This is a genomic window from Rhizorhabdus sp. GW822-FHT03C02 (genome assembly GCF_058801765.1).
In genome coordinates this window covers 394101-507916 of sequence record NZ_JBXANN010000001.1, presented here as the reverse complement: position 1 = coordinate 507916, position 113816 = coordinate 394101, and the positions used below count along the sequence as shown (strand labels likewise).

Genomic DNA, 113816 nt, shown 5'->3' with positions numbered 1-113816 from the left:
AATCGACCGCGCCCTCGGCCGCCAGTCGCGACTGCGGCGCGCCGACCAGCATCAGCTCGTCCTCGATCAGCTTCGCGGCATTGAGCCCCGACGGGGTCGGACCATAAAGGATCGCGGCATCGAGCTCACCGGCCTTCATCCACGCCAGCAAATGCCCCGAACAGGCCTCGACGATCTGCAGCGCCAGGTTCGGGGCATAGGCCTTGACCCGGCGCGACAGCGGTCCACCGAGGATATGGACCACCGTCGGCGGCACGCCGAGCACGACCTTGCCCCCGGTCTCGGTCGGCAGCGAACGGACCTCGTAAAAGGCATGGCCGATCTCGCGCAGCGGCCCCGAGATCCGCACCCGCAACGCCTCGCCCGCCTCGGTGAGCTGCATCCCGCGATGGCCACGGGTGAACAGGATGATGCCGAGTTCCTCCTCGAGCAGCCGCATCTGCCGGCTGAGCGACGGCTGCGCGATCCGCAGCCGCTCGGCGGCGCGGGTCAGCGAGCCGAGTTCGGCCACCTGCACGAAATAGCCCAGCCGCTTGAAGTCCATGATCGCTCCCCTTCAACGGCCTCCTATCGTGAAGCCATAGCCTGAAGCTATAGCCTGGGGACATAGTTTGTCTTGGCCAGCCGGTCCGGCGCTGCGCTAACCGATCGCAACCGGCCCGCGGGCCGCGATCGATGGGAGAGACTGTGATGACGCTCGAGACACGCGACCTCGCGCCGCGCATCGGCACCGAGATCAGCGCCGGCAAGGCCGATCTTCTGGCCGGCACCTTCGCGGCGGACATCCGCCGGCTGCTCGAAGAGCGCGGGGTGCTGCTGTTCCGCGAGATCGGGCTGAGCGACGCGGAGCAGCTGCTGTTCGCGCGCACCCTCGGCGAGGTGCTGCCGCAGGGTTTCAAGGGCATCTACAAGATCACCCTCGATCCCGAACTCAACAGCACCGCCGACTATCTCCATGCCACCTATCACTGGCATATCGACGGCGCGCAGGACGACGTCCCGACCCGCGCCTCGCTGCTGAGCGCCCGGGTGCTGTCGCAGGAAGGTGGCCAGACGCTGTTCGCCAACACCGATGCCGCCTATGACGACCTGCCCGAGGCCGAGAAGCGCCGGGTGGACGGGCTGCGGGTGATCCATTCGCAGGAATATATCCAGCGGGCGATGCATCCGAACCCGACCGAGGCACAGCTTGCGCGCTGGCGCGAGCAGCCCGAAAAATCGCACCCGATGGCGTGGACCCACCGGTCGGGCCGCAAGTCGCTGGTGCTCGGGCTGACCGCGGGCCGGATCGATGGGCTGCCGTTCGACGAAGGCCGCGCGATCATCGATGCGATGCAGGCCTGGGCAACCCAACCGCAATTCGTCTATCGCCACGAATGGACGGTCGGCGATCTGATCATCTGGGACAATACCGGGGTCATGCACCGGGTCGAGAAATATCCGGCCGACAGTGGCCGGCTGCTCAGCCGCACCACCCTGGTCGGCGAAGAGGCGCTGGTCTGAACGATGGCGAGCACATTCACCTGAAAGGAGTCACCCATGCCAGCCTATATGATCTTCACCCGCGAGACGCCGGTGCGCGATGCTGCCGAGATGGCCGAATATAGCCGCAAGAACCGCGAAAACAGCGGCGATTTCAAGATGACGCCACTCGCCGTCTATGGCGCGATCGAGGCGATCGAAGGCCCCGCGCCCGACGGCGTGGTCCTGCTCCAATTCCCGACCGTCGAGGATGCGAAGGCCTGGTACGACAGCCCGGGCTATCAGGACGCACTGCCACACCGCCTGCGCGGCGCCGATTACCGCGCGATCATCGTCCAAGGGCTCTGACCGGCACGGCCGCTGCCAACCTTAGGTGCCCACCAAGTGCCCACCGCCCCTTTCCATCATTCTGGCGAAAGCCAGAATCTCTCTGCCTTTCCTCGGTTCGACACAGAAAAGCGAGATCCCGGATCAAATCCGGGATGACGAGAAAGGGTCCCGCGCCTTGAGTGGCGTCGCCGACATCACGCCGCGATCGCCCGCCCGCAAAAAGCCCAGATATCGTCGGCGAGCGCCTCGCGGTGGGCGCGGTCGATAAGGGTGCCTTCCTGCGCGAGGAACTCGGCATGGACGGTGGTCGACACCAGATTATAGACCAGCGTCGCCAGCCGCGGCGGCGCGGCCTGGCGCACCACCCCGGCCGCCATGCCGTCGGACAGCATCGTCGCGATCAGGTCGAGCAGCGGGCTGAGCGCGGCCTGCAACTCGATCGGCCGCGCCTCGGCGAGCCGCAGATGCTCGCGGCTGAGCGCGGCACCGCGCCGGTTGCTCTGCTCGCTGTCCTCACCGTCGAGCGACCCGCGCCCCCGCGCGATCGAGGTGATGACGATCCGCAGCCGCTCCATCGGATCGGCGAGCGCCGCGACCTGCTCGCGATAATGGGCGGCGGCCATGCTGATCGCATAAGCGAACACCGCCAGCACCAGATCGTCCTTGCCGACGAAACGCTCGTAAAAGGCGCGACGGGCGAGCCCGGTGCGCGCCAGCACCGCCCGGATCGTCAGCCCCTCGAGTCCCTCGTCGTCGAGCAGCGCATAGGCCGCCCAGATGATCTGACGGGTGCGGTCGTCGAGCGGCGGTTCGGCCCCCGACGGCAGGGGCGGAAAGGGAAAGGGGGAGTCCATGCCCCACATTCTCACCGGCGCCGCACAAAGTCCATTTTCCTCTGTCCGCCAAAATGCTATGGAGATTGGGAACACCGTTCTCAGCCGCGACCGTCGGCGGGGACGATCGGAGAGGAATGAAGATGGCGTTGGTGAACTATGTCGAGTTCGATGGCACGAAGCATGCGTTCGACGTGCCCGATGGCGACAGCGTCATGCAGGGCGCGGTCAACAACGGCCTCGACGGCATCGCCGCCGAATGCGGCGGCGGCCTCGCCTGCGCGACCTGCCATTGCTATGTCGACGATGCCTGGATCGACAAGGTCGGCGAACCCTCGGCGCCCGAGAACGACATGCTCGAGGCGGTGGCGAGCGAGCGCCGCCCCGGCAGCCGGCTGAGCTGCCAGATCACCGTCAGCGAGGATCTCGACGGCCTCGTCATCTCGCTGCCCGAAGCCCAATATTGATCGCGACCCCGCGACCCCAGCACGACATTCCAGGAGAGAGATGATGGCAGCCAGCCAGGCCGCAGCCGGTTCCCCCCCGATCCCCGACCATGTTCCGCCCGAGCTGGTCTATGCCGCGCGCATCACCGAGGGTGAGGAATTCCTCGCCGCGCCCCACAAGTTCATGGCCGAGCTCCACGACAAGGCGCCGCCGATCTTCTTCAGCCCCGGCACCCCGCATGCGGCCCCGGCCTGGCAGCTGCTCAAATATGACGACGCCTTCTTCGTGCTGCGCCATCCCGAATTCTTCACCAGCGCGGGCTCGGGCCCGTTTCCGCGCGACCCGGACGATTATTTCAACATCATCCCGCTCGAGATCGAGCCGCCGCACCATCGCAAATATCGCGCGATCGTCGATCCGCTGGTGTCGCCCAAGACGATCGGCACGCTCGAAACCTCGATCCGCGCGCTCGCCAACGACCTGATCGACCAGTTCATCGACAAGGGCGAATGCGAATTCGCCAAGGATTTCGGCCGGCCGCTGCCGGTCGGCGTGTTCCTCGACATCATGGGCCTGCCGCGCGACATGATGGACGAATTCGTCCGCTGGGCGATGGGCCTGCTCCACGCCCAGGACCGCACGATCGCCCAGCAGGTGATGAACGAGGTCACCGTCTATCTGTCGCAGGTGATCAAGGAAAAGGCGATGACCCCCGACGGCGGCGCGGTCAGCGCGATCGTCCATGGCAAGCCCGGCGGCGAGCCGATGTCGCCCAAGGAGATTTTCGGCTTCGTCTTCTTCCTGTTCATCGCCGGGCTCGACACCGTGTTCGCGACGCTGAACAACATCTTCGTCTGGCTCGCCGAAAATCCCGACCGCCGGCAGGAGATCATCGACACCCCCGACAATATCAACAATGTCGTCGAGGAGCTTCTGCGCGTCTTCACCGTCACCTTCTCGGGCCGCACCCTGACCCAGGATCATGAACTGCGCGGCATCCAGATGAAGAAGGGCGACCGGGTGACCAGCATCCTGCCGTCGTGCAACTTCGATCCCGACATCTTCCCGGATCCGCAGAAGATCGACTTCAACCGCCCGCGCAAGCCGACCCTCGCCTTTGCCGGCGGCGTCCATAGCTGCATGGGCGCGCACCTCGCCCGGCTCGAGATCAAGATCTGCATCCAGGAATTCCTGCGGCGGATCCCGAACTTCCAGCTCAAGGAAGGCACCAAGATCGAATATTGGCCCGGCGGCGTCGTCGGCCCGAAGGTGGTGCCGCTCAGCTGGTAGAATGGCGGCGGTCCCGTTGGCATGGCCTATCGGGACCGCCGAACCATTGAATTTGGGCGACATCGATCGAGATATACTCAACGATTACGCCCCCCGGCACTGCTAGAGACCGTTGGGGAGGACAAAGATGCCCGGCGGAATCGATCATTTGCGGTATGCGGGCGGATATCCGGCCGGGGCGACATGGCGATGAGCATCGACCCCGCGCCGCCGCGCCATGCCGACGGCAGCGCCGGCGATGCCGATTATGGCCGGATCGGCGGCGGTTATGCCGCCTATCGTCAACCCGACCCTCATATTGCCGCGCAGATCGTTGCGGCGCTGGGCACGGCGGCAACGGTCCTCAATGTTGGCGCCGGGGCCGGCTCCTACGAGCCGGTCGACCGCGCGGTGACCGCGGTCGAGCCTTCGGCGGCGATGCGCGCGCAGCGGCCGGCGCATCTGCCGGATGCGATCGACGCGACCGCGGAAGCGCTGCCCTTTCCCGACCGGCATTTCGACGCCGCGATGGCGACCTTCACCGTGCACCAATGGTCCGATCTCGGCCGGGGTCTCGGCGAACTGCGTCGTGTGACGCGCGGCCCGGTCGTGATCCTGAGCTGCGATCCGGCGGCGCTCGATCGCTTCTGGCTCAACGATTATGCGCCCGAGGTGATCGCGGTCGAGGCGGCGCGCTATCCGCCGATCGACCGGATCGCCGCGGCGGTGGGCGGCACGGCGCGCGTGCAGACCGTCGCGATCCCGCGCGACTGCCGCGACGGCTTCAACGAGGCCTATTTCGGCCGCCCCGAACGGCTGCTCGACGAACGCGCGCGCCTCGCCTGCTCGGGCTGGAGCTTCGTTGCGACCGATGCGATCGCACGGTTCGTTACGACATTGCAGCGCGACCTCGCCGATGGAAGCTGGGATCGGCGCCATGGCCATCTGCGGACCCAGCCCAGCTATGACGGGCCGCTTCGTCTCATCGTGGCGCATCCATGACCCGACCAGGCGGCTCCGCCGAGATCTATCTGCTGCGCCATGGCGAAACCGAATGGAATGCCGGCGGCCGCTTCCAGGGCAGGCGCGACTCCGCGCTCACGGCGCGCGGCGAGGCCCAGGCCGAAGCGTCGGCGCGGCGGCTGGCGAGCCTGATCGACCATGTCGACGCGGTCCACGCCAGCCCGCTCGGGCGCGTCCGCCGGACCTGCGAGGCGATGAGCGCGATCCCCGTCTTCCCGCCGATCCGGTGGGACGACCGGCTTCTCGAAGTCTCGTTCGGTGCATGGGAAGGGCTGACGATGATCGACATCGAGGCCGGCTGGCCGGGCCGGCTCGACGGCGCGTCGCCCTCCGACTGGTATTTCCGCGCGCCCGATGGCGAATCCCATGACGAAGCCGCCGCCCGGGTACGAAGCTGGCTCGCCGACATCCGCGGCACGGTCGTCGCAGTCCCGCACGGCCTGCTCGGCCGGATCATCCGGGGCGAATATCTCGGCCTGTCCCGCGCCGACGCACTCGCCCTGCCCGCGCCGCACGACATGATCTGGCGCCTGGCCGATGGCCGGGTGGAGGGCTTCCGAAGCTGATCGGCCCGGCGCGGCGTTTACAACCCCAGCCGCGCGCGGACCTGCGGTTCGATCTGCAGGACCTTGAAACCGCCCATATCCGAGAAATAGATCAGCCGCCGCGCCGCGTCATAATGGCCGACCCCGGCATGGACCGGCACGCCATGGTTGAAATAGGCGACCTCGACCGGCTTGGACGGATCGCGGATATCGAAGATCCGCAGGCCCGCATCGCCGAAATTCACCGCCGCGAAATGCGGGTTCATCGGGTCGTCGATCAGATGATAGGCCAGCCACGGGTCACGGCCGGAGGCCTTGCGGACCTCGCAAAATTCGGGGGTGTTGATCGCGATCTGCAGCATCGACACGTTGCGCGCCTGCGCCGGATCGGTGACGTCGCTGACATAGGCTTCGAACGCCCAGCCGAGCGCGGTCGGCCGCGGATAGGGCCGGCAGCTGTCGCCCGCCTCGGTCTGGGTCGCGATCCCCTTGGTGCCGCCCTCGTTCGAATGGAGCACATAGTCGCGCCCGCCGGCGCGGAACCAGTCGAGGCCGTGGCCGGGGCCGTTGACCTCGCCCAAAACCTTGAACGGGCGGCTGGTCAGATCGATGATGCGGACCTTGGGTATCGGCGCCCACAGCGCACTGGTGCCGCCGGCCTGGTCGCCGACATAGAGCCGGCTGTCGTCGGCGTTGACGTCGAGCGAATGCGAGACCTGCGGCCACAGCAGCGACGCCTGGAGCGGACTGCCGCCCATCGCATAGTTGGCGCCGCGTGGCGCGGCCCGGGTCGCATCGTCGCACAGGCTGCGCCCGGCCTTGATCGACTGGCGGTGCACCTCCTGCCAAGGTCCGGGCAGTTGCGCGGCGATCTCGCAGCGATGGTCGACGATCTTCCAGCTCTTGGGATCGGCGAGGTCGGTGATGTCGACCTCCCACAGCCCGAACGAGGAATAGACCCGGGTCCCCGCGCGATTGACCCGGATGTCGTGGGGCAGATTCTTGCGCGACACCCCGGGCACGGTCGTATCGGGCCATTTGATCTCGCCGAGCAGCTTGGGATGCAGACAGTCGCGGATGTCGTAGATCGTGCTGCCCGACACCATCACCGCGCGGTCGCGGGTGACGACGACGCGCAGCGACTCCGATCCCATATGCGCGGGCAGCGGTTCGCCGACCACCACCGGCTTGGCCGGGTTGCGGACGTCGATCACCGAGATCAGGCTGTCGTCGGGGGTGCCCGCCTGGCCGCGCGAACGGACATAGGCGCATTGGCCGGTACCCGCGACGCTGCCGGCGACCGGAAGCTGGCCGACGACCCTGACCCCGCAATGATAGCCCGCGGTCTGGCCGGCCGGGACCTCGCCCTGGATGCCCGGTTCGCGCACATCGCCTGCCCCGCACAGCGCCGGCGAGATGCCCGCGGCCTTGGCCGATGCCGGCGGCGGCGCGGCCTGGGCGATCGCGACCAGACTCGCAACGAGCGCGGTTGCCGCCACGGCGGCCGACAGCCGATATCGGGCGGTCGCGATGATATCCTGCTTGAACTTCATCCTGTCTCTCCCATGCGCCTTGTGTCGACGGCCTGGCGATCTCAGCCTAAGCTGGTCGCCATGTCATTCGATGTTATATAACATAATATAACACAGCAAGGGCCCATGATGTGACCACCGAGCTTTCGCCTGAACCGCCCGCGCCGGCCGAACCGAGCGATCCGCTGGGCGGATCGCTGTGCCACGAATTGCGCAAGACGTCGGTGGCGGTGATGGCGGCGATGACGGGCGAATTCGGGCAATGGGACCTCAAGCCCAGCGAGGCCAATCTGCTCGCTTTTGTCGGCGCCAATCCGGGCTGCACCCAGAGCGACATCGCCCGCGCCCACCGGAGCAACCCCGCGAACCTGGTCCCGCTCGTGGCGCGGCTCGAACGGGACGGGCTGATCGAGCGGATCGCCGGCGACGGCCGCGCGATCGCGCTGTCGGTCTCGGCGAAAGGGCGCGGCGTGCTCGCGTATGTCGACGCCGGCTTCGCCCGGCTCGAGGACCGGCTCGGCGCGGGGCTGAGCGCCGACCAGCGCGAGACGGTGATCGACGCGCTGCGGATCATCTGCAAGGCCGCCTGCCATTATGACAGGGGCTGATACCGGATACCGGTGACGGTGCCTCACCGGTATCCGGTATCAGCCCGTGCGGCGCTTGAGCATATCGATCGAGGATGCGTCAGCATCTTCGAGATCGCGTATAAGCGGCTGCTTGGCTGATGCATCGGACGAGGCGATGCGGTAATCGGGAGCCGGTTTAGACGGGCAGCGGGGCGGCGGACCATGGGCAAATTGACGACGGCACATCTCGCCTCGGCACAGGGCGCTATCGCGACCGGTGCGCGGGCGACCGGCAGTGCCGCGGTCGGCGCGTTCGCCATGGGGGCGCTGGCGGTCGGCGCCGTGGCGATCGGCGCGCTCGCGATCGGGCGGCTCGCGGTCGGCCGCGCCCGGTTCGGCCGGGTCGAGATCGACCGGCTGGCGATCGGACAGCTCGACATCGGCGGACTCGCCTTTGCGCCGTCGACCGCGGTCGCGCAGATCCGCGCGAGGCCGGGCCAGGGCGACGCAATCGAACGGCTGCTGCGCGAACGTGCCCTGATCGTCGCGACCGACACGCCCGACGTCCCGCTTCCCGGCGTTCGGCGCTCGGTCGACAATCCCGACCTGTTCCTGCTGTTCGACGATCGCGCCGACGGCGCCGCGTCGCTGGCGACGCTGCGCCAGCGGCTGGCGGAAGCCGATCTGGGGGACGTGGTCGATGTCGAGGTCTATCGGCCGGTATAGCGTTGCCGATCGCCGACCCCGTCTCCGCATGGGGCGGGATGAACGATCGGCCTCACCATTCCGCCCCCTGCCTCAGCCGGCGCGCACCAGTTCCTCGCTTTTCGCCCAGAGCCGTGCGGCGCTGTCGGCATCGAGCGCATAGGATTGCACCCCGTCGGCGAAGGGGTTGGGCGTGTCGTTGACCGGGGCGACAGCGATATCCTCGAGATAGCGCCCGCCGATCAGGTCGGGATCGGCGACGACGGCCGCCCACACCGACGTCGCCGCGGCCTGCGCGATGTTCTTGAGTTCGGCCGGCGGCAGTCCGGCATCGGCGCGCGCCTTGCCGACGGTTTCGAACAGGCCCTGCAGTGCCTCCGGCGCGAAGTGGCGCGGGAGATCGGTCAGGCTGTTGCCGGGCATCACCGACGCCGCGCGGATGCCGCGATCGCGATGGCGCCGGTCGAACTCGACCGCGAACAGCGCGTTGGCGGTCTTCGAACGGCCATAAGCGACGAACGGATCATAGGCCTGCCGGTCGAAATTCGGGTCGTCGAGATCGACATCGGCGACCCGGTGCGCCTGCGACGACAGCACCACCAGCCGCCCCTGATCGGCGATCAGCGGCGCGATCCGGGTGATCAGGGCGAAATGGCCGAGATGGTTGGTCCCGAACTGGAGCTCGAAACCATCGGCGGTCCTGCCGAACGGGGTCGCCATGATCCCGGCATTGGCGATGATCGCATCGAACCGCCGGCCGTCGGCGAGCAACCGGTCGGCCGCGGCGCGGACGCTTGCCAGCGACGCCAGGTCGAGTTCGACCGGTTCCACCGATGCGGGGGCCGGCCCGGCCCTTGCAAGATCCCTCACTGTCCCGACCACGCTCGCCCCGCGCGCCGCCAGCGCGCGGGCGGTTTCGCGCCCGATGCCCGACGATATGCCGGTGACGAGATAATGTTTTCCGCTGAGATCGATGCCGGCCAGCACCTCGTCCGCGGTCGATTTCGCGTCGAATATCCGAGTCATTTCAAATCCTTGATATCGCTATGGAAATTGAGCTGAAGCGCTGCCGTGCTCAGACCTGCAGGCCGCCGGCGACGTCGAGCACGCTGCCGGTGATGTAGCCGCCGTTCGGCCCGGCCAGGAAAGCGACCAGTGCCGACACCTCGTCGAGCGTCGCGATCCGGCGGATCGGATGCAGGTCGAGCAGCGCGTCGGGGGCGCCCTCGCCCAGCACCTCGACCGACATGTCGGTCGGCATCACCCCCGGCTGGACGACGTTGACGGTGATGCTGCGCCCGCCGAGATCGCGGGCGACGCCGCGCGCATAGCCGGCGATCGCCGCCTTGGTCCCGGCATAGTCGGCGGCGCCGGCGAAGGGCACGCGGCTGCCCAGCAGCGAGCCGATGAAGATGATCCGGCCGCCATCGGCAAGGCGTGGCGCCGCCGCGCGGGTGGTCGCGACCGCCCCCATGACGTTGACCTGCCATTGGCGATCGAGATTGACGATATCGAGATCGGGATCGTCGACCGTCCGGCCCTGCACCGCGATCGCCGCATTGTTGACGAGGATGTCGAGCCGGCCGAACTGGGCGATCACAGCGTCGACCAATGGCCGGGCCGCCGCCATGTCGGCCTGGTCGCTGCGGATGGCGATCGCGCGCACACCCTTCGCCTTCAACCGTTCGACCACCGCGTCGGCCTTGTCGGCCGACGCGACATAGCTGATCGCGACATCGGCGCCCTGATCGGCGAGCGTCTCAGCGATGGTGGCGCCCAGCCCGCGCGATCCCCCCGTCACCAACGCGACTTTCCCCTGCAATATCTTCGACATGACTCGTCCTTTCTCACGATCGGCGCGCCGCCTCAGGCACTGGGCGGCAACGGCACCGAGTTTCATAACGATCGTTATGATAATGGTCGGTATGAAATCTGGACAGGCGCTGTCAAGCGGTTTAATAATGATCGTTATGAAAAAGACCGAGTCGATCTGATGGGCCGTCCACGCGAATATGACGTCGAGAAGGTGCTCGACGCGGCGCTGTGCGTGTTCTGGCGCAAGGGCTATGAGGGCACCTCCTATGCCGACCTCACCGAGGCGGCCGGGGTCGAGCGGCCCGCGCTCTATTCGGCGTTCGGCAACAAGGAAGCGCTCTTCCGCCAGGCGCTGGCGCGCTATGACGAGCGCTATCTGGGCTATATTCCCGAGGCGCTCGCTTTACCCACCGCGCGCGAAGTCGCGGCGCATATCCTGTACAACGCCGCCGATCTCAACACGCGCTACCCCGATCATATGGGGTGTTTGGGCATCAACGGCGCGCTCGCCGGATCGGACGATGCCGAGCCCGTGCGCCAGGCGCTGATCGATTTCCGCGCGGCCGGCCAGGCCCGGCTGCGCGAACGCTTCGATCGGGCGAAGGCCGAGGGCGACCTGCCCGAGACCGCCCATCCGGATGCGCTCGCCGCCTTCGTGATGGCGGTCACCCACGGCATGGCGGTGCAGGCCAAGGCCGGCTTCAGCCGCGACATGCTCGAGTCGGTCGCCGAACAGGCGCTGTCGGCATGGCCGGCGGGTGCGTCCGCTTAGCCCGACGATCGTCTCGACGTTCAGCGATCAACGCGCGCCGCCCCACCGATTATCCGCAGCCTCACCGTCGCCCCGGCCTTGTGCCGGGGTCCATGGCTGGCCCGTCAGGCGGGAAGCTATAGGAAATCACGCAACCGCGCCTGCCACCGACGGTTAGCTCTGGTGGTGAAAGCCATGGACCCCGGCACAAGGCCGGGGCGACGCAAGAAAATGGTTTAGCCTCCCCCTCCGCTCAGCCGCGGATCAGCCCGCGCGGCTGGACGACGCCGAGGTCGAAATGGTTCACGACGCCGGGCGCCGCATCGCAGACCTGCGGGATCGCGGTCGCGCCGAGCAGCGCGGTCCAGATGATGCCCAGGAAATGGCTGTTGCCCTCGGCATCGGGGGTCGCCTTGAGCGTCATTTCCATGTTCGGATTGCCTTCGAACACGATCCGGTGGCGGCTTTCGCCGAGATTCCATTGCGGCTCGATGTCGTTGCCGAGGAAATAATAGAGATGGTAGACCAGCACCGGCCGGCCGTCAGTCCACATCGTCCATTCCCAATGCTGGCCCGCGACGGTGCCCTTGCGGATGACCCCGCCCGGATAATCGATATCGTTGCGGGCGATCGCGATCTCATGGGTCTCGGTGAGGTCCTCGACCTCCTTGCCCAGCCCCGCCAGCACCATCGCCATCGACTCGCCGAAGGTGACTTTCGCCTGCTCCATGACGTTGGGCTTGCTGTACAGTTCCTCGGGCGACAGGCCGAAGCCCATGAACTCGATATAGACCGAGGGCGTGGTCTGCTTGTCGGCGATCTCATAGACCTGCAGCTTGTCGATGCGGTCCATCAGGCGCGCGAGCGTCATTGGCACGATGTCGCCGATATAGCCCGGATGGATGCCGCAGCCATGGAACGAGGTGCCGCCCTCCTGGCACGCCGCCTCGATCTTCGCGACCGCGTCGCGGTTGGGTTCATATTCGAAGAACGGCCCGATCGTCGACACGACATTCTTGCCCGACCGCAGCAGCCGGCAGACCATGTCGAGATCCTGCAGCATCGGCGCGAAATGGACGCAGTCGGCATCGAGCGCGACGATCGCCTCGACATCGTCGGTCGCGAGCACCCCGGTCGCGGGCAGCCCGACCAGATCGCCGGCATCCTTGCCGACCTTGTCGGGATTGGTGACCAGCACCCCGACCAGGTCGAGGCAGGGATTCTCGATCATGTGGCGCAGCGAGACCTTGCCGACCGTGCCGGTGGCCCACTGGATGACGCGATAGATTTTGTCGGACACGGGATAGGCTCCTCGCAAGGCGCCGCGCGATCGGCGGCCGGCATGATATTCGGGTGACGGACGGCAATGCCGGTCAGAGGACCGCGCGGACCTGCCCGCCATCGACCCGATAGTTCGATCCGGTGACGAAGCCCGATCGCGGGCTGGCGAGCAGGCACACTGCCAGCCCGATATCCTCGCCGATGCCGAGGCGTCCCGCCGGCGGCAGGTCGAAGATCCGGTCGGCGACCATCCGCTCGGTCATCTGCTCGATCGTCATCTCGGGATTGGCATAGGTTTCGCGCGCGAACCGGATCAGGCCGTCGGTGACGATGATCCCCGGGGTGACGGTGTTCACGGTGACCCCCGAACTGTGCAGCGATCCGGCGAGGGTGACGGTGAAATTGTTCAGCGCCGCCTTTGCCCCCGAATAATCGGGGCCGAGATAGTTGGGCTGCAGCGCCACCGCGCTCGAGATCTGGATCAGCCGGCCCCATTTGGCGGCGACCATGGCGGGCACCGTCCGCTGGGCGAGCCGCACCGTCGCCAGCGTATTGCCGCGATAATTGGCCTCCCACTCGGCGATCGAGACGTCGAGTGCCGGGCGGGTGGTGCTGTCGGACACGCTGCCGCCGGCATTGTTGACGAGGATCTCGATGCTGCCGCCGAGCGCGTCGACCGCCGCCTTGTGGACCGCATCGACGCCTTCGTCGGTCGACAGGTCGCCGAGCGCGAAGCCCGCGGCGCCCATGCCGGTCGCGGCGGCTTCGGTGCGTACGGCATCGCGGCCATGCACGACCACTGCGCATCCTTCGGCGATCAGCATCCGCGCAATGTCGGTCCCGATCCCGCTGCTGCTCCCGGTCACGAGCGCGCGCCGGCCCTTCAGTTGCAGATCCACTCCCGGTCCTTTCCATGTCCGCGCGTTGGTTGCCGCGCCTGTCGACTGGTGGACATGTCTCGACCCGATCGCGCCAGAAGTCACCTCCCATATGGGAGCATGGCGCTTACGCGTTCAGCGCCGGACGAACAGGCTCACCGACAGGACATGGTTCATCCGGCGGCGGCCGGCGGCTTGGTCGATATATTGGTTGAGATAGCCGAGCTCGACCGTCGACTTGCCGCCGACCGGAATCTCCGCACCGATGAAGCTGCGCAGCTGGTCGAAGCCCGACCGCGCCCCCCAGTCGGTGTCGTTGAGCGCGACGAAACCCTCGACATAGCCGAGCGCGGCGAGACCGCTGCGTGCGACCGGCAGCTCGAGCCGCGCCATCTCGCGCACGCGCAGCCCCATGCCGTCGCCATCGTTGCGCCAGCGCTGTTCGAACCGCGTGCGGGTCGAGAATTCCCCGCCCCAGGGTTTCGCCATCACCCAGCTCAGCTGCTGAAAGCTGCGATTCTCGCGGAGATCGCGCGCACCCGCACGGCTGGTCACGACATGGGCATAGCCCTGATAGAGCGACATCGTCGGCGACAATTTCACCCCGATCGCCGGGCGGAAAAGGGCCTGGTCGAGCCGGCTGACCCCGGCGCCGAACCGCGGCTGGATCTCGGCGAAATAGATGAGGTCGCGACCCAGCGGCCCCATCGCGGTCAGGTTGATCCAGGCCTGCTCGTCATGCGCGGTTTGCGCCGCGGCCGGCGCGGCACAGGCGATCGCGACGGCCATCGGCAGCAAGAAACGTTCCATTCCGCGCGACATCATCGATCAGCCTCATCCTGAAAAAGCCTGCTGGCTAAGCGGGCAGGATGTCGGATCGATTGCGCGATGCTTGCGAACTGTTTCCCGCGGTGCGGGACGTGGCTTTATGTGCGCGCCTTGACCGGCTTCACCCGCACATAGGCGCTGCGGCCCGCGGTCTTCTTGAGCTCGAACGCGCCGGTCTTCTCGACGAGATCGCCGAGCTTGGCGTGACCGAAGGTGCGCGGATCGAAATCGGAGGCGAGCGTCGCCAGCCGCTGGCCGACCCCGCCCAGCGACACCCAGCCATCCTCGTCCTCGAGCTGCGAGATCGCGCGGCGGATCAGCGGCACCGCCAGCGCCGCCGGTCGCACCGCAGATTCGGGGCGCTCGTCGGGCTTTTGCGGCTCGGCCGAGGCCGGCGCCTCGGGCAGGAGATTTTCGGTATAGATGAAGCGCCGGCATGCCTGGCGGAAGCTTTCGGGGGTTTTCTGCTCACCGAACCCATAGACGTCGACGCCCTGCTCGCGGATCCGCGCGGCGAGCCGGGTGAAGTCGCTGTCCGAGGACACCAGGCAGAAACCGTCGAAGCGGCCGCTGTGGAGCAGATCCATCGCGTCGATCACCAGCGCGATGTCCGAGGCGTTCTTGCCTGAGGTATAGGCGAAATTCTGGTGCGGCATGATCGCATAGGTCGACAGCACATCGGCCCAGGATTTGAGCCGGGTGCTCGAAAAATCGCCATAGATGCGGCGGACGCTCGCCTCGCCGATCTTGGCGATCTCCTCGAACAGCCCCCGCGCGATCCGCGCCGAGGCATTGTCCGCATCGATGAGGACGGCGAGTCTGGGAGCGCGGGGTTCGGTGGCCATGCCCCCTTATGGACCAGCCCTACCGCTTAGGCCATCCGCTCGATACGGGCCGACCCGGGAGCCGGCCCGCCGCCGGTCATCCCCCGAAGCTGTAGCGCAGGCGCAGGCCATACATGCGCGGCTGGCCGTAGAAGGACGATACGAAGCCACTCGATGCATACATGTCGTTGACCGAAACCGCATATTTCTTGTTGGTGACGTTGGTCGCGAACAGCGCCAGATCGACCGGCGTGCCGGCGACCTTGCTCCAGTTCAGGTTCAGATTGAGCAGCTTGTACGACGGCAGCGTACCATAGATCGACGACTGGACGAGTTGGCTGCCGGTGTAGCTGTAGGTCGCGCCGACCGACACCGCGCCGACGCTGTCGGGCAGCGGCAGCGTATAGGTGCCGGTGATCGAATATTTGTTCTTCGGGGTGAATGGCGCGGGCAGTCCGGCGGTCAGCGGGATGAAGCCGTCATAGGGGCTGCCCGCCGGGAACACCGGCGCCGCGGTCGAAAGCAGCTCGCTGTCGATATAGGCATAGCTCGCCTCGAGCCGGAGACCATGGAACGGCCCGATCCCGGCCTCGATCTCGAACCCCTTGATCCGCGACTTGCCGATATTGACGATCGCATTGTTCGGCGGCGCCGAACCTGCCGCCGGCGACGAGGTGAAGCCCAAAGCGAGCTGCTGGTTCTGGAGATCGTTATAGAATCCCGACAGGTTGAAATAGCCGGGCAAGGCGCCGCGCCAGCTGGTCTTGGCGCCCAGCTCATAGGCGTCGACCCGCTCGGGCTCATAGCTGTTGAAGCCGCCCGCCGCGACCGGGTTGACGCTGCCCTGGCGATAGCCGCGGGCATATTTCGCATAGACGAGGACATTCTCGATCGGGGTGTAGTCGAGGTCGACCACCCAGGTCGGCGCGTCGCTCTTCTGGACATGGTCGACGAGGCATTGTTCGGGGGTGGTGATCGGCCGGTTGCGCGCCCGCACCAGCGGATTGGCGCACAGCCCGATCGGCGCCCCCGTCGCCGGGAAGGTATATTGGGCATTGAGCGAGCGCGAGCGGCTGACGTCCCAGGTGTAGCGCAGCCCGCCGGTCAGCTTGAGCCGGTCGGTGAAGCTGTAGGTCGCCTGACCATAGGTCCCATAATCATGATAGGAGACGCGGAATTTCTGGATCGTCAGCGAACCGGTGACTCCCGGCAGGAAGTTCGTGCATTGCAGCGCGAAGCGGTTGCTGCAGATCAGCCGGGTCGCGGCATAATTGCCATTGTCGTGGAGCGGATCGCTGAGCTCGACATAGCCGCCTGCCTGCCAGCTCAGCCGGCCGTCGAAGGCGCTGCCCTGGAATTGCAGCTCCTCGGTCAGATTTTCCTGGTTGGCGATCGACGATCCCGGCGGCACGAACGAGCTGTTGAACGCGGTATGCTGGCCGGTCAGCGCGCCGCCCGACACGGTCGCGCCGGTGGTGGGGTTGGTGATCGTCGCCGGCACGATCCAGTCGGTGCCGAAGAAGTCGGCGCGGAAATTGTTGTAGAGCTGCGAATAGCTGCCGATATTCTTGATCGTCAGCGCATCGCTCACCCGCCAGGTCAGCGTGTTGATCACCTGCCAGGTGCGCAGCAGGCTGACCGGATTGGGGATCGACGACTGGACCGCGAAACGCCCGGCGTCGGCCGCCTGACGCCGCGCGATCTGCTGGCAGCTCAATACCCCGCCGGGATAGTTGGCGGGGTTGCAGATCTCGAGCTGCGGCAACTGGCCGTTGGTGTCCGACCGGCTGTACGACACCACCGTGTAATTTTCGAGATCGGGGCTGAGGTCGAGCACCAGGCTGCCGCGCACCGCGATATAATCGGTGTCGCCGAAATCCTTGGGGCCGATCCCCGAGATATTCCTGTAATAGCCGTCGCGGGTCTGGCGATCGACGCCGAGCCGGAGGCGCACCGCCTCGGCGACGGGGATGTTCGCCACCGCCTGGAAGCGGCGCATGTCGTAATTGCCGATCGAACCCTCGGCATAGCCCTCGAGCCGGCTGGTCGGCTTGCGCGGCACCAGCAGCACCGCGCCGCCGGTGGTGTTGCGGCCGAACAGGGTGCCCTGCGGTCCTTTCAGCACCTGGACGTTCTGGAGGTCGAAGAAGCTGCCCGGCCCCGCGCCGTCCCCGGTCGCGATCGAGGCGCCACCACCGCGCGGTGCCACGACATCGGCGAAATAGACCCCGACCGACGCGGTGGTGCGCGCCTCCTGGGTGAAGCCGCGGATCGCGAAACTGGCATTGTCGGTGCCGAAGCGGGTGTTGGCGCTGAGCGACGGAGTATAGGTCGCGAGATCCGATCCGTTGGCGACGTTGCGATTGTCGATCTGCGCCTGATTGAAGACGGTGATCGAGATCGGCACGTCCTGCAGCCGTTCCTCGACACGCCGTGCGGTGACGATGATGTCGGCGGGATTGGCCTCGTCGGCCTGCTGGGGCACGGTGGCCTGCGCGATGGCCGGCGTCCAGCCGGCGATGCCGCCGAGCATGGTGCCCGAACATAAGGCGGTCACGATCATCCTTCGCATAGCATCTCTCCCTCATGGTCTTTTCTGGGCTGGTCGTGCGGCCGGAAGTCCCGGCAGGGGACCTCAAATCCGCAGTTCCTCCGGTTTTCCGGATTCGGCCATTTTTGATACCCACAGAAATTTATAGTTACAATAATGAATTGAAATTCATATATACGAATTATCAGCGAATTTCTGGCGAGGAGGTACGGCGGCGACCGATCCTTGACGCCGGCCGAACGGCGGCATACTGGTTCGTATTACAGACTAACAGTTCGCATATACGAACTACAGGAGAGGCAGCGATGCAGTCAGGCAGCTTGACCGCCGACGATCCCCGCTATCGCGCGATGTTCGATGTCGCGAAGGAAGCATTGGAGACCGTGGGCCAGGTCGAAGGCGATCTCTCGCCGCGGATGAACGCGCTCAGGACGCGCGGATCGGTGCTGCACGGATCGCTCAACCAGCTGCTGAACCTGCCCGAGGCGCACAAGGCGTTCAGCTGCGAGCGCGACCATTATGCGCTGCTGAGCTGGGAACATTGCGAGCGCGCCTTCCGCGAGAATCTGCTCTTCTCGTCCGAGGTCTACAAGGAAAGCCCCGGGGTCCAGAATTTCGGCCGTTCGATCCTCGAGATGACCGGCGACGAGCATCGCCGCTATCGCAGCGTCGTCCAGGCGATGTTCCTGAAGCCCAAGGCGATGAAATGGTGGCGGCCGATGCTGATCGACGGCGCGGTCGAGACGCTGGTGGGCCATTTCGACGACTGGGAGACGGTCGATCTCAACCAGGCGCTGTGCGCCCGCCTGCCGGTCCATGTCGTCACCCGGATGATCGGGCTCGACGGCGAGGACGCCCTCACCTTCCGCCACCATCTCCAGCGCAGCACGATCGCCGCGCGCAACCTGCCCGAGGCCGAGGTCCGCGAAGCCGCGGGCGAGGTGTCGCGCATGCTCAAGGCGCTGATCGCGAAGCGCCGCGCCGAACCCGGCGACGACGTGATCTCGCTGCTCGCGCATAACGAACTGCGGCTGCCCGATGGCGGCGGACGCCAGCTCAGCGACGACGAGGTGTTCGGCTATTGCCGGCTGATCATGTTCGCGGGCGGCGGCACCACCTGGCGCCAGCTCGGCATCACCCTCCACGCGCTGTTGACCAACTATCAATATTGGGAAGCCTGCCGCGACGATCGCAAGCTGATCGAGGGCGCGATCGACGAGGGCGCGCGCTGGCTGCCGACCGATCCGACCTTCCCGCGGCTGATGATGGAGGATGTCGAGCTCGACGGCGTCGTCGTGCCGAAGGGCGCGCGGGTCGACATCTGCGTCGGGTCGGCCAATCGCGATCCCGCCCGCTGGGACGATCCCGACCGCTACGACATCTTCCGTCCGGCCCAATATCATATCGGCTTCGGGCTCGGCCCGCATCAGTGCCTCGGCATGAACGTCGCCAAGCAGGAGATGATCGCCGCGATCAACGCGCTGATGGACCGCTTCCCCGACATGGCGCTCGACCGCGACGCGCCGCCCGCCGAGGTCCAGGGCGGCCTGCACCAGCGCGGCATGACCAGCGTCCCCGTCCGCCTGCGGCCGAGGGCGGCATGAAACAGGTCGTGCTGCGCGCCTATGCTCAGGGCAATCCGCGGGTCGAGGATTTCGCGATCGAGGAGGTGGCGGCGCCGGTCGCCGGCGACGGCGAACTGCTGCTCGAGACGATCTGGCTGTCGCTCGATCCGCTGATCCGCTTCGCGCTCGACGAGACGATCCTCACCGGCCAGGCGCATGTGAAGATCGGCGAGCCGATCTATGGCGGCACCGTGTCGCGGGTGCTCGAAAGCCGCCACCTCGATTTCGCCGCGGGCGACATCGTCGAGGGCCGCACCGGCTGGCGCGAGATCGCCGCGGTCGATCCGGCGAAGGTCAAGCTGCGTCGCATCGATCCCGCCACAGCGCCGATCTCGACCGCGGTCGGCATCCTCGGCATGCCCGGCCAGACCGCCTATGTCTGCGTGGTCGACATCGCCCGGGTCCAGGCCGGCGACACCGTCGTCATCTCGGCCGCGGGCGGCGCGGTCGGCACGATCGCCGGGCAGATCGCCAAGCTTCTCGGCGCGCGGGTGATCGGCATCGCCGGCGGTCCGGACAAATGCGCCGCGGTCGAGGCGATCGGCTTCGACGCCTGCATCGACTATCGCGCCCCCGACTTCGCCGCGCGGCTGGCCGCCGCCTGCCCCGACCGGATCAACGTCTATATCGACAATGTCGGCGGCGAGGTCACCCGCACGGTGATGCCGCTGCTCGCCCACCGGGCGCGGATGCCGGTGTGCGGCTTCATCGCCCATTATGGCACCGGCATGGAGGGCCCCGGTCCCGACCACCTCCCCGGCTTCCTGCGGCTGGTGATGTCGCGGATGCTCGAGGTCCGCGGTTTCGGCGGGGCGTTCATGGCGGGTCCCGAGGCGCTCGAAAATCTGTCGCGCTGGCTCGCCGAGGGCAAGATCCGCAATGTCGAGGCGGTGGTCGACGGCCTGGAGAACGCTGCCGCTGCCTTCTGCGGAATCTTCGGGACCAACGCGCATGTCGGCAAGCTGATCGTACGGTTGGGACGGGAGTAGCCCTCGGAGACCGGCCAAGCCGTTGAAACACAACGTCGCCCCGGCGGAGGCCGGGGCCGCCCAAAGCTCAAGCGATTACTTGTCCGCAAGGGCTACAAAGCACGCGTTTACGGTCGGTTGGAAAGTCTTGGGCGGCTCCGGCCTCCGCCGGAGCGACGACTGCTACACTCCCGCCTTCACCATCTCGAGCAGCGCCAGCGTCCCCGCCCACGACACGCGGTCGGCCTCCTCGTCATAGGCGATCCCCGCGCGCACCATCCGGCCGATATCGGGATCGGTGAAGCCATGCGCCGCCTCGCTGAAGCTGGTGAACTGCAGCCGTACGCCGGCCCCGGCCATTTCGCGCTGGAAGGCGTCGACGGTCTCGGCCGGCACGAACGGATCCTTGGCGCCATGATAGACCGTCACCCGCCCGGCGATCGCGCCGGGCGCCGCCGGCGCCGCGGTCGACAACAGGCCGTGATAGCTCACCACCGCCTTCACATCGGCGCCGCTGCGCGCGAGTTCGAGCACGCACTGCCCGCCGAAGCAGAAGCCGATCGCCGCCACCCGCGCCGGATCGACCCCGGCCACTGCCTTGAGTGCCTCATACCAGGCGGCGACACGCGCGCGCAGCCGGACCGGATTCTGCTGGAGCGCGAGGAACGGCTCGCCCGCTTCGCTGGCATCGTCGAAATGGCGGCCGCCGCCATACATGTCGGTCGCCAGCGCGACGAAACCACGCCCGGCCAGCCGCCGCGCCCGGTCGCGGACGAAATCGCCGAGCCCGTGCGCGGTGTGCATCACCAGCACCGCCGGATGCGGCCCCGCGCCCTCAGGCCGCGCCAGCGCGCCGACCAGCGCCGCGCCGTCATCGTCGAGCGCGACATCCTCGAAACCGGTCATATCGCCCACCCTCAATCGTCGCCCGAAATCTGGATCGCCATGATATTGCCCGATCGACTGCGGTCGAGCGAGGGGTCGAAATCCTGAAGCTCCTTCGCCATCTGCGCCGACACCGCCGCCATGTCGTCGGTCTCGATCTCATAGGCGGTGACATAGGGCCACAGCTCGGCGCCAGGGATCTTGCCGCGCAGGGTCTTGTAACGGCGCGCGCTCTTCACCGCGGCGATCTTCCGGAACGCCGGCATATGGACCTCGTCATACCAGCGGTTGAGCCGTTCCTCGTCACCGTCGCCGTCGGTCGGCCCGTTGAGCGCCAGCAGCAGATATCGCGCCATATCCCTCTCCTCTTCGTCACGATCTTTGCACCGGCATAGCCCGACGATATCCGTATTATCGAGAATTATTTTTCCTGATATCGAATTTTATCAAGGACGCCGGGCTTATCCCGTGCCGCCATTGACCGCCTAATGGTGGCCTCCTATGACCATGAAATTCGAAATAGTGAAAAGTGCGCATGTCCGTTTCCTCTCCCGCCGTCCGCCGCGTCGTCGCCGTCCTGAACTTCTTCGCCGATCATCCCGGCCAGGCGTTCACGCTGACCGATCTGGTGCGCGCGCTGCGGCTGAGCCGGGCGACCTGCCACGGCCTGCTCGCGGGCCTGGTCGAGGCGGGCTATCTCTACCGGACCAGCGACAAGAGCTATCTGCTCGGTCCCGCGCTGGTCGCGATCGGCGAGGTCGCCAAGGCCAATTATTCCCCGCTCCAGGCCGCCCAGCCCGAGATGCGCAGCCTCGCCGACGAGTTCGACGCGATCTGCTCGATCACCTTCCGCGAGCGGCGCGAAGTGGTGGTGCGCGAACGCGCCGCCGCGGTCTCGCATCTCGGCTATTCGGTGCCGCGCGGCACCCGGCTGCCGCTCGGGGTCCAGTTCGCCAGCCTGTTCTTCGTCTGGTCGACCGCCGCCGAGATCAAGACCTGGCTCGACGATATCGATCCCGCGCCGACCGACGAGCAGAGCGAGGATATGCGCAGCGGCATCGCCTATCTGCGCGACCATGGCACGCTGTTCGGCGTCCGCAACCTGCGCAGCGACATCGCCAACCAGGCCCCCACCGAACCCGGTGCGCAGGACTGGCTCCATGGCGAGCGCTACAGCAACGCCCCCGTACGCCCGGTCTTCGCGATCGACCCCGACGAGCAATATCCGCTCGGCTTCGTCCAGGCCCCGGTCCTCGACGCCCGCCGCCGGGTCGCGTTCGTGATCGGACTCCAAGGCTTCAACCGGCTCTACAGCGGCGACGAGGTGCTGCGCATCGGCAAGCGGGTCCGCGAAGCCGCCGACCGCATCGGCACCTTCATCGCGCACGGATCCGCCACGCGCGGCTGAGGGCTGCGTAACCCCTTAATATTCGCCAAAACTCGCGTCATCCCGGCGGAGGCCGGGATCTCAGGAGGCTGACGCGCGCCCTTGACGCCTGAGATCCCGGCCTCCGCCGGGATGACGATGAATTTCACCCGCTCATCACCCCCGATTGACGCCGCCCACAGCCTCGTCTACCCCATATTCAGCGAACAACAGTTCGAAATATGGAATTAGGAGGATGCGCTGCGCTACGCCGGCTTCATCGATGGCGCCTATGTCGAAGGGCAAGGCGAAACGCTCATCGTCGAAAACCCCTCCGACGAGAGCATCGTCGCGAACTTCCAGGGCCTCTCGCCCGTGCAGGTCGAAACCGCGATCCGGTCGGCCCGCCGCGCCTATGAGCAGAGCGGCTGGGCCGCGCTTCCCGCCCGCGAGCGCGCCGTTATCCTGCACCGTTTCGCCGCGGCGATGGCGAAGCGCGCCGACCGGCTGACCGAACTCGCGATCGCCGAGGCCGGCTGCCCGGTCTCGTCGTCGGTGATGATCGCCCAGGTCCGCTCGCCGCTGCGCCATGCCGGCGAGATCATCGACCTGTTCCTGTCGCTGCCCGAGATCGAGGAGAATCCGATCCCGCTGTCCGAACGGGTCAACCCGATCGGCCAGGTGATCCAGAGCCTGCGCCGCTACACCCCGATGGGGGTGGTCGCCGGGATCGCCGCCAACAATGTCCCCTTCTACACCGCCTTGTGGAAGGTGATGCCCGCGCTGATCGCCGGCAATGCGGTGATCATCCGCCCCAACCCGCTGACGCCCTTGTCGGCGATGGTCTTCGCCGAGGCCGCGATCGAGGCCGAACTGCCGCCCGGCATCCTCAATGTGGTGATCGAGGGCGGGCTCGAGGGCGCGCAACTGCTCACCACCGACCGCGACGTCGACATGGTCGCCTTCACCGGGTCGAGCAGCGTCGGCGCGCAGGTGATGGCGCAGGCGGCGGCGACGATGAAGCGCGTCCAGCTCGAACTCGGCGGCAAGTCGGCGCAGATCTTCCTGCCCGACGCGGTCGAGCGCGCGACGATGGGCGCGCGCACGGTGTGCGTCTCGCATGCCGGCCAGGGCTGCGCGCTCGGCACCCGCGTCTTCGTCCCCGAGGAGCGCAAGGCCGAGGCGATCGCGGCGATGGTCGCCGAATTCGCGAAGATCCGGATCGGCCCGGCCAACGATCCCGAGACCCAGACCGGCCCGGTGATCAGCGCCGCCCAGCGCGACCGCTGCGAACATTATGTGAAGATCGCGGTCGCCGCCGGTGCGAAGGTCGCGACCGGCGGCAAGCGCCCCGCGCATCTCGCCAAGGGCTTCTACTTCGAACCGACCGTGCTCGACGTCCCCGACAATGCCAACCCCGCAGCACAGGACGAGATCTTCGGGCCGATCGTCTCGGTGATCGGCTATCGCGACCTCGACCATGCCGTCGCGATGGCCAACGACTCGCGCTACGGCCTGTCGGGCTATGTCCAGGGCGCCGACAAGGCGGCCGCGCTCAAGGTCGCGCTCGGCATCCGCAGCGGCACCGTCAACGTCAACGGCGCGCTCGCCAGCGCCTTCGCCTCGTCGGGCGGACAGCGGATGAGCGGGGTCGCCCGCGAACGCGGCATCGAGGGCCTGCGCATCTATCAGCAGCTCAGCTGCCTCAACATCGGAGGCTGACCCCATGGACGCTCTTCTCGCCGGCAAGGTCGCGATCATCACCGGCGCCGGCTCTGGGGTCGGCCGCGCCGCCACCCTGTTGTTCGCCCGCCACGGCGCCAAACTGCTCGCCGCCGACATCGATGCCGATGCCGCCGCGCAGACCGCGGCGATGGTCCAGGCCGAGGGCGGCCATGCCCGCTCGATCGGCTGCGACGTCGCCGATGCGGCCGCGGTCGATGCGACGGTCGCCGCCGCGGTCGCCGCCTATGGCCGGCTCGACATCATGTTCAACAATGCTGGGGTGACGATCGTCGGCAGCAAGGGCATCAAGAAGCTGGTCGAAACCACGCCTGCGGACATCGAGCGCCTATATTCGATCAATGTCCTCGGCGTGGTCCATGGCTGCCAGGCCGCCGCGCGCCAGTTCGCTGCGCAGAAGGCCGCGGGGCTGGACGGCGGACCGGGGGTGATCGTCAACACCGCCTCGATCGCCGGGCTGATCGGCTTCGGCGGGGTCGGCTATGGCGCGACCAAGGGCGCGGTGGCCAGCCTCACCCGCACCCTCGCGCTCGAACTGGGCGCGTCGGGGATCAGGGTCAACGCGATCTGCCCGGCGGGGATGCTCACCCATTTCGCCGGCATGAACCCCGACGCCGACAATGCCGAAGCGATGCGCCAGGGCATGGGGGCGATGTACCCGCTCGGTCGCGCGATCGATCCGATCGAGGCCGCCAACGCCGCGCTGTTCCTCGCCTCCGACATGTCCTCGGCGATCACCGGGGTGAACCTGCCGGTCGACTGCGGCTTGTCGGCCGGGATCAAGCCGCGCGGATGAGCGACGAGGCGCCGGTCATGCTCGTCGCCGGCGGCACCGGCTCGATCGGCAGCGCGATCGTCATCGCCGCGCTCGACGCCGGCTGGCGGGTCGCGCTCCACGGCCGCAGCGAACGGTCGGTCGACACCGCGGTCAATTGCCTCGCCTGGACCGGAATCGCCGCCGACCGCATTCGTGGCTTCCATGCCGATTTCGCCGAAACCGCGCTGGTCGGCGCGCTGGTCGAGGAGGTCGCCGGTTGGGCCGGCCGGATCGACGCGGTGATCGACTGTGTGTCGACCGGCCCCGCCGCCCGGGTCACCGGGCCGTTCGCCGACACCGATCCGGCGGGCTATGCCGGGCTGATGGATCTGTCGGCGGTCAATCTCCAGCGGCTCGCGCATGCCGCCCTGCCCTGGCTCGCGCGGCAGGGCGGTGCGCTGGTCGCCTTCGCGTCCGACGCCGGCCGCTTTGCCGCCCCGCGCCAGGCGATGATCGGCGCCTCGCGCGCGGCGATCATCGGCTTCGTCCGCAATCTCGCGACCGAGGTCGCCCGCGACGGCGTCCGCGTCCATTGCGTCTCGCCGAGCTTCGTCGACGACAGCGCCAGCGCCGCCCGGCTCGCCGCGCACAGCCCCGACCGGATCGAACGCGCCCGCGCCCGCGCCGGGCTCGGCCTGCCCACCCCCACCGACATCGCCTCGCTCGTCCTGTTCCTGTGCGGTGACGGCGCACGCCGCATCACCGGCCAGGTGATCAGCGTCAATGGCGGGCTCAACGCATGACAGGGAGAGCGACATGACCACCACCACCGCGCCGCGGCCGATCGGCGTCACCGCGCAAGGCGACATCCCCCGCACGCTCGACGCCGCGCTCGACCCACGCTGGCTCGAACGGGTGCTCGCACACGCCTTCGACGGCCGGCGGGTGACCGCGGTCGAACAGGTCGAACTGATCCGCACCGTCGCCACCAAGGTCCGCTTCGCCGTCACCTTCGAAGGGCTCGCCGAGCCGGTCGCGCTCTGCCTCAAGGGCCTGCTCGACGTCGACGCGGCGACCGCGCGCGGTGGCCCGGTGACGGTGCTCGAAGGCGATTTCTACGAGAAGCTCGCCCCTTCGATCGACGTGCGCGTCCCCGACTGCATCGCCGCGGTGGTCGATCGCGACGCGCAGCAGGGCATCATCGTCATGCGCGACCTGATCGCCGACGGCGCCCGCTTCTGCTCGGCGCTCGAGGCCTTCTCGGTCGACCAGGCCGCCGCCAGCATCGAACAGATCGCCCGGCTCCACGCGAAGGGCGACCTGCTCGGCGGCCGTCCGTGGATCGAACGGCGGATCGCCAAGCTCGCCGAGGCGCAATATGTCACCCAGCCGATGCTGCAGGAAATGCTCGACGGCCCGCGCGGGACGATCCTGCGCCCCGACATCCGCGACGCCGGCCGGCTGATCGCCGGCATGCGCGCTCTGTCGGCACGCGACGCCGAACGGCCGCAGACGCTGGTCCATGGCGATGCCCATGCCGGCAATATCTACCGCACCGCCGATGGCCGCCCCGGTCTGATCGACTGGCAGCTGCTCCAGAGCGGCGGCTGGGCGCTCGACATCGCCTATCATGTCGCCGCGGTGCTCGACATCGACGTCGCCGAGCGCGAGGAGCGCCGCCTGCTCGACCATTATCTGGAGGTGATGCGCGGCCTCGGCGCGACCGTGCCCGACCGCGAGACCGCCTGGAGCCAATATCGCGAGTCCCCGGTCTATGGCTATTATCTCTGGGGGATCACCCGCCGGGTCGACCCGGCGATCATCGCGATCTTCGTTCCCCGGCTCGGGTCGGCGGTGACCCGGCACGACAGCTTCGGATTGCTGGGGGTTTAGGCGCGGCATCGACGGACTGGCCCTCGCCGACGAGAAAGTTTCGTGCACTAGTGACCCTTTGCACGATTGCCGCGTTGAGCTGTCGACTGGAGACTGTCCATGATACGCGTCATCCACACCGAGCCGCCGACCGTGATCAGTAAGGCCAGCGAAGTCGTCGTCGTCGGCCCCGACAATCTCGATCTGTCGCTCACCCCCGGCGCCGCCGTCCGCACCGCCGAGGAACTGGTGAAGAAGGCCGGCGAGGCGATCGGCAAACAGGCCGCCTCGAACGCCTATGCGAGAACAAGGGCGCCCAAGCGCGACTGATCGTTTTTCCGCACCCGGCGCTGGCGCGCTTCGGCCGACTATGCTGTACACATGATCAGCAACCTGCGCGCGACGCAGGAGCAGCATATGAGGGGATGGCGATGACCGAACAAGGCGGCGGCAAGCGGTACCGCGTGGTTCAATGGGCGACCGGCAATGTCGGCGCCCGCGCCTTGCGGCGGGCGATCGAGCATCCCGAGATGGAGCTCGTCGGCGTCCATGTCCACAGCCCGGACAAGGTCGGTCGCGATGCGGGCGAACTCGCCGGAATCGCGCCGATCGGGATCGCCGCCACCGGCACGCTGGCCGAGGTGATCGCGCTCGGGCCCGACTGCGTCCTCTATATGCCGCATGTCTGCGACTATGACGAGGTCTGCGCGATCCTCGAATCGGGCGCGAACATCGTCACCACCCGGATGGAGTTCCAGAACCCCGCCGCGCTCGACAAGGCGATGGCAGAGCGGGTCGAGGCGGCGTGCCAGGCGGGCAACAGCTCGATCCATGCCTCGGGCAGCAGCCCGGGCTTCATCAGCGAGGCGATCCCGATCGTGCTCGCCTCGATCCAGCGCCGGCTCGACCATCTGCGGATCGACGAGTTCGCCGACTGCTCGTCGCGGATCTCGCCCGAGATGCTGTTCGACATGATGGGCTTCGGCCGCGCGCCCGGCCCCGCCGACCAGGCGCATCTCGACCATGCCCGGCTCTGCTTCGCCCCCTCGCTCCAGCTCGTCGCCACCGCGCTCGGGCTGCCGATCGACGAATTCGAGGTGAAGGGTGCGGTCGGCGTCGCCCGCAACGACATCCATCTCGAGGTCGGGATCGTGCCCAGGGGAACCGTCGCCGCCTCGCGCACCACCCTCACCGGCCTGCGCGACGGCACGCCGCTGATGACCTTCACCACCACCTGGTTCGTCTCGACCGACGTCGACACCAGCGACGGCGAGACCTGGGAATTCCGCACGCCCTCGGGCTGGCATGTCGTGCTGCAGGGCGACTGCCCGCTCGACGTCGCGATCTCCTTCCCGATCGCCGCCGAACATTATGCCGACATGACCCCGGGGCTGACCGCGCACCGCCCGATCAACGCGGTGCGCTATGTCTGCGAGGCGCCGGCCGGCATCCGCACCACGGTCGACCTGCCGCAGATCATCGCGCGTCTCGGATAATAGCGGATCCCGATGAGTCTCATCGGGATCCGGTATCGGCCCATGCGGCGCCTGAGCATATCGATCGAGGATGCGTCAGCATCTTCGAGATCGCGTATAGGCCTCACGCCACCTTCAGCCGCTTCGCCAGCCACGCCTCGTCGGGCAGCGTCATCCCGTTCGATCCGGCGGTGCGGATCGAGCAGCACGACATCTTGAGCCGCACGAAATCCTCATACCAGGCGATGTCGTCGGTCGGGATGCCGGTGACCTCCTGCCACAGCGCGATCGTCTCCTCGCGGGTACCCATCCCCTCGAGCCAGCCGCGCTCGGCATTGGCGGCGTGGTGAAGCTCGGACAGGGTGATCCACCAGGCGAGGTCGTGGAGCGCCCCGCCGAGCGAGGGCTGTTCCCAGTCCATCACCGCGACCACCTGAAAATCGGCGTCGAACATCATGTTGCCGAGTCGCGCATCGCCCCAGACGAGCCCGGCGGGCTGGTTCTTCGGCCACATCGCCGCGAGCCGGTCCATCCCCGCCCGCAGCACCGGCCAGGGCCGATCTTCCTCGACCCAGGCGATGAAGCGGCGATATTTGTCCCACTCGTGCGCGAGCCCCTCCTCGGGGCCCAACGCGTCCTTGAGGAAGCCCAGCCCCTCGCGCGGCACCGACTGGATCGCGGCGAGCTGGCGCACCCCGCTCTCCCACAGCCGGCGGCGCTGGTCGGGGGTCGCGTCATACACCCAGCCGGTCTTGCCATAGGACGGCATGCTGACCGGCACCCGCCCGGTCTTCTTCTCCATGATGAAGAAGGGCGCGCCGAGCAGCGACGGATCTTCCTCCAGCCACATCGGCCGCGCCACCCGCACCGCGCCATGCTCATGGACCGCGCGCATGAGCTTATATTGTTCGACGAACAGATCGTCGGGAAACACCAGATGCGCGGTCGGCTTGATCCGCACGACATAGCCCTGGGTCCGGCGCGCACCGCCTTCGCTCCACGCGGCGTCGAACAATATCGTCTCGTGCGACATCCCCGCGCCACGCGGATAATCGAGATGGGTGACCGCGATATCGGTCGCGCCGGGCAGGCGATCGGCGAGCCACGCCTCGAGCGACCGCGCGAGCGGATCGAGATCGCGGACATGGGGCGCAACGATCGCGGCGGTCGACATGGGCTCTCCTGATTTGTTCGATATATCGAAATATTATTCTGATAAAATCGTAGAAGTCGCCCGCATCCAAGTCAAGGGTACGCGCCCTGCGTCCCGCCGCGACGCTTGACATCGGAGTCGGGCAAGGTCAGTATCTTTTCCATATATCGAAACATTGTTCGGGTTTTAACCGATCGGGAGAGAGACGATGGCAGGTGATGCGATGCTGGCCGAGCGGACGCCGGAGACGAAGTCGAAGCTGGGCTGGCAGCTTATCGATGCCGATGCGCATATCGATCCGCCCTATGAGATGTGGCGCGACTATCTGCCGGCGGCTCTCCGCGACCTCGCCCCCTATGTCGAGGAAGGCGACGAATGCGACTATGTGGTGTTCGAGGGCAGCCGCAAGCCGATCCGGATGATCAACAACCAGGCCGGCCGCAAGGGCGCCGACTTCAAGATGGTCGGCAAGCGCTCCGAACAGCGCGCGTCCTGGCTGCCCGACCTGCGGCTCGCCGACATGGACGCCGACGGCATCGATGCCGCGGTGCTGTTCGGCGGCGGCCCGCTCGGCACCTTCAACTCCGAACTCTATGTCGCCAGCTTCGAGGCTTATAATCGCTGGGTGTGGGATTTCTGCGCCGCCGACCGCCGCCGGCTGGTGCCGATCGCCTATCTGCCGATGCGCGACATCGACGAGACGCTGACGCTGATGAAGCAGGCCGCCAGGCTCGGCTTCCGTTCGGCCAACATCCCCGCCTTCCCCCAGTCGAAGGCCGGCTACAGCACCGGCGCCGGGGTCAAGGCGCTCAAGGAAGGCCAGGTCGCGGCGCTGACCGGCGATCCCAAGGGCGAATGGCAGTATAGCCACCCCGACTTCGACCGGCTGTGGGCCGCGTTCGAGGAATATGACATGACCACCACCATCCATCTCGGCGCCCGGGTGCCGCGCTTCGGCGAGAAGCAGTTCTTCCTCGCCGACATGCCGATGAGCAAGATGGCGATGGCCGAGCCGATCGCGATCTGCATCTTCAACGGCATCTTCCAGCGCTTCCCCAAGCTGCGCTTCGCCAGCGTCGAAAGCGGGGTCGGCTGGTTCGCCTGGTTCACCGAATATATGGACCGCACCTGGGAGAAGCAGCGCTTCTGGACCGAGAGCACGCTGACCGAGAAGCCGAGCTTCTTCATGGACCGCAACGTGTTCGGATCGTTCATCCAGGACCGGATCGGCATCCTCTGCCGCGATCTGCCCGGCGGGCGCAACATCATGTGGTCGTCGGACTATCCGCACAGCGAGACCACCTTCCCGATCTCGCACGAGATCATCGCCCGCGATTTCGAGGGTATTCCCGAGGCCGACATCAAGGCGATCACCTGCGACCGGGCGCGCAAGCTCTATAGCGTCGATTGAGCTGCGAGCGCGCGCTCGCCCACGCGTCGACATCGGCAGCCGCGCGCACTTAAGCCCTCTCCCGTTTTTCACGGGAGAGGGTTTGGGTGAGGGTCTTCTTCTTTCTTCTCACTTGGATCGATGGGACGCATGCCCCAGGAAGGAAGAAGAAGACCCTCATCCAACCTTCTCCCGCACGCGGGAGAAGGCTAAAAAGGAGAGGAACAACGCAAATGCCAAGGCCGCTCGAAGGCATCAAAATCGTCGAGGTCGCGATGTGGGCGTTCGTGCCCGCCGCGGGGGGGATCCTCGCCGATCTCGGCGCCAGCGTGATCAAGGTCGAACCGCCGACCGGCGATCCGATCCGCGGGCTGCAGATCGGCGGCCTGGCCAGCGATGCGCCGGCGTTCGACTTCTCCTGGGAGAGCTATAATCGCGGCAAGCGCAGCATCACCCTCGACCTGCGCCAGCCACAGGGGGTCGATATCCTCTACCGGCTGCTCGAGGAGGCCGACGTCTTCCTCACCAATCTGCTGCCGCCGGCGCGGCGGCGGATGGGGATCGACGTCGACACCGTCCGCGCGCGTTTCCCGAACCTGATCTATGCGACCGGCAGCGGGGTCGGCCAGCAGGGCCCCGAGGCCGATCGCGGCGGCTTCGATTCGATCAGCTTCTGGGCGCGCGGCGGCATTTCCTCGTCGTTGAGCGAAGAGGATGCCGAGCTTCCGGTCGGCCCGCCCGGCCCCGCCTTCGGCGACACGCTGAGCGCGGCGATGCTCGCCGGCGGCATCTCGGCGGCGATCGCCCAGCGCGCGATGACCGGCCATGCCTCGGTCGTCGACGTCTCGCTGCTCGCCGCGGCGATGTGGGCGATGCAGCGCCCGATCACCCAGTCGACCCACGACGGCGTCACCCGCTTTCCGCGGCCGAAGGCCGGGCTCCCCAACAATCCGCTGGTCAATGTCTATCGCACCAGCGACGATCGCTTCGTGTCGCTCTGCATGCTCCAGGCCCAACGCTATTGGGGAAAATTCTGCGAGGTCGCGGGGCGTCCCGACCTCGCCGCCGACCCGCGCTTCGCCGAGACCGCCGGTCGCAAGGCGCACATGGCCGAATGCGTCGCCGAACTGAAGGCGCTGTTCCGCGGCAAACCGCTCGCCGAATGGCGCGCCATCCTCGCCCGCCAGGACGGCCAGTGGGACGTCGTCCAGCATGTCGGCGAACTGAAGGACGACGCCCAGGTCCAGGCCAATCGCTATATCCAGACGGTGAACGACGATTCGGGGCGCGAACTGCGGACGGTGAGCGTCCCCTTCCAGTTCGACGGCGCCCCTTTGCCCTCGCGGCTCGCCCCCGCGCTCGGCGCCGACAGCGAGACGATCCTCGAAGGGCTCGGCTATGACGAAGCGGCGATCCTCGACCTCAAGATCGCCGGCGTGGTGTTTTGAGCCCCCCGTCTGCAACGCGCCAGCTGCCGGTGATCGACCGGGAAACCGGCTTTTACTGGACCGGCGGCGCCGACGGCCGGCTGCGGATCGCGCGCTGTGGCGGCTGCGGCCATTATCAGCATCCGCCGCTGCCGCGCTGCCCCGCCTGCGGCAGCGACGCGATCGCGCCGGCGCCGGTCTCGGGCCATGGCCGGATCGCGACCTTCACCGTCAACCATGAGGCGTGGAAGCCGGGGCTGTCGGTGCCGTTCGTCTTCGCCGCGGTCGAACTGGCCGAGCAGCCCGAACTCTATGTCTTCACCAACATCCTCGGCCCGGTCGAGGCGGTGCGCAGCGGGTTGCCGGTGACCGTCGTCTTCGAACGGCATGAGGATGTCTTCCTGCCGATGTTCCGGATCGACGACGATGTTTGAGACCCTCCCCGAAAAGCAGGTCGCCATCACCGGCGCCGGCCAGTCCGAGGTCGGCCGGCCGTCGAACCGCAGCGCGCTCCAGCTCACCGTCGACGCCTGCCTCGCGGCGATCGCCGATGCCGGCCTCACCCCCGCCGACATCGACGGCATCACCACCTATCCGGGTCGGTCGGGCGACAGCGGCGGCTTCTCGCCGGTCGGATCGACCGAGGCGATGCTCGCGCTCGGCATGGACCCGGTCTGGGTCGGCGCCTCGACCGAAGGCCATGCCCATATGGGCGCGATCATCAGTGCAATTCAGGCGATCGCCTCGGGACTGTGCCGCCATGTCCTCGTCTTCCGCACCGTCGCCCAGGCGACCGCGCGCGCGCGGGCGCGCACCTCGACCCTGCTCGGCGCCGGTGCAGGCGGCGCCGTGCGGGTCGACGGCGCCAATGCCTGGACGGTGCCCTATGACGCGCTGTCGCCGATCAACATCTATGCGCTCTACGCCCAGGCCTATTTCGACAAATATGGCGCGACCGCCGAACAGCTCGGCGCGATCGCGGTCAACGGCCGGGCGATGGCCGCGCACAACCCCAATGCGATCTACCGCAAGCCGCTCAGCCTCGACGATTATCTCGCCTCGCGGCTCATCTCGTCGCCGCTCCGGCTCTACGACTGCGACAGCCATATCGACGGATCGACCGCGATCCTGCTCTCGCGCCGCGACGTCGCGCGCGACCTCGCCCAGCCGCCGATCCTGATCGAGGCGATGGGCATGTCGATCGGCGGGCTCGGCTACGGCCTCCACCGCGGCGACTTCACCGCGCTCCCCGCCGACCGCGCCGGTGCGATGCTCTGGTCGCGCACCGACCTGAAACCCGCCGACGTCGATGTCGCCCAGATCTATGACGGTTTCTCGATCCTGACCCTGCTCTGGCTCGAAGCGCTCCAGCTCTGCGGCCGCGGCGAGGCGGCGGCGTTCGTCGAAGGCGGCCGCCGCATCGGCCTTGGCGGCGAACTCCCGCTCAACACCAGCGGCGGCCAGCTCTCGGCCGGTCGCTTCCACGGCTATGGCCATAGTTACGAGGCCTGCCTCCAGCTCTGGGGCAAGGCCGGCGCGCGCCAGGTCGCGGACGCGCGAGTCTGCGCGGTCGCCAATGGCGGCTATGGCTATGGCGCGCTGCTACTGCGGCTGGAGTGACTCTGCCGTCGTTCCGGCGGAGGCCGGAACCGCCCAAGGCTAGAGCGCGCGTTCGAGCCTTGGGCGGCCCCGGCCTCCGCCGGGGCGACGTCCCGATCACGGCACGCTCACGCTCGCGATGATCGCCGGATCGTCCCGCAACCGCAGATACAGCGTCCTGCCCGCCCCCGCCGGTACCGTCAGCGCGGTCCCGGTGAACCCGTCGGGCACCGCGACCGCATCGGTGAACGCCTCGTCGCGCGCGGCATCGCCGATCAGGAAGAGGTCGCGGCCCGCCATCTGGCAGGTCCGCTTCGCGCCGTCGCAGGCGAAGCGGGTCAGCACCGGCAGCCGCACCAGCGACGCCAGTGCGATCCAGTCGCTCGGGACTCCGTCCTGGATCAGGCGAAAGCGCAACGGTCCATAAGCGGCGGTACCTAGCAGCTTGCCGGGCTCGACCGTCGCGACCAGCACCTCGACGCTCTGCGGGATCAGCCCGTCCTTGGCGCCGATCACCGCCGAGGCGCGGCCGTCGGCGGTGGCGATCTCGATCGTCTCCGTACCGTTGAAACGCGCGCCGGGCGCCGCCCCGATCGAAAAGGTCAGCCGCGCATCCTGGGTCAGCGCCTCGTCGCCGCGCAGCGCGATCGGCAGCGCGCCGCCGGCGGGCGCGCGCGCCACCGTCCGCGCGATCAGCCGCGCCTTGGGCCGCGCCGCCGCGACGGTGACGCCGATCGACAATTTGCGGCCGTCGGCCAGCGTCACCCGCGCGCTGCCCTCCTGCCCCGCGGTCAGCGCCGATGCCGCCTCGGCATCGGCCGCCGCCATCGTCAGCAGATCGGTCTTGCCGCTGCGCTCGAGCCCGTCGGGGCGAAAATTCAGCCCGTCGAAGCTCAGCGACGACACCATGTCGAGCCGGTTGCCGCTGAGCACCCCGCGGCCGTCGCCGGCATAGAGTTTGAACGCCTCGAGCCGTGCCGCCTCGGGCACCACCGAGACCGGAATCTCGCGCGGCGCGGCGGCGCCAAATTCGCGGACCAGCAGGGTCATCTTGCCGCGCTTGGCCGCCGCCCGCGGGACCTGCAGCGACAGCCTGTTCGCGCCATCGGCCTTCCAGCCGAGCGCCTGGGTCGCGCCGGCGGCGTCGCGCAGCATCACCCCCTCGACGCACGCCGATGCGCCGCCTTGCAGATCGATGCCATTGTCGCGGCCGGTGACGATCGACACCGTCTCGCCGTCGTCGGCGGGCCGCCAGCTCTGCCCTTGCGGGTTCTGCAGGCGGAAGCGCGGGCCGTCGAACGGCGCGAAGCCCCAGGTCCCGTGCAGCGTGCCGTCGATCCACGGCCCGAAATCGGCGAGCTGCCAGCCGGCGTCGCCGATCACATAGCCGCCGCGTTCGGCATCGGCGCGCACCGGCAGATCGACCAGCCCGCCATCGGATTTCTTCACCCTGAGCGCCATGTCATGGGCATAGCCGGTCGCATAGACCAGCGGCGCGCCCTCGGCCGCCAGCACCGCCCCCGGCCGGGCCGCGCACAGCGCCGGCGCGGTGGCGACCGCGCGCAGCGGCGGCGCCTCGCCCGGCTCGATCGCCGGCATCGCGATCACCAGCGCCGATTTGGGCTTGTCGAACGACGGCGCGGCGTTGAGCACCAGCCCGATCCGCTCGCCCTGGAAGCGCGAGAGCGCGGGAATATATTGGAAATGGGTCGACTGGAACGCGCCGAACACCCGGGCGATGTCGCGGACCACGCCGATATAGGAACTATAATAGCCATAGCCGCCCTCGGGGGTCGAGGCGAACTGCAACGCCAGGTCGGTGGTGGTCGAGGCCAGCGTCTCGGTCAGCGAACTCGTATGGCCGTCGGCGAGCACCAGCGACTCGCGGCTCTGCGTCAGGCACGCCGCCTGGACATCGGCGGCCTGGTCGAGGCATTCCTTGTTGAGCTTGATCGCCAGGCTATGGGTCAGGATCGGCGAGACCGCCTCGATATTTTCGGGGCGGGTGCGGTCCTGGCGGCGGATCGCCTCGACGAAGGCGTCGAGCCGCGTGCGGTCGAGCGACGCCTGGTTGAGATCCTGGGTCGCGCGGACGAACGCGCCGGGCTGGCCGCGCACCGCGTCGATCAGCGCGCCGAAATCGCCGCCGGTGCTCGGCGCCAGGAACAGCACGAGCTGATGCGCGCCCTCGGGGACGACGATATCGAGCCCGCTTTTCTTCTTCTGCCAGGTCTCGGCGCGGAAGAACCAGCTCTTGGGCGGCGGGTTGGTCGCCCCGCGCAGGAAGGCCGCGACCATCAGATAGCGCGCGCCCTGGTCGGCGGGCAGCAGCGCGTCGATCCTGATCCGGTCGCCCGCCGCCAGATTGGGCACCTGGGTGATCGGCAGCGTCTTGCCCGCGCGATCGACCATGATCTGCAGGCCGGGGCCGGTGAGATCGAACGGCGCATTCTGCGCCGATGCCGCCGGCGGCGGCGTCATGAACAGCGACAGCGCCCCCAGGACGAGAGCGATCCTCTTTCGGTTCGGCTTCAAGAGAAACGCCGTCCTTTCAACTTTGCGCGCCATGGCGATCCACATGATGGGCCATGCCTATCGCCCGATGAAACGAGTGTGAACCCGGTCGGGTCCAGGCCCGACGACATCGATATGCGCCAGCTGCTCATACGGACAGCAGCACATAGCTCGTGCTGCGACCGCCGGCCGGTTCCTTGCCGAGCACGCCCCGCTTCACCAGATCGTCGATGTCGCGCAGCGCCGTGTCCTGCGAGCATCGGGCGATCTTCGCCCATTTCGATGTGGTCAGCTTGCCTTCGAACCCATCGAACAGAAGCTCGAGGAGCTTGCGCTGCCGCTCGTTGAAACCTGCGGCGGCATGTGCCTCCCAGAAGCGTGCCTTACGGAAGACCGAAGCAAGGATGGCTTCGGCGCGATCGAACGCGCGGTCCAGGCAGTCGAGAAACCATGCCAGCCAGGGCGTGATGTCCAGGTCGCGTTTCTGGGTCTTTTCCAGCAGATCATAATAAGCGTTGCGCTCGGCGCGGATCTGCGCGGACATGCTGTAGAAGCGTTGGGGACTCCGTTCGGATCGGGCCAGCGACAGGTCGGCGATCGCCCGGGCAATCCGGCCATTGCCGTCGTCGAACGGGTGGATCGTCACGAACCAGAGATGCGCGATTGCAGCCTTGAGAACCGGGTCCAGGGGTTGATCGCCCGCGAACCAGTCGAGAAAGGCCTTCATTTCCTGCGGTAGCCGGCCAGCAGATGGTGCTTGATAATGCACGCGCTCCCGCCCGATCGGTCCCGATACCACTTGCATCGGCCCTTGAGCGTCATCGCGCCAAGCGCCCACGACGATACGGCTCATCGCATTGCGACCGGTGGGGAACAGTGCTGCGTGCCAGCCGAACAGGCGTTCGTCGGTAAGCGGTTCGGCATAAGCCTGGGTCGCGTCGAGCATCATTTCGACGACGCCCTCGATATGGCGGTCGGCCGGCACGAGACCCGCCACGTCCATGCCCAGCCGCCGGGCGATCGACGATCGCACCTGGGCCTTGTCGAGCCGCTCGCCCTCGATCTCGCTGGATTTCAGCACGTCCTCGGTCAGGGTGAGCAACATCGCCTGCTCGCGCATCGCAAAGCCCAGTGCTTCCATCCGGCCGATCAGCCTGCCCTGGCGGTGGCGTACGGCAGCAAGCTTCGCCGACAATTGCGCATCGCGCCAGTGGAAGCCAGGCCAGTCGTCACGCTCGTGGATATAGGGCATATTCACCGCACCTCTGGCGAAGAACATGCCCTTATCGACCAAGTCGGGCAAGCGTATTCACCGCAAAAGATGCGGTGATTAAGCACGTCATTCACCGCATCGCCGTCACGGCTTCCGGTTCAGCATCTTGTCGACCGACGCCACCGTCACCGGATGATATTGTGGCCGCGCCTTCGCATAGGCCCGCTCCGCGATCGGCCTGCCCCAATCGCCCTGCTCGATCAGCGCCCGATAGACCGGGCGGATCAGCAGCAGCCGGCCGACCCGCGGCAGATATTCCTCGGCCGAGGCGACCGCGGGCTCGTAGCGGTTGCCGATCGCCAGCACGAGCCACGCCGACCGGAGATAGGCGTTCGGCGACACCGACAGCTTCATCGTCCCGTCGAGTTCGGCGAGCCGCGCGGCCGTCAGCTTGCGCGGCAGGCCGTTGAGGAAGCGCAGCCATTCCTGGGTGCCCCAGCCGGCATATCGGATCGACCCGATCGCCGCTCCGGCCTTCGCCGCGGCGATCGCGCGATCGACCTCGGCCAGCGTCGCCGAACGGACATGGACCGCATTGTCGGGCAGCCCCGGCTCATAGGCCCAGCGGTCGAGCTGCAACTTCGCCTCGAGCGCGGCATCGCCCTTGATCAGGTTCCTGCGCAGGTCGACGAGGAAGGCGGCGGTAGTCTGCGGCTGGAAGGCATGGCGATCGAAATAGCTGCGCAGATAAGCGTCCCAGCGCGCCCGGCCGACGGTCTGTTCGATCGTCCGCAGGAAGGTCGCGCCCTTGTTGTAGGCGAGCTCGCCATAGAGATCCTCGGGGTCGCCGTGCAGCCGGGTCGCGCTCGGCTTGCCTTCCTTCAGGTCGCGCTGGAGATCGTCCCACGACAGGTCGGCGAGGATCGCGGCGCGCTCCTTGCCATAGACGATCTCGTCGATGCGGTTCTCGAAATAGGTGGTGAAACCCTCGTTGAGCCAGCTGTCCGACCAGGTCGCGTTGGTGACGAGATTGCCCGACCAGCTGTGCGCGAGTTCGTGCGCGACGACGTCGGTGTTCGCCTTGTCGCCGGTGAACATCGTCGGGGTCAGGAAGGTCAGCGTCGGATTCTCCATCCCGCCGAACGGGAAGGACGGCGGCAGCACGAGCAGGTCGTAGCGGCCCCAGCGATAGGGACCGTACAGCCCCTCGGCGGCCTTCACCATGCGCTCGGTATCGTCGAGCTCGGGGGCCACTTTCGCGAGGGTCGCCGGCTCGGCCCAGACCCCGGTGCGGGTCCCCAGCGGCTTGAAGGCGAGGTCGCCGACCGCGAGCGAGATCAGATAGGGCGGCACCGCATGGTCCATGCGGAAGCTGAAGCGCCTGAGCCCGCCGTCGACCGCCTCGCCCTTCGGGGTCAGCCGCTCGCCGCTCATCACCGCCACCAGATCGGCGGGCACCGCGATCCGCGCGCTCCAGCTCTGGCGGATGCCGGGGCTGTCCTGGGTCGGGATCCAGCTGCGATTCTCGATCGACTGGCCCTGGCTGAACAGGAACGGCTTGACCTTGCCCGCGGTCAGCGCCGGCGGCAGCCACCCGAGCGCGCTGGCATCGGGCTTCGATCGGTAGGTGATCACGATCCTGCGCGCCGCGCCGATCGTCACCGTCAGCGGCGCGCCCTTGTAATCGTCGCTCGCCCCGACCGACCAGACGAGCGGCTTGCCCTGCGCGTCGGCGATCACCTCGATCACCAGCCCCTTGTCGTCGAGTATGATCTCCTTCGCACCCGCCGCGGCGAGGATGTCGAGCGTCGCGGTGCCGCGCATCTCCTTCGTCTTGAAGTCGGCGACGAGATCGAGATCGACATGGGTCACCCGCGCGATCTCGGGCCGCGCATAGGACAGCACGTCGCGCGCATCGGCGCTGGTCAGGATCGGCGACGGCGCGTCGGGCTTCGCCGCGAGCGGCGTGGCGGCGGTGGCGAGAAGGGCGGAGATCAGCAGGGCCGAGGGGATTGTTCGCATGGGCGCATCTTTGGCGTCCGCGGTGCGATGCCGCAAGCGGGGAGGACGGCGATCAGGTCCTCTTCGTCGTGCCAGCGAAGGCTGGCATCCATGTCTGGTGCGACAATCGACGGCATGTCGGGTGGAGAGAGACATGGGTCCCAGCCTCCGCCGGGACGACGGAAAAAGAAGCCATTATCCCCCCATTAACCATATTCCGTCATGGCTCTGCGCAAAGGAGACAAGTCCATGACCATCCCGGCCATCGTCGCGGGCGTCTCGCTCGGCCTCGACCTCGTGCGCAAAGTCACCGGTTCCGACAGCAGCAGCGGCAAATCGTCGTTCGAGCAGGTCCTCGCCGAGTTCAAGAAGGTCGCGGCACAGACCCCGGTCGAGCGCGCCTCCGAGGCGGTGCTGAAGAAGCATGGGCTCACCAAGGACGATCTGAACAAGCTGCCCAAGGCCGAGCGCGACGGCATATTGCGCGAGATCCAGGACGCGGTGAAGCGCGTCGTCGGCGTCGATCCCAAGACGACCACGACCCAGGGCTTCGCGTGATATCGGCGCCAATCCCCACCCTATTTCCGTTCGTGTCGAGCGTAATCGAGACACGCTCCACCAGCGCTACGTGTCTCGACTTCGCTCGACACGAACGGATTAAATATTTCGACCGCCAGGATAGATCACCCGCTTCGATCGCATCAGCAGTCCCAATATAGGCTTGAGAAGCCCTCGTTATCGCGCCTGACCGGGCGCCGCTAAGCCGTGCCGATCCAAAGGAGATCGAGATGGCACTACAGGCGCAGCGGCAACTCAAGCTCGGCGCGATCCTCGAAGGGGTCGGGGTCGATCAGGGATCGTGGCGCGACCCGGCGCTGCCCGGCGACGCCAGCGTCGACATCGACTGGTATATCGCGAACGCCCGCGCTGCCGAGGCGGCGAAGTTCGACCTCGTCTTCATCGTCGATTCGCCGTTCATCACCCCCGACACCGCGCCGCACTTCCTCAACCGGCTCGAACCGCTGACCCTGTTGTCGGCGGTCGCGGTGTCGACTTCGCGGATCGGCCTGGTGGGCACCCTCACCACCTCTTATTGGGAACCCTATAATGTCGCGCGCCAGTTCGGCTCGCTCGACCATATCAGCAAGGGTCGCGCCGGCTGGAACGTCGTCACCACCGGGCTCGAGGGGGCGGCGCGCAACTATGGCCGCGACGCCCATTTCGAACATGGCGTGCGCTATGCCCGCGCCCGCGAATTCGTCGAGGTCGTCCAGGGGCTGTGGGACAGCTATGAGGACGACGCCTTTCCGCGCGACAAGGCCGCGGGGGTCTTCCTCGACAAGGGCAAGCAGCATCCGCTCAACCACAAGGGCCAGCATTTCTCGGTCGCCGGGCCGATCGCGCTCAGCCGTTCGCGCCAGGGCCAGCCGGTCATCTTCCAGGCCGGCGACAGCGACGAGGGCCGCAATCTCGGCGCGCATATCGCCGAAGGCACCTTCGCCAGCGCCGAGGATTATGAAGGCGGCCAGGCTTATTATCGCGACCTCAAGGCGCGCGCCGCCGCGCTCGGCCGCGACCCCGACAAGATCGTGGTGATGCCCGGGCTGGTGCCGGTGATCGCCGAGACCGATGCGGAGGCGCAGGCGATCGCCGCCGCCCAGACCGCGGCACTCGACATCGACAAGCTGCTCGTCCAGCTCGGCCGCGCGTTCAACTATCACGACTTCCGCCAATATCCGCTCGACGAACCCTTCCCCGACGTCAGCCATGTCACCCTCAACAGCTATAAGGGCCATGCCGAGCGCATCATCAGGGGCGCGCGCGAACGCGGGCTGACCCTGCGCGAGGCGGCCTATCGCTACGGCATCTTCCGGTCGGACTTCGTCGGATCGCCCGAGACGATCGCCAACGAGATCGAGCGCTGGTTCGTCGGCCGCGCCGCCGACGGCTTCAACCTGCGCGTCACCCGTCCGGCCGATTTCGCGCTGTTCCGCGAACGGGTCGTGCCGATCCTGCAGGCGCGCGGGCTGTTCCGCACCGATTACGAGCACGCCACGCTGCGCGGTCATCTCGGGCTCGACGTGCCCGAGAACCGCCACACGCTGGCCCGTTCGGCGGCGCACGCGATCGCGGCCGAATAACCACCGATGAGCACGATCCCGCTGAAAGACCCGATCCATCTCGAGACCGACGTGCTGATCGTCGGCGGCGGCATGGCCGCCGGCTGGGCGGCGATCGCCGCCGCGCGGGCCGGCGCCGATGTCGTCCTCGTCGACAAGGGCTTCGTCGGCACCAGCGGGGTCACCGCGACCGGCGGCCCTAACCATTGGTGGGTAGCGCCCGATCCGCAGAAGCGCGAGGCGGCGATCGAGGAGCGTCATGGCCGCAGCCATGACCTCGCCGACCGCGCCTGGATGGCGCGGGTGATCGACACCACCTGGCGCAAGCTGCCCGAACTCGCCGGCTATTATCCCTTCGCCGGCGACGGCCATGGCGGGACCTATTATTCGGGCCTGCGCGGCCCCGAATATATGCGCGCGTTGCGCCGCTACGCGATCGATGCCGGGGTGCGCATCCTCGACCATCACCCCGCGCTCGAACTGCTGCTCCATCCCGACGGATCGGTCGCCGGCGCCAGCGGCCATGCCCGGCTCGACCGGCGCGACTGGACGATCCGCGCCGGCGCGGTGGTGCTCGCGACCGGCGGCTGCGCCTATCGGTCGGGGCTGATCGGTAGCCATGGCAATAGCGGCGACGGCTATCTGATCGCCGCCGAAGCCGGCGCCGAGCTTTCGGGGATGGAATTCTCCAACGCCTATTCGCTGTCGCCGATCTGGAACTCGACCCGCACTTTGCCTTATCCGTCAGCGCGCTTCTTCGATGCCGATGGCCGCGAACTCGACATCCCGCCGCCGCTCAAGGGCCCGGCGCATCAGGATGCGCTGGCGGCGGCGATGCTCGCCGGCCCGGTCTTCGCCGATCTGAGCGACGCGCCCGATATCCTCAAGCAGATCCTGCCGCGCATCCAGCCGGCCTCGCCGACCCCGTTCGAGCGCAAGGGCGTGCGCATCTTCGAGGACCGGTTCGAGGTGAAGATGTTCGGCGAGGGCACGATCCGCGGCACCGGCGGGCTGCGCATCGTCGACGAGGATTGCCAGACGACGGTGAACGGCCTGTTCGCCGTCGGCGATGCCGCGACCCGCGAGCCGGTCGCCGGCGCCACCAGTGGCGGCGGCGCGCAGAATTCGGCCTGGGCGCTGACCTCGGGCGATGTCGCCGGTGGCGCCGCGGCGGCGCTGGCACGCAGCAACGGCCGGCGTGCCGGCGATGCCGCGCGCGCGACCGGCACCGCCGGGCTGCGTCCGACCGCGGCGGCCCGCCGGCTCGACGAAAAGGCCGCGATCCTCGCGGTCCAGGACGAGACATTGCCCTATGACAAGGCGCTGTGGCGCACCGCCGCCACCCTCGGGACCTCGCTGCAGCGGCTCGACGGGCTGTGGCACGACTTCGCCGCGCACCACCATGCCGAGGGGCTCGACCGGGTCCATGCGCGCGAGACGGTCGCGATGATCGCGACCGCGCGCTGGTGCACCGCCGCCGCGCTCGCCCGCGACGAAAGCCGCGGCATGCATGTCCGCCGCGACGCGCCGCAAGCGAAGCCCGGCCTCGACCGACGACTCCTCACCGGCGGTCTCGACGCGCTGTGGACCCGGCTCGACGATCGGATTCCGGCCCGGCAGGAGATCGCCGCATGATCGCGCATATCTTCGCGGATCGCTGCACCGGCGAGAATGACTGCGTCACCGCCTGCCCGACCCATGTCCTCGATGCCGGCGCCAACGGCGTGCCGATCATCGCCCGGCTCGACCAGTGCCAGAGCTGCTTCATGTGCGAGCTCTACTGCCCCAACGACGCCATCTATGTCGCCGCCGACCAGCGCACCGCCGAGGCGGTCGATCCGGCGGCGATCCTCGCCTCGGGCCAGCTCGGCAAGCTGCGCCGCGATTATGGCTGGGCCAACGAGTCCGAAACCGCCCCGCCCAACCCGCTCGCCGAGTTCTGGCAGCTCGGCCCGCTGCTCCGCGAAGGCGCCGCGATCGCCGCGCGCCGCTACGCCGCCCGCCATTCCACCGAAGGAAACTGATCCATGGCCCTCCACGACCCCGTCGCCGCCGACGAACCGCAGAGCGCGATCGCGGCCCGCTATGGCCCGTCCGCCGGCCCCGCCGACATCCTCTGGAACGACACGATCGCCGACCTGCTCGCGCATCGCTCGGTCCGTGCCTTCCTGCCCGACGCGCTGCCCGATCATATCCTCGAAACGCTGGTCGCCGCCGGCCAGTCGGCGCCGAGTTCGTCCAACCTCCAGCTGTGGAGCGTGGTCGCGGTCGCCGACCCCGAGCGCAAGGCGAAGCTTGCCGACTATGCCGGCGGGCAGAAGCATATCGTCGACGCCCCCCTGATCCTGGTGTGGATCGCCGACCTCGCCCGCGGCCAGGCGATCGCCGCCGATGCCGAGGCGCCGGTCGAGGGGTTCGGCTTCCTCGAAAGCTTCGTGGTCGGCGCGGTCGATGCCGCGCTCGCCGCGCAGAACGCCGTGGTCGCGGCGGAATCGCTCGGGCTCGGCACCGTCTATATCGGTGCGCTGCGCAACCGCCCCGAGGATGTCGCCGCGCTGCTCGACCTGCCGCCGGGCGCCGCCGCGGTGTTCGGTCTCGTCGTCGGCCATCCCGATCCGGCGGCACCCGCGGCAATCAAGCCGCGCCTCGCCCAGCCGGCGGTGCTCCACCGCGAAACCTATTCGATCGACCGCCAGCGCCCGGCGATCGCCGCCTATGACGACACCGCACGCGCCTTCCAGGCGTCGCAGGGCCAGGCGCCGACCGGCTGGATCGCCCAGATCCTCGCCCGCAGCCGCAGCGCCGCCTCGCTCAACGGCCGCGACCGGCTGCGCCAGGCACTCAACGCGCTGGGATTCCCGCTGCGCTGATCCTGCGCCGACTTGCTGTACATCTTGACAGCATCCGTCCGGAAATTGTCATGCTCGATCATTGCCCATGCCGTTCGCGGCGGGGCAGTGGATCGGGCATGCGGCGCGCATATCGCGGACCGCCGGGATGGAGAGAGATATGAGCAGCAAGGTCGCACTCGTCACGGGCGCCGCCGCCGGCATCGGCGCGGCGATCGCGCACCGCCTCGCCAAAGACGGCATCGCGATCGGCGTGCTCGACATCCTGATCGACGACGCGACCCGGACCGCCGACGAAATCGTCGCCGCCGGCGGCCGGGCGGTCGCGCTCCAGGCGAACATCGCCGATCGCGCCGAAGTCGGCGCCGCGCTCGCGACATTGCGCGAGAAGCTTGGGCCGGTGACGATCCTCGTCAACAATGCCGGGATCACCGGCTTCGTCCCGTTCCTCGAAATGACCGACGCGCAATGGGACAAGATGCTCGAGATCAACCTCAAGGGCACCTTCATCGTCACCCAGCTCGCGCTGCCCGACATGATCGACGCCGGCTGGGGCCGGATCGTCAACATCTCCTCGTCGAGCGCCCAGTCGGGTGCGGTACGGATGGCGCATTATTCGGCGTCGAAGGGCGGGATGATCGCGCTCACCAAGACGCTCGCCCAGGAATTCGGCCCCGCCGGCATCACCTGCAACACGATCCCGCCGCGCTTCGTGATGAACACGGTGATGTCCGAAAAGGCGTTCGAACAACCCTTCATGCAGGTCCAGCGCGAGAACATGGCCAAATCGGGCCCGATCCCGCGCCAGGGCGAACCCGCCGACATCGCCGGCGCCTGCGCCTATCTGGTCTCCGACGAAGCCGGTTACGTCACCGGCCAGATCATCGGCGTCAACGGCGGGCGGTATATTTGATGGCGTGCGTACGGTGAATTGCTGTGCGCAGGGTGCACACGGCGCACTGTTCCGCGCGCCAGGTCATTTCAGCTTCCCGGCCGCATCGCCAGCGCCGCCAATCCGGTCGCCTCATCGGTCATGAACAGATAAGCGTCGGTTTCCTTTTTGCGGTCCTTGTTGATCGAACTGGCGGGCACCGCACCTGTCGTCTTGTCCTGATTGACCGCCAGCCAGGTCCGCGCAGCGGCGACCCTAGGGCTGATCGGTACGCCGGCTTCCCGCAGCACCAACGCGACGAGCGCCGTCGCATAGCCATCGCTTGTTTCGGGCAGCGGCGTATTGTCGACGCGCTTCCAGGACGACAGGCTCGTCAAGCTCCAGCCGCCATCGGCTCCCTGCGCCGCAAGCAGCTCATCGACGATCTGCTTGCGCTGGGCAGACTCCAGCACACCGTGCAGCCGGCTGTCCGCCCACAGGATCAGGCTGCGTGTGTAGAGTGACTGACCGGTCGATCCGGTCTTAAGATAGCCGCGCAGCGCTTCGACATTGGGCGCGATCGCGGGGTCCGCGGCATAGCCGTCGGGCGCCCGGGCAACGGCGAGTGCCGCGAGTGTCGCGCCCCAATAGGTTGCGGTCGGGGACTCGAAGGGCTCGAGATGGAAATTCAGCCAGGTGAAGCCGCCTTTCATGTCGCGCGAGTTCATCTGCAGCGCCCACATATTGGCGAAGGCCTGGCGGGTATCGGGCCCTAAATGGCCCCGCTCCTGATCCCTGGTCGCGAGGATCAGTGCGTTGAGCACGGATTCCACCCCGCGGGACTCGCTCGATTTGGGTACGCCGCTTTTCTGGTCGGGATAGAAGGGTTCAACCTGATCCCACAGATAGACCCGCTTCACGACATCGTCGAACATCGCCATTTCCGACACGCCCGGCTGAGCTTGCCCGAGCTGGCCGCGGAGCGTTCCGCGCGCGAGGGTGTGCGGCAACGACGTATGGCAAGAGACGCACCGGGTGCCGTGATCGCGTTCGGCCTTCGGCCATTGGCGCCACCAGGTCAGCCGGTCGTCGAGATAATGCGCGGCCGCCGCCGCGTCCCACGCCGGCGCCTTTCGGGACACCGCCTCTCCCCGCGAAATAACGGCGGCAGTCAGCAGGGCAGCAGCAGACAGGAGGGGCCAGCGCATTTCAAATCTCATCGGTAAGAGTTGGCAACACTATGGCGTCACGAAGTCGTGACGGGAGCGACGACAGGCATTCATGTCCGGCCAGGGCCGGGGATTCCGGTGAGCGCAGTGGCTATGACCGCCGAAGCACCCAAGGAGAATGCGCACAATATAGGACATATGTCAAAGATTCGAACCGGCGCCCCGACCCGTGGCCGGCCTCAGTCATTTTCGCCCTTCTCAACCCCCATTTCACCTCATCTGTCCGCGGCTTGGGGACAGACGCGACGGCGACAGATTCATGGCGGACCGTGGATCGGCGCGTGTCATTCGACGACCCGCAGCGCTTGTTCGAGGTCAGCGATCAGATCGTCGGGATGCTCAAGTCCGATCGACACGCGCAGCAACGATTCTGGTGCAACCGTCGCTGGTCCCTCGACCGACGCGCGATGCTCGATCAGACTATGGTTGCCCCCAAGGCTGGTAGCGCGGGTGAAGATCGCGAGCGCCGCAGCAAACGCCATCGCGCGCTCCCGCCCGCCCTCGATCTCGAATGACAGCATGCCGCCATAGGCCCGCATCTGCCGGGAAGCGACTTCATGACCATCGTGCGAAGGAAGTCCCGGATAATGGACCTTGGTAACCAGCGGCTGGCCTTCGAGGTAGCGCGCCACCGCAAGCGCGCCGGCGCAATGGACCGCCATCCGCGCCGACAGCGACGCTGCGCCGCGAAGCGCAAGCCAGCAGTCGAAGGGCGCGGCTACCGATCCCTTGTGGCGTTGAATCGCGCGCAGCTCGCGCAGGCAACCGCCGTCTTCACGCACGATCGCCGCGCCCAGCATCACGTCGCTATGACCGCCGATATATTTTGTGAGCGAATGCACGACGACATCGGCTCCGAGGGCGAGCGGCTGCTGGAGCAGCGGGGTCGCCCATGTGTTGTCGACGACGACCGCGGCGCCGAACTCGCGACCGATTGCCGAGACCGCGGCGATATCGACGATGCTCACCAGCGGATTGGACGGCGTCTCGATCCAGATCACCGCCGGCCTCACCTCGCTGCAGGCTTCGAGGAGAGCTGGAAGGTCAGCCATGTCGATAGCGACGACATCAAGCCCACGGCCGAAGCCGGTGTCGGACAGAAGCGACCGCACGCCGAAATACATATCCTTCGGCAATATGATCCGCCCCGGGCGTTGCGCGACGATCGTTTCGAGCACCGCGGCGATCGCCGCCATTCCCGACGGAAAGGCGACCGCTGCGTCGCCGCCCTCCAGCGCGGCGAGGCATGTTTCGAGCGAGCGACGGTTGGGATTGTCGTCGCGGCTATATTCATAGCCCCGGGAAAAACCGCCATCCGCATCGCGTTCGAAGGTGGTCGACAAATGGAGCGGCGCAGCGACCGCGCCGGTCGCGCGATCGATGCTGCGCCCAGCGTGAACGGCGAGGGTCTCGGGACGCATCGTCATCTTGGTCCGCTCGGCGAGACGCTCGGGCTCTGGCGACCGACCATAGCGGCACCGGCGGCCAGTTGAATCAGGCAGACCGTCACAGCGCCGCTTCCATGCCGCGCTTTTCGATGATGGCCGCCATCGGCGAGCCCGGGTCTGACGCCCGCAGGCCGGCGACCACGCCTGCGCGATTGGGCGCCGACTGGTTCTGACTGGCCTTCCATTTCCCCTCGATCCGATCGACCGGGATCTCGACCCCGCGAATGCCCCTGAGCTGACCGGCAATGAAGTCAGCCGGCGCATCACCAACCGCCCATGGCTTGTCGCGGGCACCCTCTTGTAACGCGGTTAGAGCTTCGATCTGCGCAAGCAGCCACTGTGCATCGTCGATGACGACGGGGCGCCCCCACGCCTGAACGATCACGTAATTCCAGGTCGGCACGACCTTCCCGTGTATCTGTTTGCCGGGATACCAGGACGGCGAGACATAGGCTTGCGGTCCCTGAAAGATGACCAGCGCCTCGCAGCCCTGCTCAAGGTCGCGCAGCTGGGAACTGACCCGGGCGAGATGTGCTCGCAGCACCGGCTGCCCGGCGCCCCGCTCGACCAGCGTGAAGGGAACGAGATTGGCAACCAGCCCCTCCTCCCCATGTGTCACCAGCGTCGCCAGCGGGTTACCGCGTATCGCATCGTGCAAGACTTCGGGGCGGTCTTCGCGAAAGGCTGGAGGGCGATACATGGGTCGATCCGATCCGAATTGTGTATGGCGCGGCTTAGAGGAATACGCGCAACAGAAGCGAAGCAGCCAGCGCCAGCATCGTCATACCGACGACAGCATCGAGCACGCGCCACGCCGCCGGCCGCGCGAACAGCGGAACGAGCATCCGGGCGCCGTAGCCGAGCGCGGCAAACCAGACGAAGCTCGCGGAGGCGGCGCCGATGACGAAGACCGGTCGCAGCGCGGCAGGCTGTGACACCCCCGCGGTGCCCATCAAAAGCACCGTGTCGAGATAGACATGCGGGTTCAAGAACGTGAATCCGGCGGTCGCGGCGATCGCGCTGCCGAGGGTCACGGCTTCGCCGGACGCCACGGCCATCGCGGCCGGCGCCGCCATCCGCTGCAGCGCCTTGATCCCATGCCAGCCGAGAAAGCCCGCACCGCCGATCGTGAGACCGAAGGTCAACTGCGGTGCCACCGACAGGAAGGTGCCGACGCCGCCGACGCCCGCGGCAATCAGCAACGCATCCGCACTTCCGCAAAACAGCACGACAGCGCCGACATGCTCACGTCGCAGGCCCTGCCGCAACACGAAAAGGTTTTGCGCACCGATCGCCATGATCAGCGCGGCCGACAGCGCAAAACCGCTGAGAAAGGGAGAGAATATCGGGGCCATGCGGCCATCTGGCGCGCCAATAGGGATAAGGCCAGCTTGTTTTTCTAATGATCATGAAGCACCACTAATGCATGATAGACTACACCGCCCTCGCCGCCGTCGCGGCGGTCGTCCGGGAAGGCAGCTTCGAGCGGGCAGCCCACATGCTCGGAGTGACGCCCTCGGCGATTTCGCAGCGAGTTCGCGGCTTCGAAGATCGGCTAGGCGCGATCCTGATCGTCCGCGGGCAACCCTGCACCGCGACCGAGCGCGGACGCGAGCTAGTCGCCCATTTCGATCGGGTGCATCTGCTCGAAGCCGACCTCAGCCCGCTGCCCGGTGGCGAGACCGGTCATGATCGCACACCCGCTACGCTAAGAGTCGCGGTCAATGCGGACAGCCTCGCGACATGGTTTCCCGAGGCGGTCGCGGCGTTTGCGCGCGACACCGGCATGCTGATCGAATTGACCATCGACGATGAAACCAACACCGCCGAGCGGCTGAAATCGGGCGAGGTGCTGGCGGCCGTGACCTCCGACCCTGAGCCGGTACCGGGATGCAAGACCACTCTGCTGGGCGCGCTGCGCTACGCGGCATGCGCAAGCCCCGATTATATGGCTGAACACTTCACCGGCCGCCTGCCAGTCAAAGCCCTAGAAACGGCGCCCTATATGCGGTTCAATCGCCATGACAAGCTGCAGGCGCGGTGGGCGCGCGACGCGCACGACGTTGCGCTCAGCGCCCCCACCCACTGGATACCGTCCGCGCAAGGCTTTCTCGATCTCGCCCGCTCTGGACTTGCCTGGGGCCTGCAGCCGGTATCGCTTGCCCAAGCTGATCTGGATGCCGGCCGCCTCGTAGAGTTACCTCCGATGACCCGGCTCGATGTGAAGCTCTACTGGACGGTCACCAGACTTCACGCAAAGTCGCTGGTCGGCTTGACCGACGCGGTCAGGCGCGTTGCGCGCGACAGCCTGATAGCGGTGACGGATTAATCTGCGGCTTGATCGACGACGGCTGGCGAGCGTCCCTAACGGTACCCGCGATCTGAAAAGGCGCTGCAATTCGCCACTTTCCGCTTTAATCCACATGTTGAAATGCGGTAAAAATCGCGTCTGGACAATAGCTCGAATTTTAGCAATATCCTTCATATACAGCCACTTATGGGCATCTCTGGCGCGTACGGTGCATTCCCCGCGCCTACCCTTCACCGCCCCACCATCGCCGCCATCTGCGGCGGATAGCGCTCGCCCTGAACCTCGACGCCATCGAGCGCGGCCTGGATCTCGCCCAGATCGGCGGCGGTCAAATCGACGTCGGCCGCGCCGATATTCTCCTCGAGCCGGTGCAGCTTGGTGGTCCCCGGGATCGGCACGATCCACGGCTTCTGCGCGAGCAGCCAGGCGAGCGCGATCCGCGCCGAACTCGTCCCCTTGCGCGCGGCGATCGCGCCGATCAGGTCGACCAGCGCCTGGTTGGCCTGGCGCGCCTCGGCCGAGAAGCGCGGCAGGCCGTTGCGCATGTCGCCCTTGTCGAAGCTGGTGTCGGCGCTGATCGCCCCGGTCAGGAAGCCGCGGCCGAGCGGGCTGAACGGCACGAAGCCGATCCCCAGTTCCTCGAGCGTCGGCAGGATCTCGGCCTCGACATCGCGCAGCCATAGCGAATATTCGCTCTGCAGCGCCGCGACCGGTTGCACCGCATGCGCGCGCCGGATCGTCCCCGCCCCGGCCTCGGACAGGCCGAAATGGCCGACCTTGCCCTCGGCGATCAGGTCCTTGACCGCGCCCGCGACCTCCTCGATCGGCACGTCGGGATCGACCCGGTGCTGGTAGAACAGGTCGATATGGTCGACCCCGAGCCGCTGGAGCGACGCCTCGGCGACCGCGCGGATATGGTCGGGCCGGCTGTTCAGCCCCTCGCGCTGCTGCCCCTCGGCATCGACGTTGAAGCCGAATTTGGTGGCGATCACCACCTGGTCGCGCAGCGGCGCCAGCGCCGCGCCAACCAGCCGCTCGTTGGCGAACGGGCCATAGACCTCGGCGGTGTCGAAGAAGGTGACCCCGCGCTCGACCGCGGCGCGGATCAATGCGATCGCCGCCTCGCTGTCGGCAGCGGGACCATAGCCATAGCTCAGCCCCATGCAGCCCAGGCCGATCGCCGACACTTCGAGCTGCCCAAGTTTCCGCATCTTCATCGTCGCGTCTCCCGTCGTCGATCAGGTTCCACAGAAGGTCCGCAACACCCGCTCGTCGGGCAAGGGCGGATCGGCAAAGGCCTCGCGGCCGGGCTGGTCGCGATAGGGATTGGCGAACACCGCGACCAGCGCCTCGAACGGCGCCAGATCGCCCTGCTCGGCGGCGGCGAGCGCGGCCTCGACCCGGTGGTTGCGCGGGATATAGGCGGGATTGACCGCGTCCATCGCCGCGCGGCGCGCCTCGGCCGACTGCGGATCGCGGGCGAGGCGCGCATGCCAGGTCGCGAGCCAGGCGTCGCACGCGGTCGGATCGACGAATAGGCCGCGCAGCGCCTCGACCGGCTCGGGCCCTTGCGCCCCGCTCAGCCGGCGGAAGAACAAGGTGAAGTCGACCTGGTTCTCGCGCATCGCGCCGAGCAGTTCGGCGGACAGCTCGGCATCGCCCGGCTCGGCGGTCGCCAGACCGATCTTGGCGCGCAGCCCGGCCTCATAGGCGTCTTCGAACAAGGTCGCGAAGGCACCGAGCGAATCCTGCGCCGCGGCGATCGCAGCGGTCTCGTCTTCGTCGATCAGCGGCAGCAGCGTCTCGGCGAGCCGGGTCAGGTTCCACAGCCCGATATTCGGCTGATTGCCATAGGCATAGCGCCCGGCCCGGTCGATCGAGCTGAACACCTTGGCGGGATCATAATCGTCGATGAAGGCGCAGGGGCCATAATCGATCGTCTCGCCGGCGACCGACATATTGTCGGTGTTCATCACCCCATGGATGAAGCCGATATGGAGCCAGCGCGCGATCAGCGCCGCTTGTCGCCCGACCACCCGGTCGAGCAACGCGCGATAGGGATTCGGGGCATCGGCCGCGTCGGGATAATGGCGCGCGATGACATGGTCGGCGAGCAGGCGGACGCCCTCGGTGTCGCCGCGCGACGCGAAATATTGGAAGGTGCCGATCCGGATATGGCTCGCGGCGATCCGCGTCAGCACCGCCCCCTCGGTCGGCCGCTCGCGATAGATCTCGTCGCCGGTCGCGATCGCCGCGAGCGAGCGGGTGGTCGGGACGCCGAGCGCCGCCATCGCCTCGCTGACGATATATTCGCGCAGCACCGGGCCGATCCCCGCGCGACCGTCGCCGCCACGCGAAAAGGGCGTCCGCCCCGATCCCTTGAGCTGGATGTCGCGGCGCCGGCCGTTGCGATCGACGACCTCGCCGAGCAGGATCGCCCGCCCGTCGCCGAGCTGGGGCACGAAATTGCCGAACTGGTGCCCGGCATAGGCCTGCGCGATCGGCTCCGATCCTTCGGGAATCGACCGCCCCGACAACCATTCGAGCCCGTCGGGCCCCGCCAGCCATGCGGTGTCGATCCCCAGCTCCTCCGCCAGCTCCAGGTTCATCCGCATCAGCCGCGGCTCGGGTGCGCGCATCGGCTCGACCCGCGCGAAGAAGCGGTCGGGCAGCCGGGCATAGCTGTTGTCGAAGGGGGGATGATAGGCCATGCCGCCCATATGGCACTCGGCCGTGACGGCTTCCAGTGGCGCAGCCCGCTCAAGCTGCAACGGCGGTGCGAGCGCGACAGCGCAACAAGTCCAAAACTCAAAAACCACCGTCGCCCCAGCGTAGGCTGGGGCCCATGTCTCTTGCCCCAAAAGCTGCCGTCTGAGGTAAGAGCCATAGGCTCCAGCCTACGCTGGAGCGACGGTTGTTGGGAAAGGAAAGACCGTCAAACCAACGACAGCAGCGGATACCCCATCAAGCGAAACGTCGCGAAGGCGGCGCGGGCATCGGCCAGCGCCGGGTCCTCGCCGAGCCGCCGATCGAGCGCACGGAGCAGCGCGCCAACGCTCGTCGCCTCGCCCCCGGCGATCAGCGCTCCGAACAGGTCGACCAGCCGCGCCCCGGCGTCGGTGCGGACCGCCTCGGTCGATCCGAGATAGGCCGCCGCCCGCCCCTCACGCACCCAGCGGCAGCCGAACGGCGCGGTGCTGCGGGCATATTTGAGCGTGTCGCAGGTGAAGCCGACGATCAGACCGGCGGGCGCCGAGGATGGTGTCGCCTCGACATGCCGCCAGCGCAGCGCCTGATAGCCGCTCCACCCGCTTTCGCGGCCATGGCCGAGATAGGCCGCCAGCCGCGGGCCGCTCCCGAGGCGCTCGCACAGCTCGGCGCGGCCCAGCCGGTCGGCACGCCAGTCCTCGGTCCGCAGCGCCGATCCGGCGAGCCCCGCGCGCATCCGATCGAGCAACGACGCGGCAAGATCGAGGTAGAAGTCCTGCCCCATCGCCATCGCCGCCCAGCCCCGCAGCCCCTCGCCTTGTCGGGCAAGCGCGGCGAGCCAGCGATCGAGTTCGTCGTCGCGGTCGGCCTGGACCAGACCGACCGGCACTCCGCCGATCACCGGTGCCGGCGTCAGCCGGGCCGGGCTGCGGCGGCGCGGCGCCACCAGCAGCAACCCGTCGGCCGGGCCGCCCCGTTCGATGATCCGCGCGAGGCCATAAGGATCGCGCGGGTTCGCGCCGGGCTCGCCCCGCTTGACCGGCGACGGCGCGATCGCGTCGGGGAGCGCCGCGGCAATCTTGTCGCCGAGGCGCCCCGGCGCGACGAGGATCAACCTCGCCGGCCGGGTCACCGTCCCGCTCACGCCGCCTGCAGCTCGTCGACATAAGGCTGCCAGTCGGCATAGTCGTTCGCCGGCATGTTCAGCAGATAGCGCCGCACATAATAATGCATCGCGATCTGCGCCCGCATCTCGACGTTGAAGGATTCGAGCTTGCCGCCGCCGGCCTGGAGCGCGGTCTCGGCGCCCTTGCCATAGGCCTTGCCCACCTTCACCTTCTCGGTGCCGCCGACATAGTCGCTCGGCAGGTCGATCGTCGTGTCCTCGTTCGAATAGCCGTAATTATATTTGTCGTCGGTGTTCTGGGCATGGATCGCCTCGGCCATGTAAAAGGGGCCGGTCACCAGCGCCTGCCAGACATGGGTGAGCTCGTGGATCAGCGTATAGCGCTTGATCCCGTCGTCGACGTCGAAGTTGATCAGCGTGTCGGTGGTGAAGGGGCGCGAATCCTCCTGGCCCCGGAACCAGTCCTGCAACCCGAAGATCACCTTGTTGGTCAGGCTCTCGGCCGAAACATAGATTTTGTCGAAATCGAGCGAGTTGCCGAAGATCCGCTTGCCATCGGCCTTTTCCAGCGCGGTCAGCGGCCGGTAGCTGGCCAGCGTGTTGAGCAGGACGGAAACCACCGTGCCGACCAACCCGGCGCCGACCTCGGCCGCCGCTTCGAGCATGTCGACCACTGGCTCCTCGAGATTGTGGAGGGTCAGGGTCACGTCCTCGATCAGCGCCTTCGCGGCATCGATCGTCATCGCCTTGAAGATGTCCTTGGTGGTCTGGCCGAGCGTCTTGACCGCGCGCAGCAGATTTTCGAGCCCCTGCCCCGGATGCTGGATCGTCTCGACCAGCAGCGCACCGAGGGTGACGCCGGCCGCAAGCAGCGATTTGGTCACCTCGAGCGCGATCGCGAACGGCCGCTTGGCAAGCGTCACCATGAAGTCGGCGAGCACCGCGCCCGCCGCCAGCGCACCCTTCACGAATTTGGCGATGCCGGGGATGAAGTCCTTCTCGAGATAGAGGAGAACGAACGACACCGAATTCTTCAGCGTGGTGGTGATACGGCCGATCGTCTCCCAGATCGCCAGGCCCTGCTTGCGCGCCCAGTCATAGGCCTTGGTCAGCGCCTCGCCGATCGACTCCCAGGCGGCGATCGTGGCTTCGAGCACCGCCCCGCCCTTGGCGAGCGCCCAGTCGAGCGCGTCGGAAAGCTTGCCGCCGGCATAGCGGATCGCCTCGAGCGCCGGCCGCAGCACCGCCGCGACCGCGCCCTCGGCCTGCGACAATGCCCAGTCGAGCACCTCGCCGATCGGACCCAGCGCCTTGAGGATGCCGTGCACCATCTTGCGCAGCGTCCAATAGGTCTTGCCGGCGACATCGGCGAGCAGCTCGGCGACCTTGATTCCGGCGGCGAGCGCACCGCGGATCAGCTTGGCCGACAGCTTGTAGGTGCATTCGAGCGCCTTCGCGATCACCGACGCGAGCGTCTGGCCGAGTTCGAACCCGGCCTTGATGAACTTGCCGAGCGCGTCGACCGCCATGTCGGCGAAGTCGATCATCAGCCCGACGAAGCTGTTGCCGAGTTCGAGCAGCGCCTCGACGACCCGGCGCATCACCGCGAACGCACGCCCGGCGGTCGCGGCGACGAAATCGACCAGATCCTCACCCGCCTTGCGGATGCCCTGGATGACCGCGCCCATCACCTCGACAGTCTTGTTCACCGCCCATTCGGCGAGATCGACCGCGGCATTGCCGAGCGTCTTGAGCGCCTGGACCATCGAGGTCAGCGTGCTGAGCGTCGCCTGCGCGGCCTGGTCGAGCAGGCTGACGACGCTGTGCCCGAGTTCGAGCAACGCCTTGGTCGCGACGGTGAAGATGTTCCACGGCTGGGTCACCAGCGTCTTGACGATCGTGAACAGCGTCTCGCCGGCTTGCAGCATGACCGCAAGGGTCGCCTTGAGGACCGCAAGCCCCGCGCTGAACGCCGCGCCGACGATCTGGAACAGCGACTGGCCGACCGCCTTGAGCGCGCGGAAGATCGCGCCGGCCGCGTCGATCGCCTGGTTCGCGGCCCAGGCGAGGATCTCGACGAAGCTCTTGCCGGCGTCGCGCAGGGCGCGGACGACATCGATCGTGGCTTCGATCGCCTGCCCCACTGCCCAGGCGAGCACCTCGCCGAGCGCGAGGCCGGCCTTGATCACGCCCTTGACGAATTTCTTGAGCGCATCGACGCCCTTGGCCGCCGCTGCCGCGAGGATTTCGGCGACGCTCTTGGTCGCCTGGACCAGCGCGGTGACCAGATCGGCGATCTGCTCGACCGTCCAGCTGATCGTTTCGACCACGACATCGACGAGCGACTTGGCGGCGCTGGCCACCGCATTCGCAAGCGAGCTGATCCCCTCGACGGTGGCGTCGACGACATCCTCGACCCGGTCGACGACCCAGCCGGCGGCGTCCTTGACGGCGTCGACGACGAAGCCGTCGGTGCCGGCCTCCTTGACATTATGTTTGCGCAGGGTGGCGCCGGCGATCTGCAGCCATTGCGCGATCGGCCGCATCTCGCCGCCGGCGGCGAAATAATCGGCGACGAACGCGTCCGCATCTACGCGCGGCAGGGTGCTGATCTCGTGGACCAGCATCAGGCTCGTCCCATCGAGCCGCGCCGCGGTGGAGAGCAGCCGGCGGGTGTCGGACGAGCCCTTCGCCGCCCAGCCGACGATCGCCGGCAGTTCGTCGCCCGCCTGCTCCGCCGTCATGGTCGCGAAGATGCCGCGCGCGAGCCGCAGCCCCGAGGTGGTCGATTTCTGCAGCGCGATGCCGATCGCCGGGCCGAGATCGGCCCTGGCGATGCCGACGGCGCGAACCTGCTCGCCGGCGGCGGCGATGCTGGTGAACTTGATACCCTGAATCGTGGTGGCGAGATCGGACATGATAGACACCCTTTCCTCTAAGCAACTGACACAGTCGGCCGCTGTTCGGCGGCCGGGGTGCGTTTTACTTGAGTCGGGATGCGTTAACCGTGATCTCGGCCACGCTCTCACTCTCGCCCCTCCCTGTTCAGGGAGGGGTTAGGGGTGGGTGGCGAAGCCAAGGGCTCGATGCCCTTGGCGTAGCTTCTCGCGGAGCGGTCGGAAAGCTCGCTTCGCTCGCCACCCACCCCACCCCCTCCCTTTCAAGGGAGGGGCGAGAAAGAAGAAAGCTAGTCCAACGCCACCGGCGCCCCTGTCCCCATATAGTCCGCGAGCACCCGGTGGAAATTGGTCACCCCGCGCTCCTGCACCGGGTTCGGGCGCGGCCCCTTGAAGCCGCGCGATTTCAGGCCCTGCTGGACCGCCTCCATATTCGCGAAGTCCTGGCCGAGCACCTTGCGCCACGCCGCCTCGTCCTCGATCGGCACATGGACATTCTCGACCCGCGGCTCCGCGCCTTCGGGGAAGCGTTCGAGGACATAGACCTCGAAGATGCAGCGATCGGGGTCATAGCCGTCGGGCCGCGCGCGGTAGCACAAAGCGAAGGTCGGCCCCTGGATCACCACCGTGTTCGGGAAGATGTGCCAGACGGTGCCCGCCTTGGCGAAATGCGCCGGATCGATCTTCGGCCAGAGCACCCCGCGCGCGGCATCGTCCTTGGCCGCCTGCATCATCAGATGGCCCTGGACCTGCATCGCCGGGGTGCCCGCGGGCAGTTCGTCGACCAGCCGGCTGGCGGCGTTTACGATCGTCGCGGTGGTGGTCGCGTTGACCTCGTCATAGAGTTGCTGGACGACCTCGTGCAGCGCGATCCGCATATCGATATTCTCGGCGCTGATCCCGCCCGAGGCGCCGCCGAAGCCCTTCTGCGCGGCCGGACCGAACACGCTGTGGCGGCCATGCGCCATGCTCCAGGTCGACTTGGCGCCATATTTGGTGAGCTGCGGATGGGTGCCGACGACATGATAGCCCTCGACGAACGCCTCGAGCGCGATCTTCCAGTTGCACGGGAAGCGCAGCCATTGCCGCCAGCGATAGCGCATCCGGTCGAGTTCGAACGGGTCGAGCATGTCGGCGGCGGTGCCGAGATAGTCGCGCAGCGGCTCGGTCTCGGGGTCCATGCAGACGAACACCCAGCCGCCCCAGCTGTCGACCCGCGCCTCGGCGAGGCGGATATTCTCGTCGGTGAGCGCGCCTTCCCAATCCTCGCGGGCGAGCGCGTCGACATTCTCGCCCTGGAGATTCCATTTCCAGCCATGGAAGCGGCAGACGAATTTGCGGGTGTGGCCGCAGCCGCTGGTCAGCCGCCGTCCGCGATGCTGGCAGACATTGTAATAGGCGGCGATCCGGTCCTCGGCGACGCGGGTGACGATGATCGATTCCTCGAGGATGTCGTAGGTGACGAAGTCGCCGACCCGGGGTATCTCCTCGAGCCGGCACGCGACCTGCCAGACCTTGCCCCACAGCCGTTCATTCTCGGCGCGGGCATAGGCTTCGGACACATAGGGCTCGATCCCGATCACATTGGGCCGATCGGTGATCGGGCGGCTGGTCTCGCTCATCAGGTTCATCGCGGGCCTCTCCCCTGCTTGATCTTGTCGGCGAACGCTAAGCCCCGGCTCCGTCCCCGGGGAAGCGACGCGCACCGGAAATGACAGCATCGCCCGGCGGCGACAGGCTAAAGAGGCGGGCGGCGGCCGTCGCCGCGGGAGGTCAGCCGACAACCGCAAGCCGGCTTGTCCCCACATGAACTGCGGCGTTCGGGCCATGGCGCCGGGCGGCGGCGCGACTATCACCAGTCCGAACGATGAACCGCATGCCGGAGAGTGACATGGCCGATCAAGCCGCCGTCGAGGACAAGCCCGCCCCTACCGTCAGCCTCGACACCAGCGACGTCGACCAGTGGGTCGGCAAGCCGGTGATCTTCGCCGAGATGTGGGAGCCCTGCAACGGCACCGACATCCGCCGCTGGGTCCAGGCGATGGACTATCCCAACCCGATCCACTGGGACGAGGAGTTCGCCAAGGCGTCGAAGTTCGGCGGCCTGGTCGCGCCGCAATCCTTCACCGTCGCGATGGACTATGGCCATGGCTGCCACCCCGCCTGTGTCGGCAATGTCCCGGGCACCCATCTGATCTTCGCGGGCGAGGAATGGTGGTTCTACGGCACCCCGGTCCGCCCCGGCGACAAGCTGACCCAGGCGCGCCGTTTCGACGGCTATAGCGTCACCGACACCGCCTTCGCCGGCCCGACGATGTTCGCGCGCGGCGACACCGTCCACCGCAACCAGCATGGCGCGCTGGTCGCCAAAGAGCGCGCGACCGCGATCCGTTACCTGACCGAGGAGGCCAACAAGCGCGGGGTCTACGGCAAGGACAAGCGCGCGCCCAAGCGCTGGACCCAGGCCGATGTCGAGGAGATCGCCCGGCTGCGCCACGAATGGATCCTCTCCAACCGCGAGGGCCGCTCGCCGCGCTTCGCCGACGTCCAGGTCGGCGACAAGCTGCCGCGCCGGGTGATAGGCCCGCATTCGGTGGTGAGCTTCGCCAATGAATGCCGCGCGCACCGCCAGAATATCTGGGGGACCTGGCGCTGGAACGTCCCCGAGGGCGTCCACGACCCGGCCAAGGAAGACGCCGGCTTCGGCAAGACGATGTCCTACGACCATGATGCCCGCAAGATCGACCCGCGGATGGGCGACGGCCTCTATCACGGCCCGTCGAGCGGCCATATCAACCCCGACAAGGCCGAGAAGGTCGGGATGGGCGGCGCCTATGGCTATGGCGCGTCGATGAACGCCTGGTTCCTCGACACCATCGCTTACTGGGCCGGCCATGACGGCTATGTCTGGCATTCGAAGACCCAGTTCCGCAGCCCGGCGTTCGAGGGCGACGTCACCTATGTCGACGGCGAGGTGATCGAGAAGACCGAGCTGTCGCCTTATGGCGTGCCGGTCGTCCAGGTGAAGCTGACGATGACGACCCAGGATGGCGACATCATCCTGACCGGCAAGGCCGACGTCGAACTGCCCTATTGATGGCCGACGCGAACGCCTTCGCCGCGCCGTCCGCGCTCTCGCTGGTGCGCGGGCTGCCGCTCGTCGAGGAGCCCGGCATCGGCGCGCTCACCGTCGCCGGCTATGCCCGCGAGGTGACCGCGCGCTTCGCCGAGCGCGAGGCGCTGGTGATGCGGCTGGCCGGCGAGCGGATCGCCTGGAGCTATGCCGAGCTGTGGGAGCGCTCGGTCGAGGTCGCCCGCGCGCTGATCGCCGCCGGGGTCGGCAAGGATGCCCGGGTCGGCATCCTGATGACCAACCGGCCCGAGTTCATCGCCTCGGCCTTCGGGATCGCGCTCGCGGGCGGGGTGATCGTCGCGCTCAGCACCTTCTCGACGCCCTATGAGATGGACCATCTGCTCAAGGCCTCGAACGTGTCGCTGCTGCTGTTCGACCGGCAGGTGCTCGGCAAGGACTTCGGCGCGCTGCTGGCCGAACTCGAACCGCGGATCGCCACCGCCGCGCCGGGCACGCTCGCGTCGGCGCGCTATCCCTTCCTGCAGCGGCTGGTCGCGCTCGACAGCGTCACCACCGCGCCGGGCGACGTCCCCGCCCCCGCCGCCGCGATCGAGTTCTGGACCGACTTCCTCGCCGCGGGGCAGTCGGTCGATCCCGCGCGGGTCGAGGCGCGCGCCGCCAGCGTCCATCCGAGCGACACCGGCGCACTGTTCTTCTCGTCGGGCACCACCAGCCTGCCCAAGGGCATCCTCCACGCCCAGCGCGCGCTGGCGCTCCAGTGGTGGCGCTGGCCGCGGATCATGGACGTCGACCCGTCGCGCTGGGAGGTGCGGAGCTGGACCGGCAACGGCTTCTTCTGGTCGGGCAATATCTCGATGGTGGTCGGCGCCGCGCTGTCGACCGGCGGCGCGGTCGTCCTCCAGCCGATCTTCGAGGCCGAGGCCGCGCTCGACCTGATGGAGCGCGAGCGGGTGACGATGCCGATCGGCCGGCCGCACCAATGGGCGCGGCTGCAGGCGACCAATCGCTGGGCCGACGCCGATCTCAGCAGCCTCCATTATGTCCGCCAGGACACCGCGCTGTCCGAGCATCCCAGCGTCGCCAGCGACTGGCGGCTGGGGATGGCGTTCGGCACCACCGAGACGCTGACGATCAACACCGCCGCCGAGAGCAACAATGCGGTCGAGGTCGCGCTCGGCAGCTTCGGCCGGCCGCTGCCCGGCAACATCCTCAAGATCGTCGATCCCGAGACCGGCGCGATCGTCCCGCGCGGGACGCGTGGCGAGCTGTGCCTCAAGGGGCCGACGCTGATGATCGGCTATGTCGGCAAGACGATCGAGGCGACGTTCGACGACGAGGGCTATTTCTGCACCGGCGACGGCGGCTATGTCGACGAGACCGGGCGGCTGTTCTGGGAAGGCCGGCTGACCGAGATCATCAAGACCGGCGGCGCCAATGTCTCGCCGCTCGAGATCGATGCGGTGATCGCCCATTATCCCGGGATCAAGAACAGCCAGACGGTCGGCATCCCCGACGACATGCTCGGCGAGAAGGTGGTGAGCTGCATCGTGCCGCAGGACGACGCCGCGCTCGACGCCGAGACGATCCGCGCCTTCGTCCGCGAGCGGCTGGCGAGCTTCAAGGTGCCGCGCGAGATCCTGTTCTTCGACGAGGCCGATTTCGCGGTGACCGGCAGCGGCAAGGTCAAGGTGACGATGCTGCGCGAGCTGGTGGCGGCGCGGCTGGCGGGCTAGCCCGTCGCACCGGCAAGGAAAGCCGCCATGGCGACCAAGGTCAAAAGCTTCTGCCGCAATTGCGGGGCGCTCTGCTCGATGGAGCTGACCGTCGAGGACGAGCGCATCACCGGGGTCACAGGCGACGGCAGCGCCTCGCCTTATGGTGCCTATCTCTGCCCCAAGGGCCTCGCCGCGGCCGACTTCCACAATGGCGCGGAGGACCGGCTGCTGACCAGCCGCAAGCGCAGCCCGGCGGGCGAGTGGTCCGAGATCGCCGCCGACCGCGCGCTCGACGAGATCGCCGCGCGATTGTCGGTGCTGGTCGATCGCCACGGCCCGCGCGCAGTCGCCTTCTATCATGGCACCGGCGCCTATCGCAGCACGCTGGGCGGGCTGATGGAGCGCGCCTTCCAAGCGGCGATCGGCACCCCCAATTTCTTCTCGACGATGACGATCGACCAATCGGCCAAATGGGTGACCGCGGGACGGATGGGGGTGATGGCGAGCGGCAAGCCGCGGCTCGACGATGTCGATCTCGCGGTGATCGTCGGCAACAACCCGGTGGTCAGCCACCAGACCTTCCCGTTCGCGCCGGGCGAAAGCGGCGCGCCGGGCAAGGCCTATGCCGCGGCGCGCGAGCGCGGCATGCGGATGATCGTTATCGACCCGCGCCGCACCGAGACCGCGCGCTATGCCGACCTGCTGATCCAGCCGTTGCCCGGCCAGGACGCGGCGCTGTTCGCGGCGATCGCGCATATCCTGCTACGCGACGGGACGTACGACCGCGGCTTCTGCGACCGCTTCGTCGGCCAGCTCGACGAGCTGCGCGCGGCGGTCGCCCCGTTCACGCCGGCGATGGCGTCGGCGCGCGCCGACGTGCCGGTCGAACAGATCGAGCAGGCCGCGCGATGGATCGGCGAGGCGCGGCGGCCGTTCGTCGGCAGCGGCAGCGGGCCGTCGATGTCGGCGCACTCGAACCTCAACGACCATATGATCGAGGCGGTCAACGCGCTGGTCGGCGGCTATCGCCGCGCGGGCGACCTGATCCGCAATCCGGGCAGCCTCAAGCCCGGCGCGCCGCGCGCGACCGTGGTGCCGCCGACGCGGAGCTGGGAGCGCGGGGTGAAATGCCGGACCGCCGACATCGGCGCGATCTACGGCGAATTCCCGACCGCGCTGCTGCCGCAGGAGATCCTCGCCCCCGGCCCCGACCGGATCCGCGCGCTGATCGTGCTCGGCGGCGATCCGCTGATGGGGCTGGGCGATCCGGCGCGGGCGCTGCCGGCGTTCGAGGCGCTCGACCTGCTGGTGTCGATCGACGCGCGGATGAACGAGACCGGGCGCCGCTCGCATTATGTGATCGCGACCAGCCAGCCGTTCGAGCGCCACGACATCTCGATCCCCGGCGACGCGCTCTACCCCCGCCCCTTCGCCCAATATGCCCGGCCGGTGGTGCCGCGCCCGGCCGGGACGATCGACGACTGGGAGGTCTATTGGGGCATCGCCGCGCGGATGAAGCTGCCGCTGACCTTCAAATATTGGAGCTATGGCCAGCAGTTCGACGCGATCCCGCGCGGCCTGCCACTGGGCATCGACGCCCCTCCGGCGGCCGAGGATCTGGCGCGCTTCCTGTGCGGCGAAGGGGTGGTCGACTTCGACGATCTGCTCGCCCATCCAGGCGGAGTGCGGCCCGACCTGCCGCCGCGCCATGTCGAGGCGGTCGCCGACGACGGCGCCCGGCTCGCGCTGTGCCCGCCCGACGTCGCCGCCGAACTCGACGCGGTGCTGCACGAAGCCAACGATGACCGCTTCGCGTTCAGGCTGACCTGCCGGCGGATCCTCGAGGCGATGAACGGCGCCTATGTCGGGTCGCGCGGGGCGCGGCGCAAATATCCGGTCAACTTCGCCTATCTCAATCCCGACGACATGCACACGCTCGGCCTCGCCGACGGGGATGCGATCGAGATCGTCTCGGAGCATGGCCGGATCGCCGGGATCGCCAAGGGCGAGGACCGGCTGCGGCGCGGGGTGGTGTCGATGACCCATTTCTTCGGGACGCTCGAAGGCGACGAGCCGCCCGCGCGGCGCGGCAGCTACACCGGGCGGCTGACCTCGCTCGATCGCTATCTCGAACCGATCAACTTCATGCCGCGCTTCTCGGGGATTCCGGTCGAGGTGCGGAATTCGGCATATTTCGGAAAGTTGGAAGAGAGCGGGTCGGCGTGAAACGCCATTGGGCATGTGCCTGAACCCTGCCCGCCAGCGTTGACTCGCTTCGCACGGCAATGTTAGGCACTCGCTTAAATCAGAGCGATTTCGAGGTCGCCTGCGCCGATCGGACGTGCGGAAAGCGAGGGGAGCGATGGAGACCGAACCGGCCGTGCGGATCGCGCCGCTGCCACGCGAGCAGTGGACCGACGCGGCACGCGAGGTGTTCGCCTTCTGGGGCGAGCCCGATGCCTGGGAGCAGGGGTCGAAGACCAATATGCAGATGGTGATGGCGAACCACCCGCCGCTCGCCATGGCGTTCAACAACTTCGGCAGGCATGTGCTGATCGCCAACAGCGCCCCGGCCTGGGCGCGCGAGCTGGTGACGCTGCGGATCGCCTGGCATCTGCGCTCGCATTATGAATGGCATTATCATGTCGGCTATGCGCTCAAGCTCGGCATGACGATCGAGCAGATCGCCGCGATCGGGGTCGGCCCCGACGCCGGATCGTGGAGCGAGGCCGATGCCGCGCTGCTGCGCTGCGTCGACGAACTCCGCGCGCATTCGCGGGTGACCGACACGACCTGGGCGACGCTCGCGCGCCATTACGACACCCCGCAGCTGATGGATCTGATCTTCACCCTCGGCCAATATGTGATGCTCGGCTGGGGGATCGCCGCGTTCGGGATCCAGCTTGAGGACGGGGTCGACCCGATCGGGTTCGACCTCAAGACGCGCTCGGGCGCGTCCCCCGTCGCACGGCTCAAGCCCGGCGAGGCCGACGACCGATAAGAGATGAGGAGACGGGCATGAACAGGTTGGTCGGGAAAGTCGCGATCGTCACCGGTGGCAGCCAGGGGATCGGGCTGGCGCTGGCCCGCGCCTACGCCCGCGAGGGCGCCGCGGTGGTGATCTCGAGCCGGCGCGCCGACGCGATCGAGGCGGCAACACATGAACTCGAACGGCAGGGCGCGCGGGTGATCGGGGTCCAGGCCGACGTCGCCAGCCGCGACGACGCCAACCGGACGATCGCCACCGCGGTCGAGCATTTCGGCCGGATCGACATCCTCGCCAACAACGCCCAGGCGACCCGGCAGGCGAAGATCGAGGACATCACCGACGAGTCGATCGCGCTGACCTTCGGATCGGGGCTGTTCGGCACGCTCTACCATATGCAGGCCGCCTTCCCTCATCTGCGCGAGCGCGGCGGATCGGTGCTCAACTTCGGCACCCGCCAGGGCATCTACGGCGAACCCGGCGACGGCATCTACGGCGCCAACAAGGAGGGCATCCGCGGACTGTCGCGGTCGGCGGCGCGTGAATGGGGCCAGTTCGGCATCAGGGTGAACGTGATCAACCCGGCCGCGCTCAGCCCCTCGGCCGAAAAGGCGCTCAACGCCGATCCGGTGCGCGCGCAGAAATATTATGACGAGATTTCGCTGCGGCGCTTCGGCCGCCCCGACGAGGATATCGCGCCGATCGCGGTGTTCCTCGCCAGCGACGAGGGCCATTATGTCACCGGCCAGACGATCAATGCCGATGGCGGACAGATCATGCTGTAAGCGGCGCCCACGCCCCGGCCGCGATATAAGAAAAAACGAATGGTCGACAACGAGACGATGACCTGTCTCGTGCGCAGGCGCTGCGGATAAGGTCGCACCGCGGTCCCGATTGCAACCCGCGGCGTCATCGCGGGTTTCGCTCATCGGCGGCACGGTCCGTCGAGGGAGCCTATGCGAATCTGGCGGCGGGCGGGCGATATCATCCGGGAGGCCAAGGGCGCGTCGCACGCGCCGATGCCCGAGGCCGCGGTCGAGGCGGGGTGGTTCGAGGCGTCGCTGTGCCGCAACTGCGACGCGCCGCTGACGACGCCCTATTGCAGCCAGTGCGGGCAGAAGGCCGCGAAGCGGTTGGTCTGGAAGGATATCGGGCTCGAGACCTGGGACCGGGTCCGGCTGTTCGAGATCGCGCAGGCGCGGACGGTCGTCAGGCTGGTGCTGTCGCCCGGGCGGGTGGCGCGCGAGTTCGTGCTGGGGCGGCGCAGCGCGCATATGCACCCGCTCAAGCTGATGATCGCGCTGGTCGCGGCGCTGGTGCTGATGCTCGCCGCCAACCGCTATTTCGGCCATTACGAATTCGCCGGCCAGAATGCCGATGTCGACCGCATGGCGCAGCGGGTGATGGCCTATGCCAACTGGAGCTTTTCGCTCGGCATCGTCGCGATCTTCCTGGGATCGTGGACGGTGTTCGGACGCAGGCTCGGCTATAATGCGATCGAGCATGGCGTACTGTCGATCTTCTGCCAGAACATCATCCTGGCGGCGATCATCATCAACCTGCTGCCGACGTTGATCTGGCGCAGTCCCGACTTCATCCTGTGGCACAAAGCCGCGTCGCAATATTATCTCTATGCGATCAAGCTGCTGGTGGTCGGCATCGCCTATCGCCAGTTCTTCCTGCTCGACCTCAAGCGCGACTGGCCCAGGCTGCTGCTCGCCTGCCTGATCTATGTCGGCGCGAGCTGGGTCCTTCTGCGCGTCTATGCGTTGGCGATCCTGTGGCTGGTGAGCCGATAGGGCCGAGACCCTGGGTATAGGAGGGATCATGCGACGGACGGTGATGGCATCGACGGGGCTGACGGCATCGCTGGCGGCGCTGCTGCTCGCAGGATGCGGGTCGAAGGACAAGGAGCAGGCCACCGGCGCGCTGTCGGGATCGCAGAAGGTCGAGGCGATCGCATCGACGCTGCAGGCCTGTTCCTATGACGGATCGCCGGTCACCGCCGACGCGCAGACCCTGACCGGCACCGCGCCCAACGACTGTTCGCTCGCGGTGCGGCGGATCATGGGCTTCACCGGCCTGCCCGCCAATTTCGTCGTCGTGTCGGGCCCGGTCGACAATGCCGCAGCGGTGATCCTGCTCGACCGCAACCGGATTCCGCAGCGGGTGATCGCCTTCAATCCGCGCTTCATGGCGACGGCCGAGGCGCGGGTCGGCGGCAATCCGTGGGGGCCGATCAGCGTGATGGCGCACGAGATCGCGCATCATCTGTCGGGGCATACGATCGTGCCCGGCGGGAGCCGCCCCGAAATCGAGCTGGAGGCCGACAAGTTCAGCGGCTTCGTGCTGCAGAAGATGGGCGCGCCGCTGAACGACGCGACCCAGATGATCCTGACCGTCGGCAGCGACCATGCGAGCCCGAGCCACCCGGCCAAGCAGCAGCGTGCCGAGGCGATCCGCCAGGGCTGGGTCCAGGCCTGCCAACAGGCGGGCGGCAGCGGGTGCGCGGGCGGCAGCGCCTCCCCGCCCCCCGACCCCGCCACCGCTCCCCAGCGCCCGGCATCGCCGGTGCAGATCGCGTCGGCCGCGGCGGCGCTGCCCGCGCCGGGATCGATCCCCTTCAAATATGGCCGTTTCATCATCGACGAGACCGGCAAGCTCGATCCCGTCCGGGCGAAGGCGATCGACGCCAAGCTCTACGCGCTGGCGAAGAATGTCGGGGTCGAGTTCACGATCCTGGTGGTGAAGGACCTGCATGGCCTGTCGGCCGACGACTATGCCTGGGCAATGATGCGGCAGTTGCGGGTCGGCAAGCTCGACGTCGGCAATGGCGCGGTGGTGGTGGTGGCGCCGCGGCAGCGGCAGGCGGCGGTGGCGTTCGGCCCTGGCCTCGCCAAGGAAGCCGAATTCTCGAACCCCAAGGCGCAGCTGCTCAACTGGATCGACGCGGCCTGGGGCTATTGCGACGATGGCGACGGGTGCCAGGGCTGGACCGACAATCTGTTCAACATCTTCAATCTGACGCTGTCCAACGCCGAACATACCCAGTGGACGATCCGCTATCAGACGCTCGGCGCGCTGCTCGACCACTATAAGCAAGTCAATGACGAGCGGCTGAAGACCAGGCGCCCGTTCAATGCCGAGACCGACCAGCCGCTCGGCAGCCTGCTCCGGGTCAGCGGCAAGATCACCAGCCTGAACCCGCCGGCCGGCATCGGTCAGGTCAACGCGCGGATATTGGGCGGCGAGCTGGGTTACACTGCGGTGAGCATGACCACCGACGATGGCTATCCGGTGATCCTCTACGTCTCGCCGCGCACGGCGGCGCTGATGCCGTCGGGGCCGTTGAAGAACGGCGCGCGCTACACGGTGGTCGGGCGGTTGCAGCGCAGCGGCGACAAGGGCGCCCAAGCGTCGGCGATGTGGACGTTCAGCTATGACGGGATTTGAGCATGGTCGACGCCGTGCTTTCCCGAGTTCGCCATTTCGGACCTGATCCGGGATATCCCTGCGTCTCGATCGGCAGGCGCCCAGCAGCCCGGTGAGCGGCAAGAAGGCCCAGACCCGATAGGCCGTCTCGTCAGATCAGCTCCATCGCCTCGGCCTCATCCTCGGCCAGCGAAGACATCCGCGCGTTGCGGCGGATCACCTGGGGCGGCTGGCCGAAGGCGCGCACGAAGGCGCGGCGCATGCGCTCGCGGTCGGCGAAGCCGGTTTCGGCGGCGACCGTCTCGACCGGGTGGCGGCTCTGCTCCATCATCACCCGCGCCGCTTCGAGCCGCAGAGTCTCGACCGCCTTGGCCGGCGACTGGCCGGTTTCGGCGCGGAAGGCGCGGCTGAACTGGCGCGGGCTCAGATGCGCGGCGTCGGCAAGCTGCTCGACGGTCAGCGGCAGCCTGAGATTATTCTTGGCGAAGATCAGCGCGCTCTGGATGCGGTCGGACTTGGCGTCGATCTCGAGCAGCGCGCTGTGCTGCGACTGGCCGCCGCCGCGGCGGTGATGGAGCACCAGCTTCTGCGCGACCGATCGTGCCAGTTCATGCCCGAAATCCTTCTCGATCATCCCCAGCGCCATGTCGATCCCGGCGCTCATCCCCGCCGAGGTCCACACCGGGCCGTCGACGATGAAGATCCGATCCTCCTCCATCTTCACCCTGGGAAAGCTCTTCTGCAGCTCGCGCGCAGCGATCCAGTGGGTGGTCGCCCGCCGCCCGTCGAGAATCCCGGCATCGGCGAGCAGGAAGGCGCCCATGCAGATCGATGCGACCCGCCGCGCCGCACCCATGCCCGCCTGCGCGAAGGCGATCATCGCCGGGCTCGCCGCACGCCGGTCGACGCCGCTGCCGAAGATCAACGTGTCGAAATGCGGGTCGTCGAACCGATCGGTGTCGATCCGCATCCGCACCGAACTGGCGAGCGGGCCGCCTTCCTCCGACAGGAGATGGATGTCGTAAAGCGATTCGCCCGCCGCGACATTAGCAAACTCGAACACCGACATCGCGGCCAGGCTCATCAGCTGGAAATCGGGGGTCAGCACGAATCCGATACGCAGCATCGACGAGTCTCCATCGGACAAAAGGGCGATGTCCTAAAAGGTGGCATATACGACATAACGGCCGAACGCCAGCGCGCCTAGATCGGTCGGCGACGCCAGCCAGTCCGGCCGGCCACGGAGACATGATATGGCATATGAGCATAAGGGCACCGCGCTGATCACCGGCGCATCCTCGGGGATCGGCGCGGTCTATGCCGACCGGCTGGCGCGGCGCGGCTACGACCTGATCCTGGTCGCGCGCAACGCCGAGCGGCTGGCGGCGCTGGCAAGCGCGATCACCGATCGCACCGGCCGCGCGGTCGAGACCGTCCGCGCCGACCTGACCGATCGCGCCGACCGCGCGCGGGTCGAGACGATCCTGCGGACCGACGCCAGCATCACTTTGCTGGTCAACAATGCCGGGGTCGGCGGGACCGCGCCGCTGCTCGACGCCGATATCGACGCGATGGAGGCGATGATCGAACTCAACGTCACCGCGCCGATGCGGCTGGCCTATGCCGTCGCCCCCGCCTTCGCCGCACGCGGCGCCGGCACGATCGTCAACATCGCCTCGATCGTCGCGGTCGCGCCCGAACTGCTCAACGGCGTCTATGGCGGCAGCAAGGCGTTCGTGCTCGCGCTCACCCAGTCCCTCCAGCATGAACTGGCCGGCAAGGGATTGCGCGTCCAGGCGGTGCTGCCGGGGGCGACCGCGACCGAGTTCTGGGACATCGCCGGAACCCCGGTAGACCATCTTCCGCAGGCGATCGTGATGTCGGCCGAGGACATGGTCGACGCCGCGCTCGCCGGACTCGACCAGGGCGAGGTCGTCACCATCCCGTCGCTGCCCGACCCCGCCGACTGGGCCGCGTTCGAAGCCGCCCGCCAGGCGCTCGGCCCCAATCTCTCGCACGCCAGCCCCGCCGCCCGCTTCGCGGCCGCGCGCTGAACCACATCCCAGGAGACTTCGCATGAAACTCACCGGCAACACCATCTTCATCACCGGCGGCGGATCGGGCATCGGCCGCGGCCTCGCCGAGGCGCTGCACCGGCTCGGCAACCAGGTGATCATCTCGGGGCGCCGCAAGGACCGGCTGCAGGCGGTGATCGACGCCAACCCCGGCATGGCCGCGGTCGAACTCGACATCGCCGATCCCGCCAGCATCGCGACGGTCGCGGCGAAGCTGATCGCCGACTATCCCGCGCTCAACATACTGATCAACAATGCCGGGATCATGATCCCCGACCAGGCGCAGGGCCCGGTCGACGAGACGATCCTGACCTCGACGATCGACACCAACCTGGTCGGGCCGATCCGGATGACCTCGGCGCTGATCGAGCATCTCAAGGCCCGCGACGATGCCGCGATCGCCTATGTCTCGTCGGTGCTCGGCTTCGTGCCGCTGGCGCTGACCGCGGTCTATTCGGCGACCAAGGCGGCGCTCCACAGTTTCGCGCTGTCGCAGCGCTTCCTGCTCGCCGATGCCGGGGTCAAGGTGATCGAGATCGCCCCACCCTGGGTCCGCACCGAGTTGCTGGGCAGCGAGGAGGAGGAACGGGCGATCCCGCTGGCGACCTTCATCGACGGCGCGATCGAACAGCTCGGCGCCGGCGCGATCGAGATCCTCGTCGACCCCGCTCCGCAGATGCGCGCCAATCCCGGCCCCAACGAACATGGCTGGGTCGACCAGTTCAACGCGATGATGATGAGCGGGCCGGCGATCGGCTGACCCGGCTTGCGAAAGCCGCTCTTTCTCGCTCCGGTGGAAGCCGGAGCGAGGGATGGCCGGCGGGTATGCGGAAAGTTGGACCGTTAATTCGTACCTTCGAGACCGCTGGCGACTTCGCGCAACGAGGCGATCGCCGCGTGCAGCGCCGGGTCGGCCTGCCGCACTTTCCGCAGTTAGGATCGGCCGACCTTTTTCCAGAGGATATTCGAGCATTCGGGTATCAGCAGGTCCGGCGCGGCCAGCCCGGGAACTTCCAGCAGCGACACCGCCTCGGACGTCGCCTCTTCGGTGACGACCCATTTGACGGCCACGCTCGCATCGACGACCAGCCGGCTCACCTTTCGTCACGCATCTCGCGCAACAACTCTTCCGAAGGCGTCTGAGCCTGCCTGGCGGTCAGCGCCCGCATTTCCGCCGCGAGTTCGACAAAATTCGGCTCGACCTCGCTGGAGACCGCCTGCCGCAATATTTCCCGATGTTCCGCTTCCACCGAACGGCCGTGCCGCGCCGCCCGGCGGCGCAGCCGCAGGATGACGTCGTCCTCGAGATTGCGAACATGAAGATTTCCGGACATCGACGATCTCACCCACATGATCTCAATGAGATCATGTGGGTGAGATCGTCGACTTGTCGATAGCCGCCTTCGCGATCGGGGGACGCGAGACCGCCCCGGCGCTCGATCAGTCCGCGGCGCGCATCCGCTCGATGTTCGGCAGGAAGGCGCACAGCAGCCCGATCAGCGGCAGGAAGGCGCAGACCCGATAGACGGTCTCGATGCTCGTATAGTCGGCAAGCCAGCCGAGTGCTGCGGCGCCGATGCCGCCCATGCCGAACGAGAAGCCGAAGAACAGCCCGGCGATCATCCCGACCTTGCCGGGCACCAGTTCCTGCGCGAACACGACGATCGCGGGGAAGGCCGAGGCGAGGATCAGCCCGATCGCGACGGTGATCGGCCCGGTCCAGAACAGGCTGGCGTGCGGCAGCAGCAGGGTGAAGGGCAGCGCGCCGAGGATCGAGAACCAGATCACATATTTGCGCCCGAACCGGTCGCCGAGCGGCCCGCCGGCGACCGTCCCGACCGCGACCGCGCCGAGGAAGACGAACAGATGGAGTTGGGCCACCTGCACCGACACCCCGAAACGGTGGATCAGGTAAAAGGTGAAGTAGCTCGTCAGGCTGGCGAGATAGACATATTTCGAGAAGATCAGCGCCAGCAGCACCAGGATACCGCGCCGCGCGACGCCGCCGGGCAGCGCCAGCGCCGGCCGCGCCTTCGCGCCGGCGCGCAGCCGGGCGAGGCCGTGATGCTTGTACCACATCCCGACATTCCACAGCACCGCGCCCGACAGCAAGGCGAGCAGCGCGAAGAAATGGAGGCTCGACTGGCCCCAGCGCACCACCACGATCGCGGCGGCAAGCGGCCCCAGCGCCTGGCCGGCATTGCCGCCGACCTGGAACAGCGACTGGGCGAGGCCGTGGCGCCGCCCGCCCGCCATCCGCGCGACCCGCGAGGATTCGGGGTGGAACACCGACGATCCCATGCCGAGCAAAGACGCTCCCACCAGCACCACCGCATAGCCATGCGCGACCGACAGCACCATCAGCCCGGCGAGCGAGAACAGCGTCCCGAACGGCAGCGCCATCGGCACCGGCCGCTTGTCGGCATAGAGACCGATCAGCGGCTGGAGGATCGAGGCGGTGATCTGATAGACCAGCGTCACCAGTCCGATCTGCCCGAAGCTCAGGCCGAGATCGGTCTTGAGCGCCGGATAGATCGCCGGCAGCAGCGACTGCATCATGTCGTTGATCAGGTGACAGAAGCTGATCGCGATCAGCACCGCGAACACCGTCGCATTCGCATCGGCCGTCCCCGGCCGGCCCGGCTCGCCGCTGTTCATACCTGTCGTCGCCATCATCGTCTTCCTTCGATCAAGCGGCTCGCCTAGCAGGTTCGAATCTGTCCCGCTTCATGCTATGGGCCATCCACTTTCGAGAACAGGCCAAAGCGCGGAGAAATCGTGCAGCGCAATCCCGACGCCCATGATCATGTCGACCGCGCGGTGTTCGGGGTCGGCAACGACTATCCGCCATCGTTCGAACTGGCGATGCACAGCCACCGGCGCGGCCAGCTGCTCCATGCCGCGACGGGCGTGATCGCGGTCAGCACCCCGCAGGGCGCCTGGGTGGCGCCGCCCGAACGCGCGGTGTGGATCCCGCAAGGGACACCGCATGCGGTGCGGATGATCGGCACCGTCAGCACCCGCAGCGTGATGATCGCGCCCTCGGCGAGCGCCGCGCTGGGTCCGGCCTGTCGGGTGATCGGAGTATCGCCGCTGCTCGGCGCGCTGCTGTCCGAGGCGGCCGGCATGCCGGTCGACTATGACGAAGACGGGCGCGACGGGCTGGCAATGCGGCTGCTGGTCGCCGAGATCGAGCGCGCGCCGCTGATCCCGCTCGCGGTCCCCTTCCCCGCGCATCCGCGGCTCGCGGCGCACTGCCATGATTTCCTCGAACGGCCCGACGCGCACAGCGCGATCGATCAATGGGCCGACGCGCTGGCGATGAATCGCCGCAGCTTCACCCGGCTGTTCCGGCGCGAGACCGGCATGAGCTTCGCCGAATGGCGCCAGCAGGCCTGCCTCGCGGCAGCGCTGCCCCGGCTGGCCGCCGGCGAGCCGGTGACGACGATCGCGCTCGACCTGGGATATGACAGCCCCGCAAGCTTCTCGACGATGTTCCGCCGCGCGCTCGGGGTCGCGCCGAGCCGCTACCGGTAGGCGGAGCCGAAACTGCTTCATTTCGGGTACATCCGCACTGTATTAACCGAATAAGCCTCTTCCATCGGGCGCGGCAGCCTCTATCGCTGTCATCGGGTTGTCACGAAGTCAGGATCCTTGATGAAACGCCGCGGACCGGTTGCAGCACCCCGTATCGGATCGTCGGAGCGCATATTGCGCGCGCTCGCCGCCGAATTTCCCCGCCTCCACGACCGCCAGTCTTTCCTCGCCAGCCCGTCGCTGCTCAAATATTTCGAGAAGGAAAGCGGCGAAGGGCTGACCGAGCTCGAGCGGCAGGCGGTCGCCAAGGCGCTGACGCGGCTGGTCGGCGACGATGCGATCTCGGAGATCCTATGGCCGCAGGGCCATTCGGCGAAGGTGCATCTGCCCGAACAGGGGATGATCGCGGTGTCGGTCGACCTGAGTTCGCTGCGCGAGGAAAAGCTGCGCTGGGAGGCCCATCCGGAGGGCGCCGAGCCGACCCAGGAACGGATCGTCGCCGAGATCATCGAGCGATCACGCAAATGGATCGAGCAGAATTCGGATGAGGGCAGCCTGCCGCTGCTGCTGAGCAATGTCAGCATCATCCATGGATCGAACGCCTTCGACATCCTGGTGAGCGCCTCCTACCGCAATCCCTATGAGCTGCTGCGCTACACCCGCGAGGTGATCCAGATCGTCAATCATGTCGCGGGCACCCACACGATGCTGGTCGCGCAAAGCTATGGATTTCCGAATTTCGGCAAACCGGCGTGATTTTTCGCGCGATGCGCCCGGATAGGCGTGATGACGGCGAGTTTCTAAAAACTCGTCATGCTGAACGTGTTTCAGCGCCTACTCTTATACTCGGGAACGTTCCCCCGTCGCACGGTGGATCCTGAAACAAGTTCAGGATGACGAAGAAGACGTAGCAGAGAAATGCGGGTTCGGTCCGGCCAGATCGTCGTTGCGATCGAACGATCTTCGGTCCAGGCGAGGCGCAGTCCAACATGACGACGAAGGAGACGAGGACGATGCGCGACCGGATCAGGGCGCTGGCCAGCGACCGCAAGGTCATCATCGGCTTCCTCGTCATCGCCGCGCTGGTCTTCGCGTTCGGCAAGCTCGCCTCCGAAATCCTCGAAGGCGAGTCCTTCGCGATCGACCGGATGATCATGCTCGGCCTGCGCGATGCCGCCGATCCGGCGCAGCCGATCGGCCCGGCCTGGCTGCTCGGCGCGATGCGCGACATCACCGCGTTCGGCGGGGTCACCCATCTGACGATCTTCACCGTGCTGGTCGCGGTCTATTTCCTGGTGATCCGCAACCCGCGCACCGCGCTGTTCGTCGTGGCCGCGATCTCGCTCGGGGCGATCCTCGCCAGCCTGGCAAAATCGGTGTTCGCGCGGCCCCGGCCCGACATCGTCCCGCATCTGGTCGAGGTCAGCCACAGCAGCTTTCCGAGCGGCCATGCGATGAATTCGGCGATCGTCTACCTGACGCTGGCGACCCTGGTCGCCCGTGCCCAGCCGGCGCGGCCGGTGCGGCTTTATGTCCAGGCGGCGGCGATCACGCTGACCCTGCTGATCGGCTGCTCGCGGGTCTATCTGGGGGTGCACTGGCCGAGCGACGTCGTCGCCGGCTGGTGCGCGGGCGCCTTGTGGGCGACGCTCTGCTCGTTCGTCTTCCACAGCCTGCTGCCGCAACCGCGCCGTCCCGGATAAATTTCTCGCCATCGCCGATTTGTTAACCATTGTGACCGGCGCCACAGTGGCTATTCGAGAATCTCGATAAGCCAGACCAAGATTTTCACACTGAACAACGGGGGCGGCAGTCCCCATTAAGGTTTTGCCCGATAGGGGGCAGGGAGTTTCGGATCATGTCGTCACGGTTCAAATCCATCGCGATGGTCGCAGCGTTGCTGCTCGCCGCGCCGGGCTTAGCAGCCGAGCTGCCCGTGGCCGACGAGACGATCGTCGTCACCGGCGAGCGCGCCGCCCCCGCCCCGGTCGAGCTGCCGCATGCGATCGCCGATGGCCGGCTCGAGGCGCGTCGCTATGTCAGCCCCGCCGAGGCGCGCCATGCGGTGCGCAGTGCGCTGGCGACCAAGGGCAGCAAGCTGATCGAGGACGACAGCTTCGCTTCGGGCCATGAGATCGGGCGCCCCTATCAGCTGATCCGCCGGATCCGCGTCCAGGGCCCGCAGGGCGCATCGACACTGCTCGTCAGCCAGGACGCGCCGCGCGCGCCGTTCGGCGACGAGCGCGCCAGCGTCGCGGTGCCCGACATCGCCAAGGCGCTGCGCGCGGTCGAGGCCGATGGCGGCACGATCCTCGCCGGCCCGTTCACCGCGGGCAGCCGCGAGGTCGCGCTGATCCGCGCGGCCGAGGGCGGCCTGTTCGAACTGCACGGCCCGCGCCGTCCGGTCACGCGCGGCAGCTTCGGCGCCAGCCATGCCTATCGGGCGATCGACACCGATCGCAAGCCGCTGCCGCTCCATTCGACGGTCGGCCAGATGGCGTCGCTGGGGCGCTGATCGTTTCGCCACCAGTAATGGTAACACGAAGTTTCATTTATTGCGTCGCGCCGCACGCCTGCCTATCATGACCTCAAGCCGATAGCGGCCATGATCGGGGAGAGGCATATGGGCGAGGACAGGCAGCGGGTCGCGGTGGTGACCGGCGCGAGCGCGGGGATCGGCAAGGCGACCGCGCGGATGCTGCTCGAACAGGGCTGGCATGTGATCGGCACCGGCCGCGATCCGGCCCGCACCGCGGCGGCCGAGGCCGACCTGACCCAGGCAGCCGCGCCCGGCGCCCGGCTCGACATGCTGCGCGGCGACTTCAACGAGATGAAGGACGTGCAGCGGGTGGCGGGCGAGATCGCCGGCCTCACCGGACGGATCGATACATTGATCAACAATGCCGGCGGGGTGCGCGACCGGCTCTACCTGACCGGCGAGGGGCTCGAGGCGACTTTCGCGGCCAATCATCTTGCCCCATTCCTGCTCACCCGCGAACTGCTGCCGTTGCTCGAGGCAACCGCCGCCGGCTCACCCGCGGGCACGGTCCGGGTGATCGCGGTCTCCTCGTCGGGGCATCAGGCCTGCCCGGCGATGCGCTGGGACGATCTCAACATGATCGGCGATTTCTCGGCGGGCGGCGCCTATTGCCAGGCCAAGCTCGCCAACATCCTGTTCACCCGCGAACTGGCGCGCCGGATCGGCAACGCCGGCATCGTCGCGCAGGCGATGCACCCCGGCCGGATCGCGAGCAATTTCGCCAGCCATGGCGACAAGGCGATGCAGAGCTATATGGCCCATGCCGACACCGATGCGCCCGACCAGCCGGCGAAGACGCTGGTATGGATGGCGACCGCGCCCGAGGCGGGCGTGGATGGCGGTCGCTATTTCCACGACATGACCGAGGTGGCGCCGGCGCCGCAGGCACTCGACGACGATGCCGCGCGGCGGCTGTGGGAAGCGAGCGAGGCGATGCTGGCGAAGATCGGGATTTGACCTCTTCGTCACCTTGCCGCTGAGCTTAAGACGAATCGCTACTTTCTTCGCCGCCCCGCACTTGTTGCGGGGTCCATGGCTATCGCCGCGCGGGTCACCGCCGAGCGTCGAACGCAGCTTTCACTCCCCGCTTTCCTCCAGCCGTGGCGCCCGATGCACCAGCCATGGACCCCGCAACAAGTGCGGGGCGACGGGTTAAACGAGCGCCAAGCGCGCACCGGGTGACATGCACGAGCAGTCAGCTCAGCCGCAGCCATCCTCATGCGCCATCCAGTGGACGAAGCGGTGGAGCGGGTACATCGCGTCGTGCGGGTTGCCGATCGTGGTCGGGCCCGCCTCGCCGAGATGGACGATGCGCTGGGCGCCGCCGCTCGCCAGCCGGTCGCGATAGTCGGGCATGCGGTCGAACGGGAAGAAGCCGACCGTCTGGGTGGCGACGTTGATATATTTGACCGCGTCGTCGAGGCTGTCGACCCGCACCAGATTGGCGGTCTTGTTGATCGGGTGGAAATCGACCGGCTCGTCCGAGCGGATGACGACGCCCTTGCCGTCGGTGCGGCCCCACACCCGATAATCGTCGTCGAGCATCATCAGCGTCTCGATCTGCTCGCGCAGATCCATGTCGAGCGGACGGACGTCGCCCGAGGCCGCCGCCCGCGCGGCGATGCAGGCATGGAGCTTTGCGCCGAAGCGGTCGGCATCGTCCTGGTCGGCCTCGACATAGACGAAGCGGCTGGCGACGCATGCCTCCTGGTTGAGGGTCATGACGTCGGCGGCGGCGAGGTCCGCGACCTTGTCGAGCACCTCCTCCGACGCGAACGCTTCCCGGCCGACCATCGAGATCGAGGTCTTGGGATCGAATGACACCAGCTGGAAGCCCGGGCCGATATATTTGACGACATTGTTGATCGCGTCGCCGCCGCCCCAGGCGACGATCTTGTCGAAATATTGCGGGCGGTAGAGGACCTGCTCGGTGGCATCGTCGCCGCCGCGCCAATAGACCGCCGACATCGACTTCACGATCGGATGGTCGGGATCGATCGCCGCCATCGTCCGCAGGATCGCAACCATCGTGAACGGGTCGCTCGACGACATCTTGAACAGGTTGACCGCCTTGACCATCGCGCCCTGCGCGATCGACTTGACCGCGACCCCGGGCGAATTGCCGGGCAGCACATGGATCAGCCGCGGCGCGAAGGCGCGCACGAAGCTCTTGCGGCCGGTGAAATCCTGTTTCGGCACCCAGCCGTCGAGCGCCTTGGGGTCAGGGAAATTCTGCTCGACCTCGGCCATCAGCCGGCGCTTGTCGAGATAGGCGGCGGCGTACATCGCCTGGTTCTCGACGACACCGCGCGGCAGGATATGGGTCGAGCACATCCGGTCGATGCATTCCTGCATCACATCGTTCTTCGGATCGCGGATCCGCGCGCCGGTCTCGACGAGGAAGTCGATGATCTCGGCCAGCGGCACGTTGAGCAAGGGCGGCACCTCGGTGCGCGGATGGACCGCGCGGTCGAGGTCGATCTTCGGGGTCGCGAAGCTCACCCCGAGGTCGCGCGAGCGGTGGGTGACGTCGCTGCCCTCGACCAGTTCGCCGCGCAGGAAGAAGGGCGCGGAGACCACCGCCGCATTGTCAATGATCGCGTTCATGCCACACCTCGCACATAGGCATCGACGGTGCCCGCACAGCCGATCTTGTCGTCGCCGCCGCCGAGATCGGCATAGCGGACGATGTCGTCGCGGATCGTCGGGCCCTTGTTCCCGCAGGCGCAGGGGCTGAAATCGATCGAAACCTTGTCGCCCGAGATCACCCCGCCCCAGCGACCGTCGATCGACAGGTCGAAAAAGGCGGCGCGGCCTTCATATTCGCCCTTCTGGCGCGGCAGCAGCGCATCGCCCTCCTTGTCGAGGATCAGCGGCACCACCCAGGGCGGGACATGATAGCGCCCGCCCTCTCGGCAGCGCGGCATCCCCGAATGCAGCTCCTGCATGCTGTAATTCTGGTAATTGCGCTCGGGCTGGATGTTGAACGTCTCGTAGACATACTCGCGATAATCGTCGGGCAGCTTGGCGCGCTTCAGCCCGCCGCCGACATAGATCGAGTTCTCCGGGTGAAAATCCTTGGCGCTATAGCCCATGTCGCGCACCGCCTTGGCGACGGTGTAGAGGCCGAGCCACAGCCCGGTGACGTGAAGCTTGTCGGCGCGCGCCGCGACGACGGCTTGCGCCGTGATGCCGACCGCATCGTCGACCGCCTTCTGGCGGATCGCCGAGGTCTCCTCATATTTCTGGAGGTCGCCGGGCTTCGCGGTGCCGTCGGCGATCTTCTTGCGCAGCACCACCATCTGGGTCAGCCCGCCGACGGTGATCGGCGGCACCGGATATTGGAAACGTTCGGAGTTCGGATCCTGGAGCGCCGCGACATAGGCCTCGCCGGTGGCGAAGTTGCGCGGCACGAAGGCGACCGGCGCCATGCCGAACATCCGCCGGTCCTGGAGCGGCTGCACCCCCGAGCCCCAGCTATAGGCGGCGACCGCCTCCTTCTTGCACCAGTCCATGTCCTTCGCCGAAGCGACGAGCATCGCCGACTTGCCGGTCGTCCCACTCGAACAGGAGACATAATGGCCGCTCTGCTGGAGCTTTTCGACCCAGTCGTCGACGTCGGCGATCGCGTCGCGATCCTGCGGCGGCACCCGGTGGCTCGACACGGTGTCGAGCCATTTGCCGAGCCGGTCCCAGCGCTCGTCCATCAGGAAGCTTTCGGGATAGCTCTTATAGGCGGTGTGCGGGAACAGCAGCCGGACGACATCCTCATGGCTGCGGACCTCGTCCATGTTCGCCTCGCGGGCGCGGTGGCCGAGCAGCTTGATCGCGTCCCTGCGCTCCTGGAACCGCTCGTTCATCGCCGCGACCTGCACGGCCTCCAGTTCCTCGAACGGGATGTCGTAGCGGTTGTCCGCCTCGACCAACCCGGTCAGCTTCTCGACAGCCTCGCCCATGCTCTTCTCCTCTTTGCCGTCGTCCGGCGGCTTTGCGTTCGTTCGTCGTTCGGCGCTATCCTGTGCCGAGTCGTAATGGTACCTGATCGTTTCATTATGCGCGCATTTCGCCGGAGGACAAGAATATTCGACAGCAAGCCGAAATCGCGGCCGCACGCCCGGGCGTCGGGCGGCCGACCCGCGCGCAGCAGGCCGAGCGCCATGAGGAATTGCTGGGCGCCGCGCTCGACATCTTCCTGGAGAAAGGCTTCGAGCAGACGACGATCGAGGAGATCGCAACCCGGGTCGGCATGTCGAAGCGGACCGTCTATGCGCGCTACGAAGACAAGGCGGCGCTGTTCAAGGCCGCGGTCCATCGTGCGATCGCTCTCTACACGATCCCGCGCGCGGCGATCGACGCCGTGGCGGAGGCGGCGGGAACCGACGATCTGGAGCAGATCCTGCTCGCGGTCGCGCGCCAGCGGATCGCCAATCTCGCCACCCCGGTCGCGACCAAGCTGCAGCGGATATTGAGCGCGCAATCCTATCGCTTCCCCGAACTGTTCCACGCCGCGTTCGAGGAAGGCGCCGGGCCGGTGATCGATTTCCTGTGCGACCTGTTCGAACGCCACAACGCGCTGGGCGAGATCGCCCTCACCGACCCGCGCTCGGCTGCCTCGGCCTTTCTGAGTCTCGCGGTCAGCGGCCCGGGCCGGGTGATCGTGTCGGGCAATGTCCTCGACGAGGCGCAGATCGACGCCCGGGTCAGGTTCGCGGTGAGCCTGTTCCTGAACGGGGCGCGGCGGCGGGACTGAGTTATTTTCCGTCGCCCCAGCGTAGGCTGGGGTCCATGTCTCTCGCCTGCTCAATGACGGTAATTGGGGCCACAGACATGGACCCCAGCCTACGCTGGGGCGACGAATTCAGAAGCCGAACCGCTTGAGATCCTCGGGCAGGAAATCCTGGCCGCTGCGATTCTTCACGCTCGGCAGGTCCGCCACCCGCGCACGCCATGCGCGCAGCGCCGTCAGGTCCTCCGGCACGTTCACTCCCGCCGCCTCGCCGAAATTCAGCGCCGCGAAGATGGTGATATCGGCCATCGAGAAACGCTCGCCGGCGACGAACGGGCGATCCTTCAGCACCGCGTCGAACCAGCCCATGCCCCGCACCGCGCGATCGCGCTGGCGTTCGCCCCATTCGCGCCGGCCGGCCCAGTCGGGGCTGACATAAGGCTGCATCGCCTCGCCCAACCCGGGCGTCGCATAATGGAAATAGCCGTCGATTCCGTCCATCAGTTCGGTCTCGGCGCGCTTCTGCATCATGTGGATCATCGCCTTCTCGCGCGGGGTCGTGCCGGTCAGGGTCGGTTGGCCATCGAGATTGTCGAGATATTCGGTGATCGCGGTGCTTTCCGAAATCTGGGTGCCGTCGTCGAGTTCGAGCACCGGGATCTTGCCCGACGGATTGATCGCGAGGAACGGCGCCTGCTTGTGCTCGGCGCCGATCAGATCGACGCTGACGAACTCGATCTGATCCTCGATGCCCTTTTCGGCGAGGACGATGCGGATGCGCGATGGGTTGGGGAAGCCGGAGCGGTCGTAGATCTTCATGGCACGTCCTTTCAGTGCGAATTCTATCTATCAGTAGATAGACATAATTGCGCTAGAGGCCTTTCCAAAGCCCCCGTCAAGCTTTATCTATCAGTAGATAGGGAGATGACATGAGCGACACACGACAGACGATCCTCGATGCGGCGAAACCGATGGTGCAGGCGCGCGGCTATAATGCGCTGAGCTTTCGCGACGTCGCCGCCGCAGTCGGGATCAAGAGCGCGAGCATCCATTATCATTTCCCGACCAAGGGCGATCTCGGCGCGGCGCTGGCGCGGCGCTATACCGACGACGGCATGGCCTATCTCGCCGGCCTGCGCGCCGGCGCGTCGGACGTGGCCGCGCTGGTCCAGGGCTTCGCGGCGATCTTCCGCGCGGCGCTGACCAACGACAACCGCATGTGCCTGTGCGGGATCATGACCGCCGAGCATCAGGACCTGCCCGACGCGGTGCGCGCCGAGGTCGACCGCTTCACCGACAGCTGCGCCGCCTGGCTCGCCGAGGTGCTGGCGCAGGACGACGGCGCGGCCGCCGCGCGCGACCGGGCGCTGGCGATCTTCGCCGCGATCCAGGGTGCGCAGCTGGTCGCGCGCGGGCGCGGCGATGTCGGCCTGTTCGACGCGATCATCGCCCGCTACCGCGCGGCGAAGCTGCTGCCCTGAGCGCGCTCACAGATGGGGGTTGGCAGAGCCGGCGCGATCCGCAATCCTCGGCTTTCGCATTTTTCGGGGGAATATCATGAAAGCCGCCTTGCTCCTCGCGCCGTTCGCGCTGCTGTCGATCGCGCCCGCTCTCGCCGCGCCCGCGGCGCCGGCCACCGACTATGCCGCGCGGGTCGCCAAGGTGATGAAGGCGACCCCGCTGATCGACGGGCACAATGACTGGCCCGAGGCGCTACGCGACCGCGAGGGCGAAGGCCGCTGGACCAAGGATCTGCGCGCCGGGCTCGACAAGGGCAAGACGCCCTATGAGACCGACATCGCCCGGCTGCGCGCCGGAATGGTCGGCGGGCAATTCTGGTCGGTCTATGTCTCGGCCGGGCTGCCGGGGCTCGAACAGGTCAAGGAGACGCTCGAGCAGATCGACCTCGTCAAATATATCGTCGCGCGCTACCCGAACGACTTCGCGCTGGCCCAGACCGCCGCCCAGGTTCGCGCCGCGCACAAGGCGGGCAGGATCGCGTCGATGATGGGGGTCGAGGGTGGCGGCCAGATCGACGGCAGCCTCTCGGTGCTGCGCGCCTATCATGATCTGGGCGCGGGCTATCTGACCCTCACCCATTCACGCACGATCGCATGGGCGGATTCGGCGACTGATACGCCGAAACATAATGGCCTCACCCCGTTCGGCGAGAAGGTGGTGCACGAGCTCAACCGGCTCGGCATGCTGGTCGACCTCAGCCATGTCAGCGAGAAGACGATGCTCGACGCGCTCAAGGTCACCAAGGCGCCGGTGATCTTCTCGCATTCCGACGCGCGCGGGCTCAACGACCATCCGCGTGACGTCTCCGATGCGGTGCTCAAACAGGTGGCGATCAATGGCGGGGTGGTGATGATCGCCTTTGCGCGCCCCTATCTGACCGAGGCCTATCGCCACTGGGATGCCGACCGTTCGGCCGAGCGCGCCCGGCTCAACGCCCCGCCGTTCGGCGGCCTCTATATCGGCCAACCCGACAAGGCCGCCGCCGCGCTCGCCGCCTGGGAGAAGGCGCATCCCGAGCCGCGGGTCACCGTCGGCGACGTCGCCGACCATATCGAGCATGTCGTCAAGATCGCGGGCTACGACAATGTCGGGATCGGATCGGACTTCGACGGGCTCGGCAGCGCGCTGCCCGAGGGGATCGAGCATGTCGGCAAATATCCCGCCTTGCTCGCCGAACTGATGCGCCGCGGCTGGACCGACGAGCAGGTCGCCAAGGTCGCCGGCGAGAATGTGCTGCGGGTGATGGCGGCGGCCGAGAAGGTCGCGGCGTCGATGAAGGCCGAACTGCCGGGAACGGCGGTGCTGCCCGAGGAGTCGGCGAAGGGGGAGTGAGCAAGGGTCCCCTTTCCCGTCGCCCCGGCCTTGTGCCGGGGTCCATGGCTGATGCGTCTGGCGAAACCTTCGCGCGCCACCCACCCCTTGGCTAGTCTATGTTCATCCCTCGACGGTGATTCATGATGTGAGAGCCATGGCCCCCGGCACAAGGCCGGGGCGACGGCGGAGATGTGGCGCCAAGACCGCCCGGTCCCCTTCCATTCAGCCGCCCTTCGCCAGGTCCGACGCCAGCGCCAGCAACCGCGCCGCCGGCAGGGCGCCGACGATGCCATAGGCATCCTCGCCCTCTTCCCAATAAGCGACATCGTCGCCGTCGCGGTCCGACAGCAAGGGGGTGGCCTCCGCCGGGGTATTGACCCGCATCGCCACCAGCGAGATCGCCTCGCCGCGGTCGGTGATCGCGGCGATCTGGACCAGCGGCCCGACCGTCGAGGGATAGACCTGAACGTCGGTCAACCGCCAGGCCTTGGGCAGTTGCGGCACCCGGATGCCGGTGGCGCTGCGGATCTCCCGGCGATCGAGCGCCGGCACCTCGGGCTGCGACTTCATCGCCGCGCGGATCCGGCTGGTTTCGTGCGAGCGTAGCGCACGGTCGACGAAGGCGGTCTCGGCCTGGGCCGGGCTGGTCAGCGGCCCGATCGCGTCGTTCATGATCCAGCCGGTGCCGATCGCGAGCGCCAGGATGGCCGCACGCTGAATGCGCCTGGCTATCGATGGCGCCAGCCCGACCGATGACCGCGGCACGGCATGCACCGCGAGATAATCGGCGATCGCGGTGGCCGCCCGCACCGATGGCGTCGCCTCGCCGGTCGCGAAGGTTTCGCCAAATCCGGCGACCTGCGCATCGGCATAGGCGCCATGGCCGGCAAAGGCGGCGTCGACCTGGTCGAGCAGCCGCTCGGCCGAGCCGGCGACCGGGCCGAAGCGCCAATGCGCATAATCCTCGTTGCCCTGCCAGTCGACGCCATGCGCGTCGAGGAACAGGCATGGCTTGGGCGTGCGGAGAAACTCGTAGACCTGGCTGCTGACGTCGCCGATGTAGAGATCGGCCCGCGCAGTGTAGCTCATGTCGATCGACCGGTCGCTGCCGGTGTCGATCAGGATGTGGTCGTGCCGGCCGAACTCGGCGATCAGCGCATCCCAGCGCGCGCGCTTCTTGCGGCCGTCGAGCATCCGGACATGCGGCGCGACGATCAGATTATAGCGATCCTGCGCGGCGAAGGCGCGCAGCAGCGGCACCCCGAACGCGTCCCAGGAACCGAGCCGCGAGAAATGTGGGTTGTACAGCACGGTCGGCCGATCATTGGCGAAGGGCGACCAGGCCGGATCGCGGATCGCATCGGCGGCGTCGAATTTGGGATAGCCGACCACCGCATGGCGCCCTTTGCGGATCAGCCCTTCGCGCCCTAACCGCTCACGATGCTTCTCGCCCGCCATCAGCACCATGTCGAAATGGCGGATCCGCGGATCGAAGCCGGCGGCGCGATCGCCGGCGCCATGATCGAGATGGATATAATGCGGCGAACGCGCGCCCAGCAGCTTGAGCTGGACGGTGGTGCGCTCGGGGATCGCGATCGCATCGAAGCGGTCGAGATGGCGCGCGAGCAGGCCGAGGCTGAGCAGTTTCGGCGGCACCGACCGGCCACTGCGCCCGTACAGCACGCGCAGCAGCAGCGGGTTGGTCACCGCATAGCGGATCGGCGCCCCGCCCAGCCGTTCGGCGAGCCCGCGCGCATAGGCGATATGGTCCTCGCTCGGCGAAGCGACATGGACCTCGAACCCCGGCCGCCGCGCCAGTTCGACCGCGGTCGAAATGCCATGGAGCAGCTGGTGGCGCTGGGCATTGAAGAAGAAGCAGATCCGGATCGGCGGCGCGGCGGCATCGGCGGCACGATCAGTGGCAGGGATCGGATAGGGCGACACGGCCATCGGGCGTCCTTCGAGGGTGAGATATCGGAAGCGGCCCGTCGGGCGACGCGTTCCATGGCGGTCCACCTAGCAGGCCTCTATGGCCAAAAGGCGGCCGCAACATTTCCCGGAGCTTTCCCGATCCCGCCGCATCGCCGGGGCGCTGATATGGTCGGCGTCGTTTTGCGCCTTTTGTCTACCCGAACGATCATCAATATCGATGGCGAGAAAATGGGAGAGATCGCATGGCGAGCGCAAAGAATATCCTACGCGGCGGGCTGCTGGTGCTGGCGGGCGTCGTGGCGTCGCAGGTGGCGAAGGCGGGACAGGCCCAGCCGCCGGCGCCCCCCGCGTCGCCCGCCGCCGACGGCGTGGCCGGTTGGAACGAGCTGATCGACAGCCTGCGCGACCTGCCCGCGCATATGCTGGCCAAGCTGCCCGAGGCGCAGCGCCGCGATCCGCAGATCCAGCAGGAGGTCGGCCGGCTGGCGCTCGCCGCCTTCGCCGCCTCGGCGATCGACACGCTGGGCAGCGACGGCGACCATCCGGCGTTCATCGCCCAGATCAACGCGGTGCTCAATGTCGGCCAGCCCAATGCCGACACCAGCTACCGCGTCGCCAAGATCACCCCCGGCGGCACCTACCGCATCCGCGGCACCCGCGGCACGCTGCGGATGGTGCGGATCGCGCAAGGCGCGCCGCCCAAGCCGCCGGTCGCCGGCCAGCCCAATCTCGGCCCGCAGCGGATCGACCATGACGTCAACGCGCTTCCGGTCGACGCGCATGACCAGTTCGACGTGATCCTCAGCCCGACCCGGCCCGAAGGGTACAAAGGCGAATGGTGGCCGCTCCAGCCGACCACCGACAAGCTGCTGCTGCGCATGGTCGGGGTCGACTGGGGCAAGGAGCGCGAGCCGAGCTTCGCGATCGAGCGGCTCGACAAACCGGTCGAGCGCCCGCGCCCGTCGGCGGCCGATCTCGAAAAGCGGCTGCGCGCCCTCCCCCGCACCACCGGCTTCATCGCGTCGCTGTTCGTCGATCATGTCGCGAAGCTGCGCGACGAGGGTTATGTCAACAAGCTGAAGATATTCGACGTCTCGCAGCTCGGCGGGCTGGCGGGGCAATTCTATTATGAGGGCGCCTATGATCTCAAGGACGACGAGGCGCTGATCGTCGAGGCGACAGTGCCGAAGAAATGCCTCTACCGGTCGATCATCCTGACCAACGATCTCTACGAGACCACCGACTGGTACAACAACCATAGCAGCCTCAACGACACCCAGGCGCATCCCGACAAGGACGGGGTGCTGCGCATCGTCGTGTCGGCGCGCGACCCCGGCGTCGCCAACTGGGTCGACACCGCCGGCTATCCCACCGGTGTGATCCAGGGTCGCTGGGCCGAATGCGACACCCAGCCGGTGCCGAGCATCCGCAAGGTGGCGTTCGCCGACATCCGCAAGCAATTGCCGGCGGAGACGGTGGCGGTGACACCCGAACAGCGCGACCGGATTCTGCGCGACCGGCGGGCGGCGTTGCAGCAAAGGCCGTTGTGGTGAGGGCCGCCCCCGCCGTCGGCTTGCATAAGGGCATGTGAACCGGGTTACGGACAGGCTGCACGCGTCAAGACGCCGTCGCCATCGCCCGGAACAGGTCCGGTCCATGCTGGGTCTGGTTGAGCAGCCGATTCATGAGCTGCGCGCCGAGCACACGATAGCTTTCCCACTGCGCCTCGTCGAAGAACTGGTCGCCGGTGGTCTGCTGCGGGAAGGTCGGATTGGCGAGCGCATAGCCGATCAGGTCCTCGGACATCTGCGGAAACAGGCTTGGTTTGATCCAGACGATGTAACGCGACGTCGGCTTCTCGTCCGATCGATCGCGGAACCGTTTCGAGTCGTGCAGCGCGAAGCTGCCGACCTCGAGCAACAGCGCCAGCCCGCTGCTCTCGCGCACTTTGGCGTTGCCCCGCCATGTGCCGCCGGGAGCGTTGAGGAACAGTTTCACCCCAGCGGGCCCCACCAGCGTCTCGACCACCTCGTCGGCGGCGACCCGCACGTCGAGCCCCAGATCGATCCGCGCCTTGCGGATCAGATTCTGCAGATCTTCGAATTGATAGTCGGGGTCGGCGCCATTGTCGCAGACCAGGATCACCCGCGTCCTGCGCCGCAGCAGTTCATAGGCGCCACTATTCTCGAAATGCCCGCCATCGGTAAGGTAGACACGGCGATTGGCGCGAACATAGCGCCCGAACATCTCCGACAGCAGATAGCCATAAGTGCCGGCCTTGATCCGGGCGAGCGACAATAGCGCGCCGGCCCGTTGCACGATCCCGGCGGCAGCCGCCGGCGCCGGCCCGAGGATGTTGTTGACCCGCCACCGATAGCCGAGCCGGATATTGGCGAAGGTCAGGGTCATCGCGGTACCCAGCGTGGTGCGCGCGCCCATTCCCGACGAGGCGGCAGCACCCGAAATCGCGCAGAGCTGCCCGACGCTCAGCCGTTCGACATGCTTTTCCTTGAGCGCCCGCCAATCGAGAAAACGCGGCGGCTTGTCCACGCGGGCAGCATCGACGAACACACCCTCGGGTCCGAACACGATCGGCACCCCCTTGCGGTCCTGGTCGGTCAGATTGGATCGGTCGGCGCTCTTGCTCTCGTTGAGGGTGACGTTGATCAGGTGTAGCGGCGCCCCGCTCGCGCGCTGCTGGTAGCGGACGATGTCGATCACGTCCTTTCCGTCGGTCTCGGTGATCGGACGACCCTGGCTACCGCCCGCCGGAATCGCCAGCCGATCCAGATTGCTCGCCCCCAGATAGGCCCTCGTCAACCGCGACGCGTAAAGATGGTGCAGCGACGACAGGTTGATGAAACCGGTCGACCAGCCGGTGACGAGAAAGAGCGGCACCAGCACCAGCAGCGCCGCGAAGATGCCATTCATATTGAAGGAAGCGGCCTCGCCGACCCTCACCGCGCCGGCCGCGTCGGGCTGCCAGACGATGAACTGCACGACGGTATCGGCCATCACCGCGAATATGGCGTAGAGCAACACCCCGACCAGCATCGCGACCAGGCTGAGATGCTTGAAGACGAAGTCGAGCTTGCCGCCTTGCCGATCCGAAAAGGCGCTTGCCGCGCTGTTGATCGCCCAGGCGCCCGCCGATGCAATGAGCGGCGGCAGCGTGGTGAGGACAGGCGCTCCGCTCCACCACGACGACAGGTTGATCCTGACCCAGAGCGCCGTCATGTCGACGAACCCGCAGGCGGCGATGCCGATCGTTGCGAGCATCATCCACGCGCCCAGCCGCGAAAGGCGCCGCCGCGTCTCGATGATGAAGCCATCCGGAATCCCCCAGGGGGCCGACACCGCCAGCACCGTCGCCCCTCCGAGCGCCAGCACCGCGCCGGCGCCAAGCAGGATCGATGGGAAGGAGCCGATCGGCGCCAGGAACCTGATCGCGTCGTTGGCCAGCAGCAATCCCACGCCGGCCATCAGCGCGGTCGCCGTTCCGAAAAGCGCCACGATCACCTTCGATGACGGATGAAACAGCGTAGCCGCGTCACGGGCGCGCCGCCCGACACGGCCGCTCGACGTCAGCCAGAACGCAGTACCGGCCGCCGCCGCCAAAAACAGCGGCAACCCTGCCAGCGGCAACAGCGGGCTGATGAAGAAGCGCGTGGCATGGACCTCCGCCTTGCAGCCGCAGGCCGGCGTCAGCAGCCCACCGCCACGCCCGAGGTGCGGCAGCGCCTCACCCCATACCAGCGCGGGCCACAACAGCACTGCGGTCAGCAGGCTCGCGATCAGCACCGGCAGTGCGAAAACATACAGCATCGCCAGCCAGTTTCGGATCATATAATAGCTCGCCGCGACATAGTCGGTGGCACCATTGGGGGCGAGATAGCGCGCATGTTCGCGCAACCACCAGACCGGATGCTTCAGCCGCTGCTCTCCCGGGCCCGGCCCTGCGATCTCCCGCTCGTTCGATCCGCCGCGCAACACCTGCTGCGCGAAAGCATGTTTCCGCCGGATCTCCTCTACCTGTTTCTTCCGGACCTCATCGGCGTGCCGGTCCGCGGGCCCGGCTTGGGTTGCGCTCCGGCCGATCAAGCGTCGGCCGAAACCGATGATCCGGTTCCACATGCCGGGTTTGGCATCGCACGAGCCGCGTCGATCCTCGGGGGTGAACAGGCTGGTCAGGAAGCTGCCGATATAGCCTCCGCCCGACACGGTGGAGAGATAGTCGAAATCGAGCAGCCGATCATGCCGTGCCAGCACCTGCGCCACGCCGAGCGAGATCGTCGCGCTGCGGATGCCGCCCCCCGACAATGCGAGACCCAGCGCATTGTCGTCGAGCATTTCCACCCCCGTGGTATCGCCGGCCACCCGCAACGCCTCGCGGCGCTTCAAACGCGCGCTCCTCATAGCCGCTTCGGTCGGATCCTCGTACTCCTGCATAATGCCTATCCCCCACCAAGCCTGCCGTCCTATTTGAACGGCTTCAGCAGATCATCGGTCTGCTTGACGACCTCCACCGAACCGAGGCTGCACCCATTTTCGGGCTCCTTCGCCAGCCGGGCGAGATGATTGCACGCCGCATCGAGCCGGCCGTCCCATTCGCCCCAGAGCCGGCGCGTCCGCTTGAGATCGACGGTGAGCATCTGCGTGCTCGGGTCATGCTTCAGTCCTGCCCGGTGCGTCGCCAGCGTGCTGCGCGCGTCGCGCAGCAGCGCGTCGCCGAACAGTCCGATCTTCTGGATCGAGGCGAAACCGGACACCGCATCCTTCAGGATCGATTTGAACACGCCCGGATTCGGCGATGAAAAGGCCGCCACCAGATTCGACACCCGGTCGAACGATTGCTCGGCATCGATCGTCTGGAGATCCACGCCCGCCTGAAAGACCCGGAGGACGCGCACCGCATAAGCATAATGCTCGAACGGGATATGCTGCGACGCCTCGAGATCGGTCGAACTCGTGAACGTGGTGGCGGCCTTTTCGGCGGCCAGCGCGGCCGCCGCGTCAGGCTGGGTTCCCGCAACCAGCGCATGGAAGGCATAGGCATTGGCGTTCATCGACGGGCTCGCCTTGCGCAGTTCGGCGTCGGCGATGCGGATATGCTTGAGCAGCCGCGACGCCTGGTCGGCCTCGCGCGACGAATGGTGCGAGCTGATCAGTTCGAGCCCATAGTCGGCGAACAGCGCAAGGATGACATGCGCGCGCAACAGCCGGCCTTCGACATCCTGGTCGCCATAATAGGTTACCACGCCCGCCCCCAGCGGTGCCGGCTTTCCCGTGTCCTTCTGATCGCTGCCGACGGGGGCGACATAGCAATCGAGATAGCGGTTGACCGGCATGTCGAGCCGCTCGCCATTCCAATAGGTTTTTTTCGCCTCGAGCCCATATCCCTCCTTGGGATAGGCATCACGGCCGCTGGTCTCGGCATAGGGCCGGTTGTCGGCCGCACCATGGACCGGCGCATCGCCATTCTGCTGGCCGCCGCCATATTGGAGATACGACATCAGTCCCTGATAGAGCCGCGCCGTCGTATTCTTGACGAAGGTCGGCGAATCCATTGCCGCGATCGCGCTCGCGGGCGGATATTTGCTGGGCTTGTCCCTGTTGCGATCGGCGAAGTTCGCATAGGATGTGCCGGACAGCATCGCCGGCCCGAAAAAGCCGTTGTCGAGCAAGCATTCGCGAAAGCTCTGTGGATGGATACCGGCCGGGTGATCGGCCAGGCCCGTAGACAGCAAGGTGCAGCCCGACAGCGGCAATATTGCCGCAACCGCCGGCAACAGGCGCAGAAACATCTTCAATATGGCCTCCCCATGGCTGGGTCGCGGCGAGGCCAATTGCCACCCCGACGCCTCCCCGAACGTGCGGCGGCGCCATGCCGCCCCAACGATGTGCAACGCCTACTGACCGGGGCAAGACCGAATGTTCGCATCGCGTCTGGACCGCGCAATGCATTGGCAATTTTCTATGCCATCATCGCCCATCGTGCCAAGCATTACTTGCGCGACCATCGCGAAATAGCGATGATTTCGAGTTCCTGGAATAAATCCGGATTTTGGTGCTCGCCACTTCAGTCGGCGACCGTTCCCCCGCGGGATCTCGCGACAAATCAAGCGCCACGCCCCGAAGGGACGCGCTAGCCGGGGCCGTGTCGTCGTCCCAGGACCGCAGCGACATAATTGATCGGCGCATGATCGGCCAGATCGCGCACCGGGACGTTGCCGATGCCCAGACTGTGGCGGAGATAGTCGATACGCGCATGCAGTCGATCGACGGTCGCTGCATCGTCGTCCGGAAGCTCGCTGATCGCACCGGTCCGGTCGATATAGCGACATCCCCCGATATGCTGGCACAACAAGGGGGGAACCCTGGTGACGATGTCGGCGCAATTGACGTAGCGCCGCATGGTCCGGCCGGTAAAGCAGGACACGAAGGCGGCATTGCCGACACGCGGCGAGCCGAAGGTTATCAATTCGGCATCGGGCCGGACGCCTGCGAACAGCGTCGCCATCGCGGCGCCCAGGCTATGCCCGGTGACGATGACGCGCGACGGCGCGAACGATGCCAGCCATGCCTCGACGTCTTCGCGGATCGTCCGCAGCGAGTCCCAGAACCCCTGGTGCACCTTGCCCGCATGATCCCACGCGACGGGCGCGAATTCGAGATCGGTGATCAGGTCCGCGAGACTGTCCGCCTGCGTGCCGCGAAACGCGATGATGGCGTCACCCGTTCCGGTATGCGCGGCAAAGCCCTGTGCATCGTACCGCCCGCGCTCCGCATGAGGGCGGGGATCGTGGAAATAGCGCACCGAATGATAGCCAAGCGCGCCGATCGCTTCTTCGATCCGATATTTGGGATCATTCCCGTCCTCGAAGCGAAAATAGGCAAGCCGCGCGAACTCCGCCGCAACCGCGTCGATCGACCATGTCGCATCCATGGCGAGCGGAGGCCTGGCCTCCGGATGGAACAGCGCCGTCGTGGTCATATCATAGGCTATCGCCGCCATGGCCAAATCTCCTACCCCGCCCTTTTCACGACCGGCGGCTCGTCATTCGCAACAGAATTTACGCGACATCCCGTAATTCGCCAATCGCTTGTCCATCGGTAGCATAGGCACTGCGATGAGATCGAACCGATGATTTTTTTACTTTCCCTCATTTCATCGATCGCTCAGCCGAGCCAGGAGGATTTCCGCTCCGCGGCCACCCGGTGCGGCCTCGATCTACGGACCTATCGGGAGGGTGGCCGCGAGCCGGCGGCCTATTTTCACGCCCCCTCGGGAACGGTGACGATCAGGGCGAACAAGCCCGAGGCTGCCCGCAAGTGCCTCGAACAATGGGCCGCCGATCGCCATCTCCAGGTCGTTACCGGCCATTTCGACTATTAGAGCATTTCAAGTCAGGTGGAATCACCTGACGGCTCGGTAAATGCAAAAAACAAAGGCTATGAGAGCATGTTACGATCCGATCTGATCGGGACACACTCCGGAGCGATACGACATCGGGGCAATCATCAACGCATCGCGGCGATCCGGCTGCCGGTCGCCTTTCACTCGCGCTTGTCGCTGGTCGTCACGATCGCGATCCGTCGCATCCGTTTCGGATGAGTTCGCTTCGCGAACCGCCGCACCCCGTTCCCCTCACCCCCGCACCATCTCCACGATCGTCAGGCATATCTCGAACGCGATCAGCGCGATCACCGCCAGTTCCAGCCGCACCGACCTCTTGTCCTGGACCAGGTCGAGCAGCACGTCGGCGGTCTCGCCGATCACCTCGAGCTTGCGTTCGATCGTGCGGGCGCGGTCGCCGAGTTCATATTCGGCCTCGAGCCGGGCGTAGAGGCGGTCGAGTTCGGGATGGTCCCACAGCACGTCGGGCTTCTCGCTGATCTGGGCGCGACCGACGACGCGGTGCTGGGTGGCGAGGACGTCGCCGATATGCTGCATCACCCGGCGGATCGGCAGGCCGGCGCGGCCATGCGCCTGGAGGCCGTTGACCAGCGGCTCGATGCTGTCGAACACCTCGGCGATGCGGATCTCGTCGCGTTCGAGGACGACGCTGCGCGCGAGCACGGTCGCGGTCAGCAGCAGCCGCTCGACCGTCGCCTCGCTCAGGATCAGCGTGCCGCCGGCGTCGATCTGCTCGTCGGCGCCGGGCTGGATCGCGATCGTCGCGGTTTCGAGATGCGGTGACGCCTGCGGCTGGATGACGTGCGGCATCAATTGCGCGAGCAGGTCGCGTTCCTGCTGCGGCGACGCGCCGAAGAACACCACCACCCCATAGCGGAACACGAAGACCGCCCCCGCCCCGCCGGGCACGATCCGGTCGGGCTCGACCAGGTCGAGCAGGTTGCGGGTGTCGATCCGGGTCCCGATCAGCAGCGCCCGCGCCTCGGCGCCGTGCGGCGAGCCGGCGAGCGATGCGCCGACGACCTCGCGCATGCCGATATCGGGGGTACGGGCCGATGCCGGGGAGGATGGGTCGGTCATGGAGGCGGCCTTGCTTGTCGCTGACCGGTCCAGCCTGGCGAAGATTTGTGACGAACGATCGGGTCCGGCCCGGCTGCCTTTAACAGTTTCGGGCGGCGCGCGCGACCGGCCGTCGTCGCGTTCGCCGGAAACGAAAAGGGCCGCGCACCGAAGTGCGCGGCCCCCTCCGCCGGATAGGATCAGCTGAGAGAGTTCGGCTTAGAAGTCGAAGCGGACCGAGGTAGAGATCGTCCGGCCGGTGATCCCCTGCACCATGATGATGCCGCTGGCGGGGATCGACGGCACCGACGCCGCCGAGATGCCCTTGGTGTCGAACGCGTTGTTGACGTTCAGCGACACCGTCAGCCGGTCGATCGGACGATATTGGACGAACGGGTTGACCGTCACATAGCCGGGCAGCTTGAGCAGGTTGGCGTCCTGGGCGAAGCGTTCGCTGAGCCCATAGATGTTGACGCCGGCGCTGAAATGCTCGGTTTCGATCGACGGGGTCACGAAGCCGAACAGCTTGGGCTGGCCGCCCGGGACATTGCCGTTGACCGTCGCGTCGATGAAGTCCTTGACGATCTCGCCCTTGGTGTAGGTCGCGCCCGCGTTGATCGCGAAGATGCCGGTGCGATAGCCGCCCTCGAACTCGGCGCCATAAGTGCGATAGCGGCGGTTGATGATCGGGCCGAAATAGACCTGATGCTCGAGCGTCTTGGCGAAGAAACCGGTGAGGTTCAGCGACAGCCCGTCCTGGCGATACTTCACCCCGACCTCGGCCTGGGTGACATAGTCGATCAGCGCCTTCTTGTCGGCGAGATGGCCGTCGACGGTGCTGATCGCCGGGCTGAACAGCAGGCGGTCGGCGTTGGTGCGCGCGCCGCGGCTGTAGCGGCCGAACACCGCGAGCTGTTCGGCGACACGGTAGTTCACGCCCGTCGAATAGGACAGGTAATGATAGTCATAGTCGACCGGGGCCGAACTGGTCAGCGGGATGATCGCCACCTTGCGCTCGGGTGCCGAGATCACGCCGTCGCCGTTGAGATCGCGCGCGACCGAACCGGCGGCGCCATTGATCTGCGAGCTGTAGATCGTGCCCTTGGCGCTGCCGAAATCATAGCGCAGGCTGCCGCCGATCGACAGCTTGCCGGCATGATAGTTGAGCGAGCCGAACGCCGCATTGGTATCATATTCGACATTCAGCCGCTTCTTCGGGATGCCGCCGAAGAAGGTCGCATCATAGGTGTAGGCGCCATGTTCGCTCAGGGGCACGCCGGTCGCGGTGGTGACGTTGATCAGCGCCGCATTGCCGCCGCCGACGACGTCGCTGAGCTGCGAGGTGTTGGTCGATACCGTGTCGATCGTCTGGTTCGACTTGTAGAAACCGCCGGTGGTGGTCAGGTCGCCGCCGCCGATTTCCCAGACATGGCTGGCGCGCAGGTCGTTGGTGACATTGTCGAAGCTGCGCAGGTCGTTGTCGCTGGTGATGATCGCCGCGAGCAGGCCGTTGCCGTTGAGCGTCGACGGGCTGGTGATCTTCTGGCCGGCATTGGGGCCGGTGGCATAGCTGAGCGACGCGCCCGGGCCGCCGAACGCCGCGGCGAGCGCCGCCGCCTGGCCGACCACCGCCGGGTAGATGCCGCCATAGGTGCCCGAGATGTTCGAATAACGGAACTTCTCGGTGATCGTCCAGCCGGCCAGCTCGAACTGCGATTCGACCCCGAACGACTTGACCAGCGAATGCTGCCCCTCGCGCACGTCATGGACGCTCGGGTTATTGTTGGCGTCGGTCAGCAGATTGTCGAGATGGTAGCGCGACAGCAGCGTGTCCTTGTTGACGTTGAAATTGGTGACATGGGTGAATTTCGGATCGTCGTTGGTGCCGCTCACCAGCATCGGCGCCGGCAGATAGACCGGGGTGCGGTCGTCGAGATATTTGGCGTTGAAGCGGATATAGCCGCCGGTGAAGGTCTTGGTGATGTTCAGCTTGAGCTGGCCGCCCTTGTTGCCGTCGAAGCCGACCTTGCGCGGGCCTTCGCCCTGACGATAGAAACCGCCGACGTGGAAGCGCAGCGTGTCGCTGATCTTGGCGCCATAATCGAAATCGGTGCGATATTCGTCATAGTTGACGCCGGCGCTCGCCATCACCGAACCGCCTTCGACATCGCCGGTCTTCGAGATCAGGTTGATCACGCCGCCGGGCGAGTTGGAAGCGAAGGTCGAGGCCGAACCGCCGCGGATCGCCTCGATCTGCGACAGGTTGAGGTCGGCGCGCAGGAACTGGTCGGCGCCGCCGGTGATCATGTCGCCAAACTCGACGACGGGCAGCCCGTCTTCCTGGATCTGCAGGAACTTGGCGCCGCTCGACGCCAGCGGCAGGCCGCGGACGGTGACGTTGGCGCTGGTCTCGCCGGCGGTCAGCTCGGCGCGGACGCCGGGGATGTTGTGGAAGATCTCGCCGAGGCCGCGCGCCGACAGCTTGACGATCTGGCTTTCCTTGATCGAGCTGGTCGAGATCGCGGCGTCGAGGATGTCGCGGCCGCGGGCGACGCCGGTGCTGAACACTTCCTTCTGTTCGGCCTTCTTGGCGGGGAGTTTCGCCTCGGCCGCGGTACCGGCGGGCGCATCCTGCGCGGCACCGACCTCGGCCAGCGCCGGCGACATGCAGACGAGCGACGACACGCCCAGGAGAAGCTGATAGTTTTTCATTGATTAACCCCCATACATCCTCTGATAATCGGATGACCGGGGATATCGTCGCCGCTGGTTAACAAGCGGTTATCTCTAATACTATGGTTCTATTGAAGAACTACGAGTGTTGCCCCAAAGCAACAGACTCTCATTTACCATTGTCAAAGCTTGAGACCGGCGTTCCCGCAGATTTTCCACTGACAATATTGTCGATATTGCAGTTACAGACAATTTCGACTTTCAAAAAATGGCAGAAAACTGCGGATTTTCGAAAATAACGCTTCGCACCATGAGGCTCTGTCTGCCCCGCCCTATTCCGACGATGCATCGTCCGGCGACGGCGCCGCGCCTTTCGGTCCGGGCGACAGAAAATGCCAGGCGATCAAGACCGGTCCGAGCAGCGCCATGCCGATGAAGATGCTGATCAACCGATCGAGCGCCGGCCGAATCGCCGCGTCCGCGTAGCTGTCGGGCACCAGAACGATCAGGATCGCCAGGGTGAACTGCAGCCCCAGATAGGTGGTGCGGGCGCCGCCATTCTCGATATGCCGACCGATGAGTATGCCGAGGCAGGTGCCCGCGATCAGCACCGGCGGCGATCCTTGCGCGACGACCAGGATCGCCGCCGCCAGCGCGCTGCCCGCCAGGCATCCCATCAGCCGCAGATAGAGCCGCCGCCCGACCGGCGCGAGCCCGCTGCCGGCAAGACCGGCGGCGGGCACGATCATCACCGCCATCACCGTCACCCCCGCCTGTTCGAGCTCGGGGATCGCGAACAGCGCGTGGAGCAAGGGCAGCAGCGCCAGCACCAGCCCGGCGAGCGCGGCGTGGCGGGCGACGTCGGGATGCCAGCCGAGCCGGGTCGCGGGCGGCGCCGGCTGGCCCGGCCATTTGCGCCGCGCGGTCAACGCGGTGAGCAGGCTGACAGTCAGGCAGGCGGCGGTGCCGGCGTTGACCTCGAGCAGCCGGGTCCGCGCGAAATCGATCGTGTCGAGCGCGGGGTGCCCGATCTTGTCGAGCAGGATCATTTCGAAGGTCAGCCCGAACAGGAACCAGGCATAAGCCCGCTTGCCGGTGAGCATGCCGTAGAGGCCGATGAAACCGACGATCGCCGCGGCCAGCATCGACAGCGGCAGCGATCCCACGACATATGGCACGATCGCCAGCGCCAGCACCGCCCCGAACGAGGTTCCGGCGATCCGCATGAACCCGCGCAGCAGCGTCTCCGAAAAGCTGCCGCGCATCAGCACGAACGCGGTGAAGGCGGCCCAGGCGATGCTGTGCGCACCGATCAGATGCGCCAGGACGATCGCCAGCATCACCGACGCGACGCATTCGAACTCGTCGACCATCCGCGGCCCGGGGGTGACCAAGCCCTTCAATATACCGCGCAGGTTCCGAATGATGGCGGGACTCATCACGCCGCTATGCGACCAACCGCGCATGATATGAAGAGCGTCATCGTCCGGACCCGACGGACCGGTCACAGCATCTCGAGCGGACGCCGGCCCCGCGGCGCCGGGAAGATGCGATCGAGCGCGGCAAGCGTCGCCGCATCGAGATCGACTTGCGACGCCGCGAAATTCTCGCGGACATGCGCGACCATGCCCGCCTTGGGAATCGCGATCATCCCCGGGCGGCGCAACACCCAGGCGAGCGCCAGCTGCGCCGGGCTCAGGCCGAGCGCCTCGGCGAGCGGACGCAGCCGCGGATGGTCGGTCAGCCGGCCTTGCTCGACCGGACTATAGGCCATCGCCGGAATAGCCCGTTCGGCGAGCCAGGGCAGCAGATCATGTTCGGGCCCGCGCCGGACGAGATTGTAGAGGATCTGGTCGGTCGCGCAGCCGCTGCCGCCCGCCGCCGCCAGTTCCTCCATATCGTCGAGATCGAGATTGCTGACGCCCCAGTGGCGGATCAGCCCACGCGCCTGCAGCGCCGTCATCGCCTCGACCGTCTCGCCAAGCGGCACGCGCCCGCGCCAGTGGAGCAGATAGAGGTCGATGCGATCGGTGCCGAGCCGCCGCAGGCTCGCCTCGCACGCCAGCGGCAACCGCGTGCGCGAGGCGTTGTGCGGATAGGCCTTGCTGACCAGGAACACATCGTCGCGCACCGGCGCGATCGCCTCGCCGACCAGCGCCTCGGTCGCGCCCTCGCCATACATCTCGGCGGTGTCGATCAGGGTCATGCCGAGTTCGACGCCGTGCCGCAGCGCGGCGATCTCGGCCGACCGCTGCCCGGCCCGTTCGCCCATCATCCAACTGCCCTGGCCGAGCGCCGCGACGGCTTCGCCATCGGGTAAATCCATGATCCGCATGATCGCCTTTCCGGTTCGCGGGACATCAACCCGGCGCCCGCGCGTTGGTGCCATGCGGCATTTTTCGCGCGAAGAGGGAACGCCTCGCGCTCCACGGCTTTTAACAGCGCGGGCGCCGGATGGGAAAGGTTGCCGAACGGGGATGCCGGAGGGAATGCCAGGGATATGGCCGTGCTGACGATCATGATGCTGTCCGCCGCGATCAGCGCACAACCGGTCGCAGCCCGGGGATCGCGCAACCGCGCGGTCAGCCGCGACCTCACCACCATTGTCGAGCAATTGTCGCCGCGCGCGGACATGGCCGCGCCGGCGCGCGACGAACGCCATCGCTTCCATGCGCTGCCCGCCGCCGACACGCCCGACGAGGATGATGAAGGCGCCCGGCTGCGGCTGCGCGGCCGCAAGCTGAAGTTCAGCATGCCGATCTGAGGTCCGGTCATCGCACGGACATCTGTGGTTCAGACCACCCGCGTCATGGCGGCGTCATGAATCCACGACAGGAACAGCATCAGATGACGATCGCCCGAATTTTCCCGATGACGATGCTGCTCGCCGCCGCGGCGCTGGCGGGCTGCACGACGGGTGGTGCCGCACCGGCCACCGCAGGCGGCGCGGCACCGGCAACGGCCGAACGGATCGCCTATTCGGTCGGTCCCTGTTTCGGCTTCTGCCCGGTCTATTCGGCCGGGATCGGCGCCGACGGCATGGTGAGCTTCGAGGGCGAGCGCCACACCGCGGTGCTCGGCAACCGCACCGCGCAGCGCGATGCCGCCAGCTATGCCCACTTCGCCGCCGCACTGGCGCCGTTCCGCCCCGCCACCGGCAGCCATGTCCGCACCACCTGCGACGCGCAGGCGACCGACCAGTCCGACTATCATATCAGCTGGACCGCCCCCGACGGCACCCAGACCATCCTCGACCATAATCGCGGCTGCCGGTCGGCGCGCAACGACGCGCTGAACGCGGTGCTGCAGGCGGCGCCCGAGACGCTCGGCATCGCCGAATGGACCGCGCAGACCACCCGGCCCGGCACCTCGCGGGGCTGAACGGCGCCGGCACCGATTTGCCGAAGAATATCGCTTGATCCGTCCCCTGGGACCGCCTCGATAAGGGTGCGGTCACGATGGAGGTGAGGTCATGCACGCTACCGGCAAATCGCTCAGCCCGACCGAGGCCGCCCGGCGGCTGAAGATCTCGGTCAAGGCGCTGCGGCTCTACGAGCAGCGCGGGCTGATCGCTCCCGGCCGCACCGCCGCGGGCTGGCGCAGCTACGCGCCGACCGACATGGCGCGCGCCCGCGAGATCGCCGACTTTCGCGCGATCGGGCTCAGCCTCGCCCAGATCGGCCGTGTGCTGGGCGGCGACGCGACCGATCTCGAACCGGCGCTCGCCAGCCATCAGGCGGTGCTCGAACACGAAGCGACGGCGCTCGCCGCCAGGGTCGACCGGGTGCGCCGGCTGCGCGCCGAGATCGGCCGGGGCGAGACACCCGGCGCCAAGGATCTCGGAGCCCTGCTCCACCCTGCCCCGGCCATCGGCTTCGCGCTCCCCTGGCCATGGGGCGGCGAAGCCTTCGAACTGCGCGACATCGCGGCGTTGACCTACATCGTCGGCCCGCTCGGCAGCGGGAAGACCCGGCTGGCGACGCGGCTGGCCGAAAGCCTGGCCGGCGCCGTCTTCGTCCCGCTCGACCGTGGCGACGACGAAGGTGCGGCGGTCCGCGCGACGATCGCCGCCGATCCCGAACGCGCGCAGCGGGTCGATCGCGCGCTGGCACGCCTGGTCGAGGATGGTGCAACGGTCTGCGTCGCCCTGGTCGTCCTGCTCGTCGCGCTCGAAGCCCCCGGCCCCGCCGCCTTCGTCATCGACATGATCGAACAGGGGCTCGACCATGCCAGCCAGGAGGCGCTGATCGCGCATCTGCGCTATCGGCGCGGCGACCGGCGGCCGCTGTTCATGCTCACCCGCTCCTCGGCGATCCTCGACCCGGCCGCGATCGGCCCGGACGAGGCGATCATCCTGTGTCCGGCCAACCACAGCCCGCCCAGCCTCGTCACGCCGATGCCCGGCGCCGCGGGTTATGAGGCGGTAGCGACCTGCCTGGCCTCACCCGCGACAAGGGCCCGCACCGCCGGCACCATCGCCTGGCGCCCGCAGGCGGCGTGACGCTACGCCCTTGACGATGGCCGCCGCGTCGGCTTTCAGCCGGCACCCGGATGACGAAGGTGATATGTGACGAGCGACTGGCGTGAACGTGGATCGATCCTGCCCGGCGGCGGCCTGCCGCTCCGCGAGCCGAGCGACCGCGAACGGGCGCGCGCCGCGGAACGCGAGCGCCGCGCCGCCGAACGTGCCGAGGCGTCGCAGGCCCGCTCCAATCGCCGTGCCGCCGAGCGCGAAGAGTCGTCGCGTGCACGCGAACAGGCGCGCGAAAAGGATCAGGCGCTCGACGAGTCCCGCCGCGCGATGCTCACCGCCGAACGCGAGGTGCGCCCCAAGCGCCGCGCCTCGGGATCGCTGTCGAAGACCGGCGAGAAGCGGATCGAACGCGACGTCAGCCATTACAAGACCGCGGTCGATACCGATCGGATCAGGCTGCTGGCATCGCGCGGGGCATCGATCGACGCGCTGACCAAGGTGTTCGGCCTTTCGAGCGAGGAGGTCGAAGCCGTCCTCGCCGGCGCCTGACATTCCCGCAAAACCGCCAAATCCCGGGATTGCAGACGCTCCGATCCGGTGCGACATCCGCATCATGCCATCCCGATCGCCACGCAGAGCCGTTCCGGTCGCAGCCCTCGCGCTGGCGATCCTGGTTTCGACCGCGATCGGTGCAACCGCCGGCGCGACGCCAGACATGAACGCCTTCACCCTCGCCAATGCCGCCGCACCGCCGCTCCTGACCGATCCGAACTGCGGCCCCGACCGCACCGACACGATCGTCGTCTGCCGCCGCCCCCGATCCGACCGCTACCGCATCCCGGAGCCGCTGCGCGCGACGAGCGGGCCGTCGGTCCCCGACGAACGCAATGCCCTGATCGATCCGCGGCAGCATTGCACCAGCGGCGGCGCGCATGGCTGCGGTCATGCGACGGTGCCGGTGCTGACCATCCAGGGCGGCAAGGCGAAAATCGGCCAGTGAGCCGCGCATCGTAACGACCGGGCATCGTGACGGCGGCGATATTCTCGCGCGATTCCGCCGATGGTTAGGCGCATCTTAACCTATGTGGGCGAAAGCTTCGACCAAGGTCTAAGGGAAGACGATGGTTCGGCTGGGGCGCATCACCAAGAGTATCGTCGGCCGCGCGCTGCTGATCACGGCGGCGGTCGGCACGCTGATCTTCCTGATCGCGGCCGGCATCTTCTATCGCCAGAGCAGCCTCGACACCGACCGGTCGGTGTCCGAGACGATCCACCGCGTCGCCACCTCGCGTGCGCAAAGCGTCGGCCTGTGGTTCGAGGGCCGGCGGCTGCTGGTCGAGATGGCGAACGACGACGCCGCGCTGCGCTGGTCCGACGGGAACATCGCCGCCGCGCTGAAGCGCCGCGCGCTCCAGGACAATTTCCTGATGACCTATGTCGGGTCGCATGCCGACGGCGCCTTCCACCAATATCCGCTCGCGCCACCGCCGGCCGGCTATGATCCGCGCCGGCGCCCCTGGTACAAATTGGCGCAGGCCCGGCGCTCGACCGTGCTGGTCGAGCCCTATCTCGAGCCCGGGCGGCAGGAGGAGATCGTCACGATCGCCACCCCGCTGATGGTCGACGGCCATTTCCGCGGGGTGACCGCCGCCGATTTCTCGCTGCGCGTGCTGGTCGACATGCTCCAGCGCAGCAACATCCGCGGCGGCTATGTCTTCATCGCCAACAGCCAGGGCCGGGTGCTGCTCCACCCCGACCGGCGGCTGACCGGCAAGAGCCTCGCGCAGATCTTCGACGGCAAGGCGCCGGCGCTCGACGGCAGCATCAGCGATGTCACCCAAGGCGGCGCCGGCCATATCGTCACGCTCGCGCGCATTCCGAACCTGCCGTCGGCGCATTGGTATGTCGGCGTCGCGCTGAACAAGGCCACAGCCTATGAGGGGCTGCGCGGCGCATGGTTCCGATCGGCGCTGCACACCGCGCTGGTGATGCTCGCCTCGCTGCTGATGCTGTGGCTGGTGATGTCGCGCCTGGTGCTCGATCCGCTGCGGCGGATCGGCATCAGCATCCGCGCGATCGGCAAGGGCCATTTCGACGTCCCCGTCGTCGCGACCGGCCGCGAGGACGAAATCGGCGCGATCGCCCGCGCGGTCGAAGGGTTTCGCGACAATGGCAAGCGGGTGGCCGAACTCACTCTGGCCGATCGCGAGCGGCGCACCCGCGACCGCGAAGCGCGCGCCCAGATGATGTTCGAACTCCAGCGTTCGTTCGGGCTGGTGGTCGATGCCGCGGTCGCCGGCGATTTCTCGCGCCGGGTCGACGACCGGTTCGAGGATGGCGAGCTCAACATGCTCGCACGTTCGATCAACCTGCTCGTCCAGACCACCGACCGCGGCCTCAAGGAAACCGGCGCGGTGCTCGCGGCGCTCGCGCGGACCGATCTCACCAAGCGGGTCGAAGGTGCCTATGAGGGGGCGTTCGCCAAGCTCAAGGGCGATACTAACGCGGTCGCCGACCGGCTCGAACAGGTCGTCGGCCAGCTCGACGACACGTCGCAGCGGCTAAAGAGCGCGACCGACGAGCTGACCAGCGAGACGAGCAGCCTGTCGAAACGCACCGGCGGCCAGGGGCTGACGGTGCGCGACACCGCGTCGGCGATCCAGCGGCTGATCGCGACCGCCGGGGCAAGCGCGAACAGCGTCGAAGCCGCCAGCCGGCGCGCGCAGGAAGCCGCGGTCTCGGCCGAGGCGGGCGGCGAGGTGATGGCGCGCGCGCTCGAGGCGATGGAGCGGCTGACGATGTCATCGGCGACGATTTCCGGTATCATCAGCATGATCGACCGCATCGCCTCGCAGACCTCGCTGCTCGCGCTCAACGCGACGATCGAGGCCGCGCGCGCCGGCGAGGCCGGCCGCGGTTTCGCGGTCGTCGCCTCCGAGGTCAAGATGCTCGCCAACAGCGCGCGGCTGGCGTCGAGCGAGGCCAGCCGACTGGTCCAGCAGACGCTGGTCGAGGTCGAGGCGGGATCGCTGATGATCAGCCAGGCCAGCGACAGCCTGTCGGCGATGCTCGATTCGGTGAAACAGAATTCGGCGCATCTGGCGACGATCTCGAACGCCAGCCGCGAACAGGCGGCGTCGATCGGCGACATCAGCGACGCGATCGACCAGCTCGACCGGATCGCCTGCGACAATATGGCGCTGGTCGAGGAACTCTACGCCACCACCGCCCAGACCAAGGCCCGCGCATCCGAGATCGACGACATCGTCGACATCTTCCGCACCCGGCAGAGCGAGGCCGCCCGGCCGGCACCGATGCTGCGGGTCGCGTCCTGACAGCCGCCCTTATTTAGCTCTGCAGCGCCCGCTCGCGCTTCCTGAGCCGCTTGGTCCGGTAGAGCGCGTCGTCGGCGCGTTCGACCAGCGCGCGCCAGTCGTCGCCGGGCCGGGCGAAGGCGACGCCACAGCTGATCGAGGCATGTTCGACCACATTGTCGCGCAGCCGGACCGGCGAGGATCCGATCAGCCGTTCGCTGTCCTCGGCGATCGCTTCGGCCTGTTCCTCGCGCACGCCCTCGACCAGGATCGCGAATTCGTCGCCGCCCAGCCGCCCGATCAGATCGCATTTGCGCAGGCGGTGACCGAGCCGGCGGGCGATCTCGATCAGCAGCGCATCGCCTGCCGGATGGCCATGGCTGTCGTTGATCCGCTTGAACAGGTCGACGTCGATCAGCACGAGCGCGAGCGAGACGCCGCGCGGTTCGACCAGCCGCGCCTCGAGCCGGGCAATGAACGAGGCGCGGCTGAGCACCCCGGTCAGGCTGTCGGTCGACGCTGCCTGCTCGAAATGTTCGGCGCTCGCGCGCCGCGCATGGAGCTCGGCGGCGGCCGGCAGCATCGTCAGCAGCAGCGCCGCCAGATAGAATTGGAAAAATTGCGCCTGCGCATGAAGGCTCGGCGTCATCGCCACGATCGGGCCATGGCCGTAGATCGTCGAGACCCCGCCGATCACCGCGACGATGACCACGCAGGTCTTGGTGCCGAAGCGGCCGAGGCTGATCGTCGTCGCCATCACCGGCGCCATGACCAGGAACAGCATCGCCATGTTGGACCCGAGAAAGGCGATCGCGGCGGTCGCGGCGGTGACCGCGAACCACAGCACCGCCTGCGCCCGCCGGCGCGCGTCCATGTTCGCCAGCCAGATCCGCACCTCGCCGGTGCGCAGCGCGAGGAACAGCGGGGTGAAGATCAGCAGCCCCAGCGCATCGCTGGTCACCCACAGCCGGTAGGATCGCCAGAACGGCTCGCCATAGGTCAGCATCGCGGTCAGCGCCCCGATGATCCCGCTGATCGCCGGCGCGACGATGCCGCACAGGGTGAACCACATGATCGCGTTGAGGTTGGCGAGCATGTTCGCCCCCGGCGCGCGGAGCCGGATCAGCGTCGCCGCCACCACCAGTTCGACCATGTTGGCGATGCCATAGCCGATCGGCGCGGTCAGCGCGCCGCGCGCGACCATGTTGCCGCCGACATGCGCGACGATCCCCGCCACCAGATAGATCGGCCAGCGCCGTGCCGGCAGCATCACGATCAGCGCCAGCAGCACGGCATTGCCCGGCCAGGTCGTCGCTATGCCGCGACCGGCGTTGGTCATCACCATCGTCGAGACGACCGCCACGAAATAGACGGCCCCTCCAACGATTGCGTAGCGCAGGTCTTCGGCCCCCCAGCCGAAGATGCTCTTCTTGCCCATTTTCGATAGTCCCCCGCCACAGGACTAGGCGCACCTTACAAGAGCGTCAATTGGCGCGGGAGATCGGGCAAGACGCCGCCGCTTTCACATCGGGCGAGGCGTCGTCCCGCGTCGCCGCGCGAGGAAGGCCAGCAGCGCGCCGAACAGCAGGAATGCAGCCTGCGCCATGATCACCGCCGCATAGGAACCGGTACGCGCATAGACCAGCGCGCTCGCGGGGACGCACAGCACCCCGAACGGCAGGTTGACGATGTTGAACAGGCCGAAGGCGCGGCTGTAGCTCTCGCGTCCGAACAGCTCGGTGATCGCCAGGCCGAGCACCGGCATCGCGCCGGCGCCATGCAGCCCGAGCAGGCCGGCGATCACCGCCGCGGATACGAAGCCCGGACCGATCAGCAGCAGCGCCCACAGGATCGCCGCGTCGAACAACAGGATCGCCAGCGTCGCCACCCCGCCGAGCCGGTCGGCGACCCAGCCGAAGAACACGGTGCCGGCGATGCCGACCAGCGACTGCACCGTCAGCAGCGTCGCCGCCAGCGTCGCCGACAGACCCCAGCCGCTCGCGATCGGCACCATGTTGGCGGTGATCAGCACCGATCCGGTGACCGAGGCGATCGTCGCCAGCATCACCAGCCAGAAACGCGGCGAGCGCAACAATTGCGGCATCGTCATCGCGCCGTCGGCGGCGGGCGTATCGGTGGTCGGAGCCGCGGCTTCCACGCCGGGGATCTGGTCGATCACGAACAGATTGGAGACGAGACAGACCGCCGACAGCGCACCGAGCATCGCATAGGTGGCGGCGACGCCATAGGACTGGAGCGCCCAGCTCGACAGCAGCGGCACCAGCGCGATGATCACCGGCATCGAGGTGATACCGAGCGCGCGGCCGCGATGGACGACATACCAGCGCGACACCAGCGTGCCCGGGGTGATCACCCCGATCGCCATCCCCGGCCCGAGCAGCAGCCCGAACGCGACCAGGTAGAGCGGATAGCTGCTGGTCGTCGCGAGCAGCGCGAAGCCGGCGGTGCTGAGCAGCGCCCCGACCAGCATCAGCATCCGCAGCGAAACGCGGGTCGCGAGCGTCCCGACCACCGGTGCGCACAGCGCGGTGGCGAGGTTGACCACCGGCACGCTCAGCGTGCTCAGTTCGCGGCTCACCCCCAGCCGGGTCTCGACCGAGGCGAGCAGCACGCTGAACGATCCCCAGATGCACCCGATGACGATATTCTGGTTGAGGAAGGCGATCGCCGCCATGCGGAAGGCCAGCGGATGATTGGCGCCGACGGCGTCGGGCTGCGCTTGGGGCATCATCGCCATCTCTCTCCCTCCTGGATGGATCGACGCTCGCATCGGCACCGTATCCGCAACGCTTATCAACCCGGCCCGCGCGCAGGTCCATCGCTTATCCCGCCGCCCCGGCGATGCTGTGTCTGCAGACCATCGTCAGCCATGCGCGCCACCCGCCAAACATGCCGCTTATGTAACCCTATGTAACGGTCGGTATGATTGTCCCCCGCCGGCGATCCGCTAGGGTCTAAACCCATAAATTACGAGGTCGTGATGGTGTCAAAGCGGGAGGAGATGCGAGGAAAGCGGATGAAAGCATGGCAGCTTTATGGTGAAGCCGCTTGACGATACAGATCACCCGCTTTGACACCACCCGCAGGGCAAGGGGTAATTTCGCCCGCGGCTGCGTTGCTCGCTTGCCGGATAGCGCCGCTATCCGCCTGCGCTCCCGCCTTGCCACGAACAAAATTACCCCTTGTCACGGCCTCCCAATTTATGGGTTTAGACCCTAGGATACGGCATGAACATCAGGCCCACGCGGCACGTCTCCGACGAACCCGACATCGCCGAAGCCGCACGGCCGAAGCCCGTCCCCCGCGACGCGCGGATGGTCCGAACCGACATGGCACTGCGTCAGGCGATGCTCGTCCTGCTCGAACGCAAGCCGTTCGACCAGATCACGATCCGCGACATCGTCGCCGAGGCCGGGGTCCATTATGCGACCTTCTTCCGCCACCATGCGACCAAGGAAGCGCTGCTCGACCATGTCGCCGCCGACCAGATCGACGAACTGGTCGAGCTGACCCAGGTCGTCGGCGTGACCGTCGACCACCATGCCGGCTTCGTCACCCTGTGCCGCTATGTCGACGATCACCGGGTGCTGTGGACCGCGCTGCTCACCGGCGGCGCGGCCGGCGCGATGCGCGACGAGCTGCTTTGCAATTCGCGCGCCTTCGCGGTCCAGCGCGGCGACAAGGACGGCTGGATCCCGGTTGAACTGGCGACGAGCTGCTCGGTCGGCCTGATCGTCGAGACGATCTCCTGGTGGCTGGCGAAGCCGGCCGACGCCTATACGATCGAACAGGTCGCGGCGATCATGCACCGGCTGGTGAACGGCGCGATGCTCGAGCCCGAGGCGCTGTGATTCACGCATCGGGTTGAGCCCTGCGGATCCTCCCTAAAACGCAGCTTTGGGGAGGGGCGCAGTGCGCGCCATGCCGGGGGCATGGCAAAGCGCGAAGCCGGCTGCAGAGCAGCCGCGGGCGTAGCGGTGGAGGGGTCTGCGCAACATCGATAGCGCAGAAAACCCCTCCACCATCCTACGGATGGTCCCCCTCCCCATCTGCGATGGGGAGGATCTGGCAGATCCATGTTCCTCCCCAAAAACAAGGGCCGCAGCAAGCTGCGGGGCCCCAAAAACAAGGGCCGCAGCAAGCTGCGGCCCAGGGAGGGAACCGAATCTGTCCGTCGAGGGAAGGTCGGCGGTATCAGCCCCCGAAGCGGTAGCGCAGCCGCGCGCCATACATGCGCGGCTCGCCGAGCACGGCGAATTCGTTGCCCGACGACGCGAGGCCGGGGACGTAGTTGTAATATTTCTTCTTGGTCACGTTGGTCGCGAACAGGCCGAGGTCGAGCGGCAGGCCGGCGATCCCGTTCCAGCTCGCATTGAGGTTGAGCAGGTCGCGCTTGCCGACGGTGCCGAGATCGCCGCCGAACGCCGCCAGCATCGCCGGATCAAGATAGGCATAGCTGGTGAGCTGCTTGTCGGTGTGGGTGAAGGTCGCGCCGACGCTGATCCGGCCGATGCTCTCGTCGAGCGGCAGCGTATAGGTGCCGGTCACCGTGAACTTGTTCTTCGGCGACAGCACCAGCGGCGACCCCTTGGTGATCAGCGAGGTCTGCGGCTGATAATTGGGATCGGCAGTGGTGACCGCGGCGATGTTGCGGATCGTCGCGTTGAGATAGGTGTAGCTGCCGTCGATCGACAGGCCCTGGAACGGCTTGATCGACGCCTCGACCTCGACGCCGTAGATCCGCGACTTGCCGGCATTGATGATCGCGGTGGTCGGCGACACCGGGGCGCTGGCGCCGGTCACCGGATCGATCTTGGCATCGAACCCGAACTGGATCTGCTGGTCGCTGAAATTATTGTAGAAAGCCGAGACGTTGAAGGTCCCGCGCAAGGCCCCGGCGAAGCTGGTCTTGAAGCCGGCCTCATAGCTGTCGACCTTTTCGGGGTCGAAGGTGCGGTGATCGATCGGGGCGTTGGTGAAGACGCCGCCGGCGCGATAGCCCCGCGAATATTTGCCGTAGAGCAGGATATCGTCGGTCGGCTTGTAATCGAGGTCGATCAGCCAGGTCGGCTTGTCCGAGCTTTTCTGGAGCGTCTGGGTGCAGGTCGGGGCGGTGCTCGGATCGGTGCAGCGGGTGACCGACGGTGCCGTGAACGGCGGGATCACCGAGAAGCTGGTCGAGGTCCGGGTCGCGCTGTTGCTCTGCCGGTCCCAGGTATAACGCAGGCCGCCGGTCAGCTTGAGCTTTTCGGTCAGGCTGTAATTGACCTGGCCATAGAGGCCGACGTCGCGGAACGAGGTGCGGCCGGCGGTGAAGTTGACCGCGCCGACATTGATCGGGCCGAACGCCCCGCCGGTCGCCGCGGTGAACGCCGCGCCGATCGGATCGGTGCAGGCGAAGGTGGCGAGATTGGTGCACGACACCAGCTGCTGCGACTGGTTGCCGACGGTTCCGAGCGGCTTGCTCGATTCGAAATAGGCGCCGCCCTGGTAGGTCAGCCGGCTGTCGAGCGCCGAGCCCTGGAGCTGGAGTTCCTCGGTGAAGGTATATTGGTCGGCGGTGTTGCGCCCCGGGATCGGGAAGATGCCGGTGAAGATCCGCGGCACCCCGGCGAAGAAGATGAACGGATAGGGGATCGGGGTGTTGGCCGCGCTCCAGTTGGTCCCGAACAAGGGCGAACGCTGGAGATTCTTGAACTCGCCATAGCTGATGATGTTCTTGATCGTCAGCGTGTCGCTGGCGCGCCAGGTGGTGGTGTTGATCCCCTGGAACTGGGTCAGCCGCGATACCGGATTGGCGACCGCCGCCTCGAGATCGTAGAAGCCCGCCCCTTGCGCCTTTTCGGCGGCGAGCTGGCCGCATGACAGCACGCCGATGAAGTTGCGCAGGCCCGCGGTCGGATCGACCGGATTGGTGCCCGACGGGTTGCAGGCGATCAGCTTCTGCACGCTGCCATTGGTGTTCGATCGGCTGTACGAGGCGATCGTGTAGGTTTCGAGGTCGGGGGTGAGGTCGACGACGATGCTCGCGCGGATCGCGGTATAGTTGACGTCGTTATAGTCGCTCGGCCCGATTCCCGAGATATTGTGCAAATAGCCGTCGCGCTTCTGGTGATCGAAGGCGATGCGGAAGCGTGCCCGGTCGCCGAGCGGGGTGTTGAACGCCCCTTGCGCGCGGTACATGTCGTAATTGCCGTAGCTGCCCTCGAGATAGCCCTCGAGGTTCGAGGTCGGCTTCTGCGGCACGAACATCACCGCGCCGCCGGTGGTGTTGCGGCCCTGCAGCGTGCCCTGCGGCCCTTTGAGCACCTGGACATTCTGGAGGTCGAAGAAGCTGCCCGGGCCGGCGCCGTCGCCCGACTGGGTGCCCTGGGTCGGCCCGCGCAGCGCGACGACATCGGCGAAATAAACGCCGACCGATGGCGGGGTGCCGACATCCTGGACGAAACCGCGGATCGCGAAGCTGCTGTTTTCGGCGCCGAAGTTCGAATTGGCCGACAGCGACGGGGTATAGTTGGCGAGATCGGCCGAATTGGTGACGTTGCGGTTGGTCAACTGCTGCTGGTTGAACACGCTGATCGAGATCGGCACGTCCTGCAGCCGTTCCTCGACGCGGCGGGCGGTGACGATGATGTCGGCGGCGCCTTCGGCGTCGAGCGACGACGCAGACTGGGGCGCGGTGCTCTGGGCGGCGGCCGGTGCGGCGAGGGTCAGCGTCAGCCCGGTGCTGCAGGCAAGCGCGATCGAAATTCTCTTCATGGGGTGTCTATCCTCTTCCTGGTGAAAGGCGGCCGTTGTCCGGTCGCTCGTTCGGCATTTTTGGCAATCTGTGTGGGTGGGTCGAAGGCTCCTTATGCGGGTGGTCGGTCGCCATGGCCGGCGACCTCGAAAGCTTTCACGGTCGGGCGGGCGCGCCGACGCGCATGACCGGGCGGGTCGCCGGGGTCTTGTCGTGGCACAGGCAATCCGGGCAGGAATACAGCGTCATTGGCAGCCTCTGAGGCGAACTCGGGATCGGCGGGTCGACGGACGAACGGGACGGTCACACACGACATTTTTATGCGCTATAGTGTCGCTTAGACATGATATAACAGGCTCGTCAAGCCCGACTGCATCCGCCGTTCGCGCGTGCCCGCCGGCAAAAACGAGAATGGCGCGGTTTTGTGCGATTTGGCGCGGTTCGGGCGGCACGGCGCATGACGCCGGCGGCAATGCGATTGTCCTCCGGCTGCAGAAATGCGCCGATCGCGGCGATCGACGAGCCCCCTCCCCGTCCCCGTCGATGCCGTGCTACCACCCCGTCGGCGCACCAGAAAAGACGAGGACCGGATGACCGACACCGCCTATAAGATCCTGCTGTTCATGAAGCGCCGGCCCGACATCAGCGTCGAGGCGTTCCGCGATTATTACGAGACCAGCCACGCCCCGCTCGCCGAGAAATATAGCCGCGGGGTAAGCCGCTATATCCGCCGCTACATCGATCCGCAGCCGCATCCCGAGACCGGGCCGGCGGGCGAATTGCCGTTCGACGTGATCACCGAACTCTGGTTCGACGACGAGAAGATCTTCCAGGGCACACTCGCCTACATCACCACCGCGCTGATGCCCGAGGCGATCGTCGAGGACGAGAAACAGCTGTTCGACCGGAGTTCGTTCCGGATCGCCACCGTCGTCGAGCGCGAGTCGGCGCTCGCCGCCGCCGGCTGAAACCGGCGCGCCGCGTCAGTCCGGCGCGCCCGCCATCGCGAAGGTCGTCGGGTCGGGGCCGATCCGGCCGTCGGCGCGATCGAGCGCCGCCAGCGCGGCGAGGTCGTCGGCATCGAGGACGAGTTCGCACGCCGCCATATTGTCGGCGAGATGGCGCGGGCTCGTCGCCTTGGGGATCGCCGAGACCCCTTGCGACAGGTGCCAGGCGAGGATGATCTGCGACCCCGACCGGCCATGTTTGCCGGCAAGCGCGGCGATCGCCGGTTCGTCGAGCAGCCGGGCGCCGCTGCCGCCGAGCGGGCTCCACGCCTGGGTGACGATGCCGTGGCGGGCATGGAAATCGCGCAGCGCCCGCTGCTGGAAATGCGGGTGCATCTCGACCTGGTTGACCGCGGGCGCCTCGCCGGTCTCGTCGATGAGGCGCGCGAGATGCGCCTCGGTGAAGTTCGACACCCCGATCGAACGCACCCGCCCCTCCGCGCGCAGCCGGATCAGCGCGCGCCAGGTCTCGACATAGCGATCGAACATCGGCAGCGGCCAGTGGATCAGATAGAGGTCGAGCTGGTCGAGCCCGAGCCGCGCCATGCTCGCGTCGAACGCCTGCAGCGCCTTGTCGTGACCTTGCGCGTCGTTCCACAGCTTGGTGGTCAGGAACAGGTCGCCGCGCATGTCCGCCAGATCGGCAAAAGCCTCGCCGACCTGCGGTTCGGTGCCATAGACCGAGGCGGTGTCGAACAGCCGGTAGCCGGCGACGACCGCGTCATGGATCACCCGCCCGGTCTCCGCCTCGCCGCCGAAACGCATCACCCCGAGCCCGAGCTGCGGCATCGACCGACCGTCGTTGAGCGCGAGGACGGGACTCGATCCGGGTGCGGTGGTCATGGGGCTCTCCTTGTCGGGCCGTGCGGGGCGACGGCCTGATCGCGCCATCCTAGCCCACCGCGATGCGATGGCGGAAGGTCTTTGGGCCGTCTATGCCCATACACGGGCACAGGATCTCAGGCCGCCCGATCGGAAAGGACGAAGCGTGGCACGAATAGCGGTGATCGGCGCCGGTGCGGTGGGGTCG

At 67.2% G+C, this 113816-nt stretch carries 101 protein-coding genes (2 of these 101 cut by a window edge); 57 read left to right on the top strand and 44 right to left on the bottom strand.

What is annotated here, in order from left to right:
- Positions 1–544, bottom strand: partial view of a LysR family transcriptional regulator gene (locus tag AC1RM6_RS02335; protein ID WP_493097979.1) — the 5' portion only. It extends 395 nt beyond the left edge of the window; only the first 544 of its 939 coding nucleotides appear in the window; its start codon is at positions 542–544; the stop codon falls past the left edge of the window.
- A 146-nt stretch (positions 545–690) separates the two neighbouring features.
- On the opposite strand from AC1RM6_RS02335, the gene AC1RM6_RS02330 reads away from it, so the two are divergent.
- Both AC1RM6_RS02330 and AC1RM6_RS02325 read left to right on the top strand, forming a co-directional pair.
- Positions 691–1503, top strand: a complete 813-nt coding sequence (locus AC1RM6_RS02330) for a TauD/TfdA dioxygenase family protein (protein ID WP_493097978.1) — start codon at positions 691–693, stop codon at positions 1501–1503.
- 36 nt (positions 1504–1539) lie between these two features.
- Positions 1540–1830, top strand: a complete 291-nt coding sequence (locus AC1RM6_RS02325; RefSeq protein ID WP_493097977.1) for a DUF1330 domain-containing protein — start codon at positions 1540–1542, stop codon at positions 1828–1830.
- A 176-nt stretch (positions 1831–2006) separates the two neighbouring features.
- Here the strand turns inward: AC1RM6_RS02325 and AC1RM6_RS02320 are convergent, their stop codons facing one another.
- Complete coding sequence (locus tag AC1RM6_RS02320; protein WP_493097976.1) at positions 2007–2666, bottom strand: TetR/AcrR family transcriptional regulator; 660 nt, start codon at positions 2664–2666, stop codon at positions 2007–2009.
- Positions 2667–2788: 122 nt separating this feature from the next.
- On the opposite strand from AC1RM6_RS02320, the gene AC1RM6_RS02315 reads away from it, so the two are divergent.
- The 4 genes from AC1RM6_RS02315 to AC1RM6_RS02300 all read left to right on the top strand — a co-directional run bounded on the left by AC1RM6_RS02315 (position 2789) and on the right by AC1RM6_RS02300 (position 5950).
- Positions 2789–3112 (top strand): 2Fe-2S iron-sulfur cluster-binding protein, encoded by a 324-nt coding sequence (locus AC1RM6_RS02315; protein WP_493097975.1) that lies wholly within the window; start codon positions 2789–2791, stop codon positions 3110–3112.
- A gap of 43 nt (positions 3113–3155) precedes the next feature.
- Positions 3156–4382, top strand: coding sequence for a cytochrome P450 (locus AC1RM6_RS02310; protein ID WP_493097974.1), 1227 nt, complete (start codon positions 3156–3158; stop codon positions 4380–4382).
- A 189-nt stretch (positions 4383–4571) separates the two neighbouring features.
- Complete coding sequence (locus AC1RM6_RS02305) at positions 4572–5363, top strand: class I SAM-dependent methyltransferase (RefSeq protein WP_493097973.1); 792 nt, start codon at positions 4572–4574, stop codon at positions 5361–5363.
- Entirely contained in the window at positions 5360–5950 is a 591-nt protein-coding gene (locus AC1RM6_RS02300) for a histidine phosphatase family protein (RefSeq protein ID WP_493097972.1), read from the top strand. The genes AC1RM6_RS02305 and AC1RM6_RS02300 overlap by 4 nt, the downstream gene beginning before the upstream one ends.
- 17 nt (positions 5951–5967) lie before the next feature.
- Here AC1RM6_RS02300 and AC1RM6_RS02295 read toward each other — a convergent pair whose 3' ends face one another.
- Positions 5968–7482: an LVIVD repeat-containing protein gene (locus AC1RM6_RS02295; RefSeq protein WP_493097971.1), complete on the bottom strand. Its 1515-nt coding sequence runs from the start codon at positions 7480–7482 to the stop codon at positions 5968–5970.
- A 110-nt stretch (positions 7483–7592) separates the two neighbouring features.
- Between AC1RM6_RS02295 and AC1RM6_RS02290 the strand changes: the two genes are divergently transcribed.
- The gene (locus AC1RM6_RS02290) at positions 7593–8069 is read left to right on the top strand and encodes a MarR family winged helix-turn-helix transcriptional regulator (RefSeq protein ID WP_493097970.1); all 477 of its coding nucleotides are present in this window, start codon (positions 7593–7595) and stop codon (positions 8067–8069) included.
- Positions 8070–8252: 183 nt separating this feature from the next.
- Positions 8253–8756, top strand: coding sequence for an antibiotic biosynthesis monooxygenase family protein (locus tag AC1RM6_RS02285; RefSeq protein ID WP_493097969.1), 504 nt, complete (start codon positions 8253–8255; stop codon positions 8754–8756).
- 72 nt (positions 8757–8828) lie between these two features.
- Here the strand turns inward: AC1RM6_RS02285 and AC1RM6_RS02280 are convergent, their stop codons facing one another.
- Both AC1RM6_RS02280 and AC1RM6_RS02275 read right to left on the bottom strand, forming a co-directional pair.
- Positions 8829–9761: an SDR family NAD(P)-dependent oxidoreductase gene (locus tag AC1RM6_RS02280; protein WP_493097968.1), complete on the bottom strand. Its 933-nt coding sequence runs from the start codon at positions 9759–9761 to the stop codon at positions 8829–8831.
- 49 nt (positions 9762–9810) lie between these two features.
- The gene (locus AC1RM6_RS02275) at positions 9811–10569 is read right to left on the bottom strand and encodes an SDR family NAD(P)-dependent oxidoreductase (protein WP_493097967.1); all 759 of its coding nucleotides are present in this window, start codon (positions 10567–10569) and stop codon (positions 9811–9813) included.
- A gap of 159 nt (positions 10570–10728) precedes the next feature.
- Here AC1RM6_RS02275 and AC1RM6_RS02270 point away from each other — a divergent pair, with 159 nt between their 5' ends.
- Positions 10729–11322, top strand: a complete 594-nt coding sequence (locus tag AC1RM6_RS02270; RefSeq protein ID WP_493097966.1) for a TetR/AcrR family transcriptional regulator — start codon at positions 10729–10731, stop codon at positions 11320–11322.
- Between the two features lie 232 nt (positions 11323–11554).
- On the opposite strand, the gene AC1RM6_RS02265 is transcribed toward AC1RM6_RS02270, so the two are convergent.
- From AC1RM6_RS02265 to AC1RM6_RS02245, 5 genes are all read right to left on the bottom strand, one after another.
- A complete protein-coding gene (locus tag AC1RM6_RS02265) occupies positions 11555–12601 on the bottom strand; it encodes an NAD(P)H-dependent amine dehydrogenase family protein (protein ID WP_493097965.1) in 1047 nt (348 codons plus the stop codon).
- Positions 12602–12674: 73 nt separating this feature from the next.
- Positions 12675–13481, bottom strand: coding sequence for an SDR family NAD(P)-dependent oxidoreductase (locus AC1RM6_RS02260; RefSeq protein ID WP_493097964.1), 807 nt, complete (start codon positions 13479–13481; stop codon positions 12675–12677).
- 114 nt (positions 13482–13595) lie between these two features.
- A complete protein-coding gene (locus tag AC1RM6_RS02255) occupies positions 13596–14270 on the bottom strand; it encodes a DUF2490 domain-containing protein (protein ID WP_493097963.1) in 675 nt (224 codons plus the stop codon).
- Positions 14271–14386: 116 nt separating this feature from the next.
- Entirely contained in the window at positions 14387–15133 is a 747-nt protein-coding gene (locus AC1RM6_RS02250; RefSeq protein WP_493097962.1) for an NYN domain-containing protein, read from the bottom strand.
- Positions 15134–15209: 76 nt separating this feature from the next.
- On the bottom strand, positions 15210–17684 hold the full coding sequence (locus AC1RM6_RS02245) for a TonB-dependent receptor (protein WP_493097961.1): 2475 nt from the start codon (positions 17682–17684) through the stop codon (positions 15210–15212).
- Between the two features lie 284 nt (positions 17685–17968).
- On the opposite strand from AC1RM6_RS02245, the gene AC1RM6_RS02240 reads away from it, so the two are divergent.
- Together AC1RM6_RS02240 and AC1RM6_RS02235 are read left to right on the top strand one after the other, a co-directional pair.
- Entirely contained in the window at positions 17969–19267 is a 1299-nt protein-coding gene (locus tag AC1RM6_RS02240) for a cytochrome P450 (RefSeq protein WP_493097960.1), read from the top strand.
- On the top strand, positions 19264–20277 hold the full coding sequence (locus AC1RM6_RS02235; protein WP_493097959.1) for an NADP-dependent oxidoreductase: 1014 nt from the start codon (positions 19264–19266) through the stop codon (positions 20275–20277). Before AC1RM6_RS02240 ends, AC1RM6_RS02235 begins: the two co-directional genes overlap by 4 nt.
- 162 nt (positions 20278–20439) lie before the next feature.
- Here AC1RM6_RS02235 and AC1RM6_RS02230 read toward each other — a convergent pair whose 3' ends face one another.
- A complete protein-coding gene (locus tag AC1RM6_RS02230; protein ID WP_493097958.1) occupies positions 20440–21162 on the bottom strand; it encodes a dienelactone hydrolase family protein in 723 nt (240 codons plus the stop codon).
- An 11-nt stretch (positions 21163–21173) separates the two neighbouring features.
- Positions 21174–21497: a hypothetical protein gene (locus AC1RM6_RS02225; RefSeq protein ID WP_493097957.1), complete on the bottom strand. Its 324-nt coding sequence runs from the start codon at positions 21495–21497 to the stop codon at positions 21174–21176.
- A gap of 179 nt (positions 21498–21676) precedes the next feature.
- Between AC1RM6_RS02225 and AC1RM6_RS02220 the strand changes: the two genes are divergently transcribed.
- The 7 genes from AC1RM6_RS02220 to AC1RM6_RS02190 all read left to right on the top strand — a co-directional run bounded on the left by AC1RM6_RS02220 (position 21677) and on the right by AC1RM6_RS02190 (position 28375).
- Complete coding sequence (locus tag AC1RM6_RS02220) at positions 21677–22549, top strand: helix-turn-helix domain-containing protein (RefSeq protein WP_493097956.1); 873 nt, start codon at positions 21677–21679, stop codon at positions 22547–22549.
- A 219-nt stretch (positions 22550–22768) separates the two neighbouring features.
- On the top strand, positions 22769–24229 hold the full coding sequence (locus AC1RM6_RS02215; protein WP_493099508.1) for an aldehyde dehydrogenase family protein: 1461 nt from the start codon (positions 22769–22771) through the stop codon (positions 24227–24229).
- A gap of 4 nt (positions 24230–24233) precedes the next feature.
- Entirely contained in the window at positions 24234–25046 is an 813-nt protein-coding gene (locus AC1RM6_RS02210) for an SDR family NAD(P)-dependent oxidoreductase (RefSeq protein ID WP_493097955.1), read from the top strand.
- Positions 25043–25810: an SDR family NAD(P)-dependent oxidoreductase gene (locus AC1RM6_RS02205; RefSeq protein ID WP_493097954.1), complete on the top strand. Its 768-nt coding sequence runs from the start codon at positions 25043–25045 to the stop codon at positions 25808–25810. Before AC1RM6_RS02210 ends, AC1RM6_RS02205 begins: the two co-directional genes overlap by 4 nt.
- 13 nt (positions 25811–25823) lie before the next feature.
- Entirely contained in the window at positions 25824–26900 is a 1077-nt protein-coding gene (locus AC1RM6_RS02200; RefSeq protein ID WP_493097953.1) for a phosphotransferase family protein, read from the top strand.
- Positions 26901–26999: 99 nt separating this feature from the next.
- Positions 27000–27209: a hypothetical protein gene (locus AC1RM6_RS02195; protein WP_493097952.1), complete on the top strand. Its 210-nt coding sequence runs from the start codon at positions 27000–27002 to the stop codon at positions 27207–27209.
- Between the two features lie 101 nt (positions 27210–27310).
- The gene (locus AC1RM6_RS02190) at positions 27311–28375 is read left to right on the top strand and encodes an NAD(P)H-dependent amine dehydrogenase family protein (protein WP_493097951.1); all 1065 of its coding nucleotides are present in this window, start codon (positions 27311–27313) and stop codon (positions 28373–28375) included.
- A 103-nt stretch (positions 28376–28478) separates the two neighbouring features.
- Here the strand turns inward: AC1RM6_RS02190 and AC1RM6_RS02185 are convergent, their stop codons facing one another.
- Positions 28479–29528 carry a phosphotransferase family protein gene (locus AC1RM6_RS02185; protein ID WP_493097950.1) on the bottom strand — a complete coding sequence of 350 codons (1050 nt, stop codon included), beginning with the start codon at positions 29526–29528 and terminating at the stop codon, positions 28479–28481.
- A gap of 187 nt (positions 29529–29715) precedes the next feature.
- Here AC1RM6_RS02185 and AC1RM6_RS02180 point away from each other — a divergent pair, with 187 nt between their 5' ends.
- The 4 genes from AC1RM6_RS02180 to AC1RM6_RS02165 all read left to right on the top strand — a co-directional run bounded on the left by AC1RM6_RS02180 (position 29716) and on the right by AC1RM6_RS02165 (position 33944).
- A complete protein-coding gene (locus AC1RM6_RS02180) occupies positions 29716–30918 on the top strand; it encodes an amidohydrolase family protein (protein WP_493097949.1) in 1203 nt (400 codons plus the stop codon).
- Positions 30919–31130: 212 nt separating this feature from the next.
- Entirely contained in the window at positions 31131–32345 is a 1215-nt protein-coding gene (locus tag AC1RM6_RS02175) for a CaiB/BaiF CoA transferase family protein (protein ID WP_493097948.1), read from the top strand.
- 29 nt (positions 32346–32374) lie between these two features.
- Positions 32375–32758 (top strand): Zn-ribbon domain-containing OB-fold protein, encoded by a 384-nt coding sequence (locus tag AC1RM6_RS02170; protein WP_493097947.1) that lies wholly within the window; start codon positions 32375–32377, stop codon positions 32756–32758.
- Entirely contained in the window at positions 32751–33944 is a 1194-nt protein-coding gene (locus tag AC1RM6_RS02165; RefSeq protein WP_493097946.1) for a thiolase family protein, read from the top strand. The genes AC1RM6_RS02170 and AC1RM6_RS02165 overlap by 8 nt, the downstream gene beginning before the upstream one ends.
- Before the next feature lie 96 nt (positions 33945–34040).
- On the opposite strand, the gene AC1RM6_RS02160 is transcribed toward AC1RM6_RS02165, so the two are convergent.
- From AC1RM6_RS02160 to AC1RM6_RS02150, 3 genes are all read right to left on the bottom strand, one after another.
- Positions 34041–36458 (bottom strand): hypothetical protein, encoded by a 2418-nt coding sequence (locus tag AC1RM6_RS02160; protein ID WP_493097945.1) that lies wholly within the window; start codon positions 36456–36458, stop codon positions 34041–34043.
- A gap of 127 nt (positions 36459–36585) precedes the next feature.
- Positions 36586–37716 (bottom strand): Fic family protein, encoded by a 1131-nt coding sequence (locus AC1RM6_RS02155; RefSeq protein ID WP_493097944.1) that lies wholly within the window; start codon positions 37714–37716, stop codon positions 36586–36588.
- Positions 37717–37794: 78 nt separating this feature from the next.
- Positions 37795–39672 carry a M1 family metallopeptidase gene (locus AC1RM6_RS02150; protein WP_493097943.1) on the bottom strand — a complete coding sequence of 626 codons (1878 nt, stop codon included), beginning with the start codon at positions 39670–39672 and terminating at the stop codon, positions 37795–37797.
- 228 nt (positions 39673–39900) lie between these two features.
- Between AC1RM6_RS02150 and AC1RM6_RS02145 the strand changes: the two genes are divergently transcribed.
- From AC1RM6_RS02145 to AC1RM6_RS02120, 6 genes are all read left to right on the top strand, one after another.
- A complete protein-coding gene (locus AC1RM6_RS02145; protein WP_493097942.1) occupies positions 39901–40209 on the top strand; it encodes a hypothetical protein in 309 nt (102 codons plus the stop codon).
- A gap of 230 nt (positions 40210–40439) precedes the next feature.
- Entirely contained in the window at positions 40440–41792 is a 1353-nt protein-coding gene (locus AC1RM6_RS02140) for an LLM class flavin-dependent oxidoreductase (protein WP_493097941.1), read from the top strand.
- 6 nt (positions 41793–41798) lie between these two features.
- Positions 41799–43406 carry an FAD-dependent oxidoreductase gene (locus AC1RM6_RS02135; protein WP_493097940.1) on the top strand — a complete coding sequence of 536 codons (1608 nt, stop codon included), beginning with the start codon at positions 41799–41801 and terminating at the stop codon, positions 43404–43406.
- Positions 43403–43795 (top strand): 4Fe-4S dicluster domain-containing protein, encoded by a 393-nt coding sequence (locus AC1RM6_RS02130; protein WP_493097939.1) that lies wholly within the window; start codon positions 43403–43405, stop codon positions 43793–43795. The genes AC1RM6_RS02135 and AC1RM6_RS02130 overlap by 4 nt, the downstream gene beginning before the upstream one ends.
- Before the next feature lie 3 nt (positions 43796–43798).
- Positions 43799–44641 carry an NADPH-dependent oxidoreductase gene (locus tag AC1RM6_RS02125; protein WP_493097938.1) on the top strand — a complete coding sequence of 281 codons (843 nt, stop codon included), beginning with the start codon at positions 43799–43801 and terminating at the stop codon, positions 44639–44641.
- 139 nt (positions 44642–44780) lie between these two features.
- The gene (locus tag AC1RM6_RS02120; RefSeq protein ID WP_493097937.1) at positions 44781–45533 is read left to right on the top strand and encodes an SDR family oxidoreductase; all 753 of its coding nucleotides are present in this window, start codon (positions 44781–44783) and stop codon (positions 45531–45533) included.
- Between the two features lie 68 nt (positions 45534–45601).
- Here the strand turns inward: AC1RM6_RS02120 and AC1RM6_RS02115 are convergent, their stop codons facing one another.
- The 4 genes from AC1RM6_RS02115 to AC1RM6_RS02100 form a co-directional block, all read right to left on the bottom strand.
- Positions 45602–46699 (bottom strand): hypothetical protein, encoded by a 1098-nt coding sequence (locus AC1RM6_RS02115; RefSeq protein ID WP_493097936.1) that lies wholly within the window; start codon positions 46697–46699, stop codon positions 45602–45604.
- A gap of 305 nt (positions 46700–47004) precedes the next feature.
- Positions 47005–48141, bottom strand: a complete 1137-nt coding sequence (locus AC1RM6_RS02110; RefSeq protein ID WP_493099506.1) for a trans-sulfuration enzyme family protein — start codon at positions 48139–48141, stop codon at positions 47005–47007.
- 85 nt (positions 48142–48226) lie between these two features.
- Positions 48227–48868: an FMN-binding negative transcriptional regulator gene (locus AC1RM6_RS02105; protein ID WP_493097935.1), complete on the bottom strand. Its 642-nt coding sequence runs from the start codon at positions 48866–48868 to the stop codon at positions 48227–48229.
- 34 nt (positions 48869–48902) lie between these two features.
- Complete coding sequence (locus AC1RM6_RS02100; protein ID WP_493097934.1) at positions 48903–49523, bottom strand: LysE/ArgO family amino acid transporter; 621 nt, start codon at positions 49521–49523, stop codon at positions 48903–48905.
- A 71-nt stretch (positions 49524–49594) separates the two neighbouring features.
- On the opposite strand from AC1RM6_RS02100, the gene AC1RM6_RS02095 reads away from it, so the two are divergent.
- Positions 49595–50497, top strand: a complete 903-nt coding sequence (locus tag AC1RM6_RS02095) for a LysR family transcriptional regulator ArgP (protein ID WP_493097933.1) — start codon at positions 49595–49597, stop codon at positions 50495–50497.
- 212 nt (positions 50498–50709) lie between these two features.
- On the opposite strand, the gene AC1RM6_RS02090 is transcribed toward AC1RM6_RS02095, so the two are convergent.
- From AC1RM6_RS02090 to AC1RM6_RS02070, 5 genes are all read right to left on the bottom strand, one after another.
- Positions 50710–51696, bottom strand: coding sequence for an aldo/keto reductase (locus AC1RM6_RS02090; RefSeq protein WP_493097932.1), 987 nt, complete (start codon positions 51694–51696; stop codon positions 50710–50712).
- 21 nt (positions 51697–51717) lie between these two features.
- A complete protein-coding gene (locus AC1RM6_RS02085; RefSeq protein WP_493097931.1) occupies positions 51718–53190 on the bottom strand; it encodes a protein adenylyltransferase SelO in 1473 nt (490 codons plus the stop codon).
- Positions 53191–53414: 224 nt separating this feature from the next.
- On the bottom strand, positions 53415–54332 hold the full coding sequence (locus tag AC1RM6_RS02080; protein WP_493097930.1) for a C25 family cysteine peptidase: 918 nt from the start codon (positions 54330–54332) through the stop codon (positions 53415–53417).
- A complete protein-coding gene (locus AC1RM6_RS02075) occupies positions 54329–57232 on the bottom strand; it encodes a hypothetical protein (RefSeq protein WP_493097929.1) in 2904 nt (967 codons plus the stop codon). Before AC1RM6_RS02075 ends, AC1RM6_RS02080 begins: the two co-directional genes overlap by 4 nt.
- A gap of 269 nt (positions 57233–57501) precedes the next feature.
- The gene (locus AC1RM6_RS02070; RefSeq protein ID WP_493097928.1) at positions 57502–58842 is read right to left on the bottom strand and encodes an aromatic ring-hydroxylating oxygenase subunit alpha; all 1341 of its coding nucleotides are present in this window, start codon (positions 58840–58842) and stop codon (positions 57502–57504) included.
- 260 nt (positions 58843–59102) lie between these two features.
- Here AC1RM6_RS02070 and AC1RM6_RS02065 point away from each other — a divergent pair, with 260 nt between their 5' ends.
- The 7 genes from AC1RM6_RS02065 to AC1RM6_RS02035 all read left to right on the top strand — a co-directional run bounded on the left by AC1RM6_RS02065 (position 59103) and on the right by AC1RM6_RS02035 (position 68459).
- Positions 59103–60308 carry an FAS1-like dehydratase domain-containing protein gene (locus tag AC1RM6_RS02065; protein ID WP_493097927.1) on the top strand — a complete coding sequence of 402 codons (1206 nt, stop codon included), beginning with the start codon at positions 59103–59105 and terminating at the stop codon, positions 60306–60308.
- Entirely contained in the window at positions 60308–62038 is a 1731-nt protein-coding gene (locus AC1RM6_RS02060) for a class I adenylate-forming enzyme family protein (protein ID WP_493097926.1), read from the top strand. Before AC1RM6_RS02065 ends, AC1RM6_RS02060 begins: the two co-directional genes overlap by 1 nt.
- Before the next feature lie 27 nt (positions 62039–62065).
- Positions 62066–64246, top strand: a complete 2181-nt coding sequence (locus AC1RM6_RS02055; protein WP_493097925.1) for a molybdopterin-containing oxidoreductase family protein — start codon at positions 62066–62068, stop codon at positions 64244–64246.
- A 136-nt stretch (positions 64247–64382) separates the two neighbouring features.
- A complete protein-coding gene (locus tag AC1RM6_RS02050; protein WP_493097924.1) occupies positions 64383–65021 on the top strand; it encodes a carboxymuconolactone decarboxylase family protein in 639 nt (212 codons plus the stop codon).
- A 17-nt stretch (positions 65022–65038) separates the two neighbouring features.
- Positions 65039–65791, top strand: coding sequence for an SDR family NAD(P)-dependent oxidoreductase (locus AC1RM6_RS02045; RefSeq protein ID WP_493097923.1), 753 nt, complete (start codon positions 65039–65041; stop codon positions 65789–65791).
- Positions 65792–65962: 171 nt separating this feature from the next.
- A complete protein-coding gene (locus AC1RM6_RS02040; protein WP_493097922.1) occupies positions 65963–66805 on the top strand; it encodes a DUF3667 domain-containing protein in 843 nt (280 codons plus the stop codon).
- 28 nt (positions 66806–66833) lie between these two features.
- On the top strand, positions 66834–68459 hold the full coding sequence (locus AC1RM6_RS02035; RefSeq protein ID WP_493097921.1) for a TPM domain-containing protein: 1626 nt from the start codon (positions 66834–66836) through the stop codon (positions 68457–68459).
- Between the two features lie 130 nt (positions 68460–68589).
- Here the strand turns inward: AC1RM6_RS02035 and AC1RM6_RS02030 are convergent, their stop codons facing one another.
- On the bottom strand, positions 68590–69564 hold the full coding sequence (locus tag AC1RM6_RS02030; protein WP_493097920.1) for a GlxA family transcriptional regulator: 975 nt from the start codon (positions 69562–69564) through the stop codon (positions 68590–68592).
- Between the two features lie 127 nt (positions 69565–69691).
- On the opposite strand from AC1RM6_RS02030, the gene AC1RM6_RS02025 reads away from it, so the two are divergent.
- Positions 69692–70492 carry an SDR family NAD(P)-dependent oxidoreductase gene (locus tag AC1RM6_RS02025; RefSeq protein WP_493097919.1) on the top strand — a complete coding sequence of 267 codons (801 nt, stop codon included), beginning with the start codon at positions 69692–69694 and terminating at the stop codon, positions 70490–70492.
- 22 nt (positions 70493–70514) lie between these two features.
- Positions 70515–71273: an SDR family oxidoreductase gene (locus tag AC1RM6_RS02020; protein WP_493097918.1), complete on the top strand. Its 759-nt coding sequence runs from the start codon at positions 70515–70517 to the stop codon at positions 71271–71273.
- Between the two features lie 173 nt (positions 71274–71446).
- Here AC1RM6_RS02020 and AC1RM6_RS02015 read toward each other — a convergent pair whose 3' ends face one another.
- The 3 genes from AC1RM6_RS02015 to AC1RM6_RS02005 all read right to left on the bottom strand — a co-directional run bounded on the left by AC1RM6_RS02015 (position 71447) and on the right by AC1RM6_RS02005 (position 73186).
- Positions 71447–71611, bottom strand: a complete 165-nt coding sequence (locus tag AC1RM6_RS02015; protein WP_493097917.1) for a type II toxin-antitoxin system VapC family toxin — start codon at positions 71609–71611, stop codon at positions 71447–71449.
- Positions 71608–71847 carry a FitA-like ribbon-helix-helix domain-containing protein gene (locus tag AC1RM6_RS02010; RefSeq protein WP_493097916.1) on the bottom strand — a complete coding sequence of 80 codons (240 nt, stop codon included), beginning with the start codon at positions 71845–71847 and terminating at the stop codon, positions 71608–71610. The genes AC1RM6_RS02015 and AC1RM6_RS02010 overlap by 4 nt, the downstream gene beginning before the upstream one ends.
- A 106-nt stretch (positions 71848–71953) precedes the next feature.
- On the bottom strand, positions 71954–73186 hold the full coding sequence (locus tag AC1RM6_RS02005) for an MFS transporter (protein ID WP_493097915.1): 1233 nt from the start codon (positions 73184–73186) through the stop codon (positions 71954–71956).
- 105 nt (positions 73187–73291) lie between these two features.
- On the opposite strand from AC1RM6_RS02005, the gene AC1RM6_RS02000 reads away from it, so the two are divergent.
- The 5 genes from AC1RM6_RS02000 to AC1RM6_RS01980 all read left to right on the top strand — a co-directional run bounded on the left by AC1RM6_RS02000 (position 73292) and on the right by AC1RM6_RS01980 (position 77546).
- Positions 73292–74050, top strand: a complete 759-nt coding sequence (locus AC1RM6_RS02000) for an AraC family transcriptional regulator (protein ID WP_493097914.1) — start codon at positions 73292–73294, stop codon at positions 74048–74050.
- Between the two features lie 120 nt (positions 74051–74170).
- A complete protein-coding gene (locus tag AC1RM6_RS01995; RefSeq protein WP_493097913.1) occupies positions 74171–74806 on the top strand; it encodes a hypothetical protein in 636 nt (211 codons plus the stop codon).
- 233 nt (positions 74807–75039) lie between these two features.
- Positions 75040–75753, top strand: a complete 714-nt coding sequence (locus AC1RM6_RS01990) for a phosphatase PAP2 family protein (protein ID WP_493097912.1) — start codon at positions 75040–75042, stop codon at positions 75751–75753.
- Positions 75754–75908: 155 nt separating this feature from the next.
- Positions 75909–76565 carry a VOC family protein gene (locus AC1RM6_RS01985; RefSeq protein ID WP_493097911.1) on the top strand — a complete coding sequence of 219 codons (657 nt, stop codon included), beginning with the start codon at positions 75909–75911 and terminating at the stop codon, positions 76563–76565.
- A gap of 108 nt (positions 76566–76673) precedes the next feature.
- Positions 76674–77546 (top strand): SDR family NAD(P)-dependent oxidoreductase, encoded by an 873-nt coding sequence (locus AC1RM6_RS01980; RefSeq protein ID WP_493097910.1) that lies wholly within the window; start codon positions 76674–76676, stop codon positions 77544–77546.
- A gap of 243 nt (positions 77547–77789) precedes the next feature.
- On the opposite strand, the gene AC1RM6_RS01975 is transcribed toward AC1RM6_RS01980, so the two are convergent.
- Positions 77790–79196 carry an acyl-CoA reductase gene (locus AC1RM6_RS01975; RefSeq protein ID WP_493097909.1) on the bottom strand — a complete coding sequence of 469 codons (1407 nt, stop codon included), beginning with the start codon at positions 79194–79196 and terminating at the stop codon, positions 77790–77792.
- Positions 79193–80545 carry a hypothetical protein gene (locus tag AC1RM6_RS01970; protein WP_493097908.1) on the bottom strand — a complete coding sequence of 451 codons (1353 nt, stop codon included), beginning with the start codon at positions 80543–80545 and terminating at the stop codon, positions 79193–79195. The genes AC1RM6_RS01975 and AC1RM6_RS01970 overlap by 4 nt, the downstream gene beginning before the upstream one ends.
- A 209-nt stretch (positions 80546–80754) precedes the next feature.
- Between AC1RM6_RS01970 and AC1RM6_RS01965 the strand changes: the two genes are divergently transcribed.
- Entirely contained in the window at positions 80755–81339 is a 585-nt protein-coding gene (locus tag AC1RM6_RS01965) for a TetR/AcrR family transcriptional regulator (RefSeq protein ID WP_493097907.1), read from the top strand.
- A 108-nt stretch (positions 81340–81447) separates the two neighbouring features.
- Here AC1RM6_RS01965 and AC1RM6_RS01960 read toward each other — a convergent pair whose 3' ends face one another.
- Complete coding sequence (locus AC1RM6_RS01960) at positions 81448–82134, bottom strand: glutathione S-transferase family protein (protein ID WP_493097906.1); 687 nt, start codon at positions 82132–82134, stop codon at positions 81448–81450.
- Positions 82135–82244: 110 nt separating this feature from the next.
- On the opposite strand from AC1RM6_RS01960, the gene AC1RM6_RS01955 reads away from it, so the two are divergent.
- Both AC1RM6_RS01955 and AC1RM6_RS01950 read left to right on the top strand, forming a co-directional pair.
- Entirely contained in the window at positions 82245–82796 is a 552-nt protein-coding gene (locus AC1RM6_RS01955; RefSeq protein WP_493097905.1) for a TetR/AcrR family transcriptional regulator, read from the top strand.
- Between the two features lie 76 nt (positions 82797–82872).
- On the top strand, positions 82873–84168 hold the full coding sequence (locus AC1RM6_RS01950) for a dipeptidase (protein WP_493097904.1): 1296 nt from the start codon (positions 82873–82875) through the stop codon (positions 84166–84168).
- Positions 84169–84372: 204 nt separating this feature from the next.
- Here the strand turns inward: AC1RM6_RS01950 and AC1RM6_RS01945 are convergent, their stop codons facing one another.
- Positions 84373–86100 carry a CDP-glycerol glycerophosphotransferase family protein gene (locus AC1RM6_RS01945; RefSeq protein WP_493097903.1) on the bottom strand — a complete coding sequence of 576 codons (1728 nt, stop codon included), beginning with the start codon at positions 86098–86100 and terminating at the stop codon, positions 84373–84375.
- A 224-nt stretch (positions 86101–86324) separates the two neighbouring features.
- On the opposite strand from AC1RM6_RS01945, the gene AC1RM6_RS01940 reads away from it, so the two are divergent.
- The gene (locus AC1RM6_RS01940; RefSeq protein ID WP_493097902.1) at positions 86325–87635 is read left to right on the top strand and encodes a DUF1214 domain-containing protein; all 1311 of its coding nucleotides are present in this window, start codon (positions 86325–86327) and stop codon (positions 87633–87635) included.
- Between the two features lie 64 nt (positions 87636–87699).
- On the opposite strand, the gene AC1RM6_RS01935 is transcribed toward AC1RM6_RS01940, so the two are convergent.
- The 3 genes from AC1RM6_RS01935 to AC1RM6_RS01925 form a co-directional block, all read right to left on the bottom strand.
- Complete coding sequence (locus AC1RM6_RS01935; RefSeq protein WP_493097901.1) at positions 87700–90483, bottom strand: patatin-like phospholipase family protein; 2784 nt, start codon at positions 90481–90483, stop codon at positions 87700–87702.
- A 77-nt stretch (positions 90484–90560) separates the two neighbouring features.
- Positions 90561–91892: a hypothetical protein gene (locus AC1RM6_RS01930; protein ID WP_493097900.1), complete on the bottom strand. Its 1332-nt coding sequence runs from the start codon at positions 91890–91892 to the stop codon at positions 90561–90563.
- A gap of 335 nt (positions 91893–92227) precedes the next feature.
- Positions 92228–92899, bottom strand: a complete 672-nt coding sequence (locus tag AC1RM6_RS01925; RefSeq protein WP_493097899.1) for a lipase family protein — start codon at positions 92897–92899, stop codon at positions 92228–92230.
- A 327-nt stretch (positions 92900–93226) separates the two neighbouring features.
- Here AC1RM6_RS01925 and AC1RM6_RS01920 point away from each other — a divergent pair, with 327 nt between their 5' ends.
- The gene (locus tag AC1RM6_RS01920; RefSeq protein ID WP_493097898.1) at positions 93227–93478 is read left to right on the top strand and encodes a hypothetical protein; all 252 of its coding nucleotides are present in this window, start codon (positions 93227–93229) and stop codon (positions 93476–93478) included.
- Between the two features lie 252 nt (positions 93479–93730).
- Here AC1RM6_RS01920 and AC1RM6_RS01915 read toward each other — a convergent pair whose 3' ends face one another.
- The 4 genes from AC1RM6_RS01915 to AC1RM6_RS01900 all read right to left on the bottom strand — a co-directional run bounded on the left by AC1RM6_RS01915 (position 93731) and on the right by AC1RM6_RS01900 (position 99566).
- The gene (locus AC1RM6_RS01915; protein WP_493097897.1) at positions 93731–94579 is read right to left on the bottom strand and encodes an RMD1 family protein; all 849 of its coding nucleotides are present in this window, start codon (positions 94577–94579) and stop codon (positions 93731–93733) included.
- 198 nt (positions 94580–94777) lie between these two features.
- A complete protein-coding gene (locus AC1RM6_RS01910; protein WP_493097896.1) occupies positions 94778–97270 on the bottom strand; it encodes a TonB-dependent receptor domain-containing protein in 2493 nt (830 codons plus the stop codon).
- 293 nt (positions 97271–97563) lie between these two features.
- Positions 97564–98670, bottom strand: a complete 1107-nt coding sequence (locus AC1RM6_RS01905) for an FUSC family protein (protein WP_493097895.1) — start codon at positions 98668–98670, stop codon at positions 97564–97566.
- 65 nt (positions 98671–98735) lie between these two features.
- Complete coding sequence (locus AC1RM6_RS01900) at positions 98736–99566, bottom strand: aldo/keto reductase (protein WP_493097894.1); 831 nt, start codon at positions 99564–99566, stop codon at positions 98736–98738.
- A gap of 165 nt (positions 99567–99731) precedes the next feature.
- Here AC1RM6_RS01900 and AC1RM6_RS01895 point away from each other — a divergent pair, with 165 nt between their 5' ends.
- The 6 genes from AC1RM6_RS01895 (at position 99732) to AC1RM6_RS01870 (ending at position 105040) form a co-directional block, all read left to right on the top strand.
- Positions 99732–99995, top strand: a complete 264-nt coding sequence (locus AC1RM6_RS01895) for a hypothetical protein (RefSeq protein WP_493097893.1) — start codon at positions 99732–99734, stop codon at positions 99993–99995.
- Positions 99996–100078: 83 nt separating this feature from the next.
- A complete protein-coding gene (locus tag AC1RM6_RS01890) occupies positions 100079–100612 on the top strand; it encodes a DUF6438 domain-containing protein (protein ID WP_493097892.1) in 534 nt (177 codons plus the stop codon).
- A gap of 91 nt (positions 100613–100703) precedes the next feature.
- Complete coding sequence (locus AC1RM6_RS01885; protein WP_493097891.1) at positions 100704–101732, top strand: MerR family transcriptional regulator; 1029 nt, start codon at positions 100704–100706, stop codon at positions 101730–101732.
- A gap of 66 nt (positions 101733–101798) precedes the next feature.
- Positions 101799–102254 (top strand): hypothetical protein, encoded by a 456-nt coding sequence (locus tag AC1RM6_RS01880; protein ID WP_493097890.1) that lies wholly within the window; start codon positions 101799–101801, stop codon positions 102252–102254.
- A gap of 166 nt (positions 102255–102420) precedes the next feature.
- Positions 102421–102705, top strand: coding sequence for a hypothetical protein (locus tag AC1RM6_RS01875; protein ID WP_493097889.1), 285 nt, complete (start codon positions 102421–102423; stop codon positions 102703–102705).
- Between the two features lie 121 nt (positions 102706–102826).
- Positions 102827–105040, top strand: a complete 2214-nt coding sequence (locus AC1RM6_RS01870; RefSeq protein WP_493097888.1) for a methyl-accepting chemotaxis protein — start codon at positions 102827–102829, stop codon at positions 105038–105040.
- Positions 105041–105053: 13 nt separating this feature from the next.
- Here AC1RM6_RS01870 and AC1RM6_RS01865 read toward each other — a convergent pair whose 3' ends face one another.
- Positions 105054–106457: a GGDEF domain-containing protein gene (locus AC1RM6_RS01865; RefSeq protein ID WP_493097887.1), complete on the bottom strand. Its 1404-nt coding sequence runs from the start codon at positions 106455–106457 to the stop codon at positions 105054–105056.
- Between the two features lie 84 nt (positions 106458–106541).
- The gene (locus AC1RM6_RS01860; protein WP_493097886.1) at positions 106542–107777 is read right to left on the bottom strand and encodes an MFS transporter; all 1236 of its coding nucleotides are present in this window, start codon (positions 107775–107777) and stop codon (positions 106542–106544) included.
- Positions 107778–108267: 490 nt separating this feature from the next.
- Between AC1RM6_RS01860 and AC1RM6_RS01855 the strand changes: the two genes are divergently transcribed.
- On the top strand, positions 108268–108891 hold the full coding sequence (locus tag AC1RM6_RS01855; RefSeq protein ID WP_493097885.1) for a TetR/AcrR family transcriptional regulator: 624 nt from the start codon (positions 108268–108270) through the stop codon (positions 108889–108891).
- Positions 108892–109234: 343 nt separating this feature from the next.
- Here AC1RM6_RS01855 and AC1RM6_RS01850 read toward each other — a convergent pair whose 3' ends face one another.
- A complete protein-coding gene (locus tag AC1RM6_RS01850; protein ID WP_493097884.1) occupies positions 109235–111799 on the bottom strand; it encodes a TonB-dependent receptor in 2565 nt (854 codons plus the stop codon).
- A gap of 570 nt (positions 111800–112369) precedes the next feature.
- On the opposite strand from AC1RM6_RS01850, the gene AC1RM6_RS01845 reads away from it, so the two are divergent.
- Complete coding sequence (locus AC1RM6_RS01845; RefSeq protein WP_493097883.1) at positions 112370–112747, top strand: EthD domain-containing protein; 378 nt, start codon at positions 112370–112372, stop codon at positions 112745–112747.
- Positions 112748–112762: 15 nt separating this feature from the next.
- Here the strand turns inward: AC1RM6_RS01845 and AC1RM6_RS01840 are convergent, their stop codons facing one another.
- On the bottom strand, positions 112763–113629 hold the full coding sequence (locus AC1RM6_RS01840; RefSeq protein WP_493097882.1) for an aldo/keto reductase: 867 nt from the start codon (positions 113627–113629) through the stop codon (positions 112763–112765).
- 145 nt (positions 113630–113774) lie between these two features.
- Here AC1RM6_RS01840 and AC1RM6_RS01835 point away from each other — a divergent pair, with 145 nt between their 5' ends.
- Positions 113775–113816, top strand: the 5' portion of a protein-coding gene (locus tag AC1RM6_RS01835) for a 2-dehydropantoate 2-reductase (RefSeq protein WP_493097881.1). It continues 840 nt past the right edge of the window; the window shows 42 of its 882 coding nt (coding positions 1–42); the start codon lies at positions 113775–113777; its stop codon lies beyond the right edge, outside the window.

What these genes read in the sequence shown, in the direction of transcription:
- AC1RM6_RS02330 (WP_493097978.1), top strand. Translation starts at nt 691, where the DNA reads ATGACGCTCGAGACACGCGACCTCGCGCCGCGCATCGGCACCGAGATC.
- AC1RM6_RS02325 (WP_493097977.1), top strand. Translation starts at nt 1,540, where the DNA reads ATGCCAGCCTATATGATCTTCACCCGCGAGACGCCGGTGCGCGATGCT.
- AC1RM6_RS02320 (WP_493097976.1), bottom strand. Translation starts at nt 2,666, where the DNA reads ATGGACTCCCCCTTTCCCTTTCCGCCCCTGCCGTCGGGGGCCGAACCG.
- AC1RM6_RS02315 (WP_493097975.1), top strand. Translation starts at nt 2,789, where the DNA reads ATGGCGTTGGTGAACTATGTCGAGTTCGATGGCACGAAGCATGCGTTC.
- AC1RM6_RS02310 (WP_493097974.1), top strand. Translation starts at nt 3,156, where the DNA reads ATGGCAGCCAGCCAGGCCGCAGCCGGTTCCCCCCCGATCCCCGACCAT.
- AC1RM6_RS02305 (WP_493097973.1), top strand. Translation starts at nt 4,572, where the DNA reads ATGAGCATCGACCCCGCGCCGCCGCGCCATGCCGACGGCAGCGCCGGC.
- AC1RM6_RS02300 (WP_493097972.1), top strand. Translation starts at nt 5,360, where the DNA reads ATGACCCGACCAGGCGGCTCCGCCGAGATCTATCTGCTGCGCCATGGC.
- AC1RM6_RS02295 (WP_493097971.1), bottom strand. Translation starts at nt 7,482, where the DNA reads ATGAAGTTCAAGCAGGATATCATCGCGACCGCCCGATATCGGCTGTCG.
- AC1RM6_RS02285 (WP_493097969.1), top strand. Translation starts at nt 8,253, where the DNA reads ATGGGCAAATTGACGACGGCACATCTCGCCTCGGCACAGGGCGCTATC.
- AC1RM6_RS02280 (WP_493097968.1), bottom strand. Translation starts at nt 9,761, where the DNA reads ATGACTCGGATATTCGACGCGAAATCGACCGCGGACGAGGTGCTGGCC.
- AC1RM6_RS02275 (WP_493097967.1), bottom strand. Translation starts at nt 10,569, where the DNA reads ATGTCGAAGATATTGCAGGGGAAAGTCGCGTTGGTGACGGGGGGATCG.
- AC1RM6_RS02270 (WP_493097966.1), top strand. Translation starts at nt 10,729, where the DNA reads ATGGGCCGTCCACGCGAATATGACGTCGAGAAGGTGCTCGACGCGGCG.
- AC1RM6_RS02255 (WP_493097963.1), bottom strand. Translation starts at nt 14,270, where the DNA reads ATGGAACGTTTCTTGCTGCCGATGGCCGTCGCGATCGCCTGTGCCGCG.
- AC1RM6_RS02250 (WP_493097962.1), bottom strand. Translation starts at nt 15,133, where the DNA reads ATGGCCACCGAACCCCGCGCTCCCAGACTCGCCGTCCTCATCGATGCG.
- AC1RM6_RS02245 (WP_493097961.1), bottom strand. Translation starts at nt 17,684, where the DNA reads ATGCGAAGGATGATCGTGACCGCCTTATGTTCGGGCACCATGCTCGGC.
- AC1RM6_RS02240 (WP_493097960.1), top strand. Translation starts at nt 17,969, where the DNA reads ATGCAGTCAGGCAGCTTGACCGCCGACGATCCCCGCTATCGCGCGATG.
- AC1RM6_RS02235 (WP_493097959.1), top strand. Translation starts at nt 19,264, where the DNA reads ATGAAACAGGTCGTGCTGCGCGCCTATGCTCAGGGCAATCCGCGGGTC.
- AC1RM6_RS02230 (WP_493097958.1), bottom strand. Translation starts at nt 21,162, where the DNA reads ATGACCGGTTTCGAGGATGTCGCGCTCGACGATGACGGCGCGGCGCTG.
- AC1RM6_RS02225 (WP_493097957.1), bottom strand. Translation starts at nt 21,497, where the DNA reads ATGGCGCGATATCTGCTGCTGGCGCTCAACGGGCCGACCGACGGCGAC.
- AC1RM6_RS02220 (WP_493097956.1), top strand. Translation starts at nt 21,677, where the DNA reads ATGTCCGTTTCCTCTCCCGCCGTCCGCCGCGTCGTCGCCGTCCTGAAC.
- AC1RM6_RS02210 (WP_493097955.1), top strand. Translation starts at nt 24,234, where the DNA reads ATGGACGCTCTTCTCGCCGGCAAGGTCGCGATCATCACCGGCGCCGGC.
- AC1RM6_RS02205 (WP_493097954.1), top strand. Translation starts at nt 25,043, where the DNA reads ATGAGCGACGAGGCGCCGGTCATGCTCGTCGCCGGCGGCACCGGCTCG.
- AC1RM6_RS02200 (WP_493097953.1), top strand. Translation starts at nt 25,824, where the DNA reads ATGACCACCACCACCGCGCCGCGGCCGATCGGCGTCACCGCGCAAGGC.
- AC1RM6_RS02195 (WP_493097952.1), top strand. Translation starts at nt 27,000, where the DNA reads ATGATACGCGTCATCCACACCGAGCCGCCGACCGTGATCAGTAAGGCC.
- AC1RM6_RS02190 (WP_493097951.1), top strand. Translation starts at nt 27,311, where the DNA reads ATGACCGAACAAGGCGGCGGCAAGCGGTACCGCGTGGTTCAATGGGCG.
- AC1RM6_RS02185 (WP_493097950.1), bottom strand. Translation starts at nt 29,528, where the DNA reads ATGTCGACCGCCGCGATCGTTGCGCCCCATGTCCGCGATCTCGATCCG.
- AC1RM6_RS02180 (WP_493097949.1), top strand. Translation starts at nt 29,716, where the DNA reads ATGGCAGGTGATGCGATGCTGGCCGAGCGGACGCCGGAGACGAAGTCG.
- AC1RM6_RS02175 (WP_493097948.1), top strand. Translation starts at nt 31,131, where the DNA reads ATGCCAAGGCCGCTCGAAGGCATCAAAATCGTCGAGGTCGCGATGTGG.
- AC1RM6_RS02165 (WP_493097946.1), top strand. Translation starts at nt 32,751, where the DNA reads ATGTTTGAGACCCTCCCCGAAAAGCAGGTCGCCATCACCGGCGCCGGC.
- AC1RM6_RS02155 (WP_493097944.1), bottom strand. Translation starts at nt 37,716, where the DNA reads ATGTTCTTCGCCAGAGGTGCGGTGAATATGCCCTATATCCACGAGCGT.
- AC1RM6_RS02150 (WP_493097943.1), bottom strand. Translation starts at nt 39,672, where the DNA reads ATGCGAACAATCCCCTCGGCCCTGCTGATCTCCGCCCTTCTCGCCACC.
- AC1RM6_RS02145 (WP_493097942.1), top strand. Translation starts at nt 39,901, where the DNA reads ATGACCATCCCGGCCATCGTCGCGGGCGTCTCGCTCGGCCTCGACCTC.
- AC1RM6_RS02140 (WP_493097941.1), top strand. Translation starts at nt 40,440, where the DNA reads ATGGCACTACAGGCGCAGCGGCAACTCAAGCTCGGCGCGATCCTCGAA.
- AC1RM6_RS02135 (WP_493097940.1), top strand. Translation starts at nt 41,799, where the DNA reads ATGAGCACGATCCCGCTGAAAGACCCGATCCATCTCGAGACCGACGTG.
- AC1RM6_RS02130 (WP_493097939.1), top strand. Translation starts at nt 43,403, where the DNA reads ATGATCGCGCATATCTTCGCGGATCGCTGCACCGGCGAGAATGACTGC.
- AC1RM6_RS02125 (WP_493097938.1), top strand. Translation starts at nt 43,799, where the DNA reads ATGGCCCTCCACGACCCCGTCGCCGCCGACGAACCGCAGAGCGCGATC.
- AC1RM6_RS02120 (WP_493097937.1), top strand. Translation starts at nt 44,781, where the DNA reads ATGAGCAGCAAGGTCGCACTCGTCACGGGCGCCGCCGCCGGCATCGGC.
- AC1RM6_RS02115 (WP_493097936.1), bottom strand. Translation starts at nt 46,699, where the DNA reads ATGCGCTGGCCCCTCCTGTCTGCTGCTGCCCTGCTGACTGCCGCCGTT.
- AC1RM6_RS02110 (WP_493099506.1), bottom strand. Translation starts at nt 48,141, where the DNA reads ATGCGTCCCGAGACCCTCGCCGTTCACGCTGGGCGCAGCATCGATCGC.
- AC1RM6_RS02105 (WP_493097935.1), bottom strand. Translation starts at nt 48,868, where the DNA reads ATGTATCGCCCTCCAGCCTTTCGCGAAGACCGCCCCGAAGTCTTGCAC.
- AC1RM6_RS02100 (WP_493097934.1), bottom strand. Translation starts at nt 49,523, where the DNA reads ATGGCCCCGATATTCTCTCCCTTTCTCAGCGGTTTTGCGCTGTCGGCC.
- AC1RM6_RS02095 (WP_493097933.1), top strand. Translation starts at nt 49,595, where the DNA reads ATGATAGACTACACCGCCCTCGCCGCCGTCGCGGCGGTCGTCCGGGAA.
- AC1RM6_RS02090 (WP_493097932.1), bottom strand. Translation starts at nt 51,696, where the DNA reads ATGAAGATGCGGAAACTTGGGCAGCTCGAAGTGTCGGCGATCGGCCTG.
- AC1RM6_RS02085 (WP_493097931.1), bottom strand. Translation starts at nt 53,190, where the DNA reads ATGGCCTATCATCCCCCCTTCGACAACAGCTATGCCCGGCTGCCCGAC.
- AC1RM6_RS02075 (WP_493097929.1), bottom strand. Translation starts at nt 57,232, where the DNA reads ATGTCCGATCTCGCCACCACGATTCAGGGTATCAAGTTCACCAGCATC.
- AC1RM6_RS02070 (WP_493097928.1), bottom strand. Translation starts at nt 58,842, where the DNA reads ATGAACCTGATGAGCGAGACCAGCCGCCCGATCACCGATCGGCCCAAT.
- AC1RM6_RS02065 (WP_493097927.1), top strand. Translation starts at nt 59,103, where the DNA reads ATGGCCGATCAAGCCGCCGTCGAGGACAAGCCCGCCCCTACCGTCAGC.
- AC1RM6_RS02060 (WP_493097926.1), top strand. Translation starts at nt 60,308, where the DNA reads ATGGCCGACGCGAACGCCTTCGCCGCGCCGTCCGCGCTCTCGCTGGTG.
- AC1RM6_RS02055 (WP_493097925.1), top strand. Translation starts at nt 62,066, where the DNA reads ATGGCGACCAAGGTCAAAAGCTTCTGCCGCAATTGCGGGGCGCTCTGC.
- AC1RM6_RS02050 (WP_493097924.1), top strand. Translation starts at nt 64,383, where the DNA reads ATGGAGACCGAACCGGCCGTGCGGATCGCGCCGCTGCCACGCGAGCAG.
- AC1RM6_RS02045 (WP_493097923.1), top strand. Translation starts at nt 65,039, where the DNA reads ATGAACAGGTTGGTCGGGAAAGTCGCGATCGTCACCGGTGGCAGCCAG.
- AC1RM6_RS02040 (WP_493097922.1), top strand. Translation starts at nt 65,963, where the DNA reads ATGCGAATCTGGCGGCGGGCGGGCGATATCATCCGGGAGGCCAAGGGC.
- AC1RM6_RS02035 (WP_493097921.1), top strand. Translation starts at nt 66,834, where the DNA reads ATGCGACGGACGGTGATGGCATCGACGGGGCTGACGGCATCGCTGGCG.
- AC1RM6_RS02030 (WP_493097920.1), bottom strand. Translation starts at nt 69,564, where the DNA reads ATGCTGCGTATCGGATTCGTGCTGACCCCCGATTTCCAGCTGATGAGC.
- AC1RM6_RS02025 (WP_493097919.1), top strand. Translation starts at nt 69,692, where the DNA reads ATGGCATATGAGCATAAGGGCACCGCGCTGATCACCGGCGCATCCTCG.
- AC1RM6_RS02020 (WP_493097918.1), top strand. Translation starts at nt 70,515, where the DNA reads ATGAAACTCACCGGCAACACCATCTTCATCACCGGCGGCGGATCGGGC.
- AC1RM6_RS02010 (WP_493097916.1), bottom strand. Translation starts at nt 71,847, where the DNA reads ATGTCCGGAAATCTTCATGTTCGCAATCTCGAGGACGACGTCATCCTG.
- AC1RM6_RS02005 (WP_493097915.1), bottom strand. Translation starts at nt 73,186, where the DNA reads ATGGCGACGACAGGTATGAACAGCGGCGAGCCGGGCCGGCCGGGGACG.
- AC1RM6_RS01995 (WP_493097913.1), top strand. Translation starts at nt 74,171, where the DNA reads ATGAAACGCCGCGGACCGGTTGCAGCACCCCGTATCGGATCGTCGGAG.
- AC1RM6_RS01990 (WP_493097912.1), top strand. Translation starts at nt 75,040, where the DNA reads ATGACGACGAAGGAGACGAGGACGATGCGCGACCGGATCAGGGCGCTG.
- AC1RM6_RS01985 (WP_493097911.1), top strand. Translation starts at nt 75,909, where the DNA reads ATGTCGTCACGGTTCAAATCCATCGCGATGGTCGCAGCGTTGCTGCTC.
- AC1RM6_RS01980 (WP_493097910.1), top strand. Translation starts at nt 76,674, where the DNA reads ATGGGCGAGGACAGGCAGCGGGTCGCGGTGGTGACCGGCGCGAGCGCG.
- AC1RM6_RS01975 (WP_493097909.1), bottom strand. Translation starts at nt 79,196, where the DNA reads ATGAACGCGATCATTGACAATGCGGCGGTGGTCTCCGCGCCCTTCTTC.
- AC1RM6_RS01970 (WP_493097908.1), bottom strand. Translation starts at nt 80,545, where the DNA reads ATGGGCGAGGCTGTCGAGAAGCTGACCGGGTTGGTCGAGGCGGACAAC.
- AC1RM6_RS01960 (WP_493097906.1), bottom strand. Translation starts at nt 82,134, where the DNA reads ATGAAGATCTACGACCGCTCCGGCTTCCCCAACCCATCGCGCATCCGC.
- AC1RM6_RS01955 (WP_493097905.1), top strand. Translation starts at nt 82,245, where the DNA reads ATGAGCGACACACGACAGACGATCCTCGATGCGGCGAAACCGATGGTG.
- AC1RM6_RS01950 (WP_493097904.1), top strand. Translation starts at nt 82,873, where the DNA reads ATGAAAGCCGCCTTGCTCCTCGCGCCGTTCGCGCTGCTGTCGATCGCG.
- AC1RM6_RS01945 (WP_493097903.1), bottom strand. Translation starts at nt 86,100, where the DNA reads ATGGCCGTGTCGCCCTATCCGATCCCTGCCACTGATCGTGCCGCCGAT.
- AC1RM6_RS01940 (WP_493097902.1), top strand. Translation starts at nt 86,325, where the DNA reads ATGGCGAGCGCAAAGAATATCCTACGCGGCGGGCTGCTGGTGCTGGCG.
- AC1RM6_RS01920 (WP_493097898.1), top strand. Translation starts at nt 93,227, where the DNA reads ATGATTTTTTTACTTTCCCTCATTTCATCGATCGCTCAGCCGAGCCAG.
- AC1RM6_RS01915 (WP_493097897.1), bottom strand. Translation starts at nt 94,579, where the DNA reads ATGACCGACCCATCCTCCCCGGCATCGGCCCGTACCCCCGATATCGGC.
- AC1RM6_RS01910 (WP_493097896.1), bottom strand. Translation starts at nt 97,270, where the DNA reads ATGAAAAACTATCAGCTTCTCCTGGGCGTGTCGTCGCTCGTCTGCATG.
- AC1RM6_RS01905 (WP_493097895.1), bottom strand. Translation starts at nt 98,670, where the DNA reads ATGAGTCCCGCCATCATTCGGAACCTGCGCGGTATATTGAAGGGCTTG.
- AC1RM6_RS01900 (WP_493097894.1), bottom strand. Translation starts at nt 99,566, where the DNA reads ATGCGGATCATGGATTTACCCGATGGCGAAGCCGTCGCGGCGCTCGGC.
- AC1RM6_RS01895 (WP_493097893.1), top strand. Translation starts at nt 99,732, where the DNA reads ATGGCCGTGCTGACGATCATGATGCTGTCCGCCGCGATCAGCGCACAA.
- AC1RM6_RS01890 (WP_493097892.1), top strand. Translation starts at nt 100,079, where the DNA reads ATGACGATCGCCCGAATTTTCCCGATGACGATGCTGCTCGCCGCCGCG.
- AC1RM6_RS01885 (WP_493097891.1), top strand. Translation starts at nt 100,704, where the DNA reads ATGCACGCTACCGGCAAATCGCTCAGCCCGACCGAGGCCGCCCGGCGG.
- AC1RM6_RS01875 (WP_493097889.1), top strand. Translation starts at nt 102,421, where the DNA reads ATGAACGCCTTCACCCTCGCCAATGCCGCCGCACCGCCGCTCCTGACC.
- AC1RM6_RS01870 (WP_493097888.1), top strand. Translation starts at nt 102,827, where the DNA reads ATGGTTCGGCTGGGGCGCATCACCAAGAGTATCGTCGGCCGCGCGCTG.
- AC1RM6_RS01865 (WP_493097887.1), bottom strand. Translation starts at nt 106,457, where the DNA reads ATGGGCAAGAAGAGCATCTTCGGCTGGGGGGCCGAAGACCTGCGCTAC.
- AC1RM6_RS01860 (WP_493097886.1), bottom strand. Translation starts at nt 107,777, where the DNA reads ATGGCGATGATGCCCCAAGCGCAGCCCGACGCCGTCGGCGCCAATCAT.
- AC1RM6_RS01855 (WP_493097885.1), top strand. Translation starts at nt 108,268, where the DNA reads ATGAACATCAGGCCCACGCGGCACGTCTCCGACGAACCCGACATCGCC.
- AC1RM6_RS01850 (WP_493097884.1), bottom strand. Translation starts at nt 111,799, where the DNA reads ATGAAGAGAATTTCGATCGCGCTTGCCTGCAGCACCGGGCTGACGCTG.
- AC1RM6_RS01845 (WP_493097883.1), top strand. Translation starts at nt 112,370, where the DNA reads ATGACCGACACCGCCTATAAGATCCTGCTGTTCATGAAGCGCCGGCCC.
- AC1RM6_RS01840 (WP_493097882.1), bottom strand. Translation starts at nt 113,629, where the DNA reads ATGACCACCGCACCCGGATCGAGTCCCGTCCTCGCGCTCAACGACGGT.